Below are 115,031 nucleotides of genomic sequence, written 5' to 3' on the forward strand. Positions count from 1 at the left end.
GCCCGCCCGGCACCGGCAAGACGACCCTCGCGTACGTGGTCTCCAAGGCCACCGACAAGCGGTTCGTGGAGCTGTCCGCGATCACCGCCGGCGTCAAGGAGGTCCGCGCGGTCATCGACGGCGCCCGCCGGGCCACCGGAGGCTTCGGCAAGGAGACCGTCCTCTTCCTGGACGAGATCCACCGCTTCAGCAAGGCCCAGCAGGACTCCCTGCTCCCGGCGGTGGAGAACCGCTGGGTGACGCTGATCGCCGCGACCACCGAGAACCCGTACTTCTCGGTGATCTCCCCGCTGCTCTCCCGCTCCCTGCTGCTCACCCTGGAACCCCTCACGGACGACGACGTCCGCGGACTCCTGCGGCGCGCCCTCGGCGACGAACGCGGCCTGAAGGGCGCCGTCTCCCTCCCCGAGGACACCGAGGCCCACCTGCTGCGCATCGCCGGCGGCGACGCCCGGCGCGCCCTGACCGCCCTGGAGGCCGCCGCGGGAGCCGCCCTGGACCAGGGCGAGTCCGAGATCACCCTGCAAACCCTGGAGCAGACCGTCGACCGGGCCGCGGTGAAGTACGACCGCGACGGCGACCAGCACTACGACGTCGCCAGCGCCCTGATCAAGTCCATCCGCGGCTCCGACGTGGACGCCGCGCTGCACTACCTGGCCCGCATGATCGAGGCGGGCGAGGACCCCCGGTTCATCGCCCGCCGGCTGATGATCTCCGCCAGCGAGGACATCGGCCTCGCCGACCCGAACGCCCTGCCCATCGCGGTCGCCGCCGCCCAGGCCGTCGCGATGATCGGCTTCCCGGAGGCCGCGCTCACCCTCAGCCACGCCACCATCGCCCTGGCCCTCGCCCCCAAGTCGAACTCCGCCACCACCGCGATCGGCGCCGCCCTGGAGGACGTACGCAAGGGCCTGGCCGGCCCGGTCCCGCCGCACTTGCGCGACGGCCACTACCAGGGTGCCGCCAAACTCGGCCACGCCCAGGGCTATGTGTACCCGCACGACCTGCCCGAGGGCATCGCCCAGCAGCAGTACGCCCCGGACGCCCTGAAGGACCGCGCCTACTACACCCCGACCCGGCACGGCGCCGAGGCGCGGTACGCGGACGCGGTGGAGTGGACCCGCAAGCACCTCGGTCGCAGCCGGTCCTGAGCGCCCTGTAGACTTCGCCGGAGTGCTGAGTCCCGCGCTGTCAGAACGGGGCAACCAGCCGGAGTCCGGCCCCCGGGGCCAGTCCCTGGGAAAACGGACTCCAGGAGCGTCGCGCACCGTCGATCGGTGTCGCGGGCAGCCCACCACCACCCGGAGTCCCGGGACGGTCGGTGGGCCACTCGCGTGCTGCACGTATGTGCCCAGACCAGGGGAGCGGCTGCCCGACAGGTCCCGAGCGGACCCGGAGGGTTTCCCCGGCTGCGGATGCGACCTCCCGCGAGCCCTGACAAGCCGAACACTACGAAAGAGATTGAGACAGTGGCGAACCAGTCCCGTCCCAAGGTCAAGAAGTCGCGTGCCCTCGGCATCGCGCTGACCCCGAAGGCCGTCAAGTACTTCGAGGCCCGCCCCTACCCGCCGGGCGAGCACGGCCGCGGCCGCAAGCAGAACTCGGACTACAAGGTCCGTCTGCTCGAGAAGCAGCGCCTGCGCGCTCAGTACGACATCTCCGAGCGCCAGCTGGTCCGCGCCTACGAGCGTGCGTCCAAGGTCCAGGGCAAGACCGGTGAGGCCCTGATCGTCGAGCTGGAGCGCCGCCTCGACGCGCTGGTCCTGCGTTCGGGTATCGCCCGCACGATCTACCAGGCCCGCCAGATGGTCGTCCACGGCCACATCCAGGTCAACGGCCAGAAGGTCGACAAGCCGTCCTTCCGTGTCCGCCCGGACGACGTCGTGCAGGTCCGCGAGCGCTCCAAGGAGAAGACGCTCTTCACGATCGCCCGTGAGGGTGGCTTCGCCCCCGAGGGTGAGACCCCGCGCTACCTCCAGGTGAACCTCAAGGCCCTGGCGTTCCGCCTGGACCGCGAGCCGAACCGCAAGGAGATCCCGGTGATCTGCGACGAGCAGCTCGTCGTCGAGTACTACGCCCGCTGATCCCAGCCCCGGCGCAGCACCACTCAGCCCGCCGTCTCCCCGTCCCGGTCCTGCCGGGCGGGGAGGCGGCGGGTTCGTGTTTCCCGGCCCCCGCGGGCGGCGGCGCTCAGGTGGCGGGCAGGTCCGGCCGATGGGCCGGCCGGCGCGGGCCCCGCACCCGGTTCCCCGCGCCCCGCGGTGGCCCTTCGGCCCCCGGGGCACCCGGCGGCGGCACCCGGTCGTGCCGCAGCGCACGGGCCACCGCCGCCGCGCGGTCCAGCCGGGCCCCCTCCCGTACGCACTCCTCGTACCGCGCGTCGCCGAGCGCCTCCCGGGCGATCTCCTCGCACCGCTCGTGCGGGGCGTTGTAGTACGCCGAGCCGAACAGCGGCAGCCCCACCGACGGCCACATCCGGCCCGCCGCCCCCTGGAGCACCGCGGCCTCGGCCGGATCGCCCTGGACCGCGGTCACCAGGGCCAGCAGCTCCAGTGAGAGCACCGAGCCGAGCAGATCGTGGAAGGCGTGCGCATGGTCCAGGCAGTCGCCGAGCAGCCGCCGCGCGCCGCCCGGGTCGCCGCCCTGCCAGGCCGCGTACGCCAGCACATACAGCGCGTACGACCGGGCCCAGCGCTCCCCGTGGTCCTCGCACACCCGCCGTACGTCCTCGCACAGCCGCACCGCGCCCGGCAGGTCCCCCTGGAACGCCCGGGTCATCGCCAGCTCCACCTGGCCCATCAGCACATTGCTGTTCAGCTCGCCGATCTCCTGGTAGCGGTCCAGCGCCGACCGCAGCAGCGTTTCTGCACGGGCCATGTCATCGGTGACCAGGGCCAGACACCCGGTGCGGTGCTCCGCGTACGCCATCGCCGTGGCATCGGCCGCCCGCTCCGCCTCCTGACGGCACTCGTGCAGCGTGGCCAGCGCGGACACGGTGTCGCCCTGGAGGATCGCCACATAGCCGAGCACCCACAGCGCCTTCAGCCGGGACTGCTCGTACCCCGACTCCAGCTGCACGCTGCGCTCCAGCCAGTGCCGCCCCTCCGCCAGTCGCCCGCATCCCACCCAGCAGAACCACAGCGATCCCGCGAGGTACTGGCCGAGATGCGCCTCGTCCGGCTCGGCCAGACAGAACTCCAGCGCGGCCCGCAGATTCGGCAGCTCCGCCTCGACCCGGGCGGCCACCTCCCGCTGCCGGGGCGAGAACCAGTCCAGCTCGCACCAGGTCGCCAGCCCCAGGTACCAGTCCCGGTGCAGCCGGCGCAGCCGGGCCGCGTCCCCGGTCGCCTCCAGCCAGTCCCGGCCGTAGGCCCGTACGGTGTCGAGCATCCGGTAGCGCGGACCCGCAGCCGTCTCCTCTCGGGCGATGACCGACTGCGCGACCAGCTCCGCCACCACGTCCAGGACGTCCTCGGCGGGCAGCCCGTCCCCGCTGCACACGTACTCGGCGGCCTCCAGGTCGAAGGTCTGCGCGAACACCGACAGACGTGCCCACAGCAGCCGCTCGGCGGGCGTGCACAGCTCATGGCTCCAGCCGATCGCCGTGCGCAGCGTCTGGTGCCGGGCGAGTCCGTCCCGGCTGCCGCCGGTCAGCAGCCGGAACCGGTCGTCCAGCCGCTGGAGCACCTGGGCCGGGGAGAGCGCCCGCAGCCGGCCCGCCGCCAGCTCCAGCGCCAGCGGGATCCCCTCCAGACGGCGGCACAGCTCCCGGACCTCGGGTCCGTCGGACACCGACAGCCCCTGCTCCCGGGCCCGCTCCGCGAACAGCTCCACCGCCTCTTGCGTACCGAGCGGCGCCAGCGCGAACAGCCGCTCGCCCGCGAGGCCCAGCGGGCGCCGGCCGGTGGCCAGCACCCGCAGCTCGGGCAGCCTGCGCAGCAGCTCCGCGACCAGATCCGCGCAGGCCTCCACCAGATGCTCGACCCCGTCCAGCAGCAACAGGGCGGGCCGGCCGGCCAATTGCTCCAGCAGCGTCTCGCGAGGGGTGCGGGCGGTGTGGTCGGTCAGCCCCAGCGCCTCGGCGACCGCGTACTCCACGAACTCCGGGTCGCACACCGGAGCCAGTTCCACCCGCCCGTGCCCGGTGCCCCAGGCCGCCGCGACCCGGCCGGCCAGCCGGGACTTGCCCACGCCGGCGACCCCGGTCACCGTCACCAGCCGGGCCTGCCGCACCGCCGCGGCCAGCTCGGTCAGTTCGGCCGAGCGCCCGACGAAACCGGTCAGCTCAAGGGGCGGAACACCGCCGGGAAAGGGATCTGGGCGCTGATGACCTCGCATGGGACACGGAGCGTACTGAACCGTGTGCAATGCGTACAATCGCTTCCCGTAACCCGCCCGATTCCACCGGTCACCACCGTCAATCCGGTACGGAGCCTCCGCCCCGGCGCGATAGGCTCGGGACACGACTTTTTCGATGCTCAGGCACGTTTCAGGGAGCGGGTGCGCACAGTGTCCGGTGGAGAGGTGGCCGGGATCCTGGTGGCCGTCTTCTGGGCGATCCTGGTCTCCTTCCTCGCCGTGGCGCTGGCGAGGCTGGCCCAGACGCTCAAGGCGACCACCAAGCTCGTGGCGGACGTGACCGACCAGGCCGTCCCGCTGCTGGCCGACGCCTCCCAGGCGGTGCGGTCCGCGCAGACCCAGATCGACCGGGTCGACGCCATCGCCTCCGACGTGCAGGAGGTCACCTCGAACGCCTCCGCGCTGTCGAGCACGGTCGCGTCCACCTTCGGCGGCCCCCTGGTGAAGGTCGCCGCCTTCGGCTACGGCGTCCGCCGGGCGCTCGGCGGCCGCAAGGAGGACGTGCCCGCCAAGTCGCCCCGGCGTACCGTGATCGTGGGCCGCACGGTCCCCGCCGCACGACGCAAGCGGAAGTAAGGACTGAGACCGAGCGATGTTCCGCCGTACGTTCTGGTTCACCACCGGCGTCGCCGCCGGAGTGTGGGCCACCACCAAGGTCAACCGCAAGCTGAAGCAGCTGACCCCGGAGAGCCTCGCCGCGACCGCGGCGAACAAGGCCCTGGAGACCGGTCAGCGGCTGAAGGAGCGCGCGGTCGGCTTCGCGCTCGACGTCCGCGACAACATGGCCCAGCGGGAGGCCGAGCTGGAAGAGGCTCTGGGCATCCACGAGAGCCCCGAGCTTCCGGCACCCACGCGGTACGCCGCCATCGAGAACCACCGCGGCGACCACCGCGGCGACAACAGCACACCGAAGTACATCGAAGCCCCGATGTACTCGTACAACCGGAATGAGGACCACTGATGGAGTCGGCCGAGATTCGCCGCCGCTGGCTGAGCTTCTTCGAGGAGCGCGGGCACACCGTCGTCCCTTCGGCGTCGCTCATCGCGGACGACCCGACTCTGCTCCTCGTCCCCGCCGGCATGGTGCCCTTCAAGCCCTACTTCCTGGGTGAGGTCAAGCCTCCGTTCCCGCGCGCCACCAGCGTGCAGAAGTGCGTGCGCACGCCCGACATCGAAGAGGTCGGCAAGACCACGCGCCACGGCACGTTCTTCCAGATGTGCGGCAACTTCTCCTTCGGCGACTACTTCAAGGAAGGCGCCATCACCTACGCCTGGGAGCTGCTCACCACGCCCCAGGACAAGGGCGGTTACGGCCTCGACCCCGAGCGTCTGTGGATCACCGTCTACCAGGACGACGACGAGGCCGAGCGCATCTGGCACGAGGTCGTCGGCGTGCCGAAGGAGCGCATCCAGCGCCTCGGCATGAAGGACAACTACTGGTCCATGGGCGTCCCCGGCCCGTGCGGCCCCTGCTCCGAGATCAACTACGACCGCGGCCCCGAGTTCGGCGTCGAGGGCGGCCCCGCCGTCAACGACGAGCGGTACGTGGAGATCTGGAACCTCGTCTTCATGCAGTTCGAGCGGGGCGAGGGCATCGGCAAGGACAACTTCGAGATCCTCGGGGACCTGCCGAGCAAGAACATCGACACGGGCCTCGGCCTGGAGCGGCTCGCCATGATTCTGCAGGGCGTGCAGAACATGTACGAGATCGACACCTCCATGGCCGTCATCGACAAGGCCACCGAGCTGACCGGCGTCCGCTACGGCGACGCGCACGACTCGGACGTCTCCCTGCGCGTGGTGACCGACCACATGCGTACGTCCGTGATGCTCATCGGCGACGGTGTCACCCCGGGCAACGAGGGCCGCGGCTATGTGCTGCGCCGCATCATGCGCCGCGCCATCCGCAACATGCGCCTGCTCGGCGCCACCGGTCCGGTCGTCAAGGACCTGATCGACACCGTGATCGCCATGATGGGCCAGCAGTACCCCGAGCTGATCACCGACCGCGAGCGCATCGAGAAGGTCGCCCTCGCCGAGGAGAACGCCTTCCTGAAGACGCTGAAGGCCGGCACCAACATCCTCGACACCGCCGTCACCGAGACCAAGCAGGCCGGTGGCACCGTCCTCTCCGGCGACAAGGCGTTCCTGCTCCACGACACCTGGGGCTTCCCGATCGACCTCACCCTGGAGATGGCCGCCGAGCAGGGCCTCGCCGTGGACGAGGAGGGCTTCCGCCGCCTGATGAAGGAGCAGCGGGAGCGCGCCAAGGCCGACGCCCAGGCCAAGAAGACCGGTCACGCCGACATGGGCGCCTACCGGGAGATCGCCGACTCCGCCGGTGCCACCGACTTCATCGGCTACACCGACACCGAGGGCGAGACCACGATCGTCGGCATCCTGGTCGACGGCGTCTCCTCGCCGGCCGCCACCGAGGGCGACGAGGTCGAGATCGTCCTGGACCGCACCCCGTTCTACGCCGAGGGCGGCGGCCAGATCGGCGACACCGGCCGGATCAAGGCCGACACCGGTGCCGTCATCGAGATCCGCGACTGCCAGAAGCCGGTGCCGGGCGTGTACGTCCACAAGGGCGTCGTCCAGGTCGGCGAGGTCACCGTCGGCGCCAAGGCCCACGCCTCGATCGACTCCCGCCGCCGCAAGGCCATCGCCCGCGCCCACTCGGCCACCCACCTGACCCACCAGGCCCTGCGCGACGCGCTCGGCCCGACGGCCGCCCAGGCCGGTTCGGAGAACCAGCCCGGCCGCTTCCGCTTCGACTTCGGCTCGCCGTCCGCCGTGCCGACGGCCGTGATGACCGACGTCGAGCAGAAGATCAACGAGGTGCTCGCCCGCGACCTCGACGTGCACGCCGAGGTCATGGGCATCGACGAGGCCAAGAAGCAGGGCGCCATCGCCGAGTTCGGCGAGAAGTACGGCGAGCGCGTCCGCGTGGTCACCATCGGCGACTTCTCCAAGGAGCTGTGCGGCGGTACGCATGTGCACAACACCGCCCAGCTGGGTCTGGTGAAGCTGCTCGGCGAGTCCTCCATCGGTTCGGGTGTCCGCCGTATCGAGGCCCTGGTCGGTGTGGACGCCTACCACTTCCTCGCCCGTGAGCACACGGTGGTCAACCAGCTGACCGAGCTGCTCAAGGGCCGCCCGGAGGAGCTGCCGGAGAAGGTCTCCTCGATGCTCGGCAAGCTGAAGGACGCCGAGAAGGAGATCGAGAAGTTCCGCGCCGAGAAGGTGCTCCAGGCCGCCGCCGGCCTCGCCGAGTCCGCCCGGGACGTGCGCGGTGTGGCCGTGGTGACCGGCCAGGTCCCGGACGGTACGACCCCCGACGACCTGCGCAAGCTGGTCCTCGACGTGCGCGGCCGCATCCAGGGCGGACGGGCCGCGGTCGTGGCCCTGTTCACCGTCACGGGCGGCAAGCCGCTCACGGTCATCGCCACCAACGAGGCCGCCCGCGAGCGGGGTCTCAAGGCCGGTGACCTGGTCCGTACGGCCGCCAAGACGCTCGGTGGCGGCGGTGGCGGCAAGCCGGACGTCGCCCAGGGCGGCGGCCAGAACCCGGCTGCCGTCGGCGAGGCCGTCGAGGCCGTCGAGCGTCTCGTAGCCGAAACCGCCAAGTAAGGAAACGGTCGGAATATGCGCAGAGGACGTCGACTCTCGATCGACGTCGGGGATGCCCGGATCGGGGTCGCCTCGTGCGACCCCGATGGGATCCTCGCCACACCGGTGGAGACGGTCCCGGGCCGGGACATCCCCGCCGCCCACCGCCGGTTGCGTCAACTGGTGGAGGAGTACGAGCCGATCGAGGTCGTCGTCGGCCTTCCTCGCTCCCTCAAGGGGGGCGAGGGTCCGGCCGCGGTCAAGGTCCGCGCCTTCGCCCAGGAACTGGCCAAGGGCATCAAGCCGGTGCCGGTCCGCCTGGTGGACGAGCGGATGACGACCGTGACCGCCTCCCAGGGGCTGCGCGCCTCGGGGGTGAAGGCCAAGAAGGGCCGCTCCGTCATCGACCAGGCGGCGGCCGTCATCATCCTCCAGCAGGCCCTGGAATCCGAACGGGTGTCAGGCAGAGCACCCGGCGAGGGCGTCGAAGTGGTCATCTGATCGCGATACGGTAACGTTCCGCGCGATGCGCCGGTGTTCGAACAGCCGGGGCAAGCAAGAGGCGGAACGGCAACCGGCCCACCGGCCGCGTGACCGCTCGGCCTCGCGGCTCTAGGGGATCGATGACTGAGTATGGCCGGGGCGCAGGCTCCGAACCGTGGCATCCGCAGGACCCGTTGTACGGGGACGGCGGATGGGAAGGGCAGCAGGCGCACGTCGGCCCGCAGTCTGCCTACGGCGGCCAGCCGCAGCATTACCCGCAGCAGCCGCAGTACGGAGACTGGAGCCACGAGCAGCAGCCCGGATACGACGGACAGCAGCACCAGTACTACGACGACCAGGGCCATCTTCCGTACGACCAGGGGTACGCCGGCCAGACCCAGCAGCAGTACCACCAGGGCGGCTGGGACGCGACCGGCACGCATGGCCAGGTGCCGTACGCGGCCGATCCCGGCGACCCGTACGGCCAGCAGCCCGTGGCCTACGGCGGGGAGCAGCCCGACTTCTACGGCACCGAGGACGCCTACCCGCCACCGGAGCCGCCCGGCCGCAGGCGTTCCGAGCCGGTCGCCGAACCGGAGCCGGAGACCGCGCCCGACGAGGAGGAGCACGCCTTCTTCGCGGGCGGCGGGGATGACGACGACGAGGAACACGAGCTCCAGAGCCGCCGTGAGCGGCGCGGCAAAGGGAAGAAACCCGCCAAGAAGGGCCAGAAGCGGCGCACCGGCTGCGCCTGCATGGTGGTCGTCCTGGTCTTCGGCGGCGGCCTCGCCGGGGTCGGCTACTACGGCTACACGTTCTACCAAAATCGTTTCGCCCCGGCCCCGGACTACACGGGCAACGGCACCGGCCAGGCCGTCACCGTGGAGATCCCCAAGGGTGTGGGCGGCTGGGAGATCGGCCGCCGTCTGAAGGAGGCCGGTGTCGTCAAGAGCGCCGAGGCGTTCGTGCATGCCCAGGGCCAGGTCTCGGGCGGCGACTCCATCCAGGCCGGCGCCTATCTCCTGAAGAAGGAGATGTCCGCCGTCAGTGCCGTGAAAATGATGCTGGACCCGAAGAGCCAGAACAATGTCGTGGTGACTCCGGGCGAGCGGAACGCGCGCGTCTACGAGGCGATCGACGCGAAACTCGAACTCTCCGCGGGCACCACCAGGAAGGCCGCCGAGAAGGAGTACAAGAGTCTCGGTGTGCCGGTCTGGGCGCAGAACACGCCGTACAGCAGCGAGATCAAGGACCCGCTGGAGGGCTTCCTGTTCCCAGGTACCTATCCGGCTGCCAAGGGCATGAAGCCGGACGGCATCCTCAAGCAGATGGTGTCCCAGGCGAAGTCCAAGTACGACGCCTATGGCCTCACCGCGAAGGCCCGGGCGCTGGGGCTGCAGAACGCGTTCGAGCTGGTCACGGTCGCGAGCCTGGTCCAGGCCGAGGGCAAGACGCACGAGGACTTCCGCAAGATGGCGGAGGTGGTCTACAACCGTCTCAAGCCCACCAACACCGAGACCAACCAGCTGTTGCAGTTCGACTCGACCTACAACTACCTCAAGGGCACGAGCAACATCCATATCTCCGAGAAGGAGATCAACAGCAACCAGAACCCGTACAACACGTACACCCACAAGGGACTTCCGCCCGGCCCCATCGGCAACCCCGGTGAGGAAGCGATCATGGCGGCGCTGAATCCGACGCACGACGGCTGGATCTATTTCGTGGCGACCGACGGCCAAAGCAATACCGAATTCGCCAAGACCTACGAAGAATTCAAGCAGCTCAAGGACAAGTTCAATGCCACCTCGGGCAACTGACGCCCGCCGGGCCGCCGTGCTCGGTTGGCCCATCGCCCACTCGCTCTCCCCGGTGCTGCACCGGGCCGCGTACGACGAACTCGGGCTCACCGACTGGTCGTACGACCGCTTCGAGGTCGACGAGGCCCAACTGCCCGGCTTCCTGGACGGGCTCGGGCCGGAGTGGGCGGGGCTGTCGCTGACCATGCCGCTGAAGCGGGCGGTCATCCCGCTGGTCGACGAGATCAGCGAGACGGCCGCCTCGGTGGACGCGGTCAACACGGTCGTCTTCACCGAGGACGGCCGGCGCCTGGGTGACAACACGGATATCCCGGGCATGGTGGCGGCCCTGCGCGAGCACGGCATCGAACAGGTCGACTCGGCCGCGATCCTCGGCGCCGGCGCCACCGCCTCCTCCGCCCTCGCCGCCCTCGCCCGGATCTGCACCGGCGAGGTCGTCGCCTATGTGCGCAGCGAGGGCCGGGCCGCCGAGATGCGGCAGTGGGGCGAGCGGCTCGACGTCGAGGTCCGTACGGCCGACTGGGCGGACGCGGCCGAGGCCCTGCGCGCCCCCCTGGTGATCGCCACCACGCCCGCCGGGACCACCGACGCCCTCGCCGCCGCGGTACCCGAGCGCCCCGCCACCCTCTTCGACGTCCTCTACGAACCGTGGCCCACCGAGCTGGCGGCCCGCTGGTCCATGTTCGGCGGGGCCGTGGTCGGCGGGCTGGACCTGCTCGTCCACCAGGCCGTCCTCCAGGTCGAACAGATGACCGGCCGCGCCCCGGCCCCTCTGGAGGCCATGCGCCACGCCGGAGAGAAGGCGCTCGCCGCCCGCTGAGGCTCCGCTGGCGCGTCCGACTGCTGGACCGGCGGCCGGGAAACCGCCGGGGACGTGGGAGGATCGGAGGTGGCGGGCCGGGGTCGCGCACCCGGTCACGCCGTCGCCGTGCAGGCTTACGCGGGTACGGCGGGCAGTGCCGGGCGCGAACACTGAGGAGCACCGTTGAGCAGGCTGCGTTGGCTGACCGCGGGGGAGTCCCACGGTCCCGCACTTGTCGCGACGCTGGAGGGCCTTCCCGCCGGCGTGCCGATCACCACCGACATGGTGGCGGACCACCTCGCGCGGCGGCGGCTCGGCTATGGCCGCGGTGCGCGGATGAAGTTCGAGCGGGACGAGGTCACCTTCCTGGGCGGCGTCCGGCACGGACTCACCCTCGGCTCGCCGGTCGCGGTCATGGTCGGCAACACCGAGTGGCCGAAGTGGGAGCAGGTCATGGCGGCCGACCCGATCGACCCCGAGGTGCTGGCCGGGCTCGCCCGGAACGCCCCGCTGACCCGCCCCCGCCCCGGCCACGCGGACCTCGCCGGCATGCAGAAGTACGGCTTCGACGAGGCCCGGCCCATCCTGGAGCGCGCCTCCGCCCGGGAGACCGCGGCCCGCGTCGCGCTCGGCGCCGTCGCCCGCTCCTACCTGAAGGAGACGGCCGGCATCGAGATCGTCTCCCACGTGGTCGAGCTGGCCTCCGCGAAGGCCCCCTACGGCGTCTACCCGACCCCGGCCGACGTCGAGAAGCTGGACGCCGACCCGGTGCGCTGCCTGGACGCGGACGCCTCGAAGGCGATGGTCGCGGAGATCGACCAGGCCCACAAGGACGGCGACACCCTCGGCGGTGTGGTCGAGGTGCTGGCCTACGGCGTACCCGTGGGCCTCGGCTCGCACGTCCACTGGGACCGGCGCCTGGACGCCCGGCTGGCCGGGGCCCTGATGGGCATCCAGGCGATCAAGGGCGTCGAGGTCGGCGACGGCTTCGAGCTGGCCCGGGTGCCCGGCTCCAAGGCGCACGACGAGATCCTCACCACCGCCGAGGGCATCAAGCGCTCCTCCGGCCGCTCCGGCGGCACCGAGGGCGGTCTCACCACCGGTGAGCTGCTGCGCGTCCGCGCCGCGATGAAGCCCATCGCGACCGTCCCGCGTGCCCTCCAGACCGTGGACGTCGTCACCGGCGAGCCCGCCCAGGCCCACCACCAGCGCTCCGACGTCTGCGCGGTGCCGGCCGCCGGCATCGTCGCGGAGGCCATGGTCGCGCTGGTCCTCGCGGACGCGGTCGCCGAGAAGTTCGGCGGCGACAGCGTGGCGGAGACCCGCCGCAACGTGCAGTCCTACCTCGACAACCTGCGGATCCGGTGAGCGCCGTGCCTGCGGTCGTGCTGATCGGGCCGATGGGCGTGGGCAAGTCCACCGTCGGGCAACTGCTGGCCGAGCGCCTCGGCGTCGGCTACCGGGACACCGACGACGACATCGTCGCCGCCGAGGGCCGCACCATCGCCGACATCTTCGTGGAGGACGGCGAGCCCGCCTTCCGCGCGATGGAGAAGCGGGCCGTGCACACGGCCCTCGCCGAGCACGAGGGCGTCCTCGCGCTCGGCGGCGGCGCCATCCTCGACCCGGACACCCGCGCGCTGCTCACCGCGCACCGGGTGGTCTACCTCTCCATGGACGTCGAGGAGGCCGTCCGGCGCACCGGCCTGAACGTGGCCCGCCCGCTGCTCGCGGTCAACCCGCGCAAGCAGTGGCGCGAGCTGATGGAGGCCCGGCGGCACCTGTACGAGGAGGTCGCCACCGCCGTCGTACCGACCGACGGCCGCACCCCCGAAGAGGTCACCCGAGCAGCGCTGGACGCACTGGAGTTGAAGGAAGCATGAGCGAGGCAGTCACCCGGATCCAGGTCGCCGGCACCGCGGGCACCGACCCCTACGAGGTGCTGGTCGGCCGGCAACTCCTGGGCGAGCTGGCCGGCTTGGTCGGGCCGAAGGCCAAGCGGGTCGCGGTGATCCACCCGGAGGCGCTCGCCGAGACCGGGGACGCGCTCCGCGCCGACCTGGCCGGGCAGGGCTACGAGGCGATCGCCATCCAGGTGCCCAACGCGGAGGAGGCCAAGACCGCCGAGGTCGCCGCCTACTGCTGGAAGGCCCTGGGCCAGTCCCACTTCACCCGCTCCGACGTCGTCGTCGGCGTGGGCGGCGGCGCCACCACGGACCTCGCGGGCTTCGTGGCCGCCACCTGGCTGCGAGGGGTCCGCTGGATCGCCGTCCCGACCACCGTTCTCGCGATGGTGGACGCGGCGGTCGGCGGCAAGACCGGCATCAACACCGCCGAGGGCAAGAACCTGGTGGGTGCCTTCCACCCGCCGGCCGGCGTCCTGTGCGACCTCGCCGCGCTGGACTCCCTCCCGGTGAACGACTACGTCTCCGGACTCGCGGAGATCATCAAGGCGGGATTCATCGCCGACCCGGCGATCCTCGACCTCATCGAGTCCGACCCCGAGGCCGCGCGCTCCCCGGCGGGTCCGCACACCGCCGAGCTGATCGAGCGTTCGATCCGGGTGAAGGCGGAGGTCGTCTCCGCGGACCTGAAGGAGTCGGGTCTGCGGGAGATCCTCAACTACGGTCACACGCTCGGCCACGCCATCGAGAAGAACGAGCGCTACAAGTGGCGGCACGGCGCCGCGGTGGCGGTCGGCATGCACTTCGCCGCCGAACTGGGCCGCCTGGCGGGCCGCTTGGACGACGCGACGGCGGACCGGCACCGGACGATTCTCGAATCCGTCGGTCTCCCGCTGCACTACCGCTACGACCAGTGGCCCAAGCTGGTGGAGACGATGAAGGTCGACAAGAAGTCCCGCGGCGACCTGCTGCGCTTCATCGTCCTGGACGGACTGGCCAAGCCCACCGTGCTGGAGGGCCCGGACCCGGCGGTGCTGCTCGCCGCGTACGGCGAGGTCGGGCAGTAGGTCCGCAGCCTGCTCTATTCCCTTTCGACACCGGGCACTTACGGTCGCCCCCGGCCGTTTCACCGATGAACGGCCGGGGAGGGTACCGTTCGGTAGGCGGCGGGTGTTCACGCCCGCCACCAGCACCAATTGCCTTGTACGAGACGGAGTGGCAACGGATGCAGCACGCGATGGGGTCGCCGCTGCCGCAGCCCCACCAGCCGGGGCAGCCGCCGCACGCCGGCTGGGCGGCGGCCGCACACCACCCGGGCGCGCACCCGCACCCGGGCGCCTCCCACGGACCCGCCCCCGTGCCCCCGGTGCCGGGCTTCCCGGCCCCGGCCGGCGGGCCCGTCCCTCCGGCACCCGGGCAGCCCCCGGCGCCCCAGCCCCCCGTCACGCAGCCGCCGGTCGCACCGCCCTCGGTCACGCCACCCCCGGTGGCACCGCCCCCGGCGGTGCAGCACGCGCCCGCCGCGGCGCCGCCGGACGCCACCGGTCATGTGCCGCTGCCGCCCGGCGGCCCGGTCGGCGTGCCCATGGCGCCCCCGGCCCAGGCCGCGCTGCCCGACGCGACGGCCACCACGCTGGCCGTGCTGCTGATCGGCCCGGCGGGCGCCGGCAAGACCAGCGTCGCCAAGTACTGGGCGGACCACCGGCGCGTCCCCACGGCCCACATCAGCCTGGACGACGTCCGCGAATGGGTCCGCTCGGGCTTCGCCGACCCCCAGTCCGGGTGGAACGACAACTCCGAGGCCCAGTACCGCCTGGCCCGCCGCACCTGCGGCTTCGCCGCGCGGAACTTCCTGGCCAACGGCATCTCCTGCATCCTGGACGACGCGGTCTTCCCGGACCGCCCGGTGGTCGGCCTCGGCGGCTGGAAGCGGCACGTGGGCCCCGGCCTGCTGCCGGTCGTCCTGCTGCCGGGCCTGGACATCGTCCTGGAGCGCAACGCCGAGCGCACCGGCAACCGCCGCCTCACCGACGAGGAGGTGGCCCGCATCCACGGCCGTATGGCGGGCTGGTACGGCTCGGGCCTGCCGATCATCGACAACTCCCAGCTCGATGTCCCCGGCACGGCGAAGGTCCTGGACGACGTCCTGGCCAGAGCCATAGCAAGCCCTCCGAACTGGTGACTTCCGCCCCAAACCCCACTCGGACCCACCCAACCGGCAGAAGTCGGTCAAAACTCCTACGCTCATCTCATGTCAGAGGTGTACGCGAACCGCCGATCCCGGCTGAGGGACCACGTCACCGCGGCCGGCACCGCGGCGGCGCTCATCACCCGCCCCGCCAATGTGCGCTACCTCGCGGCCGCGGCTCCGCGGGGCGCCGCCCTGCTCCTCGGCAGACATGAGGATCTCCTCGTGTGCGCGGGTCCGCCCGAGGACCGTCCCTACGAGGGCAGGCCGGACGAACACCTGCGGCTGCACACCGTGCCCACGGGCGGCGACGCCGCCGTCGCGGCGGCCGGCCTGGCCGCGGGGCAGGGCGGCGACTCGCTGGCGGTGGAGGAGCACCACCTCACCGTGGCGCGGCACCGAGCCCTCTCCTCGGTGGCCCCGAGGGTCCGCCTGACCGACCTCGGCGCCGCCGTGGAACAGCTCCGGGTCGTCAAGGACGAGGAGGAGATCTCCTGCCTCCGCATCGGCGCCGAGATCGCCGACCAGGCCCTCGGCGAGCTGCTGGAGTCCATCCTGGTGGGCCGCACCGAACGGCATCTCGCGCTGGAGCTGGAGCGCCGGCTGGTCGACCACGGCGCCGACGGCCCGGCCTTCCCCACCTCCGTGGCCGCCGGCCCGCACTCCGGCCGCCGTGGTCACCGGCCCACCGACCGGCGGGTGGAGGAGGGCGACTTCCTCTCGGTCTGCCTCGGCGCCACCTACCGCGGCTACCGCTGCGAGATCGGCCGCACCTTCGTGATCGGCACCTCGCCCGCCGACTGGCAGATCCAGCTCTACGACCTCGTCTTCGCCGCTCAGCGGGCCGGACGCGAGGCGCTGGCCCCCGGCGCCGCCTACCGTGACGTGGACCGTGCGGCACGCCAGGTACTGGACTCCGCGGGCTATGCGGAAGCACTGCCACCGCTGACCGGACACGGGGTCGGACTCGAAATCGACGAGGACCCGCAGTTGGCGCCCTCCGCAATGGGTAAACTGGACGCTTGCGTGCCGGTCACCGTCGAACCGGGGGTCCACCTCCCGGGCCGGGGCGGTGTCCGGATCGATGACACGCTCGTCGTACGCCCCGAGGCGGACGGCGGACCCGAGCTACTCACCATCACGACCAAGGAGCTGCTCGCGCTGTAGGAGTGCGTGCGCCGGGGTCGTCCACGTCAGTCCAGGAGATTCCGCAACCGTGGCTTCCACGAACGACCTCAAGAACGGCATGGTGCTCAAGCTCGAAGGCGGCCAGCTCTGGTCCGTCGTCGAGTTCCAGCACGTCAAGCCCGGCAAGGGCCCGGCCTTCGTGCGCACCAAGCTCAAGAACGTGCTGTCCGGCAAGGTCGTCGACAAGACCTTCAACGCTGGCGTCAAGGTCGAGACGGCCACCGTCGACAAGCGGACCATGCAGTTCTCGTACATGGACGGCGACTACTTCGTCTTCATGGACATGGACACCTACGACCAGCTGATGGTCGACCGCAAGTCTGTCGGCGACGCCGCCAACTTCCTGATCGAGGGCTTCGAGGCCACCGTCGCCCAGCACGAGGGCGAGGTGCTCTTCGTCGAGCTGCCGGCCGCCGTCGAGCTGACGGTCGCCGAGACCGAGCCCGGCCTCCAGGGCGACCGGTCCACCGGTGGCACCAAGCCCGCCACGCTGGAGACCGGCCACCAGATCCAGGTCCCGCTCTTCATCACCACCGGTGAGAAGATCAAGGTCGACACCCGCACGAGCGACTACCTCGGCCGGGTGAACAGCTAACCGTGGCTGCCCGCAACACGGCCCGCAAGCGTGCCTTCCAGATCCTCTTCGAGGGCGACCAGCGCGGCGCCGACGTCCTGACGGTCCTCGCCGACTGGGTCCGGCTGTCCCGGACCGACACCCGGCAGCCGCCGGTCAGCGAGTACACGATGCAGCTGGTCGAGGGCTACGCCGGGCGCGCCAAGCGGATCGACGAGCTGATCGCCCAGTACGCGGTCGGCTGGACGCTCGACCGGATGCCCGTCGTGGACCGCAACATTCTGCGGCTGGGCGCGTACGAGCTGATCTGGGTCGACGAGACCCCGGACGCCGTCGTGCTGGACGAGATGGTGCAGCTGGCGAAGGAGTTCTCGACCGACGAGTCGCCCGCGTTCGTCAACGGCCTGCTGGGCCGGCTGAAGGAGCTCAAGCCGTCCCTGCGCCGCGACCAGGCCTGAACAGCCGTTACGGCGGCGCCGGAGGGCCCGCAGCACGCCTGTGCTGCGGGCCCTCCGGCGCATCCCTGCGACGACCGTGAAAACGCCGCCGGGGTGGCCGGAACCATAAGGTTCCGGCCACCCCGGCGGCACGTTTCTGCTGGCCCCGCTGGAGCGGTTACGCCTCTTCGTGGGTGGCCACGGCGCGGCGCGCGTCCGCGTCCAGGACGCCCCAGCTGATCAGCTGCTCGGTGAGGACCGAGGGCGACTGGTCGTAGATGACGGCGAGTGTGCGCAGGTCGTCCTGGCGGATCGACAGCACCTTGCCGTTGTAGTCACCGCGCTGGGACTGGATCGTGGCCGCGTACCGCTGCAAGGGGCCCGCCTTCTCGGCCGGCACGGTGGCCAGCCGCTCCAGGTCCAGGACCAGCTTCGGCGGCGGCTCGGCGGCGCCGCCCGGCGTGGTGCCCGGCAGGAGCTCCTGCACCGGAACGCCATAGAAATCGGCCAGCTCGGCAAGGCGCTGCACGGTCACGGCGCGGTCGCCGCGCTCGTACGAACCGACCACGACGGCCTTCCAGCGACCCTGGGACTTCTCCTCGACACCGTGGAGGGAAAGGCCCTGCTGGGTGCGGATGGCACGGAGCTTGGCCCCGAGCTGTTTGGCGTATTCGCTGGACATATAGCTCCCCGGACACTGTGTCGACGCGGCCGGCTGTTTTCCCGCCGCGCGGCTGGTAACTCACTGTGAGGTTACGCAGCGTGACTCTTCTGCGTCAAGCCGAATGGTCCACACCGACTCTTCCGTGGTAGTGACCACCGATTAGGCCAAGGGGGTGATCGGAGGCCTCCCGGGGACCTGATACGGTGGATGGCGCAATTCCGACGTCCTTTAAGGTCCGTCCCGTGAGGCGGAGAAGGAGGTCCGTTTCGTATGGACAAGCACGACCCGTATGCGCATCCGCAGGCGTCCGATGCCCGGCCCGTTCTCGAAGGCCCCGACATCGCACGTGTGCTGACCCGTATCGCCCACGAGATCGTCGAACGCGCCAAGGGCGCCGACGACGTGGTGCTCCTCGGCATCCCGACGCGCGGCGTCTTCCTCGCCCAGCGGCTCGCCGCCAAGCTGGAGCAGATCACCGACCGCAAGGTCCCCGTCGGCTCGCTCGACATCACGATGTACCGCGACGACCTGCGCATGCACCCGCCGCGCGCGCTCGCCCGCACCGAGATCCCCGGTGACGGCCTCGACGGCCGCCTGGTCGTCCTCGTCGACGACGTGCTCTTCTCCGGCCGCACCATCCGCGCCGCCCTGGACGCCCTGAACGACATCGGGCGCCCGCGCGCGGTGCAGCTCGCGGTCCTGGTCGACCGCGGCCACCGGGAACTGCCGATCCGCGCCGACTACGTCGGCAAGAACCTCCCCACGTCGCTGCGGGAGACGGTCAAGGTCCAGCTCGCCGAGGAGGACGGTCGCGACACCGTGCTGCTCGGTGTCAAGCCGGCCGACCAGTAGCAACTCAGGCGCACGGCTCGCTCCGGCCTGCCGACACGCGCCCGGGTTTGCCCGAATCCTCCCGTTTGAATCGCCTTACGGAGCCTGACAGATGCAGCGTCATCTCATCTCGGCCGCCGACCTCACCCGCGACGACGCCGTCCTGATCCTCGACACCGCCGAGGAGATGGCCCGGGTCGCCGACCGGCCGATCAAGAAGCTGCCGACCCTGCGCGGCCGCACCATCGTCAACCTCTTCTTCGAGGACTCCACGCGCACGCGTATCTCCTTCGAAGCCGCCGAGAAGCGCCTCTCCGCGGACGTCATCAACTTCTCCGCCAAGGGCTCCAGCGTGTCCAAGGGCGAGTCCCTGAAGGACACCGCCCAGACGCTGGAGGCCATGGGCGTCGACGCCGTCGTCATCCGGCACGGCGCCTCCGGAGCGCCCTACCGCCTGGCGAACTCCGGCTGGATCGACGCCGCCGTCATCAACGCCGGCGACGGCACCCACCAGCACCCCACCCAGGCCCTGCTGGACGCGTTCACCATGCGCCGCCGGCTGATCGGCCGGGACGCCGGGCTCGGCCAGGACCTCGCCGGCAAGCGGATCACCATCGTCGGCGACGTCCTGCACAGCCGGGTCGCCCGCTCCAACGTGGACCTGCTGCACACCCTCGGCGCCGAGGTCACCCTGGTCGCACCGCCCACCCTGGTGCCGGTCGGCGTCGAGACCTGGCCGTGCGAGGTGTCGTACGACCTCGACAGCGCGCTGCCGAAGTCGGACGCGGTGATGATGCTCCGGGTCCAGCGCGAGCGCATGAACGCCGCCTTCTTCCCGACCGAGCGCGAGTACTCGCGGCGCTACGGCCTCGACGGCGACCGCATGGCGAAGATGCCCGAGCACGCCATCGTGATGCACCCCGGCCCGATGGTGCGCGGCATGGAGATCACCGCCGAGGTCGCCGACTCCGAGCGCTGCACCGTCGTCGAGCAGGTCGCCAACGGTGTCTCCATCCGGATGGCCGTGCTGTACCTGCTGCTCGGCGGAAACGAGCCCGCCCAGACCCGCACTGAGGAGAAGTAAGACCCATGAGCAAGATCCTGATCCGTGGTGCGAAGGTGCTCGGCGGCGAGCCGCAGGACGTGCTGATCGACGGCGAGGTCATCGAGGCGGTCGGCACGGGCCTGTCCGCCGACGGCGCCGAGGTGGTCGAGGCCGGCGGCAAGGTGCTGCTGCCGGGCCTGGTCGACCTGCACACCCATCTGCGCGAGCCGGGCCGCGAGGACTCCGAGACGGTCCTCACCGGCACCCGCGCGGCCGCCGGTGGCGGCTACACCGCCGTGTTCGCCATGGCCAACACCTTCCCCGTCGCCGACACCGCCGGTGTCGTGGAGCAGGTCTGGCGGCTCGGCAGGGAGCACGGCTACTGCGACGTCCAGCCCATCGGTGCCGTCACCGTCGGCCTGGAGGGCCGGAAGCTCGCCGAGCTGGGTGCCATGCACGAGTCGGCCGCGGGCGTGACCGTCTTCTCCGACGACGGCAAGTGCGTCGACGACGCCGTGATCATGCGCCGTGCGCTGGAGTACGTGAAGGCCTTCGGCGGTGTCGTCGCCCAGCACGCGCAGGAGCCGCGGCTGACCGAGGGCGCCCAGATGAACGAGGGCATCGTCTCCGCCGAGCTGGGCCTGGGCGGCTGGCCGGCCGTCGCCGAGGAGTCGATCATCGCGCGGGACGTGCTGCTCGCCGAGCACGTCGGCTCCCGCGTCCACATCTGCCACCTGTCGACCGCGGGCTCGGTGGAGATCGTCCGCTGGGCCAAGTCCCGCGGCATCCAGGTCACCGCCGAGGTCACCCCGCACCACCTGCTCCTCACCGACGAGCTGGTGCGCACGTACAACCCGGTCTACAAGGTCAACCCGCCGCTGCGCACCGAGCGCGACGTCATGGCCCTGCGCGAGGCGCTCGCGGACGGCACGATCGACATCGTCGCCACCGACCACGCCCCGCACCCGCACGAGGACAAGGACTGCGAGTGGGCCGCCGCCGCCATGGGCATGGTCGGCCTGGAGACCGCGTTGTCAGTGGTCCAGGAGACCATGGTCGACACGGGCCTGCTGGACTGGGCCGGCGTCGCCGACCGGATGTCCGTCAAGCCCGCGCAGATCGGACAGGCCACCGGGCACGGCCGTCCCGTCTCGGCAGGTGAGCCCGCCAACCTCACCCTCGTCGACACGGCATACCGTGGCCAGGTGGACCCCGCGGGCTTCGCCTCGCGCAGCCGCAACACCCCGTACGAGGGCCGCGAGCTGCCGGGCCGTGTGACGCACACGTGGCTGCGGGGCAAGGCCACGCTCGTCGACGGGAAGCTCACGTGACACCAGTAATCCTGCTGGCCGAGGCCAAGCGGTCGGCCGAGGTCACCGACTGGCCGGCCCGCATCGGCTGGCTCGTCGGACTCCTGCTCTTCGTCGCGCTCGTCTACTGGCTGATGCGCGAGGGCTGGAAGTGGCGCGGCACGCTCCAGGGCGACCTGCCGGCGCTGCCCGGCGCGCCGCAGCAGACCGGTCCGGCGAAACTGAAGCTGAGCGGCCGCTACCACGGCTCCACCACCGCAGGACAGTGGCTGGACCGGATCGTGGCCCACGGCCTCGGCACCCGCAGCCGGGTCGAGCTGACCCTGACCGATCAAGGCCTGGAGGTCGAGCGTCCCGGAGCGACCGACTTCTTCGTCCCCACCGCCGCGCTGCGCGGCGCCCGCCTCGACAAGGGCATCGCCGGCAAGGTCCTCACCGAGGGCGGCCTGCTGGTGGTGACCTGGGCCCACGGCGACAAGCTGATCGACTCCGGGTTCCGCTCCGACCACGCGGCCGAGCACACCGAGTGGGCCGACACCCTGAACCACATGATCAACGACACGGAAGGCGCACGATGACGACCTCCACCAGGGGAGCCGCCAGGGTTCCCGCCGTTCTCGTCCTGGAGGACGGCCGCCTCTTCCGCGGCCGCGCCTACGGGGCCGTGGGGGAGACCTTCGGCGAGGCCGTGTTCTCCACCGGCATGACCGGCTACCAGGAGACCCTCACCGACCCGTCGTACGACCGCCAGATCGTCGTCGCGACCGCCCCGCAGATCGGCAACACGGGCTGGAACGACGAGGACGACGAGTCGAGCCGCATCTGGGTCTCCGGCTATGTCGTGCGCGACCCCGCGCGCGTGCCGTCCAACTGGCGCGCCAAGCGCTCCCTCGACGACGAGCTGGAGCGGCAGGGCGTGGTCGGCATCTCCGGCATCGACACCCGCGCCCTCACCCGCCACCTGCGCGAGCGCGGCTCCATGCGCGCCGGCATCTTCTCCGGCGAGGCGATCGCGGCCGAGTCCGAGCTGCTCGCCCGGGTGCAGGCCCAGCCGCACATGAAGGGCGCGAGCCTGTACGAGGAGGTCGCGACCAAGGAGGCGTACGTCGTCCCCGCGATCGGCACCAAGAAGTTCACCGTCGCCGCGATCGACCTCGGCATCAAGGGCATGACCCCGCAGCGCATGGCCGAGCGCGGCATCGAGGTGCACGTGCTGCCCGCGACCGCCACGGCCGACGACATCTACGCCGTCAACCCGGACGGTGTGTTCTTCTCCAACGGCCCCGGCGACCCGGCGACCGCCGACGGCCCGGTGGCCCTCATGACCGCCGTCCTGGAGCGGAAGACGCCGCTGTTCGGCATCTGCTTCGGCAACCAGATCCTCGGCCGCGCGCTCGGCTTCGGCACCTACAAGCTGAAGTACGGCCACCGGGGCATCAACCAGCCGGTCCAGGACCGTACGACCGGCAAGGTCGAGGTCACCGCGCACAACCACGGCTTCGCCGTGGACGCGCCGCTCGACCAGGTCAGCGAGACGAAGTTCGGCCGCGCCGAGGTCTCGCACGTCTGCCTGAACGACAACGTCGTGGAGGGGCTCCAGCTGCTCGACCAGCCCGCCTTCTCCGTCCAGTACCACCCCGAAGCGGCCGCCGGTCCGCACGACGCCGCCTACCTGTTCGACCGCTTCGTCTCCCTGATGGAGGGCCAGCGTGCCTAAGCGCACCGATATCCAGTCCGTCCTGGTCATCGGCTCCGGCCCGATCGTCATCGGCCAGGCCGCCGAGTTCGACTACTCCGGCACCCAGGCGTGCCGCGTGCTCAGGGCCGAAGGCCTGCGCGTCATCCTCGTCAACTCCAACCCGGCGACGATCATGACCGACCCGGAGATCGCCGACGCCACCTACGTCGAGCCGATCACCCCCGAGTTCGTCGAGAAGATCATCGCCAAGGAGCGCCCCGACGCCCTGCTGCCCACCCTGGGCGGTCAGACGGCCCTGAACACCGCGATCTCGCTGCACGAGAACGGCGTCCTGGCCAAGTACGGCGTGGAGCTGATCGGCGCCAAGCCCGAGGCGATCCACAAGGGCGAGGACCGCGACCTGTTCAAGGAGGTCGTGGAGGAGGTCCGCAAGAAGATCGGGCACGGCGAGTCCGCCCGCTCGGTCATCTGCCACACCATGGACGACGTCCTCAAGGGCGTCGAGACCCTCGGCGGCTACCCGGTCGTCGTCCGCCCGTCCTTCACCATGGGCGGCGCCGGCTCCGGCTTCGCGCACGACGAGGAGGAGCTGCGTCGCATCGCCGGCCAGGGCCTCACGCTCTCCCCGACCACCGAGGTGCTCCTGGAGGAGTCCATCCTCGGCTGGAAGGAGTACGAGCTGGAGCTGATGCGCGACAAGCACGACAACGTCGTGGTCGTCTGCTCCATCGAGAACTTCGACCCGATGGGCGTGCACACCGGTGACTCGATCACCGTCGCGCCCGCGATGACGCTGACCGACCGCGAGTACCAGATCCTGCGGGACGTCGGCATCGCCGTGATCCGCGAGGTCGGCGTCGACACCGGCGGCTGCAACATCCAGTTCGCGGTGAATCCCGAGGACGGTCGTGTGATCGTCATCGAGATGAACCCGCGCGTGTCCCGCTCCTCGGCGCTCGCCTCCAAGGCGACCGGCTTCCCGATCGCCAAGATCGCCGCCAAGCTGGCCGTCGGCTACACCCTGGACGAGATCCCCAACGACATCACGCAGGAGACCCCGGCCTCCTTCGAGCCCACGCTCGACTACGTGGTCGTCAAGGCCCCGCGCTTCGCCTTCGAGAAGTTCCCGCAGGCCGACTCCACGCTGACCACCACCATGAAGTCGGTCGGCGAGGCCATGGCCATCGGCCGCAACTTCCCCGAGGCCTTCCAGAAGGCGCTGCGCTCGCTGGAGAAGAAGGGCAGCCAGTTCACCTTCGTCGGCGACCCCGGCGACAAGGACACGCTGCTGCGCGAGGCCGTACGGCCCACCGACGGCCGGATCAACACGGTCATGCAGGCCATCCGGGCGGGCGCCACGCCGGAGGAGATCTTCGACTACACGAAGATCGACCCCTGGTTCGTGGACCAGCTCTTCCTGATCAAGGAGATCGCCGACGAGCTGGCCGAGGCGCCCGAGCTGACGCGCGAACTGCTCGCCGAGGCCAAGCGGCACGGCTTCTCCGACCAGCAGATCGGCGAGATCCGCGGCCTGCGCGAGGACGTCGTCCGCGAGGTCCGGCACGCGCTCGGCATCCGCCCGGTCTACAAGACGGTCGACACCTGCGCCGCCGAGTTCGCCGCGAAGACGCCGTACTTCTACTCGGCCTACGACGAGGAGTCGGAGGTGGCGTCCCGCGAGAAGCCGGCCGTCATCATCCTGGGCTCCGGCCCGAACCGCATCGGCCAGGGCATCGAGTTCGACTACTCCTGCGTCCACGCCTCCTTCGCGCTGTCCGACGCCGGGTACGAGACCGTGATGGTCAACTGCAACCCGGAGACCGTCTCCACGGACTACGACACCTCCGACCGCCTGTACTTCGAGCCGCTGACGCTGGAAGACGTGCTGGAGATCGTCCACGCGGAGCAGCAGGCGGGCCCGGTCGCGGGCGTCGTCGTCCAGCTCGGCGGCCAGACCCCGCTGGGTCTCGCGCAGGCCCTGAAGGACAACGGCGTGCCGATCGTCGGCACCTCCCCGGAGGCCATCCACGCCGCCGAGGACCGCGGTGCCTTCGGCCGGGTCCTCGCCGAGGCCGGTCTGCCCGCCCCGAAGCACGGCACGGCCACCACCTTCGCCGAGGCCAAGGCCATCGCCGACGAGATCGGCTACCCGGTCCTGGTCCGGCCGTCGTACGTCCTCGGCGGGCGCGGTATGGAGATCGTCTACGACGAGACCCGCCTGGCCAGCTACATCGCCGAGTCGACCGAGATCAGCCCGTCCCGGCCGGTCCTCGTCGACCGCTTCCTGGACGACGCGATCGAGATCGACGTCGACGCGCTCTACGACGGCGAGGAGCTGTACCTCGGCGGTGTCATGGAGCACATCGAGGAGGCCGGCATCCACTCCGGCGACTCGGCGTGCGCCCTGCCCCCGATCACCCTCGGCGGCTTCGACGTCAAGCGGCTGCGCGCCTCCACGGAGGCCATCGCCAAGGGCGTCGGCGTGCGCGGCCTGATCAACATCCAGTTCGCGATGGCCGGCGACATCCTCTACGTGCTGGAGGCGAACCCGCGCGCCTCCCGTACGGTCCCCTTCACCTCGAAGGCGACCGCGGTGCCGCTCGCCAAGGCCGCCGCCCGGATCTCGCTGGGCGCGACCATCGCCGAGCTGCGCGCGGAGGGGCTGCTGCCCAAGCACGGCGACGGCGGCGAGCTGCCGCTGGACGCGCCGATCTCCGTCAAGGAGGCCGTCATGCCCTGGTCGCGCTTCCGCGACATCCAGGGCCGCGGCGTGGACACCGTCCTCGGCCCGGAGATGCGCTCCACCGGCGAGGTCATGGGCATCGACTCGGTCTTCGGCACGGCGTACGCCAAGTCGCAGGCGGGTGCCTACGGCCCGCTGCCCACCAAGGGCCGCGCGTTCATCTCGGTCGCCAACCGGGACAAGCGCTCGATGATCTTCCCGGCGCGCGAGCTGGTCGCCCATGGCTTCGAGCTGCTCGCCACCTCCGGCACCGCCGAGGTCCTCAAGCGCAACGGCATCAACGCCTCCGTCGTGCGCAAGCAGTCCGAGGGCACCGGCCCGAACGGCGAGAAGACCATCGTCCAGCTCATCCACGACGGCGAGGTCGACCTCATCGTCAACACCCCGTACGGCACCGGCGGCCGCCTCGACGGCTACGACATCCGTACGGCGGCCGTGGCCCGCTCGGTCCCGTGTCTGACGACCGTCCAGGCCCTCGCCGCGGCCGTCCAGGGCATCGACGCCCTCAACCGTGGCGAGGTGGGCGTCCGCTCGCTCCAGGAACACGCGGAACACCTGACCGCGGCCCGCGACTAGCAGCCCTTGAGGGGGACACCGGAAACGGTGTCCCCCTCTTCATGAGGCTTCATGAGGACACGTACATGTACAAGCTTTTCTTCCGTCTGGTCTTCACCCGGATGGACCCGGAGCAGGCGCATCACCTCGCGTTCCGCTGGATCCGCCTCGCCGCCCGCATCCCCGGCTTGCGCACCTTCGTCGCGGCCGCCCTCGCGCCCCGGTACAAGGAGCTGCGCACCGAGGCCTTCGGGCTGCGCATGCACGGCCCCTTCGGCCTCGCGGCCGGCTTCGACAAGAACGCCGTCGCGATCGACGGGATGTCGATGCTCGGCTTCGACCATGTCGAGATCGGCACGGTCACCGGCGAGCCGCAGCCCGGCAACCCGCCCAAGCGGCTGTTCCGGCTCGTGAAGGACCGCGCGCTCATCAACCGCATGGGCTTCAACAACGACGGCTCGCTCGCCGTGGCGGCCCGCCTGGCGACCCGGCAGCCCGTCTTCCGGACCGTCGTCGGCGTGAACATCGGCAAGACCAAGGTCGTCCCGGAGGCCGAGGCCGTCGCGGACTACGTGAAGTCCGCCGAGCGGCTCGCGCCGTACGCCGACTACCTGGTCGTCAACGTCTCCTCGCCGAACACCCCCGGCCTGCGCAACCTCCAGGCCGTCGACCACCTGCGGCCGCTGCTGACCGCCGTCCGCGAGGCCGCCGACCGCATGGTGGCGGACCGGCACGTCCCGCTCCTGGTGAAGATCGCCCCCGATCTCGCCGACGAGGACGTCGACGCCGTCGCCGACCTGGCCGTGGAGCTGGGCCTGGACGGCATCATCGCCACCAACACCACCATCGCGCGCGAGGGCCTCGGCCTTCAGTCCCCGCCCGCGCTGGTGCAGGAGACCGGCGGGCTGTCCGGCGCCCCGCTCAAGGCGCGCTCCCTGGAGGTGCTGCGCCGCCTGTACGCGCGCGTGGGCGACCGGATCACCCTGGTGGGCGTGGGCGGCATCGAGACCGCCGAGGACGCCTGGCAGCGCATCCTGGCCGGTGCCACGCTGGTCCAGGGCTACAGCGCCTTCATCTACCAGGGGCCGTTCTGGTCCCGGGCGCTCCACAAGGGCCTCGCGGCCCGTCTGCGCACCAGCCCCTACGCCACTCTCGCCGACGCGGTCGGCGCCGATGTGAGGAAGCCCGTATGACTGTTCTCGAGCCCTTCGGCGCCCGGCTGCGCCGTGCCATGGACGAGCGCGGCCCGCTGTGCGTCGGCATCGACCCGCACGCCTCCCTGCTCGCCGAGTGGGGCCTGAACGACGACGTGGCGGGCCTGGAGCGGTTCAGCCGCACGGTCGTGGAGGCCATGGCCGACCGGGTGGCGGTCCTGAAGCCGCAGAGCGCCTTCTTCGAGCGGTTCGGCTCCCGCGGCCTCGCCGTCCTGGAGAAGTCGGTCCAGGAGGCGCGCGCGGCCGGTGCCCTGGTCGTGATGGACGCCAAGCGCGGCGACATCGGCTCCACCATGGCGGCCTACGCCGAGGCGTTCCTGCACAAGGACGCCCCGCTGTTCTCCGACGCGCTGACCGTCTCGCCGTACCTCGGTTACGGCTCGCTCAGCCCGGCCGTCGCACTGGCCCGGGAGAGCGGGGCGGGCCTGTTCGTGCTGGCGCTGACCTCGAACCCGGAGGGCGGCGAGGTGCAGCACGCGGTGCGCGCCGACGGCCGGACGGTCGGGGCGACCATGCTGGCCCACCTGGCGGCCGAGAACGCGGGCGAGAAGCCGCTGGGCTCCTTCGGCGCGGTGGTCGGCGCCACGCTCGGCGACCTCTCCTCGTACGACCTCGCCGTCAACGGCCCGCTCCTCGCGCCCGGCATCGGAGCCCAGGGCGCGACCCCGGCGGATCTTCCGCGGGTCTTCGGGGCGGCCGTGCGCAACGTGGTGCCGAACGTCAGCCGGGGTGTGCTGCGGCACGGTCCCGACGCCGGGGCGCTGCGCGGGGCGGCCGAGCGGTTCGCGCAGGAGATCCAGGCGGCCGTGGCGGGTGCCTGACCCCCCGTGCGGGGTCTCCCGGCGGGCGGCGCGGTGACGAGTTCCGTGTGAATACATCTTCAAAACCGGGGCATTATGTCCCAAATGTCCGGCCTGACGGAGGCTGACCAGGACTTTTCCGCTGTTCTCGCTGACTCTGGCGAACTTGCCCGCTAGTCTCCGAGCAGTGGGGATACCTCCCACGCCCTTCAGGCAGTGGGGGAGAACGGGTGAAGCGTGTTGCTCGTGGCTCCCCAGGTGTGGGGCGACTAGGTTCCTCACCGGTCCGTATCCGACAGTTCGACATCCGAGGTGACGTAGGCGTGGCTCTTCCGCCCCTTACCCCTGAACAGCGCGCAGCCGCGCTCGAAAAGGCCGCCGCGGCTCGCCGGGAGCGGGCCGAGGTCAAGAATCGACTCAAGCACTCCGGCGCCTCCCTGCACGAGGTCATCAAGCAGGGCCAGGAGAACGACGTCATCGGCAAGATGAAGGTCTCCGCCCTGCTGGAGTCCCTGCCGGGCGTGGGCAAGGTCCGCGCCAAGCAGATCATGGAGCGTCTGGGGATCTCCGAGAGCCGCCGTGTGCGCGGTCTCGGTTCCAACCAGATCGCCTCCCTGGAGCGTGAGTTCGGCAGCACCGGCTCCTGAGTCCGGCCGCTGTCGGACCAGGAGTCCCGGGCACCCCGGGATTGCTGGAATAATCGCTGCATGAGTGAACGTCCGCGGCTGACCGTGCTCTCCGGCCCCTCCGGGGTCGGCAAGAGCACGGTCGTCGCCCATATGCGCAAGGAACACCCCGAGGTCTGGCTCTCGGTGTCGGCGACGACCCGCAAGCCGCGCCCTGGTGAGCAGCACGGAGTCCACTACTTCTTCGTGACCGACGACGAGATGGACAAGCTGATCGCCAACGGCGAGCTGCTGGAGTGGGCCGAGTTCGCCGGCAACCGGTACGGCACGCCCCGCGCGGCCGTGCAGGAGCGGCTGGAGAACGGCGAGCCCGTGCTGCTGGAGATCGATCTCCAGGGCGCCCGGCAGGTTCGTGCCTCCATGGCCGACGCCCAGCTGGTGTTCCTCGCTCCGCCCTCCTGGGAGGAGCTGGTGCGCAGGCTGACCGGCCGGGGGACCGAGTCGCCCGAGGTCATCGAGCGCCGCCTGGCGGCGGCCCGGACCGAGCTGGCGGCCGAGCCGGAGTTCGACGAGACCTTGGTGAACACCTCCGTCGAGGACGTGGCCCGCGAGCTGCTAGCCTTGATGGATGTTGTCTGATCACGAGTGTGTGATCAGAAATGATCTTTTCCCACCCATCGGAAGGTAGAGCGTGTCCTCTTCCATCACCGCGCCCGAGGGCATCATCAACCCGCCGATCGACGAGCTTCTCGAGGCCACCGACTCGAAGTACAGCCTCGTGATCTACGCGGCCAAGCGTGCCCGCCAGATCAACGCGTACTACTCGCAGCTCGGCGAGGGCCTCCTCGAGTACGTCGGTCCGCTCGTCGACACCCACGTGCACGAGAAGCCGCTCTCGATCGCCCTGCGTGAGATCAACGCGGGTCTGCTGACGTCCGAGGCCATCGAGGGTCCGGCGCAGTAGTACTTTCAGACTGCGATTGACTTATCCACAGGCCCGGCAGTCACGCTGCCGGGCCTGTGGTGTGTCATTGGTGTTGCAGGGTTCCGAGTCCGGGGAGTGAGCGTGGACAAGCCCAAGGTCGTGCTGGGAGTCAGCGGTGGCATCGCCGCCTACAAGGCGTGCGAGCTGCTGAGAAGGCTGACGGAGTCGGGTCATGACGTCCGCGTGGTGCCCACCGCCTCCGCGCTGCACTTCGTCGGCGCCGCCACCTGGTCCGCCCTGTCCGGCAACCCCGTCTCCACCGAGGTCTGGGACAGCGTCCACGAGGTCCCGCACGTCCGCATCGGCCAGCACGCCGACCTGGTGGTGGTCGCCCCGGCGACGGCCGACATGCTCGCCAAGGCCGCCCACGGCCTCGCCGACGACCTGCTCACCAACACCCTGCTCACCGCCCGCTGCCCGGTCGTCTTCGCCCCGGCGATGCACACCGAGATGTGGGAGCACCCGGCCACCCAGGAGAACGTGGCGACCCTGCGCCGGCGCGGCGCCGTCGTCATCGAGCCCGCCGTCGGCCGCCTCACCGGCGTCGACACCGGCAAGGGCCGGCTGCCCGACCCGGCCGAGATCTTCGAGGTCTGCCGCCGGGTGCTGGCCCGCGGTGTCACCGAGCCCGACCTGAAGGGCCGCCATGTGGTCGTCTCGGCGGGCGGCACCCGTGAGCCCCTGGACCCGGTGCGCTTCCTCGGCAACCGCTCCTCCGGCAAGCAGGGCTACGCCCTCGCCCGCACCGCCGCGGCCCGGGGTGCCCGGGTGACGCTGGTCGCGGCCAACACCGCGCTGCCCGACCCGGCCGGTGTGGACGTGGTCACGGTCGGCACCGCCGTACAGCTGCGCGAGGCGGTCCTGAAGGCCGCGGCGGACGCCGACGCCGTCGTCATGGCCGCCGCCGTGGCCGACTTCCGTCCGGCCGTCTACGCGGCCGGCAAGATCAAGAAGCGGGACGGCCAGGAGCCCGACCCGATCGTCCTGGTGCGAAATCCAGACATTCTCGCGGAGCTGTCCGCCGAGCGGGCCCGCCCCGGACAGGTGATCGTCGGCTTCGCCGCGGAGACCGACGACGTCCTCGCCAACGGCCGCGCCAAGCTCGCCCGCAAGGGTTGCGACCTGCTCGTGGTCAACGAGGTCGGCGAGCGCAAGACCTTTGGTTCCGAGGAGAACGAGGCCGTCGTACTGGGTGCGGACGGCAGCGACACGCCGGTGCCGCACGGGCCCAAGGAGGCCCTGGCCGAGACCGTCTGGGACCTGGTCGCAGCGCGGCTCGGCTGACCCCGCGGCGGCCCCGCCCACCGGACGGAGCAGTGACAAGGCCGCCTGAAATTGATCGTGGCGGCCCTGGCCAAGGCCGCCCGGCGTTGGGCAGAATGCCCCGTGCCGCAGGTCACAGCGCTTCCGAGAGGCGAGACAGTGACCCATCGGCCGAGCGTGACCGATAAACTGTTCACGGTCGGCGCCGGGCGCAGCCCCGCGCACCGACCGTAAATGATCAGCCAGCAGCCGCTGCAACCCCAGGGAGCGTTGTGTCCCGTCGCCTGTTCACCTCGGAGTCCGTGACCGAAGGTCACCCCGACAAGATCGCTGACCAGATCAGCGACACCATTCTCGACGCGCTTCTGCGAGAGGACCCGACCTCCCGGGTCGCCGTGGAGACGCTGATCACCACCGGCCTGGTGCACGTGGCAGGTGAGGTGACGACCAAGGCGTACGCGGACATCGCGAGCCTGGTCCGCAACAAGATCCTGGAGATCGGCTACGACTCCTCCAAGAAGGGCTTCGACGGCGCCTCCTGTGGCGTGTCGGTGTCGATCGGCGCGCAGTCCCCGGACATCGCGCAGGGTGTGGACGCGGCGTACGAGGCCCGGGTCGAGGGCGACGACGACGAGCTGGACCGGCAGGGCGCCGGCGACCAGGGCCTGATGTTCGGCTACGCGTCCGACGAGACGCCCACCCTGATGCCGCTGCCGATCTTCCTGGCGCACCGGCTGTCCAAGCGCCTCTCCGAGGTCCGCAAGAACGGCACGATCCCCTACCTGCGCCCGGACGGCAAGACGCAGGTCACCATCGAGTACGACGGCGACAAGGCCGTCCGCCTCGACACCGTGGTCGTCTCCTCGCAGCACGCCAGCGACATCGACCTCGAGTCGCTGCTGGCGCCCGACATCCGCGAGTTCGTCGTGGAGCCGGAGCTGAAGGCGCTGCTGGAGGACGGCATCAAGCTGGACACCGAGGGCTACCGCCTGCTGGTCAACCCCACCGGCCGGTTCGAGATCGGCGGCCCGATGGGTGACGCGGGCCTGACCGGCCGCAAGATCATCATCGACACCTACGGCGGCATGGCCCGCCACGGTGGCGGCGCCTTCTCCGGCAAGGACCCGTCCAAGGTGGACCGCTCGGCCGCCTACGCCATGCGCTGGGTCGCCAAGAACGTCGTGGCCGCGGGCCTGGCCTCGCGCTGCGAGGTGCAGGTGGCGTACGCGATCGGCAAGGCCGAGCCGGTGGGTCTCTTCGTGGAGACCTTCGGCACCCACAAGATCGAGACCGACAAGATCGAGAAGGCCATCGACGAGGTCTTCGACCTCCGCCCGGCCGCGATCATCCGCGACCTCGACCTGCTCCGCCCGATCTACTCCCAGACGGCGGCCTACGGCCACTTCGGCCGCGAGCTGCCCGAGTTCACCTGGGAGCGCACGGACCGCGTGGACGCGCTGCGCGCCGCGGCCGGCCTGTAGTCCCGCCCGCCTGTCCGCCGAGGCCCGGCTTCCCCTCTCGGGAGCCGGGCCTCGGCGTGTCCGCGGGCGGCCGGTGTTGTCAGTCCCGTTTGGTAAGAATGCAAGCGTGAGCAGCGAGGACGGGGTGCACCCGGGAGACGGGGACGGCGCGGGCGAGGCAGCGCCGGCGGAGCAGCTCGCCCTCATCCGGGAGAGCGTGCGCACGGCGAAGACCCCGCGTGCCAAGCCGCGGACCTGGCGGGGCGCCGCGCTGGCGGAGCGCCTGCCGGTGGCCCGGGTGCTCGTGGACAAGGGCGTGCTGCACCTCGACCGGTACTTCGACTACGCCGTCCCCGCCGAGCTGGACGAGCAGGCGCAGCCCGGTGTGCGGGTGCGGGTGCGCTTCGGGGCCGGGCGGGGCCGGGTGCGCGAGGGCCGCCGGGAGGGCGGGGGGCTCATCGACGGCTTCCTTGTCGAGCGGCTCGCCCACTCCGACTACTCCGGACCACTGGCCGCGCTGGCCCAGGTGGTGTCACCGGAGCCGGTGCTGAGCGAGGAGCTGCTGGGGCTCGCCCGGGCCGTCGCCGACCGGTACGCGGGCAGCCTCGCCGACGTCCTCCAGCTGGCCGTGCCGCCCCGCAGCGCGCGCGCCGAGCAGCGGCCGTCCCCGGAGCCCCTGCCGCCGCCGCCCGCGCCCGACACGGGCTCCTGGGCGCGGTACGAGCGCGGCGGGGCCTTCCTGGAGGCGCTGGCCTCCGGCGGGGCGCCCCGGGCCGTGTGGCATGCGCTGCCCGGGCCGTCCTGGAGCGAGGAGATCGCCCGGGCCGTCGCCGCCACCCTCGCCTCGGGGCGCGGCGCGCTCGTCGTCGTACCGGACGGACGGGCCGCCGGGCGGGTCGACGCGGCCCTCACCGCGCTGCTGGGCCCCGGCCGGCACGCGCTGCTCACCGCCGACGCCGGGCCCGAGAAGCGGTATGCGCAGTGGCTCGCGGTGCGGCGCGGGGCCGTCCGGGCGGTCGTGGGGACCCGGGCGGCGATGTTCGCGCCGGTGCGCGATCTCGGCCTGGTCGCCATCTGGGACGACGGGGACGACAGCCACAGCGAGCCGCACGCCCCGCAGCCGCACGCCCGGGATGTGCTGCTGCTGCGCGCCGCGCTGGACAAGTGCGGTTTCCTGCTGGGCGGTTGGAGCTGCACCGTGGAGGCCGCCCAGCTGGTCGAGACCGGCTGGGCACGGCCGCTGGTGGCCGGGCGGGAACAGGTGCGGCGGACCGCGCCGCTGGTGCGGACCGTGGGCGACGAGGACCTCGCCCGGGACGAGGCGGCCCGTGCCGCCCGGCTGCCCACCCTCGCCTGGCAGGCGGCCCGCGAGGGGCTGCGGCACGGGCCGGTGCTGGTCCAGGTGCCCCGGCGCGGCTACACCCCCCGGATGGCCTGCGACCGGTGCCGGGCGCCCGCGCGCTGCCGGCACTGCTCCGGGCCGCTGGAGGGGCAGGACGCGGGGGTGCTGCGCTGCGGCTGGTGCGGGCAGCCGGAGAGCGCCTGGCACTGCCCGGAGTGCGGAGGCTTCCGGCTGCGCGCCCAGATCGTGGGGGCGCGGCGGACCGCCGAGGAACTGGGGCGCGCCTTCCCCGCCGTACCGGTGCGCACCTCGGGCCGCGAGCATGTGCTGGACACCGTGCCGGGCGCGCCCGCGCTGGTCGTGAGCACCCCGGGCGCCGAGCCGGTGGCCGAGGGCGGCTACGCGGCGGCCCTGCTGCTGGACGGCTGGGCCATGCTCACCCGGCCCGATCTGCGCGCCGGGGAGGACGCGCTGCGCCGGTGGATCGCGGCCGGAGCGCTGGTGCGGCCGCAGAGCGAAGGGGGGACCGTGGTCGTGGTGGCCGAGCCGACGCTGCGGCCGGTGCAGGCGCTCGTGCGGTGGGATCCCGTCGGGCACGCGGTGCGGGAGCTGGCCGAGCGGGCCGAGCTGGGCTTCCCGCCGGTGTCGCGGATGGCGGCCGTGTCCGGGGTGCCCACGGCCGTCGCCGAGTTCCTTGGCGCGGTGCAACTGCCCGCGGACGCGGAGGTGTTGGGACCGGTGCCGGTGCCGCCCACGCTGCCGGGGCGGGCGCGCAGACCCGGCGCGCCGCCGCCCGGCGAACACTGGGAGCGGGCGCTGGTGCGGGTGCCGCCGGGCAGCGGTGCCGCGCTGGCCGCCGCCCTGAAGACCGCGCAGGCCGCCCGCATGGCGCGGGGGAGCGGTGAGGCGGTGCGGGTGCGGATCGATCCGCCGGACATCGGCTGACCTCGGCCGACGGCCGTCCGTGGGCCCTCCCGGGAGGGTTCGGGGGCTCTCGGGAGGGCGGTCGGCGGGGCGTCAGCCGTTGCGCGGGCCGGGGAAGGCCGTCGGCCGGGCGTCGTCGCGCAGCGTCGGGCTGCCCGCCGTTGGCTGGGTCGGCATGGAGCGGGCCGCGGGGACCGTCGGCAGACCGGCGCCCACGTTGAGCGTGCGGGTGCCGGTCGGCTCGGGTGACCGCTCGGCCTCGGCGGCGGCCTGGGCGGCGGCGCGGCGGGCGCCGTACCGGCGGTGCACCGCCTGCTTGGTGACGCCGAGCGCCGAGCCCACCGCGTCCCACGAGAAGCCGAGCGAGCGGTCGAAGTCGACGGCGGCCGTGACCAGGGTCTCGACGCTGTCGCGGAGTTCCTGGGCGAGACGCACCGTCGGGGCGGGGGCGCGTCCGTAGACGACGAAGCCCGTGGACGGGCCGGAGCGGCGCGGGCGGTAGACATTGCCCAACTGGGCGGTGAGCGTGCGCAGTGCGTCCACCTGGCGGCGGACACGCTCGATGTCCCGCACCAGCAAGTGCAGGCTGGCCCGGGCCTGGGCGTCGTGGGTGGCGTGGTCGGCCATGAACAAGCCTCTCGAACCGGCGTTGAAAGGAATTGGGCCGCGCGAGGGCCCGAAGTGGTCAACTCTCTCTTGACCAACGCGTGGGCGCTCCGCTGGTCACGGGCTGGGGGCGTATGGGCATATGCGTACGCCGGTCGTCCGGGCGCGCGCCGTGCGTGCTCGCGGTGTCCGTTCCCTGCGGGGGTCGCCGGCCCTCGGCGGCTGCGCGTCGGTGGCCATAGACTGGTGCGCTGCCCGGTCCAACCCCCGCCCGAGAGGCCCGATCCCGCCCATGAAGCTCGTCTTCGCCGGTACCCCCGAGGTCGCCGTTCCCGCCCTGGACGCCCTGATCGCCTCCGGGCGGCACGAGGTGGCCGCCGTCGTCACCCGGCCCGACGCGCCGGCCGGGCGCGGGCGCAGGCTGGTCGCGTCGCCCGTGGCCGACCGGGCGGAGGAGGCCGGGATCGAGGTGCTGAAGCCGGTCCGGCCGCGGGACCCGGAGTTCCTGGCCCGGCTCACCGAGATCGCCCCCGACTGCTGCCCGGTCGTGGCCTACGGCGCACTGCTGCCCCGCGTCGCCCTGGACATCCCCGCCCACGGCTGGGTCAACCTGCACTTCTCGCTGCTGCCCGCCTGGCGCGGGGCGGCGCCGGTGCAGCACTCCATCATGGCGGGCGACGAGATCACCGGCGCCTCCACCTTCCTCATCGAGGAGGGCCTCGACTCCGGGCCGGTGTACGGCACGGTGACCGAGGCGATCCGGCCCACCGACACCAGCGGCGACCTGCTCACCCGGCTCGCCTTCGCCGGCGCCGGGCTGCTCGCCGCCACCATGGACGGCATCGAGGACGGCAGCCTGAAGGCCGTACCGCAGCCCGCCGAGGGCATCACCATGGCACCGAAGATCACGGTCGAGGACGCCCAGGTGGCCTGGGCGGCGCCCGCGCTGCGCGTCGACCGGGTGGTGCGCGGCTGCACCCCCGCGCCCGGCGCCTGGACCACCTTCCGCGGCGAGCGGCTCAAGCTCATCCAGGTCACCCCGGTGCCCGAGCGGACCGACCTGGCGCCGGGCGCGCTCGCGGTCGGCAAGAACAGCGTGCACGTGGGCACCGGGTCGTACGCCGTCGAGCTGCTGTGGGTGCAGGCCCAGGGCAAGAAGCCGATGCGCGCCGCCGACTGGGCGCGCGGGGTGCGCATCGCCGAGGGTGAGCGGCTCGGCGCCTGAGCACGGCCGCGGCGGCCCCGGGCGGCGGGGGCGGCGGTGTGCCGACGTACGCTGGACACCGCAGCCCCCTCATCACATCCGGAGCACCTTTTTCGTGAGCGAGCAGTCCCGGCGGCCCCGTAAGCCCGCCAAGCCCTACCGCCGTCCCCAGAAGGACCCCGTCCGCATGCTGGCCTTCGAGGCCCTGCGCGCGGTGGACGAGCGGGACGCGTACGCCAACCTCGTGCTGCCGCCGCTGCTGCGCAAGGCGCGGGAGAAGGGCGACTTCGACGCGCGGGACGCGGCCCTCGCCACCGAGCTGGTCTACGGCACGCTGCGCCGCCAGGGCACCTACGACGCCGTGGTCGCCGCCTGCGTCGACCGGCCGCTGCGCGAGGTCGACCCGCCGGTGCTCGACGTTCTCACCCTCGGTGTGCACCAGCTGCTGGGGACCCGGATCCCGACCCACGCCGCCGTGTCCGCCTCGGTGGAGCTGGCCCGGGTGGTGCTCGGCGACGGCCGCGCCAAGTTCGTCAACGCCGTGCTGCGCAAGGTCGCGCAGGACGACCTCGACGGCTGGCTCGCCAAGGTCGCCCCGTCCTACGACGAGGACCCCGAGGACCATCTCGCCGTGGTGCACTCGCACCCGCGCTGGGTCGTCTCCGCACTGTGGGACTCCCTCGGCGGCGGCCGCGCCGGGATCGAGGAGCTGCTCGCGGCCGACAACGAGCGGCCCGAGGTGACGCTCGTCGCCCGGCCGGGCCGCGCCACCACCGAGGAGCTGCTGCGCGAGGACGCCGCCGTGCCGGGGCGCTGGTCGCCGTACGCCGTGCGGCTCGCCGAGGGCGGGGAGCCGGGCGCGGTGGAAGCCGTGCGCGAGGGGCGCGCCGGGGTCCAGGACGAGGGCAGCCAGCTGGTCGCCCTCGCGCTCGCCAACGCGCCGCTGGAGGGCTCCGACACCAAGTGGCTCGACGGGTGCGCCGGGCCGGGCGGCAAGGCCGCGCTGCTGGGCGCGCTCGCCGCCGAGCGCGGGGCCGTGCTGCTCGCCTCCGAGAAGCAGCCGCACCGGGCCGGGCTGGTCGCCAGGGCGCTGCACGGCAACCCGGGCCCGTACCAGGTCATCGCCGCCGACGGGACCCGGCCGCCGTGGCGGCCCGGCACCTTCGACCGGGTGCTGATGGACGTGCCCTGCACCGGGCTCGGCGCGCTGCGCCGGCGGCCCGAGGCGCGCTGGCGGCGGCGCCCGGAGGACCTGGACAACTTCGCCCCGCTCCAGCGGTCCCTGCTGCGCACCGCCCTGGACTCGGTGCGCGTCGGCGGTGTCGTCGGCTACGCCACCTGCTCGCCCCATCTCGCCGAGACCCGCGCGGTCGTCTCCGACATCCTCAAGCAGCACCCGGACACCGAGCTGATCGACGCCCGCCCCCTGCTCCCGGACATGCCCGGCCTGGGCGAGGGCCCCGACATCCAGCTCTGGCCCCACCTGCACGGCACGGACGCGATGTACCTGGCCCTGATTCGGCGTACCGGCTGAAGCGTCGTCGGGATTGCCAACCTGAAGGGGCGCGGGGCTGTATCGATATGCGGCTGCGCCGCGGGGCGCGACCTGCCCCCACCGGGCCGGCAGACAAAACACAACCTGAGACCGCCGTTACAGCCCAGCGCAGCGGCATGGCAGGCTTGGGTCATGGCCGTGCAGATCAACCCCAGCATCCTGTCCGCCGACTTCGCCCGACTCGCGGAGGAGGCCAAGGCGGTCCAGGGCGCCGACTGGCTCCACGTCGACGTCATGGACAACCACTTCGTCCCGAACCTCACCCTCGGCGTACCGGTGGTGGAGTCCCTGGCCCGTGCGACGGACACGCCGCTGGACTGCCACCTCATGATCGAGGACCCCGACCGCTGGGCTCCCCAGTACGTCGAGGCCGGTGCCTCCTCCGTCACCTTCCACGCGGAGGCGGCCGCCGCTCCGGTGCGGCTCGCCCGCGAGATCCGCGCCAAGGGTGCGCGCGCCTCCATGGCGCTCAAGCCCGCCACGCCGATCGAGCCCTTCGAGGACCTGCTGCCGGAACTCGACATGCTGCTGATCATGACGGTCGAGCCGGGCTTCGGCGGCCAGGCCTTCCTCGACATCATGCTGCCCAAGATCCGCCGCACCCGTGAGCTGATCGGCAAGCACGGCCTCCAGCTGTGGCTCCAGGTGGACGGCGGGGTCGCGGCCTCGACGATCGAGCGGTGCGCGGAGGCGGGAGCGGACGTGTTCGTCGCCGGTTCGGCCGTGTACGGCGCCGAGGACCCGGCCGAAGCGGTGCGCGCCCTGCGTGCCCAGGCCCAGGAGGCGACGGCCAGGGCGTCCTGGGCATGCGACCACTGAGCCACAGCTATATGAACGGTTAAGGGAACGGCGCCCATCAGGGCGGATCAGTCGCGCCGAATCTGCAAGGATGAACGGCGAATCCAGAGTGTGAACAGCAGTGAGGAGATCGCCGTGTCGGGTATGTCGGCGGGCCGGTCAGCCATGCGGATGGGACCCGCTGAGCTGGTGCAGGCGGCGGCCATGGCCCGCCGCTTCTACCTCGAGGGCAAGTCCAAGATCCAGATCGCGGAGGAGTTCGGCGTCAGCCGCTTCAAGGTGGCGCGGGTCCTGGAGACGGCCCTCGAACGGGATCTCGTACGGATCGAGATCCGCGTGCCGGCCGAGCTGGACGCCGAGCGCTCCGACGCGCTCCGCGCCCGCTACGGCCTGCGGCACGCCGTCGTGGTCGAGTCCCCGGCCGACGCCGAGGAGAACCCCGACCCGGAGAACCTCGGCGAGGTCGCCGCGGACCTCCTCGGCGAGCTGGTCAACGAGGGGGACGTGCTGGGGCTGGCCTGGGGCCGGTCCACCATCCACATGGCGGCGGCGCTCGACCGGCTGCCGCCGTGCACGGTGGTGCAGCTGACGGGCGTGTACGACGCCGGGACCGCCGAACGCGGCTCGGTGGAGGCGGTGCGCCGGGCCGCGCAGGTGTCGGGCGGCGACGCGCACCCCATCTACGCGCCGATGCTGCTGCCGGACGCGGCCACCGCGGCGGCGCTGCGCAGCCAGACCGGGATCGCCCGGGCGTACGAGTACTTCGACAAGGTCACGGTCGCCTGTGTCTCCATCGGCTCCTGGGAGCCGGGCATCTCGACGGTGCACGACATGCTGAGCGACGAGGAGCGGGCGCACTACGCCTCGCTCGGTGTCGCCGCCGAGATGTCCGCGCACCTCTTCGACGCCGAGGGCCGCCGGATCGGCCGCGACCTGGGGGAGCGGTGCATCACGGTCAAGGCCGACCAGCTGCGCCGTATCCCGGAGGTCGTGGCGATCGCCGGCGGACAGCGCAAGGCGTCCGCGATCGACGCGGTGCTCCGGTCCGGCCTGGTCACCAGTCTGGTGACGGACACCTCCGCCGCGGACTACCTGATGACGGCGGGGCCGACGCCGAAGCCCGCGCTCAGCCGTCAGGACCCGGACGGGGCCTGACGGAGCCCGCAGCGGATCGTGCGTACCGCGGAAAGGCGGGTCGCGGTGCGGCCGTGCGGGGACGGTCGTGGCAGCATCGTCGGCATGTTGCTGCGGTTCGTCCCCCGTGTCGTACGCCGTTCCGTGCCCCGCGCCGTCCTGCGCGTCGTCGCGCGTGCGTGCGCCGGGCTGCTGGTCTGTCTCGCCGTCCTGCTGACGGGCTGCTCCTCCCACCCGGCCGGCCGGGAGGGCACGCGTGCCCCCGCCGGGTCGGCGCCCTCCTGGGCCCACGGCATGGCCACCGTCCGGGCGTCCGAGCTGCCGGCCGAGGCCCGCAGGACCCTCGCGCTCATCGACCGGGGCGGCCCCTACCCCTACGCCCGGGACGGCATCGTCTTCGGGAACTTCGAGGGACGGCTGCCCAGGCACCAGCGCGGCTACTACCACGAGTACACGGTGCCGACACCCGGCTCGCGCGACCGCGGGGCCCGCCGCCTGATCACCGGGCAGGGCGGCGAGCTGTACTACACCGATGATCACTACCAATCGTTCAGGGCGGTACTGAGATGACGGAACTCCTGGTCACGCTGGACCTCGACGGAGTCACGGACAAGGCCGGACTGATGGACCGCGCCGCCCGGGCGCTGGCGCTGCCGGACTGGTTCGGCCGCAACTGGGACGCGCTCGCCGACTCGCTGGGCGACCACACGGTGTGGCCGGAGGACGCGGTCGAGCGAGGGCTGCTGATCGTCGTACGCAACTGGCGGCCGTACGCCGAGGCGCGGCCGGAGGAGTGGCGGATCGCCCAGGAGGTGTTCACCGAGGCCGCGGACCACACCCCCGCGCTCAGTGTCGTGCTGGCCCTTGGAGGAACCTCCTAATCGCCTCTCACCAGCCTGGACGTTCTGTCGGGGCCTGGTGACGGCCCGGCCATGGGAGAATGAAGTACGTGCTCTTTCCCCCTGGCACACCTGTCCGGGGGTCACCTCTGATCGACTGGGATGTGCAGCACGTGCGTTTCCTCAATGACATCCAGCCCGCGTACGACCTGACGTACGACGACGTCTTCATGGTGCCGAGCCGCTCCGCGGTGGGCTCCCGCCAGGGCGTGGACCTCCGCTCGCCGGACGGTACGGGCACCACCATCCCGCTCGTGGTCGCCAACATGACCGCCATCGCCGGGCGCCGCATGGCCGAGACGATGGCCCGCCGGGGCGGCCTGGTGGTCATCCCGCAGGACATCCCGATCGAGGTCGTCACCGACGTCGTCTCCTGGGTGAAGAGCCGCCACCTGGTGCTGGACACCCCGATCGTGCTCACCCCGCACCAGACCGTCGCCGACGCCCTCGCGCTGCTGCCCAAGCGGGCGCACAACGCCGGTGTCGTCGTGGACGAGAACCACCGCCCGGTCGGCGTCGTCACCGACGCGGACCTGAGCGGCGTCGACCGCTTCACCCAGCTCGAAGTGGTCATGTCCAAGGACCTGCTGCTCCTGGATGCGGACATCGACCCGCGCGAGGCCTTCAACACCCTGGACGCCCACAACCGGCGCTACGCCCCGGCCGTCGACAAGGACGGCAGGCTGGCCGGCATCCTCACCCGCAAGGGCGCCCTGCGGGCCACGCTGTACACCCCGGCCGTGGACGCCAAGGGCCGGCTGCGCATCGCCGCGGCCGTCGGCATCAACGGCGACGTGGCGGGCAAGGCCAAGCAGCTGCTCGACGCGGGCGTGGACACGCTCGTCATCGACACCGCGCACGGCCACCAGGAGTCGATGATCAGCGCCATCAAGCTGGTGCGCGCGCTCGACCCGCAGGTGCCGATCGTCGCGGGCAACATCGTCTCCGCCGAGGGCGTCAAGGACCTCATCGACGCCGGCGCGGACATCATCAAGGTCGGTGTCGGCCCCGGCGCCATGTGCACCACCCGCATGATGACCGGTGTGGGCCGGCCGCAGTTCTCCGCGGTGCTGGAGTGCGCCGCCGAGGCGAAGAAGTACGGCAAGCACGTCTGGGCCGACGGCGGTGTCCGGCACCCGCGCGACGTCGCCATGGCCCTCGCGGCCGGCGCCTCCAACGTCATGGTCGGCTCCTGGTTCGCGGGCACCTACGAGTCGCCGGGCGACCTCCAGCAGGACGCGGGCGGCCGCCTGTACAAGGAGTCGTTCGGCATGGCCTCAGCGCGCGCGGTGCTCAACCGCACCTCCGAGGAGTCGGCCTACGACCGCGCCCGCAAGGCGCTGTTCGAGGAGGGCATCTCCACCTCGCGGATGTTCCTGGACCCGGCCCGCCCCGGCGTCGAGGACCTGATCGACTCGATCATCGCGGGTGTCCGCTCCTCCTGCACCTACGCCGGTGCCGGCTCCCTGGAGGAGTTCGCCGAGAAGGCCATCGTCGGCATCCAGAGCGCGGCCGGGTACGCGGAGGGCAAGCCGCTGCACGCCAGCTGGAGCTGACCGCTCCGCCGGGAAGCGCGTGGGAACGGCGCGACCGGCCGCGGATCCGTTCGCGGCCGGTCGCGCCGTTCCCCGCGCCCCCGAGGGGGCGCTCGTCGGGCTCGTGTTCTACTTCGTATACGGCTGTCGCCGTTCCCGTCCCGCGGCCGATGACGCTCCCGCGGCGACGGCAGAGAAGTGACCGAACCGAAGAAGTGAACCACCCCCTGTGCTGAACGATCTCGACGAACGCATCGTGCACGCCCTCGCCGAGGACGCCCGCCGCTCCTACGCGGACATCGGGCAGATGGTCGGCCTGTCCGCGCCCGCCGTGAAGCGGCGTGTGGACCGGCTGCGGGCCACCGGAGCCATCACCGGATTCACCGTCCGGGTGGACCCGGCGGCGCTCGGCTGGGAGACCGAGGGGTACATCGAGATCTACTGCCGGAGCAACACCTCGCCGGAGACCATCCAGCGGGGTTTGGAGCGCTACCAGGAGGTCGTGGCCGCGTCGACCGTCACCGGCGACGCCGACGCGATCGCCCAGGTCTTCGCCTCCGACATGCGCCACTTCGAGCGGGTGCTGGAGCGGATCGCCGGGGAGCCGTTCGTCGAGCGCACGAAGTCCGTGCTGGTGCTGTCCCCGCTGCTGCGCCGCTTCTCCTCCGGGGCTCCCGGATAGGCAGCTATCCCGCCGTCTTGCGGGCCAGCGCGTTGTTGCCTATCGAGTTGTGCACGCTGAAGCTCACCGCGTCCGAGCGGTACCGGTCGTCGGACCACTCCACCGGGCGCCCCTCCCGCGTGGTCGTCACGCGCCGCACCCGCAGCAGCGGGCTGGTGCGGCGCACGCCCAGCAGCTCGGCGTCCTGTGCGCCGCAGGCGACCGCGTCGATGACATGCTCGCCGTACGCGAAGACCAGGCCGGTGTCGTCGTACAGGCGCTGGGTGACGGACGGGCAGTCGGGCTCGATGGCCTCGACCGCCGGGGAGATCCAGTCGGCGTAGACCGTCCGCTCCAGCAGCACCGGCTCGCCGTCCAGTCCGCGCACCCGCAGGACGTGCAACACCGGGGTGCCGACGGCCAGTTGGAGGCGTACGGCGTCCTCGGCGGTGGCCGGCCGGTACTCCTGGGACACCACCCGGCCGGTGGCTTCGCGGCCCATCGCGCGGGCCCACTGGGCGAAGCTGCGCAGCTCCTCGAAGCTCTGGCTGCGGCGGCTGGCCAGGACCACCCGCCGGGCGCCCTGGCGGGAGCCGATGAGTCCCTCGGCGGTGAGGGCCGCGACGGCCTGGCGGACCGTGCCCCGGGAGACGCCGTAGTGCGCGGCCAGCGCCGACTCCGAGGGCAGCCGGCTGCCGACCGTGTACTCCTCGCGGTCGATCGCCCGCCGCAGCTCGTCGGCGATCTCCTCGTGTCGCGCCGTCATGCTTCCCCTCTGCGTAGGCCGCTGTGCACAGCGTGACCAGCCTAATCGACGTTCCTCGCTGATCCGTGTCAACCGGAAGTGTGCAGGGAAACGGGTGCCGGAGTTTCGGCAGTGTTTACGGACCGGACACCGGCGACGGGCGTACTGGGGTCAACTTGTTCAGACAAGTTCGAAGAGTTCTTCCTCGCTCCCCATGCTCCCCCCTGGAGAGACCGTGACCGTGTCCCTGCCGAGAAACGCCGCGCTCGGCGGTTCCCTCGCCGTCGTCGCCGCGCTCGCCCTGAGCGCCTGCGGCGCCGCCCCCGACAACGCGTCGACCACCAAGGACGGCAAGAGCGCCGCCACCGCCACCTCCGCGGCCGGCTTCGGCGGCATGGACGCCCTGGTCCGGGCGGCCAAGAAGGAGGGCACGCTGCACGCCATCGCGCTGCCCCGCGACTGGGCGAACTACGGCGCCCTCATCGACGGCTTCCAGAAGAAGTACGGCATCAAGGTCGAGGTGGAGAACCCCGACGGCACCAGCCAGGACGAGATCAACGCCGTCACCTCCCGCAAGGGCCAGGACCGCGCCCCCGACGTGCTGGACCTGGGCTCCTCCTTCGCGCTCAGCGCCGCCCAGCAGGGCCTGCTCGCGCCCTACAAGGTGGCCTCCTACGGCGACATCCCCGCGGCCCAGAAGGACCCGCAGGCCCGCTGGTACAACGACTACGGCGGCTACATCTCCATCGGCTGCGACGCCAAGCGCGTCAAGACCTGCCCGACCACCTTCAAGGACCTGCTCAAGCCCGAGTACAAGGGCCAGGTCGCCCTCAACGGCAACCCGACCAAGTCCGGGTCCGCCTTCGGCGGTGTCTACGCGGCCGCCCTGGCCAACGGCGGCTCCTTCGACGACATCCAGCCCGGCCTGGACTTCTTCGCCAAGCTGAAGAAGAACGGCAACTACACGCCCGTCGAGTCCACCCCGGCCACCGTCGAGAAGGGCGAGACCCCGATCTCCCTCGACTGGGACTACCTGAACGCCGGCTACGCCCAGGAGTTCAAGTCCAAGGGCCTGGACTGGAAGGTCGCCATCCCGAGCGACGGCCAGTACGCCCAGTACTACTCCCAGGCCATCAACAAGGACGCCCCGCACCCGGCCGCCGCCCGCCTGTGGCAGGAGTACCTCTACAGCGCCGAGGGCCAGAACCTGTGGCTCAAGGGCTACGCCCGCCCGGCCCTGATGCCGGCCATGCAGAAGGCCGGCACGCTGGACAAGGCCGCCGCCGCCAGGCTCCCGCAGGTCACCGGCGTGCCGTCCTTCCCGACCGAGGCCCAGCAGACCAAGGCCAAGACGGTCCTCGGGCAGGGCTGGGGTAAGGCCGTCTCCGGATGACCGCCGTCCTCCCGCGCGCGGACGTGGCGCCCGTCGCTTCCTCGAAGCGGCGGCGCCGCGCCCCCGGCTGGCTCGCCGTGGTGCCGCTGCTGGTGTTCGCCGCCGTCGCCTTCGGGCTGCCCGCGTCCGCCATCCTCGACGGCGCCTTCACCGTCGGGGGCCACTACGGCACGCAGAACCTGACCGCCTCGCTCCAGGGGCCGTACCTCACCGCGCTGGTCGGCAGCGTCAAGCTGTCCGCGGTCTCCGCCGCGCTCGGCGCCCTGTTCGGGCTGCCGCTCGCCCAGGCCGTGGTCGGCTCCCGCTCGCGCCGGCTGCGCGAGGCCGTGCTGACCGCGTCCGGCGTCCTCGCCAACTTCGGCGGCGTGCCGCTGGCCTTCGCCTTCGTCGCCACCCTCGGCAACGCCGGCGTGCTCACCGCGCACCTCGGCCTCAAGGACAGCGGCTTCGACCTGTACAGCTTCTGGGGCCTGGTCCTCGTCTATCTGTACTTCCTGATCCCGCTGATGGTCCTCACCATCACCCCCGCGCTGGACGGCCTGCGCGCCCAGTGGCGGGAGGCCGCGCTGAACAACGGCGCCACCGGGGTGCAGTACTGGCGGCACGTGGCGCTGCCCGTGCTCGCGCCCTCCCTGCTCGGCGGCCTGGTGCTGCTGTTCGGCAGCTCCTTCGCCGCCTACGCCACCGCCGCCGCCATGGTCGGCAGCGCGGTCCCGCTGGTCACCCTCCAGATCGCCGACGCCCTGTCCGGCAACGTGCTGGTCGGCCAGGAGAACGTCGCCCTCGCCCTCAGCCTCGACATGGTCCTGGTGGCCGGCGTGGTGATGGCCGTGTATCTGCCCCTGCAACGCCGGAGCGCCCGATGGCTCGACGCCTGACCCCCTGGCGCTGGGCCGTCCTCGGCCTGGCCGCCCTGTACTTCCTGGTGCCGCTCGCCGCCTCCGTGGTCTTCACGGTGGACGTGCCCGGCCAGGGCGTCACCCTCGACGCCTACACCCACATCCTGTCCGCCGACGGCTTCCTGCCCAGCCTGCTGCTCTCGCTGGAGCTGGCCCTCGCCACCATCGCCGTCGTCCTGCTGCTCCTGGTGCCCGCCGTGGTCGCGCTCCGGCTCGGCTCGTCCCGGCTGCGGCCGGTGGTGGAGGTGGTGTGCTCACTGCCGCTGGTGGTGCCGCCGATCGCCTTCGTCGCCGGGATCGTCACCGTGCTCAAGTGGGGTCCGGAGCATCTCTCCCGCACCCCGCTGTTCCAGACCTTCGTGGTGATCCAGAACCCGGACTTCCCGGTCGTGCTGGTCCTCGCCTACGTCGTCATGGCGCTGCCCTTCGTCTACCGCGCCCTGGACGCCGGTCTGCGCGCCGTCGACGTGCGCACCCTCGTGGAGGCGGCCCGCAGCTGCGGCGCGAGCTGGCCGCAGGCCCTGGTGCGGGCCGTGCTGCCGAATCTGCGCGGGGCGCTGCTCAACGCGTCCTTCCTCACCCTGGCCCTGGTCCTCGGCGAGTTCACGGTCTCCCATCTGCTCGGCTACACCCCGTTCGCCGTGTGGATCTACAACGTCGGCAGCGAACAGGCCCAGATGTCCGTCGCCGTCTCCGTGCTCAGCCTGTTCGTCACCTGGGCCCTGCTCCTCGCGCTCGCCGGTGCCGGCCGCGGACGCGCCCAGACCGCCTCCTCCCGGGGATGACCCACATGACTGCCACCCTGCCCGAGACCCGCACCCAGGCCGCGACCGTCGAGTTCCGCTCGCTGCGTCGGGAGTTCGGGACGACCGTCGCCCTCGACGGACTCGATCTGACCGTCCGTCCGGGGGAGTTCCTGGCCCTGCTGGGCCCCTCCGGCTGCGGCAAGACCACCGCGCTGCGCATGCTCGCCGGCTTCGAACACCCCGACGCCGGGGCCGTGCTGGTGGACGGCGAGGACGTCACCCACGTCCCGGCCCACCGCCGGGACGCCGGGATGGTCTTCCAGTCGTACAGCCTCTTCCCGCATCTGAGCGCCGTCGACAACGTCGCCTTCGGGCTGCGGATGCGGGGTGTCCGTACGGCCGAACGGCGCGCCCGGGCAGCCGAGTTGCTGGAGCTGGTCGGCCTCGGCGACAAGCGGGAGCGGTATCCGCACCAGCTCTCCGGCGGCCAGCAGCAGCGCATCGCGCTGGCCCGGGCCCTCGCCCTGCGCCCCCGGGTGCTGCTGCTGGACGAGCCGCTGTCCGCCCTCGACGCCAAGGTCCGGCTCACCCTGCGCGAGGAGATCCGCCGGCTCCAGCAGGAACTCGGCATCACCACCCTCTTCGTCACCCATGACCAGGAGGAGGCGCTGTCGGTCGCCGACCGGGTCGCCGTGATGCGCGCCGGCCGTCTCGAACAGTGCGCCGAACCGGCCGAGCTGTACGGCCGTCCCGCCACCGCCTTCGTCGCCGAGTTCGTCGGCACCATGAGCCGGATCCCCGGCGAGCTGGCGGACGGCACCGTCCAGGTGCTCGGGCAGCGGCTGCCCGCCGAGGGCGAGGTGCCCGACGGGGAGGTCGACGTGCTGGTGCGGCCCGAGGCCCTCCGGGTGCGGGCGGACGAGCAGGGCACCGCCCGGGTCGTCGCCACCTCCTTCCTCGGCGCGGTCGTCCGGGTCTCCGTACGGCTCGCCGACGGCACCGAGGCCAAGGCCGACCTGCCCGCGCACGAGGCCACCGGGCTCGGCGCCGGAGCCGCCGTCAGCGTGTCGCTGCCCGAGCGGCCGGTGCTGGTGGCCGACCGTACCCACACGTGAGGAACCCCCGGAACATGACCCCCCACACCGCCCTGGAGGCGGTTCTGCTCGACATGGACGGCACGCTCGTGGACACCGAGCGGCTGTGGTGGGAGGCGGTCGAGGAGACCGCCGGACGCCCGCTGACCGAGGACGACCAGCCGGACGTCCTCGGCCGCCCGGTCGAGCACACCGCGGCCTGGCTCGCCGAGTCCACCGGCCGGCCCGCGGCCGTCCTCGCCGCCGAGCTGCACCACGCCTTCGCCGAGCGCGTCCGCACCGGCGTCGTGCCCCGCCCCGGCGCCCTGGAGCTGCTGACCGGGCTGGCCGCCGCCGCGGTCCCCGCCGCCCTGGTCACCGCGTCCCCGCGGGTGGTCGCCGACGTCGTCCTGGACGTCCTGGGCCGCCACCGGTTCGCGGCCTCGGTCACCGCCGACGACACCGACCGCACCAAGCCCGCCCCCGATCCCTACCTCGCCGCCTGCGAGGCCCTCGGGGTCGACCCCGCCGCCTGTGTCGCCGTCGAGGACACCGAGACCGGTGTCGCCTCCGCCGAGGCCGCCGGATGCGCCGTCCTCGCCGTACCGTCCCTCGCGCCGATCGGCGCGGCACCCGGCCGGACCGTGCGGGACAGCCTGGCCGGGGTCTCGGTCGAGGACCTGCGCCGGATGGTCGCGCCCGAGCTGCGCGTCATGAGCTGGAACCTGTGGCTCGGCGGCAGCAAGGTGGACGACCACCGCGCCAAGCAGCTCAAGGCCATCCTGGACAGCGGCGCCGACGTCGTCGGCCTCCAGGAGACCGGCGGCACCGCCGCCCAGGAGCTGGCCGACGCCCTCGGCTGGCACCACCACCGGGCCGGCGAGAACCTCGGCGTGATCAGCCGGTACCCGATCACCGCCCGCTTCGGCGACCCCGACGTCGGCTTCTACGGCGCCGCCGGCGTCCGGATCGGCGTGGCCCCCGGCCGCGAGGTCGACGTATGGACCGCGCATCTGCACTACACGCCGTACGGGCCCTACGAGTACCACTTCGACGGGCTGCCCGCGGCCGAGCTGATCGCCCACGAGGGGGTGCGGCTCGCCCAGCTGCACGACGCGCTGGACCGGATCGCCGACGCCTCGGCCGAGGGCGTCCCGGTGGTCCTGGTCGGCGACTTCAACTGCCCCTCGCACCTGGACCGGCCCGAGGTGGACTGGCCGGTGACCAGGGCGGCCGAGGAGGCGGGCTTCGCCGACTCCTACCGCGAGGCGCACCCGGACCCGGTCGCCGAGCCCGGGCACACCTGGTCGCCGATCCACCCGGTGCACGAGGACGGCAGCGGCCGGCCCGAGCCGCAGGACCGGATCGACTACGTCCTGCACCGGGGACTGGCCGTACGGGAGGCCCGCACCGTCGTCACCGGCACCCCGCGCCCCTGGCCGGACGTCGCGGACAACGAGTGGCCCTCCGACCACGCGGCGGTCCTCACCACCTTCGCGCTGCCCCGGCGGTGAGCAGGGGTTACCGCAGGACACCATTGCGGTCCGGGGTGGCCGTCCCGTAGGTTGTGCCGCACTTTCCACAATCCTACTGACTGGTAACACCGGCAGGTACCCCATGCGCTGGCCCCTCGGCCGACCCACCACCGTGCGCACCCGGATCGTGGCGCTCGCGCTCACCCCGGCCGTGGCACTGATGGCCCTGTGGAGCTTCGCCATGGTGTCCGTCACCGCCGAACTCCGCGCGCTGATCCGCGTGCAGGGGGTGTACGAGGACTTCGGCACCCCCGTGGACACCGCGATCGGGCAGATCCAGATCGAGCGCCGGCTGTCCGCCGCCTACCTGGGCGCCCGCCTCGACACCGCCGCCGCCGGCCGGTTGCTCGGGCAGCAGCGCCGTACCGACCGGGCCGTCGACGCCATGCGCCAGGCCGTCCAGGACGGCGACCGCGACCGGCTCACCCTGCGGCAGCGGCGGGCGCTGGACGCCATGGTCGCCGCGACGGGCCGGCTGGAGGGGCTGCGCGAGCGGGTACTGGCCCGGAAGATCACCTGGGACCGGGCGGTCGAGGAGTACGGCGCGCTGGTGGAGCCCGGCTTCGACGTCGAGTCCACGCTCACCGCGCTCCAGGCCGGACAGCTCGCCCGCGAGGCCCAGACCGTGATCGAGCTGGTCCGGGTGCGCGAGTACGTCTCCCGGGAGGACGCCCTGGTCGCCGGGGCGCGGGCGGCGGGCGCGCTGACCGACCGGCAGTACGACACCCTCACCGCGACCGTCGAGGACCGCCGTGTCTTCGAGCGGACCTATGTTCCCGACCTGCCCGCCGACTCCCGCGCCCTGTTCGAACGGTTCCAGCGGGAGGGTCTGCACCGCTCGCTGGTGCGGAGCGAGGACGCGCTGCTGCGGGCGGGCTCCCGCGGGGCCGGGCGCGCCGTCACGGCGGACACCTGGCGGACGACCACCGACCGGGCCGTCAAGCGGTACATGCAGCTGTGCACCGCGTCCGCCGAGAACTCGGCCGCGCGCGGGCGGGCCTTCGCCTACCGCGAGCTGACCAAGGCGGCCGTCGTCGGCGCGGTCGGGCTGATCGCCGTCGCCCTGTCGCTGTGGTTCGCGGTGCGCGGCGCCCGGCGGATCTCGCGCCGGCTGGAGACCCTGCGGGACGCCGCCGACGTGCTGACGAAGGACCGGCTGCCCGACGTCATGCGGCGGTTGAGCGCCGGTGAGGAGGTCGACGCGGTCGCCGAGGCGCCGCCGCTCGCCGCCGACGAGGTGCGCGACGACGAGATCGGGCAGGTCGGCCGGGCCTTCAACACCGCGCGGCTGGCCGCCGTCGAGGCCGCCGTGCGCCAGGCCGGGCTGCGCCGCGGGCAGTTCGCGGTGCTGCTCACCATCGCCCGGCGCAACCAGGCCCTGGTGCACCGGCAGTTGAAACTCGTGGACACCCTGGAGCGGCGCACCGACGACCCCGATGTACTGCGCGAACTGTTCCGCATCGACCATCTGACCACCCGGATGCGCCGGCACGCCGAGAGCCTGATCATCCTCTCCGGCGCCGCACCCGGCCGCCGTTGGCGCCGGCCCGTGCCGGTCGCGGACGTCGTCGCCTCCGCCGTCGGCGAGATCGAGGACTACGCGCGCGTGGTGGTGCCGCCGATGCCGGAGGTCGGCGTGGCGGCCGACGCGGTCGCCGACGTGGTCCACCTCCTCGCCGAACTCCTGGAGAACGCCACGGTGTTCTCGCCGCCGCACACCGACGTGACCCTGCGCACCGGGCGGGTCGGCACCGGCTTCGTCCTGGAGATCGACGACCGGGGCCTCGGCCTGGACGCCGACGTGCGCGCCGCGGCCCACCGCACCCTCACCGACCCCGACGCCTTCGACCCCACCCGCCACGACCGGCTCGGCCTCTACGTCGTGGGCCGCCTCGCCGCCCGCCACGGCATCGAGGTCAGCCTCGGGGATTCCCCCTACGGCGGTACGACGGCGGTCGTGCGGCTGCCTTCGGGTGTGCTGGCGGAGGTGGGGGCGGCGGTGCCGGGAGGTTCGTCTCGCGGGGCCTCCGCGCGCCTGCCGGTGAGGGACTCCGTGGGTCCGTCCGCCGGTCGGCTCGCCGCCGTACGGGAGCTGCCGGCCAGGACGCGGAGGCCCGTGGAGCGCGGGACCGCCCCGGACCCGGCCCCCGGTTCCGGGGCCGTGCCCGCCCTGCCCACCCGCACCCGGCAGGCCTCGCTCGTCCCGGAGCTGCGGGACGAGCCACCGCCGCCCGGCACCACCCCCGAGCGCGAGGTCGACGCCGAGGAGATGCGGGCGATCTTCGGCGCCTTCCAGCGCGGCCTGGACCGCGGCCGCAGGGGGCTGCCGGCGAGCGGGGGAGCAGGGGGAGTAACGACCGAGGTGATCGACGGCGCTGACAGCAGTGCCGAGACCAGCCGCGTCGAGACCGGTCTCGGCGACACGACCCACGCCGACGAAGGGACCGACGCCGACGATGCACGGTGAGGACCACACCCCCGAGCAGCCCGCCGCGACCACGGACGCGACAGCCACCGGTCCCGGAACCGGTCTCGGCTGGCTGCTGGACGACCTGGTGGCGCGCACCGACCACGTCCGGCAGGCCGTGCTGCTCACCGCGGACGGCCTGCCGCTCAGCAGCTCGGAGGGCATGCTCCGACGCGACATCGAGCACCTGGCCGCCGTCTGCTCCGGCTTCCACGGCCTCGCCCGGTCGGCGGGGGAGCGGTTCGCCGCGGGAGAGGTGCGCCAGACCATGGTGATGCTGGACGACGCCTACCTCTTCATCACCCCCGCCGGACACGGCAGCCGGCTCGCCGTGCTCAGCGAGGCCGGGACGGACGTCGGCCAGCTCGCCCACGAGATGGCCCTGCTCGTCCGTCGCCTCGGCCACCACCTGGACGCCGCCGCCCGTACCACCTCCTGATCCCACGGTGAGCGACGAGCACTGGTACGAGGACGAGACCGGGTCCCTGGTGCGCCCGTACACCGTGACCCGGGGCCGCACCCGGCCCTCGCAGCGGCACGACATCGATCTGATGTCCCGGGTCGGCGCGGTGGACGACGACACGGCGGACCGCCCGGCCGTCGATCACGCGGCTGCCGCCCTGCTCGACCTGGTCCGGCGCGGACCGCGCCCCGTCGTGGAGCTGGCGGCCGACGCCGACCTGCCGCTGACCGTGGTCCGCGTCCTGCTCGGCGACCTGGCCGAGGCCGGGCTGATCCGCGTCGACGCACCCCGCGCGGTGCGGGCGGGGCCGGGCGCCGACCCCGGACTGCTGCGGGAGATCGTGGCGCGGCTGCGCGACCTGTAGGTCTGTGCTCCACACCGCCGAACGGCACCATTCCCGGGCAGCGCCACCCCGCCGCGCAACGAATCGCCGTTCCACCCGCTCCGCACGCAACAAACCGCGCACCGGCGCGCAACGGCTCCTTCTTGTCCGGCCGAGCGCGCCGACCGTACCGTCTTTCTGGCCCCCAAAAATCCCGTATCCGGTGAGGAAGACGCATGCGCACCGCCCTGCTCCAGAGCTCCGGCAACCCCGGCTCCGTCGCCGAGAACCTCAAGGTCCTCGACGCGGCCGCGGAGCGTGCCGCCGCCGCGGGCGCCGCGCTGCTGGCCGCACCGGAGATGTTCCTCACCGGCTACGCGATCGGCGACGACATCGCCCGCCTCGCCGAGCCCGCCGACGGCGAGGCCGCCGACGCGATCGCCGAGATCGCCACCCGGCACGGCCTGGCCGTCGCCTACGGCTACCCGGAGCGCGACGGCGGCACGGTCTACAACTCCGCCCAGCTGATCTCCGCCGACGGCACCCGGCTCGCGAACTACCGCAAGACCCACCTCTTCGGCTGCTTCGAGCGCGACCACTTCACGCCGGGCGACGGCCCGGTGGTGCAGGCCGAGCTGAACGGCCTGACCGTCGGCCTGATGATCTGCTACGACGTCGAGTTCCCGGAGAACGTCCGCGCCCACGCCCTGGCCGGCACCGACCTGCTCGTCGTGCCGACGGCGCAGATGCACCCGTACCAGTTCGTCGCGGAGTCGATGATCCCGGTGCGCGCCTTCGAGAACCAGATGTACGTGGCGTACGTCAACCGGGTCGGCGCGGAGGGCGAGTTCGAGTTCGTCGGACTGTCCACCCTCGCCGGTCCCGACGGAGTCGCCCGCACCCGCGCCGGCCGCGCCGAGCAGCTGGTCCTCGCCGACGCCGACCCCGCCTTCCTGGCCGCCTCCCGCGAGGCCAACCCGTATCTGCGGGACCGCCGCCCCGGCCTGTACGGGTCCCTGGTCTGACCCTCCCCGAGCCTTCCCCCGAGTTCTACCGCTTCGCGCAAGGAGTCCGTACCCCATGACGTCCACGGTGCCCAACGCCGTCGAGCACACCGACGAGCAGCAGCCGCCGATCACCATGTTCGGCCCGGACTTTCCCTACGCCTACGACGACTTCCTCGCCCACCCGGCGGGCCTCGGCCAGATACCGGCGACCGAGCACGGCACCGAGGTCGCGGTCATCGGCGGCGGTCTGTCCGGCATCGTCGCCGCCTACGAGCTGATGAAGATGGGCCTCAAGCCCGTCGTCTACGAGGCCGACCAGATCGGCGGCCGGCTGCGCACCGTCGGCTTCGAGGGCTGTGACGAGTCGCTGACCGCCGAGATGGGCGCGATGCGCTTCCCGCCGTCCTCCACCGCGCTCCAGCACTACATCGACCTGGTCGGCCTGGAGACCAGGCCCTTCCCGAACCCGCTGGCCGAGGCCACCCCCTCGACCGTGGTCGACCTGAAGGGCGAGTCGCACTACGCCGAGACCATCGACGACCTGCCCCAGGTGTACCGGGACGTCGCCGAGGCCTGGAACCGGTGCCTGGAGGAGGGCGCCGACTTCTCCGACATGAACCGCGCCATGCGCGAGCGGGACGTCCAGCGCATCCGCGAGATCTGGGCCCAGCTGGTCGAGAAGCTCGACAACCAGACCTTCTACGGCTTCCTCTGCGACTCCGAGGCCTTCAAGTCCTTCCGGCACCGGGAGATCTTCGGCCAGGTCGGCTTCGGCACCGGCGGCTGGGACACCGACTTCCCGAACTCCATCCTGGAGATCCTCCGGGTCGTCTACACCGAGGCCGACGACCACCACCGCGGCATCGTCGGCGGCTCCCAGCAGCTGCCGCTGCGTCTGTGGGAGCGCGAGCCGGAGAAGATCGTCCACTGGCCGTACGGCACCTCGCTGAAGTCCCTGCACGCCCACGGCGAGCCCCGCCCGGCCGTGACCCGGCTGCACCGCACCGCGGGCAACCAGATCACCGTGACCGACGCGAACGGCGACATCCGCACCTACCAGGCGGCGATCTTCACCGCCCAGTCCTGGATGCTGCTGTCCAAGATCGCCTGCGACGACTCGCTGTTCCCGATCGACCACTGGACGGCGATCGAGCGCACCCACTACATGGAGAGCTCCAAGCTCTTCGTCCCGGTCGACCGGCCGTTCTGGCTGGACAAGGACGAGGAGACCGGCCGGGACGTCATGTCGATGACGCTCACCGACCGCATGACCCGCGGCACCTACCTGCTGGACGACGGCCCGGACAAGCCCGCCGTGATCTGCCTGTCCTACACCTGGTGCGACGACAGCCTGAAGTGGCTGCCGCTGTCCGCGAACGAGCGGATGGAGGTCATGCTGAAGTCGCTCGGCGAGATCTACCCCAAGGTCGACATCCGCAAGCACATCATCGGCAACCCGGTGACGGTCTCCTGGGAGAACGAGCCCTACTTCATGGGCGCGTTCAAGGCCAACCTGCCCGGCCACTACCGCTACCAGCGGCGCCTGTTCACCCACTTCATGCAGGACCGGCTGCCCGAGGACAAGCGGGGCATCTTCCTCGCCGGCGACGACATCTCCTGGACGGCCGGCTGGGCCGAGGGCGCCGTGCAGACCGCGCTGAACGCGGTCTGGGGTGTCATGCACCACTTCGGCGGCACCACGGACCCGACCAACCCGGGCCCGGGCGACGTCTACGACGAGATCGCGCCGGTCGAACTGCCGGAGGACTGACCGGGAGCCCCCGGCGCGGCCGGTGCCGGGGGCGTCAGTCGGTGAGCGGGGTGAGCAGCATGCGCCCCGCGAACCCCACCGCCGCGTCGAGCCGTTCGGCGAACTCCTCGGCGACGTCCTCGCAGTGGCGCAGCGCCCACAGCGCCCGCGCCGCCGCCCACGCCGCGTCCCGGGCCCGCTCCAGACTCCAGGAGCCCAGCAGATGGGTGAGCGGGTCGGCGAGCTGGAGCAGGTCGGGGCCCGGCATCAGATCCTCGCGGATGCGCTCCTCCAGCGCACACAGGAGGTCGCCCACGCGGTCGAACTCGTCCTCCAGCTCGGCCGGTTCGCAGCCGAGGGTACGACTGGCGTCCACCACCGCGAGCGCCAGGTCGTGCCCGATGTGCGCGTTGATGCCCGCGAGCGCGAACTGCAACGGCCGTACACCGGGATGGCGGCGGAGCTGGAACAGCGGCCGCCAGCAGGCGGGCGGCCGGCGGTCCGCCGCGGCGGCGTCGACCGCCGCCAGATAGCGCTCGGCGAACCGCACGTCCAGCGTGCTCGCCGCCCTCGTGTCCGGGAACTCCCGGGCCTCCAGGCGCCGGTGGATCTCCTCGGTGACGGTGAGGTAGACGCGGTTGAACACGGCCACCCCGTCGCGGGCCGGCAGGGCCGTGCCGATGGCGCGCATCCGGGCGATGACCGCGTCGACGGACGGGGGGAGGTGTTCCAGCTGCGTCATGGGGGAAGGGTCCCAGCTCCGCCCCGGCCGACGGGTCCACCGGCCCCCTGCTTCGCCGGATCGGGGGAACGCACCGGCGAAGCGAGGGGGGACGGCTCGGTCCCCGGCAGGCCAGGACACGTGCCCGGCGACCGGCACGTTCGCGCCGCCGGATGTACGCCTACGACGTGGGAGGCTGAGTCTGCTCGTCGTAGCTGGAGGTGCCCTCGTCCAGCAGTGGCTCCTGCTGCTTGAGGTGGGCCGGGGCGAAGGCGCGCAGCGCGTGGTAGCCGGTGATGACGACCAGCGTGCCGAGGGCGATGCCGCTGAGCGAGAAGGTGTCGGTGAACTTCATGCTGACGTTGCCGACGCCGATGATGATGCCCGCGGCCGTCGGGACCAGGTTCAGCGGGTTGCGCAGGTCCACCTTGGCGTTCAGCCAGATCTGCGCGCCGAGCAGGCCGATCATGCCGTACAGGATCACGGTGATGCCGCCGAGCACCCCGCCCGGGATCGCGGCCACGACCGCGCCGAACTTCGGGCACAGGCCGAAGAGCAGCGCGAAGCCGGCGGCGGCCCAGTAGGCGGCGGTGGAGTACACCCGGGTCGCGGCCATGACGCCGATGTTCTCGGAGTACGTGGTGTTCGGCGGGCCGCCCACCGCGGTCGACAGCATCGAGGCGACGCCGTCCGCCGAGATCGCCGTGCCGAGCTGGTCGTCCAGCGGGTCGCCGGTCATCTCGCCGACCGCCTTGACGTGCCCCGCGTTCTCCGCGACCAGCGCGATCACGACCGGCAGCGCGACCAGCACCGCGGACCACTGGAACGACGGTCCGTGGAAGTGGGGCAGACCGATCCAGTCGGCCTTGGCGACGCCGGAGAGGTCCAGCCGCCAGTGGTCGGTGACCCGGCCGCCCGGGCTCATGGAGTGGATCTTGCCGAAGATCCGGTCGAAGGCCCAGGAGATGCCGTACCCGAAGACCAGCCCGAGGAAGATGGCGATACGGGACCAGAAGCCGCGCAGACAGACCACCGCGAGACCGGTGAACAGCATGACCAGCAGGGCCGTCCACTGGTCCTGCGGCCAGTAGGTCGCGGCGGTCACCGGGGCCAGGTTGAAGCCGATCAGCATGACGACCGCGCCGGTGACGACCGGTGGCATGGCCGCGTGGATGATCCGCGCGCCGAAGCGCCGCACCGCCAGGCCCACCAGGAACAGCACCGCGCCGACCACGAGGACGGCGCCGGTCACCGTGGCGCTCGTACCGCCCTGGGCTCGGATGACGGCGGCCACGCCCACGAAGGACAGGGAGCAGCCCAGATAGCTCGGCACCCGGCCGCGGGTGGCGAGCAGGAAGATCACGGTCGCCACGCCCGACATCATGATGGCCAGGTTCGGATCCAGGCCCATGAGCACCGGCGCCACGAAGGACGCGCCGAACATGGCGACCACGTGCTGGGCGCCCAGGCCCACCGTGCGGGGCCAGGAGAGCCGTTCGTCGGGGCGTACCACCGCTCCGGGCGCGGGCGTGCGCCCGTCACCGTGCAGCTTCCAGCGCACGCCGAGGTCCATGTGTATTCGCTTTCTTGCGGACGAGCAGACGGTCCGGACCATTGTCCCGGACGCCAGGCGTGCTGAGCGGTCGCTTAGTATGGAAGCGATTCCCGGCGATGGCTCAGCGAATGCCTCAGCGATGCCCGCAGGGATGCACATGCTCCCAGCAGCGAAGTTCAGGAGTTCCCCCCGTGACCGCCGAAGCCCCGACCGCCCCCGCCGTCGCCTACGGCCGGCTGATCCCCGTCACCGTCCACTTCGACGACCTCGACGCGCTCGGCCTGCTGCACAACGCCCGCTACCCGCTGATGGTCGAGCGTGCCTGGACCGAGCTGTGGAACGGGCACGGCATCCGCTTCGACGGCGACTGGCACGCCGCCGGCGACGCCTGCAACGCCGTCCGCGAACTGCGCATCAGCTACGAGGCACCGGTCACCAGCCCCGGCGGCTACGCCGTCCACCTCTGGCTGGAGCGCCTCGGCACCACCGGCCTCACCTACGGCTTCCGCTTCTGCTCGGCCGACGGCACGCAGACCTACGCCCAGGGCACCCGGGTACTGGTCCGGCTGGACGCGGACACCCTGCGCCCGGCGCCGTGGAGCGACGCCTTCAGGACGGTGGGTCGGACACTGCTGCGGCCTGCGGACTGACCGCGCCGGGACCGCCCCGCTCGGCGCCGCGCAGCACGCCCGCGAGCCCGGCGAGCCCGCAGGCCAGCGCCGTCACCACGCAGAACGAGACCACCAGGCTGGTCGCCTGCGCCACCCCGCCGATCAGGCTCGGCGCGACCAGCCCCGAGGTGTAGGTGATGGTGGCCACGCCGGCGATGGCCTGGCTGGGATTCGGCCCCGCGTGTCCGGCCGCGGCGAAGCACAGCGGTACGACCACCGCGATGCCGAGTCCCATCAGCGCGAACCCGGCCATCGCCCACGCCGGACGGCCGCCGAGGACCACCAGCGCGCCGCCGAGTCCCGCCAGCGCCCCTCCGGCCCGGACCGTCCTGACCGCCCCGAACCGGTTCACCACCGCGTCCCCGGCCAGCCGGGCCACGGCCATGGTCAGCATGAAGCCGGTCGTCGAGGCCGCCGCCACCCCGGCCGAGCTGCCCAGCCGGTCCCGCAGGAACACCGCCGACCAGTCCAGGCTCGCGCCCTCCGCGAACACCGCGCAGAAGCCCACCGCGCCGATCAGCAGCGCGGAACGCGGCGGCAGCGCGAACCGCGGGGGCGGCTCCTCGTCCTTCGCGGGCTGTACGTCCGGTACCCAGGCGCACGCCGACACGCCGAGCGCGGTGAGGACGGCCGAGGCGAGGGCGAAGTGCAGCCGGGCGTCCGCGCCGAGGTGTGCGGCGAGCGTGCCGGCCGCCGAGCCGGTGAGCGCGCCCGCGCTCCACATGCCGTGCAGCCCCGACATGACCGACTTCCCGAGCCGCCGCTCCACCTCCACGCCGAGCGCGTTCATCGCCACGTCGGCCATTCCCGAGCCGGCGCCGTAGACGAACATCGCCAGGCACAGCGTGTACAGGTTCGGCGCCAGCGACGGCAGGACCAGGGAGAGGGTCCACAGCGCGATCAAGCCGCGCAGTGCCGTACGGCTGCCGAAGGTGTGGCTGATCCGCCCGGCCAGCGGCATGGTGCAGGACGCGCCGAACGCGGTGAAGGCCAGGGCGAAGCCGAGCTGCCCCGCGCCGAGCGAGGCGTGGTCCTGTATCCAGGGCACCCGGGTCGCGAAGCAGCCGGTCACCGCACCGTGCACGGCGAACACGGCCGCCACGGCGTACCGGGCGCGCCGGACCTCGCCTCGCGCAGCGCCCACGTCCCCCATGTCCGTCCCCCTCCCGGGAGTTCCCGCACCGGCCCGTCTCCGGCTCGCGCCGTAAAGCTATCTGCCCGCGCGCAGCCGAGAGCGTGGGGGAGGGGGTCTCATCCCTGCCCGAACCGCCGGCCCAGATAATCCTCGAACGTCCCCTTCCCCACCGCCTGCTCCGGCGCCAGATGCCCACCCGCCCGGAACGCCCGGTACGCCGCACCGAAGAGCGGCACGTTCAGCACCGCCCGGCGCCGCCCGGTCGCCCGGAGATAGGCGCGGGCCAGCGAGTCGAGGGAACGCACCTCGGGACCGCCCATGTCCGCCACCCGTCCGGCGGGCTCGCCGAGCGCCAGCTCGACCAGCCGCTCGGCGACTTCCACCACCTCGATCGGCTGGTCCGGGACCCCGGCCGGGAGCAGTGCCACGGGCGGCTTGGTGAGCCCCTGGAAGAGTGTCACCAGCAGATCGTGGAACTGGGTGGTGCGCAGCACGGTCCAGCCGAGCCCCGAGGACTCGATCATCTGCTCCACCGTGTGCTTGGTCCGGTAGTAGCCGAACGGCACCCGGTCCACCCCGACGATGGAGATGTACACCAGGTGCCTCACCCCGGCCCGCCGCGCCGCCGCGATCAGGTGCTCCGCCGCCCGCTCGTCCCCGCCGCGCGGGTTGCTCGCGCAGTGCACCACCGTGTCCACGCCGGCGAGCGCCGCGTCCAGCCCGCTGCCGCCGGCCTGGAGATCGACGGCGTACGGCTCGCTGTGCCGGCTGAGCACCCGCACCTCGCGCCCTTCCGTCCGCAGCCGCTCGGTGACGCACCGGCCGAGGGTGCCGGTCCCGCCGGTCACCAGGATCGTGCTCATGCTGATTCCGTTCCTCTGTTCCCGGGCACCCCGGTCGGGGCGCCTCGACGGATGAGACCGGTCGGGCCCACGGAAATGTGACACGCCCCGGCGGATTCACCGGGGCGCTGTGGCGACCCGGCGGCAGGCAAGGGCCGTCGTCACCGCCGCCGGGCCAGCCCGCACCCTAAAAGGACTAGACCAAAGTGGTCAATGGACCGGACGCCGGTTCCGCCGTGCACCTCCGAAGACACGTACTGTGAGCGAACCCACACTCGACCCCTGTCTGGGTGAGCATCCGGCATGGCACACTGGCCCTGTACCAGAAGCAGCGCACTCCGGGGTCGGTGAAAGTCCGAACCGGCGGTTACAGTCCGCGACCCGGTCGCTTCCAGCGGCCGGTTGACCAGGTGAAATTCCTGGACCGACGGTTAAAGTCCGGATGGGAGGCAGTGCGCGGCGGGCGGGCACATGCACGTGTGCACGTCGCCGTATCTGGGCTTGTCCGTCTCCGGGCGAGTCCTTTTTCGGCGTCGCTGCCGACGTGTCCCGTGTTCACCCGTGCAGTGTGTCGTTCATCGACAGGCCCCGGAGTCCGTGCCCCCATGAGGCAGGAGGACCCGGGAAGTGTTCACCGGAATCGTCGAAGAGCTGGGTGAAGTCACCGCCGTCGAGAACCTCGGCGACTCCTCCCGCTTCCGACTCCGCGGCCCCGTCGTGACCCAGGGCGCACAGCACGGCGACTCCATCGCCGTGAACGGCGTCTGTCTCACCGTGGTCGAGCACGAAGGCGACGAGTTCACCGCCGACGTCATGGCCGAGACGCTGAACCGCTCCAGCCTGGGCGCCCTCACCGTCGGCTCCCGCGTCAACCTGGAGCGCCCCACCGCCGTCGGCGCCCGCCTCGGCGGCCACATCGTGCAGGGTCACGTCGACGGCACCGGCGAGGTGCTGGAGCGCAGGCCCTCCGAGAACTGGGAGATCGTCAAGGTCTCGCTCCCCGCGGACCTCGCCCGGTACGTCGTCGAGAAGGGCTCCATCACCGTCGACGGCATCAGCCTCACCGTCGTCGAGGCCGGCCCGGACTACTTCACCGTCAGCCTCATCCCGACCACCCTCGACCTGACCACGCTCGGCCACAAGCAGCCCGGCGACCCGGTCAACCTCGAGGTGGACGTCGTCGCCAAGTACGTGGAGCGGCTGCTCGCGGCCGGTCAGGGGGCCGGCCGGTGAGCTGGCTCAACTCCGAGGCGTTCACCCTCTTCGGCCAGCACATCATCTGGTCGGACATGGTCGGCAACATCCTCGGTCTGATCACCCTCGCCCTCGGCTGGCGCCGCTCCCTGTGGACCTGGGCCGTGCAGTTCCTGTCCGGACTCGTCCTCTTCGGCGCCTTCTACGGCCACCTCACCGGCAGCGCCGGCAAGCAGGCCGTCGTCATGGCCGTCGCGCTCTACGGCTTCTGGCAGTGGCAGCGCGGCAAGGGCGGCGCCGAGGACGGCCGCATCACCGTCCGCTTCGCCACCTGGCGCGAGCGGATCGCCATGGTCGCCGCGGCCGCCGCCGGCACGGTCGCCGTCGCCCTGCTCTTCGCCGCCTATCCGAAGCTCTCCTGGGACCCCTGGCCGGACGCGTACATCTTCGTCGGCACCATCGTCGCCATGTACGCCCAGGCCAAGGCCATGGTCGAGTTCTGGATCGCCTGGCTGCTCGTCGACCTCGTCGGCGTCCCCCTCAACTTCGCCAACGGCTACGCCTTCTCCGGTTTCGTCTACGTCATCTACGGCGCACTCGTCCTGTGGGGCATGCGCGACTGGTGGCTGCGCTCCCGCCGGGACGCGCAGCCCGTCCTGGAAGGAGCGCCGGCATGACCTCGGCCCCGCTGCTGTACCGCACCGACGACCTCACCGCCCCCCTCGAGGACCTCACGCTCGACCCGGTCGAGCAGGCCATCGCCGACATCGCCGCCGGCCGCCCGGTGGTCGTGGTGGACGACGAGGACCGGGAGAACGAGGGCGACCTCGTCATCGCCGCCGAGAAGGCGACCCCCGAGATCGTCGCGTTCATGATGAGCGAGTGCCGTGGCCTCATCTGCGCGCCCATGGAGCCCGAGGAGCTGGACCGGCTCCGGCTGCCGCAGATGGTCGAGGACAACACCGAGTCCATGAAGACCGCGTTCACCGTCTCCGTGGACGCCTCCGCCGCGCACGGCGTGACCACCGGCATCTCCGCCTCCGACCGTGCGACCACGCTCCAGCTGCTCGCCGGCGGCACGGCCGAGCCGTCCGACTTCGTCCGTCCCGGCCATGTCTTCCCGCTGCGCGCCAGGCCCGGCGGCGTCCTCGTCCGCAACGGCCACACCGAGGCCGCCGTCGACCTCGCCCGGCTCGCCGGACTCCGCCCGGCCGGCGCCATCGTGGAGATCGCCGGCGAGGACGGCACCATGCTGCGCCTGCCCGAGCTGGTGCCGTTCGCCCGCAAGCACGGCCTGACGATCATCTCCATCGAGGACCTGATCGCCTACCGCCGCTCCCTTCAGGACGGCTCCGCCCCGCTCGGCCAGGAGCCGGCCCCGCGGCCCGTCCGGCAGCAGCAGACGGCCCCGGCCGAGCCCGCCGTCCCCGCCGTCCGCCACGAGGCCGAGACCCGCCTGCCCACCGAGCACGGCACCTTCACCGCCCACGGCTACCGCTCCACGCTCGACGGCGTCGAGCACGTCGCCCTCGTCCACGGCGAGATCGGCGACGGCGAAAACGTCCTGGTCCGGGTGCACTCCGAATGCCTCACCGGCGATGTCTTCGGCTCCCTGCGCTGCGACTGCGGCCCCCAGCTCGACACCGCCCTCCAGCGCATCCAGGCCGAGGGCCGGGGCGTCGTCGTCTACCTGCGCGGACACGAGGGACGCGGCATCGGCCTGCTGTCCAAGCTGCGCGCCTACGCCCTCCAGGAACAGGGCCATGACACCCTCGACGCCAACCTGGAGCTGGGCCTGCCCGCCGACGCCCGCGACTACGGCGCCGGCGCGCAGATCCTCGCCGACCTCGGCGTGCGCAGCGTCCGGCTGCTGACCAACAACCCCGACAAGAGCGAGGCGCTGCTCCGCCACGGCCTGCGGGTCACCGGCCGCGAGCAGATGCCGATCCAGGCGGGCGAGCACAACCTGCGCTACCTGCGCACCAAGCGGGACCGGATGGGGCACGACCTGCCCTGGCTGGACACCGCGGCCGCGCTGGCCGGCGCGGCCGGCCGCTGACGGCCACCTGCGACACCGAGTAACGCGAGAAAGCACTGAGGAGAGACGTGAGCGGCAAGGGTGCACCGGAACTGTCCGTACGCAACGCGAGCGACCTGCGGGTCGCCGTCATCGCGGCGCAGTGGCACGAGAAGGTGATGGACGGCCTGGTGAACGGCGCTTTGCGCGCCCTGCACGAGCTGGGGATCGACGAGCCGACCCTGATCCGGGTCCCGGGCAGCTTCGAGCTGCCGGTCGCGGCCAAGGTGCTGGCCGGCCGCGGCTACGACGCGGTGGTCGCCCTCGGCGTCGTCATCCGCGGTGGCACCCCGCACTTCGACTACGTCTGCCAGGGCGTCACCCAGGGCCTCACCCAGGTCTCCATCGAGACCGGCGTCCCCGTCGGCTTCGGCGTGCTCACCTGCGACACCGAGGAGCAGGCCCTGGACCGGGCCGGTCTCGACGGCTCGAACGAGGACAAGGGCCACGAGGCGGTGACCGCGGCGGTCTCCACCGCGGCGACGCTCCGCTCAGTATCCGAACCCTGGCACTGAGGCACCGGCCGGAGCGCGTAGGGTAAGGACCACCATGTCCAAGAAGACGTTCGAGGAGCTCTTCACCGAGCTCCAGCACAAGGCCGCCCACGGTGATCCCGCCACCTCCCGCACCGCCGAGCTGGTCGGCAAGGGAGTCCATGCCATCGGCAAGAAGGTCGTCGAAGAGGCCGCCGAGGTCTGGATGGCCGCCGAGTACGAGGGCAAGGAGGCGGCCGCCGAGGAGATCTCGCAGCTGCTGTACCACGTCCAGGTGATGATGGTCGCCCGCGGGATCTCCCTGGACGACGTCTACGCCCACCTCTGATACGACCCCACCAGCTCACGCACCCAGCTCTGCACTCCCAACGCGAAGGAAGCCGACCTCATGCTGCGCATCGCCGTCCCCAACAAGGGTTCACTGTCCGGCCCTGCGGCGGAGATGCTGCATGAGGCCGGCTACCAGCAGCGCCGCGAGTCCAAGGAGCTGCGGATCGTCGACCCGGAGAACGAGGTCGAGTTCTTCTACCTCCGCCCCCGCGACATCGCGATCTACGTCTCCTCCGGCCGGCTCGACATCGGCATCACCGGCCGCGACCTGCTGATCGACTCCGGCGCCGACGCCGAGGAGATCCTCCCGCTCGGCTTCGCCCGCTCCACCTTCCGCTTCGCCGCCAAGCCGGGCACCGCGAACGGCGTCGAGGACCTCAAGGGCAGGACGGTCGCCACCTCCTACGAGGGCATCGTCGACCGGCACCTGGAGGAGCACGGCATCGACGCCTCCGTCGTCCACCTCGACGGCGCCGTGGAGACCGCGATCGAGCTGGGCGTGGCCGAGGTCATCGCCGACGTCGTCGAGACCGGCACCAGCCTGCGCAACGCCGGGCTGGAGGTCTTCGGCGAGCCGATCATGAAGTCCGAGGCGGTCGTCATCCGCCGCACCGGCGCCGACGGCGACGAGCCCAAGGTCCAGCAGTTCCTCCGCCGCCTCCAGGGCGTCCTGGTGGCGCGGACGTACGTGATGATGGACTACGACTGCCGCGTGGAGCAGCTGGAGAAGGCTGTCGCGCTCACCCCCGGCCTGGAGTCCCCGACCGTCTCCCCGCTGCACAACGAGGGCTGGGTCGCGGTCCGCGCCATGGTCCCCGCCAAGGAGGCGCAGCGGATCATGGACGACCTCTACGCCATCGGCGCCCGCGCCATCCTGACCACGGCCATCCACGCCTGCCGCCTGTAAGGGGTACGCCACCGATGTCCGACCTCCCCGAGCTGCCCGTCACCTTCCGGCCGGGCCACACCCGCGCCATCCTGCTCACCGCCGGCCTGGCGATCTTCCTGACCATCTCCGGGGTCGCCCTGCTGCTGGAGCATCTCGGACCGGGCGAGCGGCTCAGCTTCGTCCTCACCGGGGCGCTCATCTTCTGGGCGCTGGCACGGATCTCCCGGGTGCGGGTGATCGCCGAGGAGTCCGGTGTCACCGTCGTGAACATCGCCGGCGAGCGGCGGCTGGAGTGGGCGGAGATCCTTCAGGTGAACCTCCGTCCGGGCGATCCCTGGGTGTTCCTCGACCTCAGCGACGGCACCAGCCTGCCCGCGCTCGGCATCCAGCCGGGCCTGGCCAAGCAGCGCGCCATCGCCGACGCCGGGACGCTCCGGGCGCTCACCGAGGCACGCTCGACGGCCCGGGTGGGGGAAGATCGGGGCTGACTCCGGGTCGCCCACCCTGCCCCTGGGGCGCCTGTCTTGATTAATCTGTGGGGCGGAGGCGTTTTCGCTGCGCCTCCACCCCTGTGCGCCCTCCGGTGCCCGGGGGTTCCTGCTACCCGAGGAGTGACCCCCTCCGGCGATGGACGGATCGTCCTGTAGTACCTGCGCCGCCCCCACCCGACATGACGGGAAGGCGGCGGCATCGTGACCACCTCTCTGCTGCTCCTCGCAGCCGCCCTGCTGCTGATCCTGGCCAACGGCTTCTTCGTGGCCGCCGAGTTCGGTCTGGTGACCGTCGAGCGCCCGGACGCCGAGCAGGCCGCCGCCGAAGGCGACCGACGCGCCGGCCGGGTCGTCGAGTCGCTCAGGGAGCTGTCCTTCCAGCTCTCCGGCACCCAGCTCGGCATCACCATCACCTCCCTGGTCGTCGGCATGCTCGCCGAGCCGGCCCTGGCCGGTCTGCTGCACGCCCCGTTCGCCGCGCTCGGCCTGCCCGCGGGCGCCGTCTCCGGCATCGCCGTGGTCGTCGGCATGCTGCTGGCCTCCGCCATCCAGATGGTGATCGGCGAACTGGTCCCCAAGAACTGGGCCGTGTCCAAGCCGCTCCAGGTCGCGCGGTTCGTCGCCGGCCCGCAGCACCACTTCTCCCGGCTGTTCCGGCCGGTGATCGCCGCGCTCAACACGGTCGCCAACCGGCTGGTCCGCGCCCTCGGCGTCGAACCCGCCGACGAACTGGCCTCCGCCCGCACCCCGGGCGAACTCGTCTCGCTGGCCCGGCACTCCGCGCAGGCCGGCGCCCTGGAGCAGGACACGGCCGACCTGTTCGTCCGCACCCTGACCCTGGGCGAGCTGACCGCGCAGCACGTGATGACCCCGCGCGTGAAGGTCAGCGCGCTCCAGGACACGGCCACCGCCGAGGACGTCGTCAACCTCACCCGCGCCACCGGCCTGTCCCGCTTCCCCGTCTACCGGGAGAAGATCGACGAGATCGTCGGCATGGCCCACCTCAAGGACGCGCTCGCGGTCCCCGCGGCCGACCGGCTGCGCACCCCGGTGAGCCGGATCGCCCGCAAGGCGCTCCTGGTCCCCGAGACCCTGCCCGTCCAGCCGCTCCTCGCCCGGCTGCGCAGCGAGCAGCCCATCGCCGTCATCGTCGACGAGTACGGCGGCACGGCCGGCGTCGTCACCCTGGAGGACATCGTCGAGGAACTCGTCGGCGAGGTCCGCGACGAGCACGACGGCCAGGACGCCCCCGAGCTGGCCGCCGCCCCGCCCGAGGACGGCAGGCCCGCCTGGGACGTGGACGGCAGCTGCCGGGTCGACATCCTCCAGCGCATAGGACTCGACGTGCCCGAGGGGCCGTACGAGACCGTCGCGGGCCTGGTCGCCGATCTGCTCGGCCGTATCCCGGCCCCCGGCGACAAGGCCGAACTGCCCGGCTGGCGCCTCTCGGTCCGCCGGGTCGGCCACTACCGCGCCGAGCGGGTCCGCCTGGTCAGGACGGCCCCCGTGGCGAACGTCCTGGAGGCGGCCCGATGAGCCTGCTCCAACTGCTCTTCGCCGCGCTGCTCGTGCTCGCCAACGGCTTCTTCGTCGGCGCGGAGTTCGCGCTCGTCTCGGTCCGCCGCAGCCAGATCGAACCGCTCGGCACCGCCCGCGCCCGCCAGGTGCTGTACGGCCTGGAGCGGCTGCCGCAGATGATGGCCGCCGCGCAGTTCGGCATCACCGTCTGCTCCCTGACGCTCGGCGCGGTCGCCGAGCCGACGGTGGCGCGGCTGCTGGAGCCGGTGTTCTCGGCCGTCCACCTCCCGGACGGTGTGATCCACCCGCTGGGCTATGTCATCGCCCTGGCCGCGGTGGTCTTCTTCCACCTGGTCGTCGGCGAGATGGTGCCGAAGAACCTCGCCATGGCGGCGCCCGAGAAGGCGGCGCTCTGGCTCAGCCCGGGGCTGGTCTACTTCGCCCGGCTGTGCCGGCCGATCACGGTGACCCTCGGCGCCTGCGCCCAGGGCATCCTGCGGCTGTTCCGGGTCGAGCCGAAGGACGAGGTCGAGGCCGTCGTCACCAGCGAGCAGCTCAACCGGCTGCTGGAGGACTCCGGCCAGGCCGGTCTGCTCGACCCCGAGGAGCGGGAGCGCCTGGAGGACGCGCTGGAGCTGGGCTCGCGCCCGGTGACGGACGTCCTGCTGCGCCGCGAGTCGCTGGTCACGGTGGGACCGTCGGTCACCCCGGGGCAGATCGTGGAGCTGACCGCACGCACCGGCTACTCCCGGTTCCCGGTCGCCGCGACCGAGACGGGTCCCTTCATGGGGTACGTCCATGTGAAGGACGTCCTCGACCTGGAGGACTCCGAGCGTGCGGTGCCCCAGCACGTCTGGCGCCCGATGACGACCCTGCGGGCCGAGCTGCCGCTCGACGACGCGCTGACCGTGATGCGGCGGGCGGCGACCCATCTGGCCCAGGTGGCGGACGCGACCGGCAAGGTGCTGGGGCTGGTGGCCCTGGAGGACGCCCTGGAGATGCTGGTGGGCGAGGTGACGGACCCGGCCCACCGCGAGCTGCCGGCCCCGGAAGCGGCCACCGGCGAACCGGAGCAGGCGCTCGCCTCCTAGCACGGACGGACGGCGGCGGGGAGCTGTGCCTAGAAGGCCGAGGGATCGTGGGGTCCCCGGCCCGACAGCACCTCCCCGTACGCCTGCATCAGATCGGGCAGCCGCAGGGTCGCCAGATCGTCCCGCGACAGCACCCCCGTATAGGCCGACAACCGCAGATCCCGGTAGGCACAGCTCTTCTCGTAGAGCGTCCGCAGAAACCGCCCGTTGCCCAGCTCGTCGATCCACCCCTGCTCGACCACGTGCCCGGCGATGGAGCGCAGCTCCTCCAGCGCCTCCTCGTCCCACCGGTCCCCGTTCTCCCCGGCCAGCACCTTCCCGATCTCGGTGAGTTCCTGCGGCCGGTAGGAAGGGAAGTCGACCCGGGTCGTGAACCGCGACGACAGCCCGGGGTTCGCGGCGAGCAGCCGGTCCATCCCCTCGGGATAGCCCGCGAGGATCACCACCAGATGGTCGCGGTTGTCCTCGGCCCGCTTCAGCAGCACCTGCAAGGCCTCGTCGCCGTACGCGTCCCCCTTGCCGTACCCGGAGTTGGACAGCGAGTACGCCTCGTCCACGAACAGCACTCCGCCGATCGCCGAGTCGATCAGCTCGTTCGCCTTCACTGCGGTCTGCCCGAGGTACTCGCCGACCAGGTCGGCCCGCTGCGCCTCCACCAGATGGTCGCCGCCGAGCAGCCCGAGCGCGTAGAAGACACGGCCGAGGATGCGGGCCACCGTGGTCTTCCCCGTGCCCGACGGACCCGAGAAGACGAAGTGCCGCTTGGGCGGCTGCACCGGCAGCCCCTGCCCGGCCCGCAGCCGGGCCATGTTCAGCTGCGCGGACAAGGCCTTGACCTGGCGCTTGACGGGTTCGAGCCCGACCATGCGCTCCAGCTCGGCGAGCGCCTCCTCGAGTAAGCCGGGATCGGTCGGACCGGCCGGGATCGGCGACGTGGAGACCCCGGTCTTGGCCCGCACCGCCGGGCCGGTCACCGGGGACAGCGGGCCGGTCGGCGGCTCCGGCTCGGGCAGCCGCAGATCACGCCCCTCGGTGCCGAAGAGCGGATCGAAGCCGCAGTCCGGTCCGTCCACGGTGTCCTGGCCGGCGCCGGTCAGCGTGATGGCGGCGAGGTCGGCCGGATCGTCGTAGCCGTCGCCCTCGGCGATGGCGGCGAGCCGCGCCGAGGTGTCCATGAAGGCGGGGTCCACCCGGTGCACCGCGCGGTAGAGGGGGAGCGCGGCGGCGCTGCGCCCGGTGCCCTCGTGCGCCCGCGCCAGCCAGTAGCGCAGCTCCTTGCGCTGCGGCTGTTCGCTGCGGCACCGCATCAGCGCCGCCGCGAGGAGGGGTTCGGCCTGGCCGTACATCTCCAGCCGGACCCGGGCCATGCCGCCGAACAGCCCGGCCTCGATGCCGAGCATGGCGTCGTCCAGCAAGGGGTCGGTGTGCCGGACCAGCTGTTCCCAGTCCTTGACCAGATAGGCCCGGCAGGAGTGCAGAAACCGGACCTGCGGGTCGGTGTCGACCGGGGGCAGCCCGGCGAGCGCCCGGTCCAGCTCGGGTACGTGCCGGCCGTCCAGCCAGTGCGAGGCGTGGGCCAGCAGCAGATCACGCGGGGTCTCCAGCACCGGCTGCACCCACCAGCCCAGCCAGTACCAGGAGTTGAGCGCCCGGCGGTGCCGGGTGCGCTGCTCGCCGAAGCGGTCGCGGTGCCGGAACATTCTGAGCAGCGCGGTCGTGGTGTCCACCCGCAGCGCGTGCAGCCCGAGCCAGGCGTCCGCCATGCCCGGGTCCATCCGCACCGCGGCGCGGAACTCCTCCTCGGCCTGCGGATAGGCGCCCATCGTGTAGGCGTCCACCCCGCGCAACCAGGCGAGCTCGGCCGGAGCCTCGGGACCCTGCGTGCCGAAGTCCATCACGTCCCCCCACAGACCGTGCCCCGTGGTTCACCACCGGGCAGTCGCCCGACGGCCGCCGCGGTCGAACCGCCCTGCCGCGGACCGGAGTTGCAGTGCGCGAGGCAGCCGCTCGAAGGTCGCACCGAGGGCATCGTACCCGCGCGGCCACCGCGCGCCGAAGTGTGCCGCAGTGGACGATTGACAAGGTGGGAGCAGACGGGGCGCGCAGGCGCCGGTGACCGAGGGTGAACGGTGCGGGGCGCGGGCGGCCGGGAAAAGGCGCCGAGGGCAGAACGAAGCCCCCGATCACGGGGGAACAACCGGGGGCTTCGCGTCCTGGGGCGGCTCCGAATGCCGCACATTGAGAACGTAAGTCCTGTACGGCCCCCCGGTCAAGCCGAGTTGAGGGAGTCGGAGGACTTCCCCCGCGGGGGTCTTCACCACTTCACCACATCCGGGACAGCTCGTCACCCTGGGTCATTTTTTGGCCTGACCCAGGGGTAGCTTGGGCCCCGGCAGCACCTCGTATCCCTCCGGTGTCTGGAGCACCAGAAGATCGGCGTGGGGGCGCGAGGGGTCGGCGGCGAAGTGCGCGCGCTCCGCCGCGACCCAGCCGTCCCAGAACTCCCGCTGCTCCGCCCCGTCCCGCAGCCGGCCGCGCGCCCAGGACCGCTCCGCGGGCAGCTCCATCCACAGCAGCTGCGCCAGGTGCGGCCGCAGTGCGCGGCGGCCGGCGCCGACGCCCTCGATCAGCACCACCGGCGCCGCGGGCAGCGGACACGGCGGGCCGAACGCACGGGTGCACCAGTCGTAGGGGGTGTAGTGGGCGATCTCGCCACGGGCGAGGGGCTCGATCACCTGGGTGCGGAGCCGGTCGGTCCAGGCGAACAGCTGCTCATGGCTGGCGATGTCGTCCAGGTGCAGCACCGGCGCCCCGCCCAGGGCGGCGGCCAGCCGCCCGGCGAAGGTGGACTTTCCGGAGCCGGCGTGCCCGTCGACGCCGATCAGCCGGACCGGGCCCAGGGACGGGGGCAGTCCGCGCAGCCGGGCGGCGAGGTGGTGAATGGTGATTCCCGGGGGGTGATGCGGTGCGGGTCGTGTGAGAGGTTTTCCGGAAACAGTCTAGAGCGCGCGCTGCCGGGCAGTGCGCCGGGTGTGCGACCCGCAAAAGTCGACGTTTGAACCATCGGCTGGCGGCCAGTCAATCATCTGCATAACCATTTCCCCAATCCTCTGACCGATATGTCGAATTCGGCGTTCCGGGTGCGCCCGGCGCTGAGTAGGGTGCCTCGTGCGCAACCGTGATGCGTCGTACGGGGAACAGGCGGGGGGACATGGGCGCGGACTTATTCGAAGGGCACTATGTGTGGCATCCGGCGGCCGACGACCGGGTCCTGGCGAGCGTTTGTGTCGATGTGCGCGCCGGACGTTATCGATACGCGTACGAGGCTCTCGCCGAGACGCGTTCGGACTTCGCGCTGCGGGCCCACCGCTCGCTGGTCCTCGCCTCCGAGGCGGCCGGTACCGACCTGGTGGAGCGGTGGCTCGCCGAGGAACCGAGCCCGGAGGCGGCCCTCATGTGGGCCCGGGTCGCGGTGCAGCGCGCCCTGCGGGCCGCCGACGGCCGTGACGAGCGCGCCGAGGCCCTGGAACGGATCGCGCTGACCGCGTGCGACCGGGCCGCCGAGGCGGCACCCGAGGACCCCACGCCGTGGGTCGCCAAGCTGGCCATGGCGCGGCTGCACCGGCTGCGCGAGCCGGCCCCGCACGGCCTGCTCACCGCGCCACCGGGCCCCTGGCGGCTGTTCGCGCACATCCTGTCCCTGGACCCGTGGCACCGCGAGGCGCACCACCGCTTCCTGTCGTTCTTCTTCACCCGCCACGGCGGCTCGGTCAACGCGGCCTGGGACGTGGCCGCCTTCCTCAGCCAGCGGGCTCCCGGTGACTCCGCGCTGCGGCTGCTGCCGCTGGTGGCCCTGGTGGAGAGCTACAACCCGACCCAGCTGCTCGCCGACCGGGTCTGGGAGCAGCCGCAGTGGCGCTCCACCGCGCTCGCGATCTACCACAACTGGCTGCCCACGGTGGCCGATTACCGCTTCACCCCGGTGCTCGACCTGGCCTATCTCGCGCATGCACTGGTCATGGCCCAGTGCGAGTTCGAGGCGCGGGCGGTCTTCACGGCGATGGGGCCCTACGCCTCGCGCATGCCCTGGAGCGCCTTCGGCGACCCCGCCGAGCAGCTCTCCCGGGCCCGGCGCGGCTGCGGCCTGCCCGTCCCGGGCCCCGGCTGACACCGCTCGCCCCCCTGTCCCGCTCTGCCCCCTCCACAGAAAGGCCGATCTGTGTCGGAACGGACATCGGCGCCCCGCGCGGGCGCGGACCGGGTCGTGCTCGACGATGACGCGACCCTGCACGCGATGGGTTATCCGCGAAAACTCACCCGGCGCTTCCAGGCGTTCGACAACTTCGCGATCTCCTTCACCATCATCAATATTCTCTCGGGTATTTTCTCGTCCTTCGGATTCGGTATGAACGCGGGTGGTCCGCGTATTCTCGTGTTCGGCTGGATCGGTGTTTCGCTCATGGTGCTGCTCATCGGCGCGGCCATGGCGGAAGTCGCCTCCGCCTATCCGACGAGCGGTGCGCTGTATTTCTCCGCCGGTAAACTCGCCAAACGGCACAAGGGTGCCTGGTCCTGGTTCACGGGCTGGCTGAACTTCGTCGGCCAGATCGGCGGCACCGCCGCCACCGGCTATGCGGCCGCCACCTTCATCCAGGCCTTCGTCAGCCTCCAGTGGCCCTCCTACCAGCCGACCGCCCACCAGACGGTGCTGCTCACGGCGGTGATCATCATCGTCCAGGGGCTCGCCAACACCTACACCGTGCAGCTCGTCGCCGTCCTGAACCGTATTTCCGTGTGGTGGCTGCTGATCGGACTCGTCGTGATCGTGGGCGCACTCATAGTGATGCCCGATCGGCATCAGCACGTGTCCTTCGTGACGCATTTCGAGAACAACACCGGCTTCACGAGCGGGCTTTACGGCGGCATGCTCGGTCTGCTGGTCACCAGCTGGACCTTCACCGGCTTCGACGGCAGCTTCCACATGTCCGAGGAAACGGTCCAGGCGACGGTCAACGCACCGAAGGGGATCACCCGGTCCATCGGCTATTCGGCGATCACCGGGCTGATCCTGATGCTGGCACTGGTCTACAGCATTGGCGACTACGCCAAGGAAGCCGGCACGGGCGCACCCCCGGTCCAGATCCTCATCGACGGACTGGGCCTCGGCGCGGCCAAGATCATGCTCCTCATCGTCATCGGCGCCATGCTCTTCTGCGGCCTCGCCAACCTCACCAGCAACACCCGGCAGATCTTCGCCTTCTCCCGGGACGGCGCCATGCCCGGCTCCCGCTGGTGGCACTCGGTCTCGCAGCGCACCCGTACCCCGGTGAAGGCGGTCTGGCTGGCCGTCGCCTGCTCACTCGCGCTCGTCGTCCCCGGCTGGTGGTCCCATACGGCCTTCACCGCGATCGTCAGCGTGAACGTGGTCGGGCTCTTCCTCGCCTACGCGGTGCCGATCTTCCTGCGGCTCCGGCTCGGTGACGCCTTCCAGCCCGGGCCGTGGCACCTGGGGCGCTGGGGGAAGCCGATCGGCTGGCTGGCAGTGGTCTGGATCCTGCTCAGCAGCGTCCTGTTCATGCTGCCCCAGGCCTCGCCGATCACGGCAGACTCCTTCAACTACGCGCCGATCGCGCTCGCCGTCGTCCTGCTCGTGGCCACGGTCTGGTGGTTCGCCACCGCCCGCCGCCGCTTCCAGGGCCCGGTCAGCTACGGCCGCCCCGACGAGGTCGCGGCGATGGATCTCGTCTGACCGGCTTCGCCCGCCGCCGGGCGCATGGGGGGCTGCCTGTCCAGTTCCCCACGCCGGGCGCGTGGGGCTCGGGGGCACGGCTCCCCACGCCCCCGCGCGGCGCTCGCCGGCACCTGCTCCACCGGCCCAGACCAATATTCATTCCGCTGCCCGCGCCGAAGTGCTGGAAGGCACCCCGCGGCTGCTCCATAGTTGGCGCACACACCGCGCACCGCACCAGCCCCGACCCGGACCTGGGGGTAACCGCGCCCATGAGCAGAGCCCAGCAGCCGTCCCGCCGAACCGTCCTCGCCGTCGCCGTCACCGCCGCGATGGCCGGCCTCGCGCCCCCGGCGGCCGCCGCCCAGCGCCCCGGCGCCGTGGACGCCGACGACCCCGGCGTGCCGCAGGCCCGCCCGATCGACTACCACGCCTGGACCACGTATCCCGACTGGCGCTCCGGCACCCACGAGGGCACCGCGGCCGTGCCCGGCTCCCGCCCCGGCATCGCGATCGACACCGCCGCGGGCCGTACCGACTACCACGACCCGCACACCGGCACCACCGCCACCTGGGAGTACGCCGTCTGGACCAGCCCGGTCCACACGCTCACCACACCCGCCACCGAGGCCGTCGCCTCCTGGAACGCCCACACCCCCGACGGCACCTGGCTCCAGGTCGAACTCCAGGGCACCTACTCGGACGGCACCGCGACCCCCTGGTACGTCATGGGCCGCTGGGCGGCCGGCGACCAGGACATCAAGCGGACCTCGGTGGACGGCCAGGGCGACGGCAAGAGCGCCGTCTGGACCGACACCTTCGCGATCGGCGACGCGAGCACCGGGCTGCGGCTGGCCTCGTACCGGCTGCGCCTCACGCTCTACCGCCAGCCCGGCACCCGTCTCACCCCGACCGTCTGGCGCCTCGGCGCCATGGGCTCCGACATCCCCGACCGCTTCACCGTCCCCGCCTCCACCCCCGCCCTCGCCCGGGAACTGGTCGTCCCGCGCTACTCGCAGGAGATCCACAAGGGCCAGTACCCGGAGTACGACAACGGCGGCGAGGCCTGGTGCAGCCCCACCTCCTCGCAGATGATCATCGAGTACTGGGGCGGCCGGCTCACCCCCGCGCAACTGTCCTGGGTCGACCCCTCCTACGCCGACCCGCAGGTCGACCACGCGGCCCGCTTCACCTACGACCACCAGTACCAGGGCTGCGGCAACTGGCCGTTCAACGCCGCCTACGCGGCCACCTTCGAGGGGGTCCAGGGCGTGGTCACCCGGCTCGCCTCGCTCACCGACCTGGAGACGCTGATCGCGGCCGGCATCCCGGCCATAACGTCCCAGTCCTTCCTCAAGACCGAGCTGACCGGCTCCGGCTACGGCACCTCCGGTCACCTCATGACCGTGATCGGCTTCACCGCGGACGGCGACGTCATCGCCAACGACCCCGCCTCACCGAGCGACGACGCGGTGCGCCGGATCTATCTGCGCCGCGAGTTCGAGAACATCTGGCTGCGGACCAAGCGGTACAACGCCTCCGGCAAGGTCGTCTCCGGCAGCGGAGGGGTCTGCTACCTCTACTTCCCGGCCCGGCCCACGCCGCGCCAGCGCACGGCGCTCGCCGCGGTGGGCGTCTGCTGACCCTGTGACCAAGCTCATCACCGCACACGCCGTCGCGGGTGGCAAGGTGGACAAAGGGGTTGGGGGGCCCGTCCTGTACGTCCGTCCCGTCCTACCTCTGCGAGAACCAGCATGACCGCACACCAGGCCACCGCCACCCGCGTCCGTACCGGCGGCCCCCGAACCGACGGCCCGAAGCTGATGGAGCACCTCCTGGGCTGGGTCCTCGTCGCCGTGACCGCGATGCTCGTGACCCAGCTCGGCCTGCTCTGACCCGCCGCTCCGAAAGCGCCCTGTTCCGGCCCCGATCCTGACGGGTTCATGTTCTGACATACTGCGGCTGTCCCGCCGAACTGCCTGGAACAGGGCCGAAATTGAATATGCGTCAACAAGCCGCCGCCGTCCGTCCGCCGGTGCGCGGCACCGCGCGCTCCGCAGCCCGTCGCGCCGAACTCATCGCCATCGGCCGGAAACTGTTCGCCGACACGTCCTACGACGCGCTGTCCATGGACGACATCGCCCGCCAGGCGCATGTCGCCAAGGGGCTGATCTACTACTACTTCCAGTCCAAGCGCGGCTACTACCTGGCGATCATCGAGGACTCCGTCGCCGGACTGGTCACCCTGGCCTCGACCAGCCTGGACATGCGCGCCGTGGACCGGGTCCACCTCACCATCGACAGCTATCTGCGGTACGCCGAACACAACCAGGCCGCCTACCGCGCCATCGTCAGCGGCGGCGTCGGCTTCGACGCCGAGGTGCACGCCATCCGGGACGGCGTGCGTGACGCGATCATCGAGACCATCGCCCGCGGGGCCTACGGCCGCAGCGACATCTCCCCGCTGGCCCGGATGGGCCTGCTCGCCTGGCTGTGCAGCGTGGAGGGCGCCGCCCTCGACTGGATCGACCGGCCCGAGCTGTCCCGCGACACCATGCGCGAGCTGCTGGTGAAGACGCTCGGCGGAGCCCTGCGGGCCATCGAGGAACTGGATCCGACCTGCCCGGCGCCGCAACCGGCCCGCCGGGACGAGGGTGATCGAAAAGTTACCACTGGATTCTTGGAGTAAGCGGTCGTTAACTGGTGACGGGACGTTGCTGATCGGGCATACTCACTGCGCACAGCCGCTGGTCAGCAGCTTCCGCAACCCGGAAGCAGGCGCCTCGGCACACGCGACCGGCGAGGCGGAGCCGCCCCCACCCGACGGGCCATACCGCCAGTGCCCGACACAGGGAGGAGTCCGACGCCATGTCCGACCGCGAACCGCAGCCGGTGGAGCGTCAGCTGCCGACGGAGGAGGCGCGGGATCTGCTCGCGCTCGTCCGCGACATCGCCCAGCGCGAGATAGCGCCGAAGGCCGCAGAGGAGGAGGACGCGGGACGCTTCCCGCGCGAGGTCTTCACCCTGCTCTCCGAGTCCGGCCTGCTCGGCCTGCCGTACGACTCCGAGTACGGCGGCGGCGACCAGCCCTACGAGGTCTACCTCCAGGTCCTGGAGGAGCTGGCCGCGGCCCGCCTCACCGTCGGCCTCGGCGTCAGCGTGCACACCCTCGCCTCGTACGCGCTCGCCGCCTTCGGCACCAAGCAGCAGCAGGTCGAGCACCTGCCCGCGATGCTCGGCGGCGGCCTGCTCGGCGCGTACTGCCTCTCCGAGCCGTCCTCCGGCTCGGACGCGGCCTCCCTGCGCACCAAGGCGGTCCGGGACGGTGACGGCTGGGTGATCGACGGCACCAAGGCCTGGATCACCCACGGCGGAATCGCCGACTTCTACACCGTGATGGCCCGCACCGGGGAAGAGGGCCCGCGCGGGATCACCGCCTTCCTCGTGCCCGGGGACACCCCCGGCCTGAGCGGTGCGGCGCCCGAGAAGAAGATGGGCATGAAGGGCTCGCCCACCGCCCAGGTCCACTTCGACGGCGTCCGGGTCTCCGACGACCGGCGCATCGGCGAGGAGGGTCAGGGCTTCACCATCGCCCTGTCCGCCCTGGACTCCGGCCGGCTCGGCATCGCCGCCTGCGCGATCGGCCTGGCCCAGGCCGCGCTGGACGAGGCGGTCGGGTACGCGGCCCAGCGACGGCAGTTCGGCCGGCCCATCGCCGACTTCCAGGGCCTGCGCTTCATGATCGCCGACATGGCGACCCAGATCGAGGCCGGCCGCGCGCTGTACCTCGCCGCGGCCCGGCTGCGCGACGCGGGCAAGCCCTTCGCCAAGCAGGCCGCCATGGCCAAGCTGCACTGCACCGACACGGCCATGAAGGTCACCACCGACGCCGTGCAGATACTCGGCGGGTACGGCTACACCGCCGACTTCCCGGCCGAGCGCTATATGCGCGAGGCCAAGGTCCTTCAGATCGTGGAGGGCACCAACCAGATCCAGCGCATGGTCATCGCCCGCCATGTGGCGGGGCCAGAGGGTCGCTGAACTGCCCGCTGCGCACCGTGGGGGCCGCCAGCCTGACCCACTCCGGGTCGTGGCGGCCCGGCAGGGTGCGGCCCCGGTCGGCCCAGATGCGCAGCAGATCGCGGTAGATGGGCGGGTCCGGCGGCGGAGGCGGCTGAACCGATTCCGCAGGGCGGGGAACGAAGAGGCGGCGCTGCCGCTCGGCCGCCGGGTACAGGGTGGTCATACCAGGGCAACGCGCCGACGGCCGTACAGGTCACCGCGCCCGGGAATCGAGCGTGAGTCCAGGCGTACCCCGTCCCCGCCCCGGCCGCCCGGGCCTGGCGGACGTACCGTCGGCGCGCACTCCTCCTGCACCACGGCACTCCGCGCGCCGTGGTGCGGGACGGACCAGGGGACCCAGCCGGCTCAGGCGGCCTGGCGGCGCATCGCCGGCACGCGCATCGGGCGCGAGCCCGGGCCGCCGACGTGGGAGAAGGGCTGCGTCCGCCAGTCCAGACCCTGGGGGAGCGTCAGCAGCAGGGCGGTGTCCTGCTCCTGCGGCTCGAAGGACTCGTCCGCGGGACGGGCCTCGGCCGCCGCGCGTCCCGTACCCGCGCACACCGTGAGCCCGAACGGGTTCCACGGCGAGGCGCACAGCGCGTGCTCCGGCAGGACCTCCTCGTCCGCCAGCAGCGCGATCGGCTGGGCGCAGTCCGGGCAGATCACCCGGTACATCTCGAAGGTGTCGTAGGCGTCGAACTCGTCGTCGGGAACGTCGGGTTCGACGCCCTCCGGCTCGGGCTCGAGCACCGGCTGCTGCCGACCGGACGCGGATCGACCAGGGCGGTGGACACTCTGCATGGGATTCTCCCCCTAAGGCTGGGCCGTGAAGGCGCTGCGGCCTCGACCACAGCAAGCAATTCCCGTCCGCCATCGGCGGTAATCACGAGAACATCACGGAGCGCGTTCGAGCCATGTGGCGTTCGTCACATGCTGCACGAAGGTGCCTCGCAGGGGTCGGTGTGGTGCTTTTTGTATCGAACCGGCCCCGGCCTGGGCTCTCGGCTATCCGAGGCGATCACGTGCACGGTAGGTTTTTGCGCCATGGAGGAGTTGGACCGTCAGATCGTGCAGCTGCTCGTCACTGACGGGCGGATGAGCTACACCGACCTGGGCAAGGCCACGGGTCTGTCCACGTCGGCCGTGCACCAGCGGGTGCGCCGGCTCGAACAGCGGGGTGTCATCCGGGGCTATGCCGCGGTGGTCGATCCCGAGGCCGTCGGGCTGCCGCTGACCGCGTTCATCTCGGTGAAGCCGTTCGACCCCAGCGCCCCCGACGACATCGCGGACCGGCTCGCCGGCGTCCCCGAGATCGAGGCCTGCCACAGCGTCGCCGGGGACGAGAACTACATCCTCAAGGTGCGCGTGGCCACCCCGCACGAGCTGGAGGAACTGCTGGCCCGGCTGCGCAGCCTGGCGGGCGTCTCCACCCGCACCACGGTCGTCCTGTCGACGCCGTACGAGGCCCGTCCGCCGCGGATCTGAACGGGGCCGCCGTACGGCGGGCCGCCCCAGGTGCGGCCGAGGCCGCCCGACAGGGGAAACTGTCGGCTATGAGCAACCGCACCGCCGAGCCCCCCGCCACCGTCCTTCTCCGCCGCGGCGAGGTGCACAGTCCCGCCGATCCCTTCGCGACGGCGATGGTGGTCGAGGCGGGGCATGTCGCCTGGGTCGGTTCCGAGGGCGCCGCGGACGCCTTCGCCGACGGTGTGGACGAGGTGATCGACCTCGACGGCGCCCTGGTCACCCCGGCCTTCACCGACGCCCATGTGCACACCACCGCCACGGGCCTCGCCCTGACCGGCCTCGACCTGTCCGCCGCGCCCTCCCTGGAGGCGGCCCTCGACCTGGTCCGCGCGTTCGCCGCGGCCCGCCCCGGCGACCGGGTCCTGCTCGGCCACGGCTGGGACGCCGCCCGCTGGCCCGGTGGTCGTCCGCCGACCCGCGCGGAACTGGACGCGGCCACCGGCGGCAGGCCGCTGTACCTGTCCCGCATCGACGTGCACTCGGCGGTCGTCACCACCGCCCTGCTGGACCTGGTCCCCGGTGCCGTCCCGCGCGAGGACGCCCCGCTCACCGCCGACGCCCACCACACCGTCCGCGAGGCGGCCCTGGCCGCCATCACCCCGGCCCAGCGCGCCGAGGCCCAGCGCGCCGCGCTGACCCACGCGGCCTCGCTCGGCATCGGCTCGGTGCACGAGTGCGCCGGCCCGCAGATCTCCTCCGAGGACGACTTCACCGCCCTGCTGCGGCTCGCCGCCGAGATCCCCGGCCCGCGCGTGGTGGGCTACTGGGCCGAGCAGGACGTCGACAAGGCCCGCGAACTGGGTGCCGTGGGCGCCGCGGGCGACCTCTTCGCCGACGGCGCCCTCGGCTCGCACACCGCCTGTCTGCACGAGCCGTACGCCGACGCCGGCCACACCGGCACCGGCTACCTGGACGCCGACGCGGTCGCCGCCCATGTCGTCGCCTGCACCGAGGCCGGCCTCCAGGCGGGCTTCCACGCCATCGGCGACGCCGCCGTGACCACCGTGGTGGACGGTGTGCGCGCCGCCGCCGAGAAGATCGGCCTCGCCCGGATCCGGGCCGCCCGGCACCGTGTGGAACACGCCGAGATGCTCACCCCCGAGACCATCGCCGGCTTCGCCGAACTGGGCCTGATCGCCTCCGTGCAGCCCGCCTTCGACGCCCTGTGGGGCGGCGAGGACGGCATGTACGCCCGCCGGCTCGGCGCCGAGCGGGCCCGCACCCTCAACCCGTACGCCGCGCTGCTCCGCTCCGGAGTCCCGCTCGCCTTCGGCTCCGACAGCCCCGTCACCCCGCTCGACCCCTGGGGAACGGTCCGCGCCGCCGCCTTCCACCACACGCCCGAGCACCGCGTCTCCGTGCGCGCCGCGTTCACCGCCCACACGCGCGGCGGCTGGCGGGCCGTCGGACGGGACGACGCGGGCGTCCTGGTCCCGGGCGCGCCCGCGGACTACGCGGTCTGGCGCTCCGGCGAACTGGTCGTACAGGCCCCGGACGACCGGGTGGCCCGCTGGTCCACCGATCCGCGCTCCGGCACCCCGGGGCTGCCCGACCTCACTCCGGGCCGGGAGCTTCCGGTCTGCCTGCGCACCGTGGTGGGCGGCCGGACGGTGTTCGTACGGCCGGGCGAGTGATCTGCCGGTGCGGCGGTGCGGCCGGCCGCCGGCCCGGCCCCGCCGCCCACCTGCGCATCCTCCGCCCCTACTGCGGCCATTCCCGCGTTTTCGCAGGTCACAGAGGTGTTGACAGTCGGCGGCCGGCGGCCGGTAGGTTCGTTCGAGTCCACCACCGGACGCCCGACCGGGGAACGTTCGCGCGCCTCGCCGCAGCGCCGCTGGGTCAGGGACGGTGTGCCGCACGGGGCACCGCCACTGGGAGCCAGGCTCAGCGCTCGCGCAGGCGAGGGAACGTTCCGGTGGTCGGCTGGGTGTGACCCGGGTGGGGCCCGGCGCTCAGTAGACAACGGCTCTCGGTCGATCCGCAGCCAGCGGGTCCCAGGTCGGCCCGAAGGGTGCCAGGCCCCCCATCCGCGCGGCGGCCGATGCGGAAAGGTGCATTCTTACCCCACTCTTGTGGAAACGACACCCCCATACGAAGGCGCTGTCACCTCTTCCCAGGCAGCGGCCACTATGGTGGACGCCTGCGTACGACCAGAAGGGGCAGCAGTGAACGACGGCGACGGGACCCTCGCGGCCACAGCCCAGGGGAGGCAGTTCGGACCGCTCGGCACGGCCTTGGTGATCATTCCGACCTACAACGAGGCGGAGAACATCAAGCGCATCGTCGGCCGAGTGCGCAAGGCCGTTCCCGAGGTGCACGTCCTGGTGGCGGACGACAACAGCCCTGACGGCACCGGCAAGCTCGCCGACGAGCTGGCGGCCGAGGACGAGCAGGTCCACGTCATGCACCGCAAGGGCAAGGAGGGCCTCGGCGCCGCCTACCTCGCGGGCTTCCGCTGGGGCCTGGAGCGCGACTACGGCGTGCTGATCGAGATGGACGCCGACGGCTCCCACCAGCCCGAGGAGCTGCCCCGGCTGCTGACCGCCCTCAAGGGCGCCGACCTGGTGCTGGGCTCGCGCTGGGTGCCGGGCGGCCGGACCGTGAACTGGCCCAAGTCGCGCCAGCTCATCTCCCGCGGCGGCAGCCTCTACTCCCGCCTCGCCCTGGACCTGCCGCTGCGCGACATCACCGGCGGCTACCGCGCCTTCCGCCGGGAGACCCTGGAGGGGCTCGGCCTGGACGAGGTGGCCTCGCAGGGGTACTGCTTCCAGGTGGACCTGGCCCGCCGCGCGGTCAAGGCCGGCTTCCATGTGGTCGAGGTCCCGATCACCTTCGTCGAGCGGGAGCTCGGCGACTCCAAGATGAGCAAGGACATCGTGGTCGAGGCGCTGTGGCGGGTGACCGCCTGGGGCGCCGAGGACCGCGTCGCCAAGCTCCGCAACAAGGGCAAGTAGCGCCCGGCTGATCAGCCCTTATCCCGCCCTGAGCCACGGCCGGGCACACTGGGGGCATGACGATTGGCGCACCGACCACCTCTCCGACCACCGCCCGGCCCCGGCGCTCCCGGCTGCGCAGGTATCTGCCGCTGGGTGTCGCCGCATGGCTGGTGCTGGAGATCTGGCTGCTGACCCTGGTCGCGGGCGTGGCGGGCGGCCTCGCCGTGTTCCTCCTGCTCGTCGCCGGGGCCGTGGCCGGCTCGGTGGTGATCAAGCGGGCGGGACGCCGTGCGTTCCAGAGCCTCAGTGAGGCGGTCCAGCGGGGCGGTTCCCCGGAGCGCGGCGGGGGCAACGGGCTGATGATGCTCGGCGGTCTGCTGCTGATGATCCCGGGCCTGGTCTCGGACGCGGCCGGTCTGCTCCTGCTGCTGCCGCCGGTCCAGCGGGCCGTCGGCCGCTACGCGGAGAACACCCTGGAGAAGCGGCTGCGCAACGCCGCCCCGGGCAGCCTGGGCGACGCCTTCCAGCAGGCGCGTATGCACCGCCCCGACGGCAAGGTGGTCCAGGGCGAGGTCATCCGGGAGCAGCGCGCCGAGGAGCCGGGGGAGCGGCGGCCGCCGCTGACCCGCTGAGGGTCGTGCGGTGCGCAGGGGTCTCCCCGGTCTTTCGGACACACGGAAACCGCGGGTGCCGTACGCCATGGCGTACGGCACCCGCGGTCTCTTGTATGCGCTGGGTCTCCCGCCCGGTCCCGGAGGACTAGGCCGACTTGCGGCTGTCGCGGGGGTGAACCGCGATGTTCATCGCCCCCGAGCGCAGAACCGCCAGGCGCTCCTCGAGGACCTCTTCGAGCTCCTCACGGGTGCGCCGCTCCATCAGCATGTCCCAGTGGGTACGCGCGGGCTTGGCCTTCTTCTCTTCCGGGCCGTCGCCGTCAACCAGGAGCGCCGTGGCCCCGCAGACCTTGCACTCCCACTCCGGCGGGATCTCCGCCTCGACCGAGAAGGGCATCTCGAAACGGTGCCCCTTCTCACATGCGTACTCCACGGCCTGGCGCGGGGCCAGGTCGATGCCGCGGTCCGTCTCGTAGCTGGTCACCACGAGGCGCGTACCGCGAAGAGCTCGCTCACTCATGAATCGTGCCTCCCGGGCTTGTCGCCCACAGGACAGGTGTCGCTGTCGTCGTCATCCGGTCAACGTCCGGTCGGCGGTAAAGATTCCCGTCCCGTGTCCCGTTCCGGGTCATGCGTCGCCGTCGTAGCCGCAGCCTTGCTGACAAATGTCGTACCCACCGGCGCCCGGTTTGTCACATCTGCTAGCAGATGTCACCCAGCGTTTCGGCATCTTTGACGCGCAGTAACGGTACGCCTGGCAGGCCAAAGGCGTACACTACCGCCCTTTCGGGTTGAACGCTAAATCGGCGCTAGATCTTTTCCGGAACCGGGTTGCCCGCCTCGGCGATCGCCCGCCGCACCGGCACCCTGGCGAGCAGCACGAAGCCGATGGCGAAGAACGCCACCAGGGAGACGATCGCGGAGCGATAACTTCCGGTCAGCTGGTAGGTCACCCCGAACAGCAGCGGCCCGAGCCAGCTCATCCCGCGGTCGCTCAGCTCGTACGCCGAGAAGTACTCGGCCTCCTTGCCCGGCGGCACCAGATGCGAGAACAGCGAGCGGGACAGCGCCTGGCTGCCGCCGAGGACCAGGCCGATCCCGCCGGCCAGCACGAAGAAGAACACCGGTGCCTTCGCGGGCAGGAAGTAGCCGGCCGCGAGCGTGACCGTCCAGGCCACCAGCGAGCCCAGGATCGTGCGCTGGGCGCCGTACGTCCGGGACAGCCGCCCCATCGCCAGGGCCCCGGCGACGGCCAGCACCTGCACCAGCAGCACCGCCACGATGAGCGTCGACTGCCCGAGCCTCAGCTCCTGCGAGCCGTAGATCGAGGCCTGGGAGATCACGGTCTGGATGCCGTCGTTGTAGACGAGGTACGCCAGCAGGAAGGCCAGGGTCAGCGGATGCCGGCGCATGTCCCGGGCCGTGGCCGCCAGCTGGCGCAGCCCCGGCGCCGTCGCCGAGCGCTCCACGCGCGCGTGCCGGTCGCGCAGCCTGCGCAGCGGGATGACCGTGAAGGCGCCCCACCACAGACCGGCCGAGGCCAGGCAGATACGGACCGCGGCCGTCTCGCCGAGGCCGAAGGAGTCGTGCGCCGAGTAGAGCACCAGGTTGGCGACGAGCACCGAGGACCCCGCCGCGTAGCCGAAGGCCCAGCCCCGGGAGGAGACCGCGTCGCGCTCCTCGGGCGGGGCGATCTGCGGGAGGTAGGAGTTGTAGAGCATCATCCCGACGGACTGCGCCGCGTTGGCCACGACGAGCAGCACACCGCCGAGCAGATAGCGGTGGCCGTCGAGGAAGAACATTCCGGTGGTGGTGGCGGCCCCGGTGTACGCGGCGGCCGCGAGCAGCGGCTTCTTACGGCCCGTCCGGTCGGCAGCGCTGCCCACGAGCGGCATCACCACCACGGCGAGGATCACCGAGAGGGAGACCGAGTAGGCGAAGAACGAGCCCGCGCGGACGGGGACGCCCAGCGGATGCACATAGCCGTCCGCGTCCGCCGCGTGCTCGGCGACCGAGGTCAGATAGGGGCCGAGGAACACGGTCAGGACGCTGGTCGAGTAGACCGAGCAGGCCCAGTCGTAGAAGTACCAGCCGCGCTGCTCGCGTCTGAGGCCCGCGGTGTCGTCCGCCGCCGGCCGCACGGTGTCGGTGTTCACCCGAGCCCTCGCTCTCCCCTTGGACTGCGAAGGCTCGGCCGGTGGCGGCCGGGGCTCAGACCCAGGCGCCGCGGTCCTCCATGACCTTGCGCAACGTGTCGATGTGATCGGTCATGATGCCATCCACCCCGAGATCCAGGAGCCGGTGCATCCGCTCCGGTTCGTTGACCGTCCACACATGCACCTGGAGCCCGCGCGCGTGGGCGGCGCGGACGAAGCGGTGGTCGACCACGGGGACGCCCGACTGGGCCTCGGGAACCTGCGCGGCGACGGCCGACCGGCGTACCGCGGCCGGCAGCCCCCAGGACCGCAGCCGCAGGTTCAGCACCCCGCGGGTGCCGAACGACGTGGCCAGCCGGGGCCCGGCCAGCCGCTGGGCGCGCAGCACGCGCGCCTCGGAGAAGGAGCCCACACAGACCCGGTCCCACGCGTCCGTGCGCTCGATCAGCTCCAGCAGCGGCCGCAGCGCGGGCTCCGCCTTGACGTCGACGTTCCAGCGGACCTCGGGGAAGGTCTCCAGAAGCTCCTCGAACAGCGGAATGGGTTCCCGGCCGCCCACGCGCGCGCGGCGCACGTCCTCCCACGGCAGCTCGGCGATCCGGCCGGCCCCGTCGGTGACCCGGTCCAGGGTCGTGTCGTGGAAGGCGACGAGCCGGCCGTCCGCCGTGGCGTGCACGTCCGTCTCGATGTACCGGTAGCCCAGCTCCACCGCGCGCCGGAACTGCGCCACGGTGTTCTCGATCCCGTCGGCGGCCCCGCCCCGGTGGGCGAAGGCGATCGGGCCGGGATGGTCCAGGTACGGGTGGCGCAGGGGCGGTGTCGTGAGGGTCACGGCCGCAGTATGGCCCCTTCCGGTGTCCCGGCGGCAACCACCGTGCTGCCGCCCGGTGCCGTCGGGACGGCGAAGACCCGCAGGAACAGCTGGGCCAGCGGGCCGATCGACACGGCGTACAGCACGGTGCCCACACCGACGGTGCCGCCCAGCGTGAAGCCGGTGACCACCACCGCCACCTCGATCGCCGTCCGGATCAGCCGGAGCGAGCGCCCGGTGCGCCGGTGCAGGCCCGTCATCAGCCCGTCCCGCGGGCCCGGCCCGAAGCGCGCCGCGATGTAGAGGCCGGTGGCCGCGCCGTTCAGCACGATCCCCGCGAGCAGCAGCAGAAAGCGTACGGCGAGGGAGCGGACGTCCGGGACGAGCGCGAGCGTGCCGTCCATGGCGAGCCCGATGACGAAGACGTTGGAGACCGTGCCCAGACCGGGCCGCTGGCGCAGCGGGATCCACAGCAGCAGCACCGCGGCCCCGACGACGATCGACACCACACCGATGGTGAGGCCGGTCAGCTCGGCGAGTCCCTGGTGCAGCACGTTCCACGGCTCCATGCCGAGGTCCGCCCGCACCAGCAGGGCGGAACTCGCGCCGTAGAGGACGAGCCCGGCGTACAGCTGGCTCAACCGCCGCCCGAGACGGCGGCTAGGAATGGACACGACGTACCCCCCTGGGTGGTGGCGGTGGACTGACGCATGTCACTCTGTGGCTTGGGAAGAACCTTGATCCATGGCCAATCCGGGGAAGGTGGACTGATCTCATGGCGCAGTGGACCTCAGCAGTGGGGGCCGCGCAGCTGGCCCGGCTCCTCACCTCCCAGCAGGAGCGCCCGGCCGGCCCCGGCACCCGCCGCCCGCCCGCCTACCGCGCCCTCGCCGACGGCATCCGGCTGCTGGTCCTGGAGGGGCGTGTCCCGGTCGCCGCCCGGCTGCCCGCGGAACGTGAACTCGCCCTCGGCCTCTCCGTCAGCCGCACCACGGTCGCCGCCGCCTACGAGGCCCTGCGCAGCGAGGGCTTCCTCGAGTCACGGCGCGGCGCGGGCAGCTGGACCGCCGTACCGGCCGGCAACCCGCTGCCGGCGCGCGGCCTGGAACCCCTGCCTCCGGAGGCGCTGGGTTCGATGATCGACCTGGGCTGCGCCTCGCTCCCGGCCCCCGAACCCTGGCTCACCCGCGCCGTCCAGGGCGCCCTGGAGGAGCTGCCGCCCTACGCCCACACCCACGGCGACTATCCGGCCGGGCTGCCCGCCCTCCGTGAGATGATCGCCGAGCGCTACACCGCGCGCGGGATCCCCACCATGCCCGAGCAGATCATGGTGACCACCGGCGCGATGGGGGCCATCGACGCGATCTGCCACCTCTTCGGCGGCCGCGGCGAGCGGATCGCCGTGGAGTCCCCGTCGTACGCCAACATCCTCCAGCTGATGCGCGAGGCCGGGGCCCGGCTGGTCCCGGTCGCGATGGCGGAGGGCCTGTCGGGCTGGGACGTGGACCGCTGGCGCCAGGTGCTGCGCGAGGCCGCGCCGCGCATCGCCTATGTGGTCGCCGACTTCCACAACCCCACCGGGGCCCTCGCCGACGAGGACCAGCGGCGCCGGCTGGTGGACGCGGCCCGCTCGGCGGGGACGGTGCTGGTCGCCGACGAGACGATGACCGAGCTGTGGCTGGACGAGGAGCTGGGAGAGGCCGGCATGCCCCGCCCGGTCTGCGCCTTCGACCCGGCCGGCTCGACGGTCGTCACGGTGGGCTCGGCCAGCAAGGCGTTCTGGGCGGGCATGCGGATCGGCTGGGTGCGGGCGGCGCCCGACGTCATCCGCAGCCTGGTCGCCGCACGTGCGTACGCCGACCTGGGCACCCCGGTCCTGGAGCAGCTCGCCGTCAACTGGCTGTTCTCCACCGGGGGCTGGGCACAGGCCGTCGAGCTGCGCCGCGCCCAGGCCCGGGAGAACCGGGACGCCCTGGTGGCGGCGGTCCGCCGGGAGCTGCCCGACTGGGAGTTCGAGGTCCCGCAGGGCGGCCTGACCCTGTGGGTCCGCGCGGGCGGCCTGTCCGGTTCCCGGCTGGCCGAGGCGGGGGAGCGGGTCGGTGTCCGGGTGCCCTCCGGCCCCCGCTTCGGCGTGGACGGCGCCTTCGAGGGGTATGTGCGTCTTCCGTTCACGGTGGGGGGAGCCGTGGCGCAGGAGGCGGCGGTACGACTCGCCGCCGCGGCCCATCTGGTCAGGACGGGCGCGACGGGGGTGACGGAGGCGCCGCGGACGTTCGTGGCGTGAGCGGTGCGGGGCGCCGGGCGCCCTACGCCGTCTCGGCCCCCACCGCCTCCGCCGCCACCGCGGGCTTCACCAGCGACACCCCCTCGGCCGCCTCGACGGGCTCCGCCGGCTCCGCGTCCGCGGGCATCGTCCGCCCCGGCAGCAAGTCCAGCACCGCCTGCCGGTCGGCATCGCTCGTGGCGTCGTCGTACGGATCGGGGGTGCGCGGCACCTGCAACCGGTGCACGGGGCCGGTGCCCAGCCGGGCGTAGCCGCGCCCCGGCGGGACGTGCACCACCGGTGTCGTGTGCGGCGGCATGCCCAGCACCGCTTCCACCTGCTGCGGCGTCGCCGGCCCGAGCACGACACGCGCGCGCGTGTGCTGCCGTACCGCGTCGCTCAGGGCCTCCGCGCTGTCGAACTGCTCGGCGACGACCACGGTCACGTTCGCCGCGCGGCCGTGCCGCAGCGGCACCTGGAGCAGCGCCTGCGGGTCCTTGCGGCCGTCCGCCGCCGCGAGATGCGCGAAGACGCTCGGGCGGTCCAGCAGGATCCACAGCGGGCGTCGGGTGTCCGCCGGGGGCGGGTCGCCCACCTGCCGGGCCAGATTGATCGCGATGAGCCGCCGTTCCGTCTCCTGCGCGGCCCATTCCAGGCTGGCCAGCGCGCCGGGCAGGGCGCACTCGACGCCCAGCACGCCGTCCCGGCCGGTCAGGCACGCGTACTCGCCGGTGCCGCCGCCGTCGACGATCAGGATGTCGCCGTACTGAAGCGCCTGGAGCGCCACCGAGCGCAGCAGTGTCGAGGTGCCGCTGCCCGGGTGGCCCATGGCCAGCAGGTGCGGCTCGGTGGAGCGGATGCCGGTGCGCCACACCACCGGCGGGACGTCGACCTGCTCCTCTCCGTAGGCGAGGGGGAGCGTGCGCTGGACCTCGCTGTGGTCGGTGAAGCCGAGCACGGTCTCGCCCGGCGCGGTTACGAAGCGCTGGGCGACGATGTCGGTGGGCAGCGGGGCGAGCGCGGTGACCGTGAGCTGGTTGCCCGCCTCGTCCCACGCGAAGTGGTACTCGCGGCCCCGCCCGGCCTTGGCGGTGAGCAGCTGCTCGATCCGCGCGCGGGCCGGGGGTTCGCCGTCCGGGAAGTAGGCGGGGTAGCGGATCACGAGGTGGCCGACGCGCCCGGCGTCGTCGAACTCGTGCGCGGTGAAGGCCTTCTCCCATTCCCCGCCGTGCGCGTACAGCGGCGCCGGGTCCTCGGGGCTGGAGAAGTACGGCACCAGGGCCTCGTAGAGCGCCTGGAGCCGCTCGGTCTGGGAGTCGTCGGGGCCCTCGGGCGCCGGTGGGGTGCGGTCGCGCCCCTGCCAGGCCGCTGCCGCCATCACGGTGATGACGGCGAGCAGCGGCCCGTACGGCACCAGCGCCACGACCAGGATCACGGCGGCCACCAGGAACAGCAGCGGTCCGCGCTTGTCCTTGGGGGTTTCCGCCCACTTGCGCCGCCCGGCCGAGGCCAGCCGGCGCAACCCGCGCGTGACGGTGATCAGCGGGTGGAGGACGTCGGTGGCACTGTCGGCCGCCGTCCGGGCCAGCTCCCGGCTCCGGGCGAGCTGCGTCCGGGCGATCTGGGCGCTGTCTTTGCTCAGGATGCGGGGGAGAGGGCGCCGGGCCACTGCTGTCTCCTGACGGTGTGTGCGGGCGGGACGGGCTGGGTCAGAACTTGATGCCGCCGAGCAGGCTCGCCAGGCTCTCGCCGCCTGCCTTGATGCTCGGGGCGATGGCCGTGCTGGAGAGATAGAAGCCGAACAGGGCCGAGACCGCGGCGTGCGAGCCCTTGAGCCCGTCCTTGCGGAAGAACAGGAAGACGATGATGCCGAGCAGGACCACGCCGGACATGGAGAGGATCATTTGGGGCCTCCTGGTGTCGAGGGGGGACAGTCACCATGAGTTCTTCCAGGATCACAGGATGTATCCATACGATAAAAGGTGCAAATGAGTGAAATCCGGCAGATTTCCCTCACTTGGTCGAGCTGTTCCTGCCCGTTTGACCAGGACTGTTGACTCCGGCGGGGGTGTTGCTGATCTTTACCTCGGGCACAACGGGTCATGTGCCGCGACAGCCAGTACGCTGACGATTCACTCGTACGGCCGCGTTCAACTCGCTGCCGTACGCTCCAGAGGTTCCCCAAGTACCGACGTGCGCAGGAGAGGCGGTCCAGCCGATGAGTGAAGCCCCCGACCCCGAGGTCGTGGAGCTGGCGACCAAGATCTTCGATCTGGCCCGGCAGGGGCAGACCGAGCCGCTCGTGGCGTACGTCGACGCGGGCGTTCCGGCCAACCTCACCAACGACCGCGGCGACTCCCTGGTGATGCTCGCCGCCTACCACGGACACGCGGACACCGTGCGCGCCCTGCTCGCCCGGGGCGGCGCGGCGGACCACGTCAACGACCGGGGCCAGACTCCCCTCGCGGGAGCGGTCTTCAAGGGCGAGGCGGAGGTCATCAAGGCCCTCCTTGAGGGCGGAGCCGATCCTTCCGCGGGCACGCCGTCAGCCGTCGACACGGCCCGGATGTTCGGCAAGAAGGAGCTTCTGGAGTTGTTCGGCGTCCACTGACAAGAACGTCCTGACCAGGTACGACACTGAAAACGGGGGAGGCGGTAAAGGGCCGCCGGAAATACGGTCGCGGCAGCACACACCGCGGGTCATCATGACGTCGTGATTCACGGACGCGATGGCTGGGCAGGTGTTGCCGCACCGCGCGGGCCGTGATGCGGTCCGCATGGGCCACCGACGAGAGGCAGAGAGAGATGGTCTACAGCAAGCAAGAGACGGCGGGCGCTCCGACGTTGTGTCACGCGGCCAGGTAGTGCGTGTTCCCCGGTTGCGTCGACGCTTGATGTGAGGCTGTTTCCCATGTTCGATCCGGTCATAGCGCCCAGCGGTACGCTGCTCGGCCTGCTCCAGCGGGGCCGCGGCGACGGCACACTGCACGCGCTCACCGCCCCCCGCGCGGAAGCGCTTGCCGCCCTGAACCACTGCGTGAAGCGCGATCCCCGCCACGACTGGCAGGTGGAGAACCGCTCCCTGTACTACGCCCGGCTCTACCTCGACCTGAACGGCGAGCTGGACGAGATCGAGGCGCACCTCTTCGGTCCCGAGGACATCCTCGACACCGACGAGTCCCGCACCGGCCTCGCCCTGGCCGTGCTCGGGCACCTCGCCTCCTACGGCCGGCGGGACGCGCTCGCACTGCTGCGGCGCTACGCCGCCACGGGCGCCAACTGGGCCTGGGCCCTGGACGAGCTGGCCCTGCGCGACGACGACGCAGGCCTGCGCGCCCTCGCCGCCCCGGTCCTGGCCCGCTTCACCACCGACCCCGAGGGCGAGGCCGAGCTGGCCGCCGCCGTCCGGGACGCCTTCGAGCCGCGGCCCTGGCGGCTGTGGGCCGAGGATCCGCGCGAAGCGATCGCCACGCGTGTGCGTGCCGCCCAGGAGACCGGCTGCTTCGACCGCTGGCAACGGCAGATGCGGCCCACCGGACCGCGCCCGGGATGGAGTGTGCGCGCCGTCTTCGAGTGGGCCCAGCAGGGCATCGACCGCGGCGCCGCGCTCCATGTCCCCGCCGCCCGCTGCCTGGCCGCCGTCGCCGGCCCGGAGGACCGGACCGAGATCCTCCAGGCCGCCCGGGACGGCGGCGACGGAGCCCGCTGCACCGCACTGCGCTACCTCGCCGACGGCAACGACCCCGCCGCCCTCGATCTGATCGAGGCCGCGGTGACCGACGGCTCGTCGTTCGTCGTGGAGGCCGCCGTCGACGCCTTCGAACGGATGCGCAGTGTCGCCGCCGTCGACCGCGCGCGCGGCTGGGCCCAGCGCCCCGACGCGCTCGGCGCCGCCGCCGGACGCGTGCTCGCCTGCCGCGGCGGCACCCGGGACAGCGACCTCGTCCTCGGTGCCCTCCGCGAGGCCGTGCGCGGCGAGGGCCCCGACGCCCCCACCCTGTGGACCCTCGTCGACGGCACCGGCCGTCTCGGCATCGCCTGCGCGGCCCCCGTGCTGCGCCACATCTACCGCGAGACGGCCTCCTCGCACCTCCGCGGCCGTGCCGCCCGCGCCCTGGCCGCGACCGACCCCTCCTTCGCCGCGGGCTTCGCCGTCGAATGCCTGTGGGACTGCGAGGAGACCACCCGCGAACTCGCCGCCCGGCACGCCGAGACCGGTGACACCCGTGTCGTGGAACGGCTCCGCCGGCTGGCCGCCGACCCGGCCGAGGAGGACGAGGTACAGACGGCGGTGCGCAGCCGCATCGGCCCCGACACCGCTGCCGGCTGACCTCTGCGCACAGCCGGCCGGGCCGACGACCGCCCGTCAGGTGAACACGGGATGACCCGCGGGTCAGCCGGTCATGACGGCCGTCTGACCCGCTCGGGTGGCAGCCCAACGCTCATGGGACGTTCCCCGGGCGGAAAGATCGAAGTCGGCGCGGCAACGTCCGGCACGGCGACAACACCCCTATGCGTGTCGTCATCGTGACCGAATCCTTTCCCCCCGATGTGAACGGCGTGGCCCACTGCGCGCTCCAGACCGCCCGGCACCTCGTAGATCGCGGTCACTCCCCGCTCGTCGTCGCACCCGCCCCCGCGCCCGGCAGCCCGCCGGACACCGACGCCCCCTGCCCGGTCGTCCGCGTGCCCTCCCTCCCCCTCCCCGGCTACCCCCAGGTGCGCGTCGCCCTCCCCAGCCGACGTCTCGCCGCGGCCCTGCTCGACCACCGGCCCGACGTCGTCCACCTGGCCAGTCCCTTCGTCCTCGGCGTCCGCGGCATGGCCGCCGCCGCCCGGCTCGGCGTCCCCGCCGTCGCCGTCTACCAGACCGATCTCGCCGGATACGCCCGCACCTACATGGGCGCCGGAGAGGCGGCCGCCTGGCGGCGGATCCGTTCCGTGCACTCCGCGGCCGACCGCACCCTGGCCCCCTCCAGCGCCGCCCGGCACGATCTGGAGACGCACGGGGTGCCACGGGTACGGCTGTGGCCGCGCGGGGTCGACACCATACGTTTCCGGCCAGACCTCCGTGACGGGGCGCTGCGCCGCGAACTCGCCCCGGACGGCGAACTGATCGTGGGCTACGTCGGCCGGCTCGCCCCCGAGAAGCACGTCGAACTGCTCGCCGGCGTGTGCGCACTGGACGGCGTCCGCGTCGTGGTCGTCGGCGACGGACCCAGCCACCCCCAGCTGACCGAGGCGCTGCCGGGCGCCGTCTTCCTCGGCCGCCGCACCGGCGCCGACCTCGCCCGGATCTTCGCCTCGCTGGACCTGTTCGTGCACACCGGCCCCTTCGAGACCTTCTGCCAGACCGTGCAGGAGGCCATGGCCAGCGGCGTCCCGGTCGTCGCGCCCGCCGCCGGCGGCCCGCTCGACCTGGTCGCCCACGGCCGCACCGGCCTGCTCGTCCCGCCGCGGGACGCCGACGCGGTCCGGGAGGCCGTACGGGAACTGGCCGCGGCCCCGGCCCGCCGGGCGGAGTACGGCGCCGCCGCGCGGGCCATGGTCGAAGGGCGCACCTGGGCTGCGGTCGGCGACCAGCTGATCGCCCACTACGACGAGGTCCTCGCGGCCCGGAAGACGGTGGTGGCGGCATGACCGGCCAGTCCCTGCGCATCGTCCGGCTCGCCAACTTCGTCGCCCCCGCCTCGGGCGGCCTGCGCACCGCCCTGCGCGAACTGGGCCGGGGATTCCGGGCCGCCGGCCACGAACCGGTGCTGATCGTGCCCGGCGAACGGCACACCGACCGCGACACCGAGCAGGGCCGGGTCATCACCCTGCCCGGCCCGCTGCTCCCCGGCACCGGCGGCTACCGCGTGCTGACCGACCGGCGGCGGGTGGCCGCGCTCCTGGAGGAGCTGGCCCCGGACCGGCTGGAGGTCTCCGACCGGACCACCCTGCGCTGGACCGGCCGCTGGGCCCGCCGCGCGCGCGTGCCCGCCGTGATGGTCTCGCACGAGACCGCCGACGGCGTGCTGCGCACCTGGGGGCTGCCCGAGAACCTCTCCCGACGGGCCGCCGACGCCCTCAACACCCGCACCGCGCACGTCTACTCCCGGGTGGTGTGCACCACGGAGTTCGCCGAGCGCGAGTTCGTCCGCATCGGCGCGCGCAACGTCGTACGCGCTCCCCTGGGCGTCGATCTGATGGAACGCCACCCCGGGCTGCGCGACCCCGGCGTGCGCGCCCGGCACGCGCGCCCGGAGCAGGCACTGCTCGTGCTGTGCTCCCGGCTGTCCGTGGAGAAGCGGCCCGGCACGGCCCTCGACGCCCTGGAGGCGCTGCTGCGGCGCGGACGGCAGGCGGTGCTCGTGGTGGCCGGGGACGGGCCGCTGCGCGCCCGGCTGGAACACCGCGCGCGGGAGCGCGGGCTGCCGGTGGCGTTCCTCGGCCATGTCTCGGACCGGAACGCCCTGGGCGCGCTCCAGGCGTCCGCCGACGTCTGCCTCGCGCCCGGGCCCGCCGAGACCTTCGGGCTCGCCGCCCTGGAGGCCATGGCCTGCGGCACCCCCGTGGTCGCAAGCGCTTCCTCCGCACTGCCCGAAGTCATCGGCTCCGCCGGCGCGACCGCGGCCGACCACGGCGAGGCCTTCGCGGACGCCGTGCAACTCCTGCTGGAGCGCCGCGAGCCGGAGCGACGGGACGCGGCACGCGCGCGTGCCGAGTGCTTCGGCTGGGGTACGGCGGTGGAGGCGTTCCTCGCCGCACACGACGCCCCGGTGACCGACCGCCGGCCCGGTGCCGTCCCGGAGGGCGTGGCATGAGCCCCGTCCGGTTCGTCGCCCTCGGAGACTCGCTGACCGAGGGCGTGGGCGACCCGGCCGGGGGCGGCCTGCGGGGCTGGGCCACGCTGCTGGCGGCCTCCCTGGGTGAGGGGGCGGAGTTCACCAACCTCGCGGTCAGCGGTGCCCGGACCCACGACGTGCGCGAACGGCAGACCCCGGCCGCCCTGGAGCTGCGCCCCGACCTGGTATCCGTGATCATCGGCGTCAACGACACGCTGCGCAGCACCTTCGACATCCGCGCGGTGGCCGCCCACCTCGACCACGTCTACGCGTCCTGCACCCGGCACGGCGCGACCCTGCTCACCGCCTGCCTCCCCGACCCCGGCGCGATGCTGGGCCTGCCGAGCGCCCTGGCCCGCCCGCTGGCCCGTCGGCAACGCGCCGTCAACTCGGTCGTGCACGCACTGTCCGACCGGTACGGCGCCGTCCACCTGCACGCGGCCGAGGGCGACTGGATCACCGACCGGTCCCTGTGGAGCGCGGACCGGCTCCACCCGGGCGAACGCGGGCACCGGCGGCTCGCCGTCCGCTGCCACGCGCTGCTCGTGGAGGCGGGCCTGGCCTGTGGCGCCCCTCCGTCGCCCGCACCCGACTCACCGGCGCCGACCCGAGCGGCGAACCTGTGGTGGCTGGCCACCGCCGGCACCGGCTGGGTGGCCCGGCGCTGCACCGACCTGCTGCCGCAACTGCTGCGCCTCGCCGCCGACGAACTCCACCACCGGGCCCGGGGCACCGACGCCCGCCTCGACCTCGGCGCCGCAGCGGAGGTCTCGGCCGCGTTGGCGGCCCTCGGGCACGGCGCGGGTGCCGGTGTGGGGGTTCAGCGGCGCGGTGAGGGCGGGAGCCGCTCCGCCGGTTCCCCGGAGGGCGCGGCTGAGGGACGGGGGCTCAGTGGCGCGGTACCGGTGACGGAGCAGGCGTTCAGTGGCGCGGTTCCGGTGACGGAGCAGGCGTTCAGTGGCGCGGTACCGGTGACGGACCAGGCGTTCAGCGGCGCCGTACCGGGATGAACCGCACCACGGTTCCCGGCGCCGCCTGCGCGGCCGCCGGGAGGTCCGCGGCGCGGACCACCGCGATCACCGGGTAGCCCCCGGTGGTCGGGTGGTCGGCGAGAAAGACCACCGGCCGGCCGTCCGGCGGTACCTGGACCGCGCCCAGGACCATGCCCTCGCTGGCGAGTTCCCCGGGCCGGGCGCGCTCCAGCGCCGGGCCCTCGGTGCGCAGCCCGATCCGGTTGCTCGCCGAGGAGACCCGGTACGCGCGCGTGGTGAGATCCCGCAGCGCCCGGGGCGTGAACCAGTCCGCCCGGGGACCCGGTGTCACCCGGAGCACCAGCTCGGCCGGCGGACCCGGCTGCGGGGCGCCGTCCACCCGCCCCGGCGGACCGGCCGGGGCACCGAGCGGCAGCACCGCGCCGTCCGTGAGCGGGGCCGGGCCGAGGCCGGACAGCAGGTCCGTGGCACGGCTGCCCAGCACCGGCTCCACCGCGACACCGCCGGCGACACCCACATAGGCGCGGACGCCGGCCACGGCCGGGCCCACCTCCACCAGCGCGCCGGCCGGCACCACGACCGGGGCGCCCCACGCGGCCGGACGGCCGTCCACCGTCACCGGGCATGGCGCGCCGCCCACCGCCACGGTCACCGTCGAACGCGGCCGCAGCGCACAGCCGTTGACCGTCGTCTCCAGCACGGCGGCGTCCGGGCCGTTGCCCACCAGCCGGTTGACGAGCGCCGCCGCGGGCGGATCGAGCGCCCCCGAGCGCGCCACGCCGAGATGCGCGTACCCCGGCCGCCCCCGGTCCTGCACGGTGGTCAGCGCCCCGGCACGGACCACGACGAGCGCACGGTCGCTCATGCGCCCACCCCCGCCGCGCGGCGCCGGCCGGCGGGACCCGGCGTCCCTGCCCCACTCACGCGTCCTCCACCGGTACGAAGCGCACGCGCACCCCCGGAGCCAGCAGCGCGGCCGGCACGCGCGCGTGGTCCCACAGCACCGCGTCCGTGCTGCCGATCAGCTGCCAGCCGCCCGGCGAGGAGCGCGGGTACACGCCCGTGTACGGCCCCGCCAGGGCGACCGCCCCGGCGGGGACGGCCGTACGCGGGGTGGCCCGGCGCGGGACGTCGTAGCGGGCCGGAAGGCCGGTGAGATAGCCGAACCCGGGCGCGAAGCCGCAGAAGGCCACCGTGAACTCGGTGCCCGCGTGGATCCGGGCGACCTCCCGCTCGGGGACGTCCCAGTGCGCGGCGACCTCCGCGAGGTCCGGGCCGTCGTAGCGCACCGGCAGTTCGATCAGCTCGCGCGCGGGCGGGGGAGCGGGCGGTACGGCCGACGAGGTCAGCTCGGACGCCCAGCGGTCCGTGTCGGCCAGGCCGTCGAGCAGGACCGTCCGTGCCGCGGGGACGATCTCCCGCACCACCAGCGAGCCCTCCGCGCGGCGCCGCAGCAGCTCCGCGTGCAGCGCCTGCGCCTCCGTGCCGGAGGCCACCTCGACGAGCAGCGCGTCATCGCCCACGGGAAGCGCTTTCATGCGAAGGCCTCCACCCGTACGCCCGCCGCCGTCAGCTGTTCGCGTACCCGGCGTGCGAGGTCCACCGCCCCGGGAGTGTCGCCGTGCAGGCACAGCGAGCGGGCGCGCACCCGGATCCGCGCGCCGGAGTGCGCGGTGACCGTGCCGGAGCGCGCGAGATCCACCGAGCGCTCCACCACCGCCGCCGGGTCGGTCACCACGGCGCCGTCCCGGCCGCGCGGCACCAGAGCGCCCTCGTCGGTGTACGCGCGGTCGGCGAACGCCTCCGTGACGACCGGCAGCCCCGCCGCGCCGGCCAGCTCCAGCAGGCGCGAGCCGGGCAGGCCCAGCACCGGCAGCGACGGGTCCGCGAGCAGCACGCCGTCGACCACCGCGCGGGCCTGCTCCGGGTCGTGCACGACCCGGTTGTAGAGCGCGCCGTGCGGCTTGACGTACGCCACGCGCGCGCCGGCCGCGCGCGCGAACACCTCCAGCGCCCCGATCTGGTAGGCCACCTCCGCCGCCAGCTCGGCGGGCGGCACGTCCATCGCGCGCCGCCCGAACCCGGCGAGGTCCCGGTAGGAGACCTGGGCGCCGATCGCGACCCCGCGCGCGGCGGCCAGCTCGCACACCCGGCGCATGGTGGCCGCGTCCCCGGCATGGAACCCGCAGGCCACATTGGCGCTGGTGACGACGGTCAGCAGCTGTTCGTCGTCGGTCAGGCGCCAGCGGCCGAAGCCCTCGCCGAGGTCGGCGTTCAGATCGATCGCGGTCATGGTGTCGTCGTCTCTCCGGTATCTCGTGGGTCTGCCGCGGGCCGGTCAGTCGAGGCCGACCAGCCGGTACTGCTCGTCGCGGGCGTCGGTGAGGAACATCTGGCCCGGGGCGTGGGTGATGGCGAAGGGCGGCCGCGAGGCCATCACCGCCGCCTGCGGGGTCACCCCGCAGGCCCAGAAGACCGGGATGTCGCCCTCGTCGGCGGTCACCGGATCGCCGAAGTCGGGCCGGCCGAGGTCGGCTATGCCGAGCGCCGCCGGGTCCCCGCAGTGCACCGGGCCGCCGTGCACGGCCGGCAGCAGGCTGCTCTCCCGGATCGCGGCCCGCAGATGCTCCGGCGGCACCGGCCGCATGGACACCACCATCGGCCCGCGCAGCCGGCCCGCCGCCCGGCACTCCCGGCCGGTCACGTACATCGGCACGTTGCGGCCCTGCTCGACATGGCGGATCGGCACCCCGGCCCGGCTCAGTGCCCACTCGAAGGTGAAACTGCACCCGATCAGGAAGGACACCAGGTCGTCCCGCCAGTGGGCCCGCACGTCCGTGGGCTCCTCGGCCAGCTCGCCGTCCTGCCACACCCGGTAGCGGGGCAGATCGGTGCGCAGATCGGCGCCCTCGGCGAGAACGGTCGCGGGGGAGCCGGCGTCCGTGACGTCGAGCACCGGGCAGGGCTTGGGATTGCGCTGGCAGAACAGCAGCATGTCGTAGGCCCAGTCGGCCGGTACGGCGATCAGGTTGGCCTGCGTGTGGCCCGCCGCCACCCCGGCCGTCGGGCCCGTGAGCCCGTCGCGGAACCGGGCCCGCGCCGTTTTCGGGCTCCACGCGTGCGCGTGCGCGTCGACGGCGCAGACGGGCCGGTCCTCGGTACCCTGCGGCCGGGTCATGCCAGCTCCTTCCCGCGCGTCTCCGGCAGCCCGAGCAGGGCCAGCGCCGCGAGGCCGTAGCCGAGCGCACCGAACACCAGCGCGCCGCCCACGCCCCAGCTGTCGGCCAGGAAGCCCACCAGCGTCGGGAACACGGCGCCCACCGCGCGGCCCGTGTTGTACGTGAAGCCCTGACCGGTGCCGCGCACCGCCGTCGGGTACAGCTCGCTCAGATAGGAGCCGAAGCCGCTGAAGATGGCCGACATGCAGAAGCCGAGCGGGAAGCCCAGCACCAGCAGCAGGGTGTCGGCGCCGTGCGGGATGTTCGCGTAGGCCAGGACACACACGGCCGACAGCAGGGCGAAGAGCCAGATGTTGTTCCGCCGGCCGAGCCGGTCGGTGAGGTGGCCGCCGGTCAGGTAGCCCAGGAACGCGCCGGAGATCAGGAAGGTCAGATAGCCGCCGGTGCCGACGACCGACAGGCCGCGCTCGGACTTCAGATAGGTCGGCACCCAGGTGGCCAGCGTGTAGTAGCCGCCCTGCACACCGGTGGACAGCAGACTCGCGCAGACCGTGGTGCGCAGCAGGCCCGGGGCGCCCGCCCGGTCCGGCCGGAAGAGCGCCGCGAAGGAGCCCCGCGCCGGGTCCTGTTCGCGTGCCGCCACCGCGGTGGGGGCGTCATGCACCCGGCGGCGCAGCCAGACCAGGAGCAGCGCGGGCAGTGCGCCCGTCCAGAACATCACCCGCCAGGCCAGGTCCTGGCCGACGAAGGAGAAGACCAGCGTGTAGACGACCGCCGCCAGCGCCCAGCCGACCGCCCAGGAGCTCTGCACCGCGCCGAGCGTGCGGCCCCGGTGGCGCGCGGACGCGTACTCGGCGACCAGGATCGCCCCGACCGCCCACTCGCCGCCGAACCCGAGTCCTTGCAGGGCGCGGAAGACCAGCAGCGTCTCGTAGGTGGGCGCGAAGCCGCAGGCCACGGTGAAGACGGCGTAGGTGGCCACGGTGATCATCAGGGCCCGGACCCGGCCCACCCGGTCCGCGACGACACCGGCCAGGGCGCCGCCGACCGCCGAGACCACCAGCGTGACGGTGGTGAACAGCCCGGTCTGGGCGCTGTCCAGGCGGAAGGAGGCCGCGAGCGCCACCATGCTGAGCGGCAGCGTGAAGTAGTCGTAGGAATCCAGGGCATATCCGCCGAAAGCTCCGGCGAACGCGCGTCGTCCGCGCGGACCGAGGGCGCGCAGCCAGCCGAACGCGCCGTCTTCCGCGGCGCGTTCGCCCTTGCCCGGGAGCGGGTCGGAGTTGAGGGCCGGTGGGGGAGGGGTCGTGCTCATGGGCACCTCGCAGAAGGGGGACGGAGGGTGCGGGGGGTGAGCAGTTGCCGTACGGAACCAGGACCGTGCCGAGCACCGTAGAGGATCGTTCAACGATCCTTCAATACCCGCGTTGTTTCGTTCCGGGGTCTGCGATTGAATTCCGGGCATGGCAGAGCAGCTGACGGGACTGGCCGACGACCGCGCTCTCCTGGGGCGTACCAGCACGGCGGAGCGGGTTGCGGACATCCTCAGGAGCCGCATCGCCGACGGATACTTCCCGCCCGGCACCCGGCTGTCGGAGGACGGCATCGGCGGGGCGCTCGGCGTCTCCCGCAACACCCTGCGCGAGGCCTTCCGGCTGCTCACCCACGAACGCCTGCTCGTCCACGAGCTCAACCGGGGCGTGTTCGTGCGGGTGCTGACCGTCGAGGACGTCGAGGACATCTACCGCACCCGCGCCCTGGTCGAGTGCGCCGTGGTCCGGGGGCTGGGGGAGCCGCCGTACCCGCTCCAGGGGCTCGCCGCGGCGGTGGCCGAAGGGGAGCAGGCGGCCGTCGAACACGACTGGAAAGCGATGGGCACGGCCAACATCCACTTCCATCAGGAGCTGGTCGCCCTCGCCGGCAGCGAACGCACCGACGAGCTGATGCGCAGCGTCTTCGCCGAGCTGCGGCTGGCCTTCCACGTGGTGGACGACCCCCGCCGGCTGCACGAGCCCTACCTCGCCCGCAACCGCCGGATCCTCCAGGTGCTCGAGACCGGGGACCGCGCCGAGGCGGAGCGGCTGCTCGCGACCTATCTCACGGACTCGCTGGAGCGGATCGTGGAGGTGTACCGCAGGCGGGTCGGCGAAGAGGGCATGCCGTAGGCGCTTCCCGCGTCCCGCCGTAGGCGCCTCATGCGGCGCCGCCCCGCCGCGGGCGGTCCGTACCCGCAGAACCGCCGCGCTCCCCGGCCTCCCGGCCGAGCCGTCCTGCGTCGTTTGGGTGGATGTCAGACCCAGGACCTAGGCTGTGCACCGTGACTTCGCCTGCATCGACGGACAGCGCTCCGCCCCAGCTCAGCGCGGCGCCGCGCCCTGCTTTGGGCCCCGCGGCCGACGAGGGGCTGGCGCGCCGGCTGCGCGCGCTCGCCTGCACCGCGCCGCTGCACGACCTGGACGCGCGCAAGGCCAACCTGGCCGGCGAGTACTCGGTGTACGGCATGGCCGAAGTGGCGCTGGCCGCCATCGACCTCGTCACCCTCAACATGGACTTCGACACCGGCGCCGACCACGAGCAGATCGTCGCCCGCCTCGTCCCGCGCATCGCCGCCCAGGCCCCGCACCGCCCCGCCGCCGAGCACGAGCGGGTGGCCCGCTGGGTCCTGGAGAACCTGATCAACGTCGGCAGCGTCGACCGGGGCTTCCGCGCGGTGTACGGCACCTTCGCGCCCGACGGCACCTATGTCCGCCGGGACTACGACTTCAAGCTGATCGAGGAGGTCCCGGGCCCCGGCGGCACGGTCTATCTGCGCACCACGGACGAGGCGGTCAACGTCCTCGTCGGCGCCCTCGACACCGACGTCACCAGCGCCCAGATCGCCGCCGAGGTCAAGCTGGAGGTGCTGATCAGCCGAGGCCGGCTCGCCGACGCCCAGCTCGCCGCGGAACAGGCCCGCTACCGCACCGTCCAGTACTCCGAGACCCTGCGCCGGGCCCTGGAGGCCACCCGGCGCAACGTCCGCGCCGTGGACTGGCTCAACACCGTGCCCGACATGATCGCCGAGGCCCTGGACCACGTCGCCGAGCGCTACCGCCACGAGAACGCGATCCTCACCAACATCCGCAAGGCCCGCGACGAGACCGAGGAGCCCGAGCACAAGCGCCGCGCCGCCGAACTGGTCGACATCGTCAAGGACTGCATCCGGCGGCACACCCAGCTCCAGTCGCGCCTGCTGGAGGCGGGCCCGCTGTTCCGCGCGGAACAGGACCGGCAGGCCTTCGCCACACCGACCACGACCTCCGGCACCGACCTCTACGGCCATCTGCTCGCGCCGGTGCTGCCCCTGCCCGTGGAGCAGGCGATCCGGGTCACGGACGCCTTCTTCGCACACGGCACCGGGCTGCGGACGCCGGTGTCCGTGCGGGTGGCGGACCTCGTCGGCATATTGCTCACCCCACCCGTGGAGCGCGAGCACCTGGGCGCCGAGATGCCCGAGCCAGACCTGATCGCGACGCCGGACGACAGCCGCTTCAGCGAGGAGCAGCTTGCCGCGGCGAAGGAACTGCTCGACCTGCCGGCCGACGCGCCGCGCAGACTGTCCGGCCTGCTGGCCGAGGCGCGCGCGTCCGGCGGCTTCGACCTCGCCTACCTGGTCGCCCTGCTGGCGATCCACGCGGCCAGCCCCGCCGTGGGCACTGCCTACCGGCAGGGCGAGGAGAAGCTGCTGTTCGCCGTGGACGACGGCACCGAGCTGGACGACCCCGACTTCGGCGGCGCCGATCTGATCGTGGGCACGGCCCTGCTGGACGCGGCGGGCATGGCGGCCGACCGGACGGAAGCAGCATGAGCACCCGAGAACGCGACAAGGAGTCCCAACCGTGAGCGAGCACGTCGAGTGGAGTGACACGGAGCCCCCGGCCCCGTCGGCATCCGCCGCCGTCACCCCCGCCGACGCCGCCGACGCGGCGCGGCTCGTCGCCTTCGGGCTGCAACCCAAGTTGCAGCCCGCGCGCGACCAGGAGTACACCGAGCTGCTGCGCCGCTACCGCGACGACCCGGCGTTCGCGCGCCTCGCCGACGCCGTCGCCGCCGGGCTGGGACTCGTCGTGCTGGAGGTGTCCCCGCGCGCGGGCATGGCCGTGACGGCCGCCGAGGACTCGGTGTTCGCCGTCCGCATGGGCGACTACGCGCGTCGCACCGCCGCCGACTCCAGCGACCGCTTCCTGCACGGACTCGCCCACCTCGCCGTCGCCGCGCTGGCCTTCCCGCGCCCCGAGGACCTGGCCGACGACACCTACATCGGCCGGGTCACGGTCAACGGCGTCGACGCCTTCGTCCGGCAGGCCTGCCGCCGCCTGGAGGAGCGTGCCGAGGAACAGGGCGAGAACACCGACCCGGCCACCGACGCCCCCGGTCTGGAGGCCGCCTGGCGGATCTGGGCCAGACGGAGTGCCACCGGCGCCACCAAGGACGCCCGCCGGCCGGCCGCCTCCACCACCGGCATCGTGGCCAAGGCCCTCGCCTTCCTCACCGACTCGGGCTTCCTCCAGCGCACCGGCGACGACCACGGCGGCACCTACCGCACCACCGCCCGCTACCAGCTCCAGGTCCGTGACCTGGCCGGCAGCGCCGCGCTGACCGAACTGCTGGACCTGGGCGTGGTCCCGGTGACCGACGGCACGGCCAGCCTGCTGCCCGCCGAGGACACCGAGGACCTGGAACTGGTGGCCGACGCCGGGCTGCCGTTCCACTCCTGAGCGCCGGCTCAGCAGATCCCCGAACCACCGCACCTTTCACCAGACTTACGAGAGTCCGCCATGTACGAGCTGTCCCGGGTCCGCCTCTACTCCATCGGGCCCGCCGGTGCGCGCTACGCCGACACCGTGCTTGACCTGCGGGGCGTGGGCGCACCCGTGCCCGACCCGGCGCCCACGCAGGCGGAGTTCTTCGAGGAGGAGCCGTCGGGGCCGCCGCGCCGGCCCGCGCCCGCCGGCGTGCTCTTCCTGGAGAACGGCGGCGGCAAGTCCGTCCTGCTCAAGCTGATCTTCTCGGTGATGCTGCCCGGCCACCGCAACACCCTCGGCGGCGCCAGCTCCGGCGTGCTGCGCAAGTTCCTGCTCGCCGACGACTGCGGCCATGTGGCGCTGGAATGGCAGCACGTGCAGACCGGCGAGTGCGTGGTCGTCGGCAAGGTCAGCGAGTGGCGCGGCCGGCAGGTCTCCAACGACCCGCGCAAGTTCGCCGAGGCCTGGTACTCCTTCCGGCCCGGCCCCGGGCTCAGCCTGGACAACCTGCCCGTCGCCGAGTCCACCGCCGTACGGCCGCCCGTCGAGGGCACCTCGGGCGCGCAGGGCCGCCGCCGCACCATGAAGGGCTTCCGCGACGCCCTCATGGAGGCCGGCAAGGCCTACCCGCACCTGGAGGTGCACTGGGAGGAGATCCACGAGCGCTGGACCGAACACCTCGGCGAGCTCGGCCTCGACCCCGAACTCTTCCGCTACCAGCGGGAGATGAACGCCGACGAGGGCGAGGCGGCCGGTCTCTTCGCGGTCAAGAAGGACTCCGACTTCACCGACCTGCTGCTGCGCGCGGTGACCGACACCCGCGACACCGACGGCCTCGCTGACCTCGTCAGCGGCTTCGGCAACAAGCTCGGCCGACGCGCCGAACTGATCGCCGAACGGGACTTCACCGCCGGGTCGGCCGATCTGCTCGGGCGGATCGTGGAGGCCGCGGAAGCCCGCTCACGCGCGCGTGACGTGCACGGCGCCGCCGAGCGCCGTACCCGCACCCTGGCCCGGCGGCTGTCCGCCCGGGCCGTGCAGGAGCGGGTCCGGGCCGCCGACCTCGCCCAGCGGGTCACCGCCGCCGCGTACACCGTCACGCACTCCGAGGGCGCCCGTGAGCGCAGCGCCCTGATCGCCGCCGAACTCGCCTTCCGGCACGCCTCGCTGGCGCTCGCCGCCGCGGAGAAGGCCGCCGCCGCGCAGAAGCGCGAGCTGGCCGACGCCCGCACCCTGCACTCCGCCTGGCAGGCCGCCGAGGCCGTGCTGCGCCACCGCGCCGCCGCCGACCGGGTCGCGCGCGTGTCCGCCGCCATCCAGGAGGCCGAACGGGACGCGGCCCCCGCGCTCGCCGCCCGCGCCAAGGCCGCCGTGGACCTCGTACGGGCCCTGCACGCCGCCGCCGGGAGCGCCGAGAACCTCGCCAACGAGGAGGAAGAGCGGTCCGCCGCCCTCCAGGAGGTCAGCGACTCCGCCTACCGGGACTCCACCACCGCCGCCACCGAGGCACAGCGCGCCCGCAGCGAGGTTGGGCACCTGCGCCAGCGCCTCGCCGAGGTCGAGCAGGAGACCGCCGAGGCGGTCCGCGCGGGCTGGCTCGACGACAGCGCCCCGGACGCCGACCCGGCCCGGGCCGCGCTCGCCGCCAGCGACGCCGAGAAGACCGCCGTGGCCGCCTGGGACCTCGCCCGCGAGGCCGCCCGCAAGGCCACCGAGCACGCGCGCGAAGCGGCCGCCGCGGAGTCCCGCGCCGAGCTGACCGCGGCCCGCGCGGCCGACGCGGCGACCGCCGCCGCACGCGCCTACGACGCCGAGCGCCGCCTGGCCGAGGCACTGGCCGCCGAGGAGCGCCTCGCCGAGCTGCTGAGCCTGCCGGGCGCACCCGCGCGCGTGGCCGTGCCCGCGCCCAGGACGGAGGACGCCGGCGGTACCGCGCCGGCCACCGCCACCACCGAGGGCTCCCTCACCCCCGAAGAGCTCGACCGGTTCGCCGACGAGTTGCGCGAACTGCTCGACGACGCCGTCACGACCGCCGAACGGCACCTCTTCGAACTGCGTACGGCCGCCGCCGACGACGCCCGGATCCTCGGCGCCCTCGGCGACGGCGGGCTGCTGCCGCCCGGCCCGGACGTGCTGGCCACCGTCGAGTTCCTCGGCGAGCACGGCATCCCGGCGCTGCCCGGCTGGCGCTACCTCGCCCAGGCCGTCGACCCCGCCGACCACGCACGGGTGCTCGCCGCCCGGCCCGAACTGGTCGACGGCGTGATCATCACCGACCCGGACACCCACGCGCGGGCCCGCGAGGCGCTCGGCGACGCCGCCCTGCTGCCCCGCTCCGCCGTCGCGGTCGGCACGGCCGCCGCCCTGCTCGCCCCCGCCCCGGCCGCGGACGCGGCCTCGGGCGACGTCTTCCTGGTGCCGCCGAACCCGGCCATGCACGACGAGCACGCCGCCGACGAGGAGCGGCAGGCCCTGCGCGTGCGGGCCACCGAGCGCGACGAGGAGATCCGCGCCCTGGCCGCCCGCCTCGGCAAGGACCGCGAACTGGCCGCCCGGCTCACCTCCTGGCGCACCGGCTGCCCCGCCGGACGCCTCACCGAACTGGCCGCAACCGCCCAGGAGGCACGCGCGTTCGCCGAGGAGGCCGAGGCCGAGCTGGCCGAGGCACGCACCCTGCGCGCCGAGGCCGACGAAGCCGCCGCCGAGGCCGCACAGATCCGGGACGAACGGCAGGAGACCGCACAGAAGGCCCGGCGCGCCGCCGACGCCCTCGCCGGCCTCGCCTTCCGGCTCCGCGAGCGCGCGGGCTGGCAGGCCCGGCTGCGCGAACTCGCCGACGAGGCCACCGAGTCCGAGGCCCGCGCCCAGTCCTGCCTGGAGCGAGCCCGGGCCGCCGACGAGGACCGCCGCGCCGCCCAGCGCGCCGCCGACGACGCCCGCCGTACCGCGCGCGCCCTGCGCGCCGAGCGCGCCGAGATCGCCGGCGCCCCCGACGACCTGCCCGAGCCCGAGGGCGACGCCCCCAAGGCCTCCCTGCCCGCCCTCCGCGAGGCCTACCGGGCCGCCTCCCAGGTGTACGAGAAGGTCGGCGTCGGCGCCGACCTGCGTGCCGAACAGGCCCGCGCGGAGAGCGACGAGAGCGCCGCCCGCGCCGAACTGGACCGGCTCAGCAACAAGGTCCGCACCCGCGCCGAGCAGCTGCTCGAATCGCCCGACGGCTCCGACGGGCCGTCCCGGCAGGCCGCCGCCGCGCGCGCGGAGGAGCTGGTGCAGCTCCTGGAGACCCGTGTGTCGACCGCCAGCGAGCAGCTCGGCCGGCTGCGCGGCGAGGCCGAGCGGCTCGCGCCCGAGGACGGCGAGGCGCACACCGAGCTGCCCGAGGAACTGCTCCCGCGCGACGCCGAACACGCCCAGGCCCTGTTGCGCACCGCCACCGCCGAACTCGCCACCCGCACCGAGGCGGTGGCCGAGGCCCGCGAGGCGCACACGGAGCTGCTGGACGCCCACCGGGCCGCCGAGGACGCGGCCGGCGGCTTCGACGAGATCGCCGCCATGCTCCGCGACCTGCTGCGCGAGCACACCCCGGAGGAGGAGCAGGAGGAGCCGGAGCCCTACCCCGGCACCCTGGAGGAGGCCCGGCACTCCGCCGCCGAGGCCCGCCGCTCGCTGCGCGGCTGCGCCGCCGACCTGTCCGCCGCCGAGGCGGCCGTACGCGAGGCGAGCGACGTCCTCGTCCGGCACGCCAATTCCACGCGGTACGAGCAGGTCCGCACCCCCGCCCGGCAGCAGATCCGTGAACTGCCCGCCTCCGCGCTGCCCGAGCACGCCCAGAAGTGGGCGGACGCCTTCGCGCCGCGCCTGCGTGTCCTCACCGACGAGCTGGCCCAGCTGGAGCGCAACCGCGACTCGATCGTGGACCGGCTGCGCGGACTCGTGGAGACCTCACTGGCGACGCTGCGCTCCGCCCAGCGCCTCTCCCGGCTGCCCGAGGGCCTCGGCGAGTGGTCCGGGCAGGAGTTCCTGCGCATCCGCTTCGAGGAACCCGACCAGGCCACGCTCACCGAGCGGCTCGGCGAGGTCATCGACGACGCCACCCGCGCGGCCGTGAAGAAGAACTCCGACCTGCGCCGGGACGGCATGTCCCTGCTGCTGCGCGGAGTCGCCGCGGCCCTCGAACCCAAGGGCGTGGCCGTGGAGATCCTCAAGCCGGACGCCGTACTGCGCGCCGAGCGGGTCCCCGTCGGACAGATGGGTGATGTTTTCTCGGGCGGCCAGCTGCTCACCGCGGCCATCGCCCTGTACTGCACGATGGCCGCCCTGCGCTCGAATGACCGGGGCCGCGACAAGCACCGCCACGCGGGCACCCTGTTCCTGGACAACCCGATCGGCCGCGCCAACGCGACCTACCTGCTGGAACTCCAGCGGGCCGTGTCCGACGCACTGGGCGTGCAGCTCCTGTACACCACCGGCCTGTTCGACACGACCGCGCTCGCCGAGTTCCCGCTGGTCATCCGGCTGCGCAACGACGCCGACCTCAGGGCGGGCCTGAAGTACATCAGCGTGGAGGAACACCTCCGGCCCGGTCTGCCGCAGCAACCCCAGGCCGGAGAAGCGGTGCACAGCGAGATCACGGCCACCCGGATGTTCAAGAGGCCGGCACCCACCGCGTCCTGAGGTATGTCGGACGCACCGCGCCCTTCTCGGGTCCCGCCGGCCCTCACCGGCGGGAGCCGAGCCCCTGGGGGCGGCCTCAGGAGTGCGACAGCTGCCCCGCACCGCCCCGTCGGCGTATCCGCTCCTGCTCCCGCAGGGCCGCCTGCTCCTGGCGCCGGCGGGCCCGCCGCTCGCGCCGCAGCGCCCGGGCCGTGCTGCTCGGCTCGGAGACCACGCCGTACCGCTGGTTCCAGACCTGGCGGGTCACCCATACGTCGACCACCGACCACGTGGCCACCACGGTGCTCGCCACACTGCTGACCACCATGGGGAACGCCAGCCAGGAGTCGGCCATCGTGCACAGGAACGCGACCATCGCCTGGATCAGCGTCACCGAGATGACCAGGACCGCGCGCACCGCCGCCGTACGCACCGGGTCCGGCAGCGGGTGCCGTTTCGCGGGCTCCTCGATCCACAACGGTCGGTAGCTCTGCCGCTGTTCGGTCCCGGCGGACTCCCTGGCGCGCTGCGGCGCCGGAATGCCGCGGTCCGGCATCTCATGGCCCCCTCGCGCCGAGCGGTCCGCCACGCTCTTCCCGGGCGCCCTGCGCCGCTCCGCCGTGCCCATCACCGTGTCACTCCCCACCGCCGACAGACCGCTTGCCCCGGCGCCCGCAGGCCCCGACTCCCCAGTGGCTGCCCGGCTTGCGCAGTTTTACGCCGCCGGGGTGCGGGATGCGGCTCCTGTGGCCCATTCCGCCCCCATTTCCCGTACAGAACGACGAACGGGATGCCCCGAAGATTCCCGACCGCCGAAAAAAACCAGCCAACCAGCCAAACTGACGGCGGCATCGGCCCGGTGACGGGCAGCCGAATCACGGGGGCAATCTCCCGCAATGCCCGGACAACTCGCCATCTCTCGCCGCCGGTGCGGAAGTTCAGCCTCCGGACATGTCTTCGAGTTATCTGTGAGGCGGTAGTAGGCTCGCGCCGTTTGTTGACGCACATGACACCCCCGGGCCGGCGGGGGGCGAGCTGGGGGAGGCCATGCGGTTTCGCGGGAAGTCGATCCGCCGGAAGATCGTGGCGCTGCTTCTCGTGCCCCTGGTGTGCCTGACCGCGATCTGGGGCTTCGCCACGGTCCTCACGGGCCGCGACGTCGCCCAGCTGTTCCATGTGTCCGACGTCGTCCAGGAGATCGGTTATCCCACCGAGGACACCGTCCGCGTCCTTCAGCAGGAGCGCCGCCAGACCCTGGTCTATCTCGCCGACCCGCGGGCCGCCGACGCCCTCTCCGCGCTGCACCGCACCCGCACCGCCACCGACCGGGCGATCACCACCCTGCGCACGAACATCAAGGACCACGACATCTTCGGCGGCCTCGGCGCCGGCGACACCGAGCGCCTGGCCGCCGTCCTGGACGCCTTCGACGGCCTGGACTCCCTGCGCCGCAACGTCGAGCAGGGCACGGTCACCCGCGCCCAGGCCTTCGACCAGTACAACCACCTCGTCGACCCCTGCTTCGCGGTGCTCGACGACCTCGACAGCCCCGACGACGTCACGATGGACCGCCAGGCCCGCTCCCTGGTCTCCCTGATCCGCGCCCGCGAACTGCTCTCCCGCGAGGACGCCCTGCTCGGCTCCTCCCTCGTCGTCGGCCGGCTCACCCATGACGAGACCCGCGCCATCTCCGGCCTGGTCGCCCAGCGCACGCTGATCTACGACATCAGCCTGCCGCTGCTGCCCGACTCGGAGCGGGAGCGCTACGAACGCTTCTGGGGCAACGCCACCACCGCCCCGCTGCGCGCGGCCGAGCGCAGCATCACCGGCATGGACTCCGGCGCGCCCCGCGAACTGACCGCCCGGCGCTGGGACTCCGCCGCGGCGGGCACGCTCGCCGGACTCGGCACCCTGGATGATCAGGCCACCGACCGCTTCCAGGACCGTATGCGCTCGGTGGCCATGGGCGTCATCGCACAGGCCGCCGTCGCGGGCCTGCTCGGTCTGGTCGCCGTCCTGCTGTCCATCCTCCTCTCCGTACGGATCGGCCGCGTCCTCATCCGCGATCTGCGGCAGCTGCGCCTGGAGGCGCACGAGGCGTCCGGGGTCCGGCTGCCCAGCGTGATGCGCCGGCTCTCCGCGGGGGAACAGGTCGACGTCGAGACCGAGGTTCCGCGCCTGGAGTACGACAAGAACGAGATCGGCGAGGTCGGCCAGGCGCTCAACACGCTCCAGCGTGCCGCCGTCGAGGCCGCCGTGAAACAGGCCGAGCTGCGGGCCGGGGTCGCCGAGGTCTTCGTCAACCTCGCCCGGCGCAGCCAGGTGCTGCTGCACAAGCAGCTCACACTGCTCGACACCATGGAACGCCGGACCGAGGACACCGACGAACTCGCCGATCTGTTCCGCCTGGACCATCTGACCACCCGTATGCGCCGGCACGCCGAGGGCCTGGTGATCCTTTCCGGCGCCGCACCGTCGAGGCAGTGGCGGCGCCCCGTCCAGCTGATGGACGTGGTCCGGGCCGCCGTCGCCGAGGTAGAGGACTACGAGCGCATCGAGGTCCGCCGGCTCGCCCGGGTCGCCGTCACCGGCCCGGCCGTCGCCGACCTGACCCACCTCGTCGCCGAGCTGCTGGAGAACGCCACCGTCTTCTCGCCCCCGCACACGGCCGTCCAGGTGATCGGTGAACGGGTCGCCAACGGCTTCACCCTGGAGATCCACGACCGGGGTCTCGGGATGACCGCCGAGGCACTGCTGGAGGCCAATCTGCGCCTCGCCGAGACCCCCGAGTTCGAACTCTCCGACACCGACCGCCTCGGGCTGTTCGTCGTCAGCCGGCTCGCCCAGCGGCAGAACGTCCGGGTCTCCCTCCAGCCGTCGCCGTACGGCGGCACCACCGCCGTCGTCTTCATCCCCGACGCGCTGCTCACCGACGACGTCCCGGACACCAACGGGACCGGCTTCCGGCTCGACCGGGACCGCCCGGCGAAGGGCGGCGACCGGACGGCGGACCGGCCTGCCGGCTCCCGCACGCCGCTGCGGCTGCCCGGCCTGCCGACCTCCCTGCTCGACGGCCCGGTCGAGCTGGAGGCGCCCGTCGATCTCGACGCCATCGACGACTTCCCCGGCGCACTGACCGACGAGGACAGCGAGCGCGGCGGGCTGTTCCGCCCGCGCCGTCCCCTCTCCCGCGCCGCCGACCAGGCCACGGACGAGCCCGAGGACGAGACCGGCGATCCTGCGCCGGCCCCGCGGGCGACCGACCGCCCGGCGCGGTACGGAACCGGTGACCGCGGCCCCGTCCCCCTGCCCCGCCGGCAGACGCCCAAGCTGGTCAGCTCGCACGGCAGGCCCGTCACCGACCAGCGCTCCCGCCGGGACGAGACGGAACCGCGGCCCGGCGACGGCCCCCGCGAACCCGAGACCGGCGGACTCGCCCCGCTGCCCGCCCGCCGCCGCGGTACGCCCTCCCGGCGCCCCGCCGGACTCTCCGGCCGGACCGAGGAACACGACGCCTCCTCGGCCGACGGCGCCCACGAGACGCCCGAGGCACCGCCGCTGCCCCGGCGCACCCGCCCCGAGCCCGCCCCGGGCGGCCCCGGCCGGGACGGCACCGGCCCGCAGCACGGCGGCACCGCCCCGCCCGCGGGCGACACGACCTCGCCTGCCGGCGACACCACGCCGCCCACCGGCGCCGGAGCGGACCCGGCCACCGGGCCGCTGCCGCGGCGCGTACGGCAGGCCAGCCTGGCTCCGCAGCTCAAGCAGGACACCGAGCGGCGCGCACAGCGGTCGGCGGAGCCGGCCGCCGACCGCGACGCCGACGAGGTCCGCAGCCGAATGGCCTCGCTCCAGCGCGGCTGGCAGCGCGGCCGGGAGGAGAACGCCGCGGGCGACAGCGCCAGGAACGGCACAGCACAAGGAACGACTAAGGGGGACGGTCGATGACCGAACCGAGGGCCACCGGCCACACGGCGACCGACAAGGGAGAACTGAACTGGCTGCTCGACGAGCTGGTGGACCGGGTCGCCAGCATCCGCAAGGCCGTCGTCCTGTCCGGCGACGGTCTGCCCACGGGGGTGTCCAGGGACCTGAGCCGGGAGGACAGTGAGCATCTGGCCGCCGTCGCCTCCGGCTTCCACAGCCTGGCCAAGGGCGTCGGCCGGCACTTCGACGCGGGGAGCGTGCGGCAGACGGTCGTCGAGCTGGACGACGCCTTCCTGTTCGTCACCGCCGCCGGCGACGGCAGCTGCCTGGCGGTCCTCTCGGACGCCGACTCCGACGTCGGCCAGGTCGCCTACGAGATGACACTGCTGGTCAAGAGGGTCGGCGTGCATCTCGGCACCGCTCCGCGCACCGATCTGCCCGCAGGCGGGTAGTGGGATGGCATGAGCGGAGACGGTCAGGGAAGCAGCCACTGGTTCGACGACGACGCCGGACCGGTCGTCCGCCCCTATGCCATGACGCGCGGCCGCACCACCAGTCCGGCCCAGCACCGCCTCGACGTGATCGCGGTGGTCGTCACGGAACCCGACGCCGACGACCCGGAAAAGGACCCGACGCTGTCCCCCGAGCACGTGGACATCGTCGGGCTGTGCCGGGACGCCCCGCAGTCGGTCGCCGAACTCGCCGCGGAACTCGACCTGCCCATCGGTGTGGTCCGTGTGCTCATCGGCGACCTGGTGCACGCGGAACTCGTCCATGTGACGCGCCCGGTGCCTCCGGCCGAACTGCCGGACGAGAGTATTCTGCGCGACGTGATCAACGGCCTGCGGGCGCTGTGACCGGCGCGGAAGCGGAGTAGTGACGTGACAGGCTGGCAGTTCTGGGTCGACCGCGGCGGCACCTTCACCGATGTCGTCGCGCGTCGCCCGGACGGCCGGCTGCTCACGCACAAACTGCTGTCCGACAACCCGGCACGGTACGCCGACGCGGCCGTCGCCGGGGTACGCGCACTCCTCGACGGCTCCCCGGAGCCCGTCGAGGCCGTCCGCATGGGCACCACGGTCGCCACCAACGCACTGCTGGAACGCACGGGCGCGCGCACCCTGCTGATCGTCACCCGCGGCTTCCGCGACGCGCTGCGCATCGCCTACCAGAACCGCCCGCAGATCTTCGCCCGCCGCATCGAACTGCCCGAGCTGCTGCACGAGCGCGTCATCGAGGTGGACGAACGCGTCGCCGCCGACGGCACCGTCCTGCGCGCACCCGACCTCGACGCCCTCGCGGGCCCGCTGCGGCAGGCGTACGACGACGGGATCCGCGCGGTCGCCGTCGTCTGCCTGCACAGCCATCTGTACCCCGGCCACGAGCGCGCCGTCGGCGAACTCGCCGCCCGCACCGGCTTTCCGCAGATCTCGCTGTCCAGCGAGGTCAGCCCGCTGATGAAGGTGGTGCCGCGCGGGGACACCGCCGTCGTGGACGCCTACCTCTCGCCCGTCCTGCGCCGCTACGTGCGCCAGGTCGCCGACGAACTCCACGGTGTCCGGCTGATGTTCATGCAGTCCAACGGCGGGCTGACCGAGGCCGGGCGGTTCCGCGGCAAGGACGCCATCCTCTCCGGGCCGGCCGGGGGCATCGTCGGGATGGCCCGGATGTCGCAGCGCGCCGGTTTCGACCGCGTCATCGGCTTCGACATGGGCGGCACCTCCACCGACGTCTCGCACTTCGCCGGCGCGTACGAGCGCGTCTTCACCACGCAGATCGCGGGCGTCCGGCTGCGCGCCCCGATGCTCGACATCCACACCGTCGCCGCCGGGGGCGGCTCCGTGCTGCACTTCGACGGCTCCCGCTACCGGGTCGGCCCCGACTCGGCCGGCGCCGACCCGGGCCCCGCCTGCTACCGCGCGGGCGGCCCGCTCACCGTCACCG

General features: G+C 72.6%; 102 protein-coding genes, 2 pseudogenes and 1 riboswitch (2 of these 105 running past the window's edge). Of the genes and pseudogenes, 81 read left to right on the top strand and 23 right to left on the bottom strand.

Features of this window, described 5'->3' with window-relative positions; translation table 11 throughout:
* Both ACWCV9_RS09125 and rpsD read left to right on the top strand, forming a co-directional pair.
* Positions 1-1,151, top strand: the 3' portion of a protein-coding gene (locus tag ACWCV9_RS09125) for a replication-associated recombination protein A (protein WP_450785086.1). It extends 205 nt beyond the left edge of the window; only the last 1,151 of its 1,356 coding nucleotides appear in the window; its start codon lies off the left edge, out of view; it ends in the stop codon at positions 1,149-1,151.
* A 318-nt stretch (positions 1,152-1,469) separates the two neighbouring features.
* On the top strand, positions 1,470-2,084 hold the full coding sequence (gene rpsD, locus ACWCV9_RS09130; RefSeq protein ID WP_385844377.1) for a 30S ribosomal protein S4: 615 nt from the start codon (positions 1,470-1,472) through the stop codon (positions 2,082-2,084).
* A 106-nt stretch (positions 2,085-2,190) separates the two neighbouring features.
* On the opposite strand, the gene ACWCV9_RS09135 is transcribed toward rpsD, so the two are convergent.
* Positions 2,191-4,338 (bottom strand): ATP-binding protein, encoded by a 2,148-nt coding sequence (locus tag ACWCV9_RS09135; RefSeq protein WP_450785088.1) that lies wholly within the window; start codon positions 4,336-4,338, stop codon positions 2,191-2,193.
* Positions 4,339-4,500: 162 nt separating this feature from the next.
* Here ACWCV9_RS09135 and ACWCV9_RS09140 point away from each other — a divergent pair, with 162 nt between their 5' ends.
* The 13 genes from ACWCV9_RS09140 (at position 4,501) to nusB (ending at position 17,388) form a co-directional block, all read left to right on the top strand.
* Positions 4,501-4,935 (top strand): DUF948 domain-containing protein, encoded by a 435-nt coding sequence (locus ACWCV9_RS09140; protein ID WP_189300509.1) that lies wholly within the window; start codon positions 4,501-4,503, stop codon positions 4,933-4,935.
* A gap of 16 nt (positions 4,936-4,951) precedes the next feature.
* A complete protein-coding gene (locus ACWCV9_RS09145; protein WP_450785090.1) occupies positions 4,952-5,320 on the top strand; it encodes a hypothetical protein in 369 nt (122 codons plus the stop codon).
* Entirely contained in the window at positions 5,320-7,992 is a 2,673-nt protein-coding gene (gene alaS, locus ACWCV9_RS09150; RefSeq protein WP_450785092.1) for an alanine--tRNA ligase, read from the top strand. Before ACWCV9_RS09145 ends, alaS begins: the two co-directional genes overlap by 1 nt.
* Positions 7,993-8,007: 15 nt before the next feature.
* Positions 8,008-8,472 (top strand): Holliday junction resolvase RuvX, encoded by a 465-nt coding sequence (gene ruvX / locus ACWCV9_RS09155; protein WP_450785093.1) that lies wholly within the window; start codon positions 8,008-8,010, stop codon positions 8,470-8,472.
* Positions 8,473-8,594: 122 nt separating this feature from the next.
* Entirely contained in the window at positions 8,595-10,274 is a 1,680-nt protein-coding gene (mltG, locus tag ACWCV9_RS09160; protein ID WP_450785095.1) for an endolytic transglycosylase MltG, read from the top strand.
* Positions 10,255-11,094 (top strand): shikimate dehydrogenase, encoded by an 840-nt coding sequence (locus ACWCV9_RS09165; RefSeq protein WP_450785097.1) that lies wholly within the window; start codon positions 10,255-10,257, stop codon positions 11,092-11,094. Before mltG ends, ACWCV9_RS09165 begins: the two co-directional genes overlap by 20 nt.
* A 165-nt stretch (positions 11,095-11,259) precedes the next feature.
* On the top strand, positions 11,260-12,444 hold the full coding sequence (gene aroC, locus ACWCV9_RS09170) for a chorismate synthase (protein ID WP_450785099.1): 1,185 nt from the start codon (positions 11,260-11,262) through the stop codon (positions 12,442-12,444).
* Positions 12,441-12,959, top strand: coding sequence for a shikimate kinase (locus tag ACWCV9_RS09175; RefSeq protein ID WP_450785101.1), 519 nt, complete (start codon positions 12,441-12,443; stop codon positions 12,957-12,959). Before aroC ends, ACWCV9_RS09175 begins: the two co-directional genes overlap by 4 nt.
* On the top strand, positions 12,956-14,047 hold the full coding sequence (gene aroB, locus ACWCV9_RS09180) for a 3-dehydroquinate synthase (RefSeq protein WP_450785102.1): 1,092 nt from the start codon (positions 12,956-12,958) through the stop codon (positions 14,045-14,047). Before ACWCV9_RS09175 ends, aroB begins: the two co-directional genes overlap by 4 nt.
* 158 nt (positions 14,048-14,205) lie before the next feature.
* Positions 14,206-15,162 (top strand): AAA family ATPase, encoded by a 957-nt coding sequence (locus ACWCV9_RS09185; protein WP_450785104.1) that lies wholly within the window; start codon positions 14,206-14,208, stop codon positions 15,160-15,162.
* Between the two features lie 69 nt (positions 15,163-15,231).
* Positions 15,232-16,335 carry a M24 family metallopeptidase gene (locus tag ACWCV9_RS09190; protein ID WP_450785105.1) on the top strand — a complete coding sequence of 368 codons (1,104 nt, stop codon included), beginning with the start codon at positions 15,232-15,234 and terminating at the stop codon, positions 16,333-16,335.
* Positions 16,336-16,384: 49 nt separating this feature from the next.
* A complete protein-coding gene (efp, locus tag ACWCV9_RS09195) occupies positions 16,385-16,951 on the top strand; it encodes an elongation factor P (RefSeq protein WP_450785107.1) in 567 nt (188 codons plus the stop codon).
* A gap of 2 nt (positions 16,952-16,953) precedes the next feature.
* Positions 16,954-17,388 (top strand): transcription antitermination factor NusB, encoded by a 435-nt coding sequence (gene nusB / locus ACWCV9_RS09200; protein WP_385844359.1) that lies wholly within the window; start codon positions 16,954-16,956, stop codon positions 17,386-17,388.
* A 157-nt stretch (positions 17,389-17,545) separates the two neighbouring features.
* On the opposite strand, the gene bldD is transcribed toward nusB, so the two are convergent.
* The gene (gene bldD / locus ACWCV9_RS09205) at positions 17,546-18,049 is read right to left on the bottom strand and encodes a transcriptional regulator BldD (protein WP_014671524.1); all 504 of its coding nucleotides are present in this window, start codon (positions 18,047-18,049) and stop codon (positions 17,546-17,548) included.
* Between the two features lie 252 nt (positions 18,050-18,301).
* Between bldD and pyrR the strand changes: the two genes are divergently transcribed.
* The 14 genes from pyrR to ACWCV9_RS09275 all read left to right on the top strand — a co-directional run bounded on the left by pyrR (position 18,302) and on the right by ACWCV9_RS09275 (position 34,849).
* Positions 18,302-18,883 (top strand): bifunctional pyr operon transcriptional regulator/uracil phosphoribosyltransferase PyrR, encoded by a 582-nt coding sequence (gene pyrR, locus ACWCV9_RS09210; protein ID WP_385846612.1) that lies wholly within the window; start codon positions 18,302-18,304, stop codon positions 18,881-18,883.
* Between the two features lie 91 nt (positions 18,884-18,974).
* Positions 18,975-19,946 (top strand): aspartate carbamoyltransferase catalytic subunit, encoded by a 972-nt coding sequence (locus tag ACWCV9_RS09215; protein ID WP_450785109.1) that lies wholly within the window; start codon positions 18,975-18,977, stop codon positions 19,944-19,946.
* 5 nt (positions 19,947-19,951) lie between these two features.
* Entirely contained in the window at positions 19,952-21,238 is a 1,287-nt protein-coding gene (locus tag ACWCV9_RS09220) for a dihydroorotase (RefSeq protein WP_450785110.1), read from the top strand.
* Complete coding sequence (locus ACWCV9_RS09225) at positions 21,235-21,795, top strand: PH-like domain-containing protein (protein WP_385846615.1); 561 nt, start codon at positions 21,235-21,237, stop codon at positions 21,793-21,795. The genes ACWCV9_RS09220 and ACWCV9_RS09225 overlap by 4 nt, the downstream gene beginning before the upstream one ends.
* Positions 21,792-22,934 carry a glutamine-hydrolyzing carbamoyl-phosphate synthase small subunit gene (carA, locus tag ACWCV9_RS09230; RefSeq protein WP_450785112.1) on the top strand — a complete coding sequence of 381 codons (1,143 nt, stop codon included), beginning with the start codon at positions 21,792-21,794 and terminating at the stop codon, positions 22,932-22,934. Before ACWCV9_RS09225 ends, carA begins: the two co-directional genes overlap by 4 nt.
* On the top strand, positions 22,927-26,235 hold the full coding sequence (gene carB, locus ACWCV9_RS09235; protein ID WP_450785114.1) for a carbamoyl-phosphate synthase large subunit: 3,309 nt from the start codon (positions 22,927-22,929) through the stop codon (positions 26,233-26,235). The genes carA and carB overlap by 8 nt, the downstream gene beginning before the upstream one ends.
* Positions 26,236-26,300: 65 nt before the next feature.
* Positions 26,301-27,407, top strand: a complete 1,107-nt coding sequence (locus ACWCV9_RS09240) for a quinone-dependent dihydroorotate dehydrogenase (protein ID WP_450785116.1) — start codon at positions 26,301-26,303, stop codon at positions 27,405-27,407.
* Positions 27,404-28,249, top strand: coding sequence for an orotidine-5'-phosphate decarboxylase (gene pyrF / locus ACWCV9_RS09245; protein ID WP_450785117.1), 846 nt, complete (start codon positions 27,404-27,406; stop codon positions 28,247-28,249). Before ACWCV9_RS09240 ends, pyrF begins: the two co-directional genes overlap by 4 nt.
* A gap of 302 nt (positions 28,250-28,551) precedes the next feature.
* On the top strand, positions 28,552-28,875 hold the full coding sequence (locus ACWCV9_RS09250; RefSeq protein ID WP_003977346.1) for an integration host factor: 324 nt from the start codon (positions 28,552-28,554) through the stop codon (positions 28,873-28,875).
* Positions 28,876-28,935: 60 nt separating this feature from the next.
* Positions 28,936-29,493 (top strand): guanylate kinase, encoded by a 558-nt coding sequence (gmk, locus tag ACWCV9_RS09255; RefSeq protein ID WP_385846622.1) that lies wholly within the window; start codon positions 28,936-28,938, stop codon positions 29,491-29,493.
* Between the two features lie 52 nt (positions 29,494-29,545).
* Positions 29,546-29,818: a DNA-directed RNA polymerase subunit omega gene (rpoZ, locus tag ACWCV9_RS09260; protein WP_005319902.1), complete on the top strand. Its 273-nt coding sequence runs from the start codon at positions 29,546-29,548 to the stop codon at positions 29,816-29,818.
* Positions 29,819-29,920: 102 nt separating this feature from the next.
* Positions 29,921-31,123 (top strand): bifunctional phosphopantothenoylcysteine decarboxylase/phosphopantothenate--cysteine ligase CoaBC, encoded by a 1,203-nt coding sequence (gene coaBC / locus ACWCV9_RS09265; RefSeq protein WP_450785119.1) that lies wholly within the window; start codon positions 29,921-29,923, stop codon positions 31,121-31,123.
* Between the two features lie 251 nt (positions 31,124-31,374).
* Positions 31,375-32,583 carry a methionine adenosyltransferase gene (gene metK, locus ACWCV9_RS09270; RefSeq protein WP_450785120.1) on the top strand — a complete coding sequence of 403 codons (1,209 nt, stop codon included), beginning with the start codon at positions 31,375-31,377 and terminating at the stop codon, positions 32,581-32,583.
* 106 nt (positions 32,584-32,689) lie between these two features.
* On the top strand, positions 32,690-34,849 hold the full coding sequence (locus tag ACWCV9_RS09275) for a primosomal protein N' (RefSeq protein WP_450785122.1): 2,160 nt from the start codon (positions 32,690-32,692) through the stop codon (positions 34,847-34,849).
* Positions 34,850-34,921: 72 nt separating this feature from the next.
* Here ACWCV9_RS09275 and ACWCV9_RS09280 read toward each other — a convergent pair whose 3' ends face one another.
* A complete protein-coding gene (locus ACWCV9_RS09280; protein WP_385846629.1) occupies positions 34,922-35,455 on the bottom strand; it encodes a hypothetical protein in 534 nt (177 codons plus the stop codon).
* A 271-nt stretch (positions 35,456-35,726) separates the two neighbouring features.
* On the opposite strand from ACWCV9_RS09280, the gene fmt reads away from it, so the two are divergent.
* The 8 genes from fmt to ACWCV9_RS09320 all read left to right on the top strand — a co-directional run bounded on the left by fmt (position 35,727) and on the right by ACWCV9_RS09320 (position 43,241).
* Positions 35,727-36,659, top strand: coding sequence for a methionyl-tRNA formyltransferase (gene fmt, locus ACWCV9_RS09285; protein WP_450785123.1), 933 nt, complete (start codon positions 35,727-35,729; stop codon positions 36,657-36,659).
* Between the two features lie 94 nt (positions 36,660-36,753).
* The gene (locus ACWCV9_RS09290) at positions 36,754-38,172 is read left to right on the top strand and encodes an RsmB/NOP family class I SAM-dependent RNA methyltransferase (RefSeq protein ID WP_450785125.1); all 1,419 of its coding nucleotides are present in this window, start codon (positions 36,754-36,756) and stop codon (positions 38,170-38,172) included.
* A gap of 153 nt (positions 38,173-38,325) precedes the next feature.
* Positions 38,326-39,012 carry a ribulose-phosphate 3-epimerase gene (gene rpe / locus ACWCV9_RS09295; protein WP_450785127.1) on the top strand — a complete coding sequence of 229 codons (687 nt, stop codon included), beginning with the start codon at positions 38,326-38,328 and terminating at the stop codon, positions 39,010-39,012.
* 90 nt (positions 39,013-39,102) lie between these two features.
* Entirely contained in the window at positions 39,103-40,146 is a 1,044-nt protein-coding gene (locus tag ACWCV9_RS09300; protein ID WP_385846635.1) for a sugar-binding transcriptional regulator, read from the top strand.
* Between the two features lie 84 nt (positions 40,147-40,230).
* Positions 40,231-40,695 (top strand): ribonuclease domain-containing protein, encoded by a 465-nt coding sequence (locus ACWCV9_RS09305; protein WP_450785129.1) that lies wholly within the window; start codon positions 40,231-40,233, stop codon positions 40,693-40,695.
* Positions 40,692-41,006, top strand: a complete 315-nt coding sequence (locus ACWCV9_RS09310; RefSeq protein ID WP_450785131.1) for a barstar family protein — start codon at positions 40,692-40,694, stop codon at positions 41,004-41,006. Before ACWCV9_RS09305 ends, ACWCV9_RS09310 begins: the two co-directional genes overlap by 4 nt.
* A gap of 131 nt (positions 41,007-41,137) precedes the next feature.
* Positions 41,138-42,580, top strand: coding sequence for a GuaB1 family IMP dehydrogenase-related protein (locus ACWCV9_RS09315; RefSeq protein WP_450785132.1), 1,443 nt, complete (start codon positions 41,138-41,140; stop codon positions 42,578-42,580).
* A gap of 208 nt (positions 42,581-42,788) precedes the next feature.
* On the top strand, positions 42,789-43,241 hold the full coding sequence (locus ACWCV9_RS09320; protein WP_121789788.1) for an Lrp/AsnC family transcriptional regulator: 453 nt from the start codon (positions 42,789-42,791) through the stop codon (positions 43,239-43,241).
* A 4-nt stretch (positions 43,242-43,245) separates the two neighbouring features.
* On the opposite strand, the gene ACWCV9_RS09325 is transcribed toward ACWCV9_RS09320, so the two are convergent.
* Positions 43,246-43,986, bottom strand: coding sequence for a GntR family transcriptional regulator (locus ACWCV9_RS09325; RefSeq protein WP_450785134.1), 741 nt, complete (start codon positions 43,984-43,986; stop codon positions 43,246-43,248).
* Between the two features lie 214 nt (positions 43,987-44,200).
* Here ACWCV9_RS09325 and ACWCV9_RS09330 point away from each other — a divergent pair, with 214 nt between their 5' ends.
* The 10 genes from ACWCV9_RS09330 to ACWCV9_RS09375 all read left to right on the top strand — a co-directional run bounded on the left by ACWCV9_RS09330 (position 44,201) and on the right by ACWCV9_RS09375 (position 55,641).
* Positions 44,201-45,358, top strand: coding sequence for an ABC transporter substrate-binding protein (locus ACWCV9_RS09330; RefSeq protein WP_450785136.1), 1,158 nt, complete (start codon positions 44,201-44,203; stop codon positions 45,356-45,358).
* Positions 45,355-46,236, top strand: a complete 882-nt coding sequence (locus ACWCV9_RS09335; protein ID WP_450785138.1) for an ABC transporter permease — start codon at positions 45,355-45,357, stop codon at positions 46,234-46,236. Before ACWCV9_RS09330 ends, ACWCV9_RS09335 begins: the two co-directional genes overlap by 4 nt.
* Positions 46,221-47,042: an ABC transporter permease gene (locus ACWCV9_RS09340; protein WP_385846647.1), complete on the top strand. Its 822-nt coding sequence runs from the start codon at positions 46,221-46,223 to the stop codon at positions 47,040-47,042. The genes ACWCV9_RS09335 and ACWCV9_RS09340 overlap by 16 nt, the downstream gene beginning before the upstream one ends.
* Positions 47,043-47,047: 5 nt before the next feature.
* On the top strand, positions 47,048-48,118 hold the full coding sequence (locus tag ACWCV9_RS09345; protein WP_450785140.1) for an ABC transporter ATP-binding protein: 1,071 nt from the start codon (positions 47,048-47,050) through the stop codon (positions 48,116-48,118).
* Positions 48,119-48,132: 14 nt separating this feature from the next.
* Positions 48,133-49,590: an HAD-IA family hydrolase gene (locus tag ACWCV9_RS09350; protein ID WP_450785141.1), complete on the top strand. Its 1,458-nt coding sequence runs from the start codon at positions 48,133-48,135 to the stop codon at positions 49,588-49,590.
* 103 nt (positions 49,591-49,693) lie between these two features.
* On the top strand, positions 49,694-52,078 hold the full coding sequence (locus tag ACWCV9_RS09355) for a nitrate- and nitrite sensing domain-containing protein (RefSeq protein WP_450785143.1): 2,385 nt from the start codon (positions 49,694-49,696) through the stop codon (positions 52,076-52,078).
* Entirely contained in the window at positions 52,068-52,517 is a 450-nt protein-coding gene (locus ACWCV9_RS09360; protein ID WP_450785144.1) for a roadblock/LC7 domain-containing protein, read from the top strand. The genes ACWCV9_RS09355 and ACWCV9_RS09360 overlap by 11 nt, the downstream gene beginning before the upstream one ends.
* Positions 52,518-52,524: 7 nt before the next feature.
* Positions 52,525-52,905, top strand: coding sequence for a DUF742 domain-containing protein (locus ACWCV9_RS09365; protein WP_450785146.1), 381 nt, complete (start codon positions 52,525-52,527; stop codon positions 52,903-52,905).
* 194 nt (positions 52,906-53,099) lie between these two features.
* The gene (locus ACWCV9_RS09370; RefSeq protein WP_450785147.1) at positions 53,100-53,888 is read left to right on the top strand and encodes a carbon-nitrogen hydrolase family protein; all 789 of its coding nucleotides are present in this window, start codon (positions 53,100-53,102) and stop codon (positions 53,886-53,888) included.
* 55 nt (positions 53,889-53,943) lie between these two features.
* Positions 53,944-55,641, top strand: coding sequence for a flavin monoamine oxidase family protein (locus tag ACWCV9_RS09375; RefSeq protein WP_450785149.1), 1,698 nt, complete (start codon positions 53,944-53,946; stop codon positions 55,639-55,641).
* 34 nt (positions 55,642-55,675) lie between these two features.
* Here the strand turns inward: ACWCV9_RS09375 and ACWCV9_RS09380 are convergent, their stop codons facing one another.
* Both ACWCV9_RS09380 and ACWCV9_RS09385 read right to left on the bottom strand, forming a co-directional pair.
* Entirely contained in the window at positions 55,676-56,362 is a 687-nt protein-coding gene (locus tag ACWCV9_RS09380; RefSeq protein ID WP_450785151.1) for a DUF5995 family protein, read from the bottom strand.
* Positions 56,363-56,522: 160 nt separating this feature from the next.
* Entirely contained in the window at positions 56,523-57,914 is a 1,392-nt protein-coding gene (locus tag ACWCV9_RS09385) for a uracil-xanthine permease family protein (RefSeq protein ID WP_450785153.1), read from the bottom strand.
* 173 nt (positions 57,915-58,087) lie between these two features.
* Between ACWCV9_RS09385 and ACWCV9_RS09390 the strand changes: the two genes are divergently transcribed.
* Positions 58,088-58,546: an acyl-CoA thioesterase gene (locus ACWCV9_RS09390; RefSeq protein ID WP_450785154.1), complete on the top strand. Its 459-nt coding sequence runs from the start codon at positions 58,088-58,090 to the stop codon at positions 58,544-58,546.
* On the opposite strand, the gene ACWCV9_RS09395 is transcribed toward ACWCV9_RS09390, so the two are convergent.
* Positions 58,506-59,720, bottom strand: a complete 1,215-nt coding sequence (locus tag ACWCV9_RS09395; RefSeq protein ID WP_450785156.1) for an MFS transporter — start codon at positions 59,718-59,720, stop codon at positions 58,506-58,508. The two genes, ACWCV9_RS09390 and ACWCV9_RS09395, sit on opposite strands and share 41 nt — an antisense overlap.
* Positions 59,721-59,818: 98 nt before the next feature.
* A complete protein-coding gene (locus tag ACWCV9_RS09400) occupies positions 59,819-60,565 on the bottom strand; it encodes an SDR family oxidoreductase (protein WP_450785157.1) in 747 nt (248 codons plus the stop codon).
* Positions 60,566-60,873: 308 nt separating this feature from the next.
* A riboswitch (FMN riboswitch) is annotated at positions 60,874-61,004 on the top strand.
* A gap of 167 nt (positions 61,005-61,171) precedes the next feature.
* Between ACWCV9_RS09400 and ACWCV9_RS09405 the strand changes: the two genes are divergently transcribed.
* The 9 genes from ACWCV9_RS09405 (at position 61,172) to ACWCV9_RS09445 (ending at position 68,628) form a co-directional block, all read left to right on the top strand.
* On the top strand, positions 61,172-61,777 hold the full coding sequence (locus tag ACWCV9_RS09405) for a riboflavin synthase (protein ID WP_450785158.1): 606 nt from the start codon (positions 61,172-61,174) through the stop codon (positions 61,775-61,777).
* Entirely contained in the window at positions 61,774-62,415 is a 642-nt protein-coding gene (locus ACWCV9_RS09410) for a nicotinamide mononucleotide transporter family protein (RefSeq protein WP_450785159.1), read from the top strand. The genes ACWCV9_RS09405 and ACWCV9_RS09410 overlap by 4 nt, the downstream gene beginning before the upstream one ends.
* Positions 62,412-63,797, top strand: coding sequence for a 3,4-dihydroxy-2-butanone-4-phosphate synthase (ribB, locus tag ACWCV9_RS09415; protein ID WP_450785160.1), 1,386 nt, complete (start codon positions 62,412-62,414; stop codon positions 63,795-63,797). Before ACWCV9_RS09410 ends, ribB begins: the two co-directional genes overlap by 4 nt.
* Before the next feature lie 47 nt (positions 63,798-63,844).
* On the top strand, positions 63,845-64,330 hold the full coding sequence (gene ribH / locus ACWCV9_RS09420) for a 6,7-dimethyl-8-ribityllumazine synthase (protein ID WP_450785161.1): 486 nt from the start codon (positions 63,845-63,847) through the stop codon (positions 64,328-64,330).
* Positions 64,331-64,364: 34 nt separating this feature from the next.
* Complete coding sequence (locus ACWCV9_RS09425) at positions 64,365-64,637, top strand: phosphoribosyl-ATP diphosphatase (RefSeq protein WP_007491392.1); 273 nt, start codon at positions 64,365-64,367, stop codon at positions 64,635-64,637.
* 60 nt (positions 64,638-64,697) lie between these two features.
* On the top strand, positions 64,698-65,546 hold the full coding sequence (gene hisG / locus ACWCV9_RS09430; protein WP_450785162.1) for an ATP phosphoribosyltransferase: 849 nt from the start codon (positions 64,698-64,700) through the stop codon (positions 65,544-65,546).
* Positions 65,547-65,560: 14 nt separating this feature from the next.
* Positions 65,561-66,016: a PH domain-containing protein gene (locus ACWCV9_RS09435; protein WP_450785164.1), complete on the top strand. Its 456-nt coding sequence runs from the start codon at positions 65,561-65,563 to the stop codon at positions 66,014-66,016.
* 204 nt (positions 66,017-66,220) lie between these two features.
* On the top strand, positions 66,221-67,555 hold the full coding sequence (locus ACWCV9_RS09440) for a hemolysin family protein (RefSeq protein WP_450785165.1): 1,335 nt from the start codon (positions 66,221-66,223) through the stop codon (positions 67,553-67,555).
* Positions 67,552-68,628 (top strand): hemolysin family protein, encoded by a 1,077-nt coding sequence (locus tag ACWCV9_RS09445; RefSeq protein ID WP_450785166.1) that lies wholly within the window; start codon positions 67,552-67,554, stop codon positions 68,626-68,628. Before ACWCV9_RS09440 ends, ACWCV9_RS09445 begins: the two co-directional genes overlap by 4 nt.
* Before the next feature lie 29 nt (positions 68,629-68,657).
* Here ACWCV9_RS09445 and ACWCV9_RS09450 read toward each other — a convergent pair whose 3' ends face one another.
* Positions 68,658-70,523, bottom strand: a complete 1,866-nt coding sequence (locus ACWCV9_RS09450) for an AAA family ATPase (protein ID WP_450785168.1) — start codon at positions 70,521-70,523, stop codon at positions 68,658-68,660.
* A gap of 427 nt (positions 70,524-70,950) precedes the next feature.
* A pseudogene (locus tag ACWCV9_RS09455) lies at positions 70,951-71,570 on the bottom strand (uridine kinase family protein).
* A gap of 269 nt (positions 71,571-71,839) precedes the next feature.
* Between ACWCV9_RS09455 and ACWCV9_RS09460 the strand changes: the two are divergent.
* The 6 genes from ACWCV9_RS09460 to ACWCV9_RS09485 all read left to right on the top strand — a co-directional run bounded on the left by ACWCV9_RS09460 (position 71,840) and on the right by ACWCV9_RS09485 (position 78,397).
* On the top strand, positions 71,840-72,796 hold the full coding sequence (locus ACWCV9_RS09460; RefSeq protein WP_450785169.1) for a hypothetical protein: 957 nt from the start codon (positions 71,840-71,842) through the stop codon (positions 72,794-72,796).
* Positions 72,797-72,847: 51 nt separating this feature from the next.
* Positions 72,848-74,377 (top strand): amino acid permease, encoded by a 1,530-nt coding sequence (locus ACWCV9_RS09465; RefSeq protein WP_450785171.1) that lies wholly within the window; start codon positions 72,848-72,850, stop codon positions 74,375-74,377.
* Between the two features lie 251 nt (positions 74,378-74,628).
* Positions 74,629-75,999 carry a peptidase C39 family protein gene (locus ACWCV9_RS09470; protein WP_450785172.1) on the top strand — a complete coding sequence of 457 codons (1,371 nt, stop codon included), beginning with the start codon at positions 74,629-74,631 and terminating at the stop codon, positions 75,997-75,999.
* A 111-nt stretch (positions 76,000-76,110) separates the two neighbouring features.
* Entirely contained in the window at positions 76,111-76,251 is a 141-nt protein-coding gene (locus tag ACWCV9_RS09475; RefSeq protein ID WP_385846682.1) for an SCO1431 family membrane protein, read from the top strand.
* 107 nt (positions 76,252-76,358) lie between these two features.
* Positions 76,359-77,045, top strand: a complete 687-nt coding sequence (locus tag ACWCV9_RS09480; RefSeq protein WP_450785174.1) for a TetR/AcrR family transcriptional regulator — start codon at positions 76,359-76,361, stop codon at positions 77,043-77,045.
* A gap of 179 nt (positions 77,046-77,224) precedes the next feature.
* Positions 77,225-78,397 (top strand): acyl-CoA dehydrogenase family protein, encoded by a 1,173-nt coding sequence (locus ACWCV9_RS09485; protein WP_450785176.1) that lies wholly within the window; start codon positions 77,225-77,227, stop codon positions 78,395-78,397.
* A gap of 387 nt (positions 78,398-78,784) precedes the next feature.
* On the opposite strand, the gene ACWCV9_RS09490 is transcribed toward ACWCV9_RS09485, so the two are convergent.
* Complete coding sequence (locus ACWCV9_RS09490) at positions 78,785-79,219, bottom strand: hypothetical protein (RefSeq protein ID WP_450785178.1); 435 nt, start codon at positions 79,217-79,219, stop codon at positions 78,785-78,787.
* 243 nt (positions 79,220-79,462) lie between these two features.
* On the opposite strand from ACWCV9_RS09490, the gene ACWCV9_RS09495 reads away from it, so the two are divergent.
* From ACWCV9_RS09495 to fxsA, 4 genes are all read left to right on the top strand, one after another.
* Positions 79,463-79,903 (top strand): Lrp/AsnC family transcriptional regulator, encoded by a 441-nt coding sequence (locus ACWCV9_RS09495; protein WP_385846688.1) that lies wholly within the window; start codon positions 79,463-79,465, stop codon positions 79,901-79,903.
* Between the two features lie 68 nt (positions 79,904-79,971).
* Positions 79,972-81,579: an amidohydrolase gene (locus ACWCV9_RS09500; protein WP_450785179.1), complete on the top strand. Its 1,608-nt coding sequence runs from the start codon at positions 79,972-79,974 to the stop codon at positions 81,577-81,579.
* Positions 81,580-82,110: 531 nt separating this feature from the next.
* Positions 82,111-82,899, top strand: coding sequence for a polyprenol monophosphomannose synthase (locus ACWCV9_RS09505; RefSeq protein ID WP_385846691.1), 789 nt, complete (start codon positions 82,111-82,113; stop codon positions 82,897-82,899).
* 56 nt (positions 82,900-82,955) lie between these two features.
* Positions 82,956-83,513 carry an FxsA family membrane protein gene (fxsA, locus tag ACWCV9_RS09510; RefSeq protein ID WP_450785181.1) on the top strand — a complete coding sequence of 186 codons (558 nt, stop codon included), beginning with the start codon at positions 82,956-82,958 and terminating at the stop codon, positions 83,511-83,513.
* A 127-nt stretch (positions 83,514-83,640) separates the two neighbouring features.
* Here the strand turns inward: fxsA and ACWCV9_RS09515 are convergent, their stop codons facing one another.
* The 4 genes from ACWCV9_RS09515 to yczE form a co-directional block, all read right to left on the bottom strand.
* Complete coding sequence (locus ACWCV9_RS09515) at positions 83,641-84,015, bottom strand: RNA polymerase-binding protein RbpA (RefSeq protein WP_150943815.1); 375 nt, start codon at positions 84,013-84,015, stop codon at positions 83,641-83,643.
* A gap of 289 nt (positions 84,016-84,304) precedes the next feature.
* Positions 84,305-85,651 carry an MFS transporter gene (locus tag ACWCV9_RS09520; RefSeq protein WP_450785184.1) on the bottom strand — a complete coding sequence of 449 codons (1,347 nt, stop codon included), beginning with the start codon at positions 85,649-85,651 and terminating at the stop codon, positions 84,305-84,307.
* 55 nt (positions 85,652-85,706) lie between these two features.
* Positions 85,707-86,483, bottom strand: a complete 777-nt coding sequence (locus ACWCV9_RS09525; RefSeq protein WP_450785186.1) for a glycerophosphodiester phosphodiesterase — start codon at positions 86,481-86,483, stop codon at positions 85,707-85,709.
* Positions 86,480-87,136 (bottom strand): membrane protein YczE, encoded by a 657-nt coding sequence (gene yczE, locus ACWCV9_RS09530; protein ID WP_450785187.1) that lies wholly within the window; start codon positions 87,134-87,136, stop codon positions 86,480-86,482. Before yczE ends, ACWCV9_RS09525 begins: the two co-directional genes overlap by 4 nt.
* A 101-nt stretch (positions 87,137-87,237) precedes the next feature.
* Between yczE and ACWCV9_RS09535 the strand changes: the two genes are divergently transcribed.
* Positions 87,238-88,746: an SCO1417 family MocR-like transcription factor gene (locus ACWCV9_RS09535; RefSeq protein WP_450785188.1), complete on the top strand. Its 1,509-nt coding sequence runs from the start codon at positions 87,238-87,240 to the stop codon at positions 88,744-88,746.
* Between the two features lie 22 nt (positions 88,747-88,768).
* Here the strand turns inward: ACWCV9_RS09535 and ACWCV9_RS09540 are convergent, their stop codons facing one another.
* Both ACWCV9_RS09540 and ACWCV9_RS09545 read right to left on the bottom strand, forming a co-directional pair.
* Complete coding sequence (locus tag ACWCV9_RS09540; protein WP_450785190.1) at positions 88,769-90,394, bottom strand: hypothetical protein; 1,626 nt, start codon at positions 90,392-90,394, stop codon at positions 88,769-88,771.
* 40 nt (positions 90,395-90,434) lie between these two features.
* Positions 90,435-90,629: a hypothetical protein gene (locus ACWCV9_RS09545; protein WP_385846703.1), complete on the bottom strand. Its 195-nt coding sequence runs from the start codon at positions 90,627-90,629 to the stop codon at positions 90,435-90,437.
* Positions 90,630-90,943: 314 nt separating this feature from the next.
* Here ACWCV9_RS09545 and ACWCV9_RS09550 point away from each other — a divergent pair, with 314 nt between their 5' ends.
* The 5 genes and pseudogenes from ACWCV9_RS09550 to ACWCV9_RS09570 all read left to right on the top strand — a co-directional run.
* On the top strand, positions 90,944-91,336 hold the full coding sequence (locus ACWCV9_RS09550; RefSeq protein ID WP_450785192.1) for an ankyrin repeat domain-containing protein: 393 nt from the start codon (positions 90,944-90,946) through the stop codon (positions 91,334-91,336).
* Between the two features lie 300 nt (positions 91,337-91,636).
* Positions 91,637-93,055, top strand: coding sequence for a HEAT repeat domain-containing protein (locus ACWCV9_RS09555; protein ID WP_450785193.1), 1,419 nt, complete (start codon positions 91,637-91,639; stop codon positions 93,053-93,055).
* Between the two features lie 182 nt (positions 93,056-93,237).
* A complete protein-coding gene (locus ACWCV9_RS09560; RefSeq protein WP_450785195.1) occupies positions 93,238-94,365 on the top strand; it encodes a glycosyltransferase family 4 protein in 1,128 nt (375 codons plus the stop codon).
* Complete coding sequence (locus ACWCV9_RS09565) at positions 94,362-95,531, top strand: glycosyltransferase (RefSeq protein ID WP_450785196.1); 1,170 nt, start codon at positions 94,362-94,364, stop codon at positions 95,529-95,531. Before ACWCV9_RS09560 ends, ACWCV9_RS09565 begins: the two co-directional genes overlap by 4 nt.
* Positions 95,528-96,343 (top strand): annotated as a pseudogene (locus ACWCV9_RS09570) (SGNH/GDSL hydrolase family protein); the annotation flags it as partial. The gene ACWCV9_RS09565 and the pseudogene ACWCV9_RS09570, both read left to right, overlap by 4 nt.
* A gap of 196 nt (positions 96,344-96,539) precedes the next feature.
* Here the strand turns inward: ACWCV9_RS09570 and ACWCV9_RS09575 are convergent.
* Genes ACWCV9_RS09575 through ACWCV9_RS09595 form a run of 5 tightly spaced genes read right to left on the bottom strand, consistent with a single transcriptional unit; the run spans position 96,540 to position 101,038 of the window.
* Positions 96,540-97,409 carry a 5-oxoprolinase subunit C family protein gene (locus ACWCV9_RS09575; RefSeq protein ID WP_450785198.1) on the bottom strand — a complete coding sequence of 290 codons (870 nt, stop codon included), beginning with the start codon at positions 97,407-97,409 and terminating at the stop codon, positions 96,540-96,542.
* A gap of 55 nt (positions 97,410-97,464) precedes the next feature.
* Positions 97,465-98,082 (bottom strand): 5-oxoprolinase subunit B family protein, encoded by a 618-nt coding sequence (locus ACWCV9_RS09580; RefSeq protein WP_450785200.1) that lies wholly within the window; start codon positions 98,080-98,082, stop codon positions 97,465-97,467.
* On the bottom strand, positions 98,079-98,837 hold the full coding sequence (locus tag ACWCV9_RS09585; RefSeq protein ID WP_450785202.1) for a LamB/YcsF family protein: 759 nt from the start codon (positions 98,835-98,837) through the stop codon (positions 98,079-98,081). The genes ACWCV9_RS09580 and ACWCV9_RS09585 overlap by 4 nt, the downstream gene beginning before the upstream one ends.
* 45 nt (positions 98,838-98,882) lie before the next feature.
* On the bottom strand, positions 98,883-99,722 hold the full coding sequence (locus tag ACWCV9_RS09590; protein ID WP_450785204.1) for a putative hydro-lyase: 840 nt from the start codon (positions 99,720-99,722) through the stop codon (positions 98,883-98,885).
* A complete protein-coding gene (locus ACWCV9_RS09595; protein ID WP_450785206.1) occupies positions 99,719-101,038 on the bottom strand; it encodes an MFS transporter in 1,320 nt (439 codons plus the stop codon). The genes ACWCV9_RS09590 and ACWCV9_RS09595 overlap by 4 nt, the downstream gene beginning before the upstream one ends.
* Positions 101,039-101,186: 148 nt before the next feature.
* On the opposite strand from ACWCV9_RS09595, the gene ACWCV9_RS09600 reads away from it, so the two are divergent.
* The 4 genes from ACWCV9_RS09600 (at position 101,187) to ACWCV9_RS09615 (ending at position 109,181) form a co-directional block, all read left to right on the top strand.
* Positions 101,187-101,888, top strand: coding sequence for a GntR family transcriptional regulator (locus ACWCV9_RS09600; protein WP_450785207.1), 702 nt, complete (start codon positions 101,187-101,189; stop codon positions 101,886-101,888).
* A gap of 152 nt (positions 101,889-102,040) precedes the next feature.
* Positions 102,041-103,570: a hypothetical protein gene (locus ACWCV9_RS09605; protein WP_450785208.1), complete on the top strand. Its 1,530-nt coding sequence runs from the start codon at positions 102,041-102,043 to the stop codon at positions 103,568-103,570.
* 31 nt (positions 103,571-103,601) lie between these two features.
* Positions 103,602-104,480 (top strand): hypothetical protein, encoded by an 879-nt coding sequence (locus ACWCV9_RS09610; RefSeq protein ID WP_450785209.1) that lies wholly within the window; start codon positions 103,602-103,604, stop codon positions 104,478-104,480.
* 60 nt (positions 104,481-104,540) lie between these two features.
* Positions 104,541-109,181 (top strand): hypothetical protein, encoded by a 4,641-nt coding sequence (locus tag ACWCV9_RS09615; RefSeq protein WP_450785210.1) that lies wholly within the window; start codon positions 104,541-104,543, stop codon positions 109,179-109,181.
* Between the two features lie 76 nt (positions 109,182-109,257).
* On the opposite strand, the gene ACWCV9_RS09620 is transcribed toward ACWCV9_RS09615, so the two are convergent.
* Positions 109,258-109,788: a hypothetical protein gene (locus ACWCV9_RS09620; RefSeq protein ID WP_450785212.1), complete on the bottom strand. Its 531-nt coding sequence runs from the start codon at positions 109,786-109,788 to the stop codon at positions 109,258-109,260.
* A gap of 419 nt (positions 109,789-110,207) precedes the next feature.
* On the opposite strand from ACWCV9_RS09620, the gene ACWCV9_RS09625 reads away from it, so the two are divergent.
* The 4 genes in view from ACWCV9_RS09625 to ACWCV9_RS09640 are tightly spaced (at most 24 nt apart) and all read left to right on the top strand, a layout consistent with a single transcriptional unit that may run on beyond the window.
* Positions 110,208-113,108 (top strand): nitrate- and nitrite sensing domain-containing protein, encoded by a 2,901-nt coding sequence (locus ACWCV9_RS09625; protein ID WP_450785214.1) that lies wholly within the window; start codon positions 110,208-110,210, stop codon positions 113,106-113,108.
* On the top strand, positions 113,105-113,539 hold the full coding sequence (locus ACWCV9_RS09630; protein ID WP_385846724.1) for a roadblock/LC7 domain-containing protein: 435 nt from the start codon (positions 113,105-113,107) through the stop codon (positions 113,537-113,539). Before ACWCV9_RS09625 ends, ACWCV9_RS09630 begins: the two co-directional genes overlap by 4 nt.
* A gap of 9 nt (positions 113,540-113,548) precedes the next feature.
* Positions 113,549-113,944, top strand: coding sequence for a DUF742 domain-containing protein (locus tag ACWCV9_RS09635; protein WP_450785215.1), 396 nt, complete (start codon positions 113,549-113,551; stop codon positions 113,942-113,944).
* Positions 113,945-113,968: 24 nt separating this feature from the next.
* Positions 113,969-115,031, top strand: the 5' end (the start) of a protein-coding gene (locus ACWCV9_RS09640) for a hydantoinase B/oxoprolinase family protein (RefSeq protein ID WP_450785217.1). Its footprint extends 2,576 nt past the window's final position; only the first 1,063 of its 3,639 coding nucleotides appear in the window; the start codon lies at positions 113,969-113,971; its stop codon lies beyond the right edge, outside the window.

It is taken from the genome of Streptomyces sp. NPDC001606, from assembly GCF_053596835.1.

Coding starts and splice junctions, on each gene's coding strand:
- ACWCV9_RS09165 (WP_450785097.1), top strand. CDS start 10,255: ATGCCACCTCGGGCAACTGACGCCCGCCGGGCCGCCGTGCTCGGTTGG.
- ACWCV9_RS09485 (WP_450785176.1), top strand. CDS start 77,225: ATGTCCGACCGCGAACCGCAGCCGGTGGAGCGTCAGCTGCCGACGGAG.
- pyrR (WP_385846612.1), top strand. CDS start 18,302: ATGGACAAGCACGACCCGTATGCGCATCCGCAGGCGTCCGATGCCCGG.
- ACWCV9_RS09550 (WP_450785192.1), top strand. CDS start 90,944: ATGAGTGAAGCCCCCGACCCCGAGGTCGTGGAGCTGGCGACCAAGATC.
- ACWCV9_RS09305 (WP_450785129.1), top strand. CDS start 40,231: ATGTTGCTGCGGTTCGTCCCCCGTGTCGTACGCCGTTCCGTGCCCCGC.
- ACWCV9_RS09425 (WP_007491392.1), top strand. CDS start 64,365: ATGTCCAAGAAGACGTTCGAGGAGCTCTTCACCGAGCTCCAGCACAAG.
- ACWCV9_RS09625 (WP_450785214.1), top strand. CDS start 110,208: ATGCGGTTTCGCGGGAAGTCGATCCGCCGGAAGATCGTGGCGCTGCTT.
- ACWCV9_RS09135 (WP_450785088.1), bottom strand. CDS start 4,338: ATGCGAGGTCATCAGCGCCCAGATCCCTTTCCCGGCGGTGTTCCGCCC.
- alaS (WP_450785092.1), top strand. CDS start 5,320: ATGGAGTCGGCCGAGATTCGCCGCCGCTGGCTGAGCTTCTTCGAGGAG.
- ACWCV9_RS09380 (WP_450785151.1), bottom strand. CDS start 56,362: ATGACGCAGCTGGAACACCTCCCCCCGTCCGTCGACGCGGTCATCGCC.
- ACWCV9_RS09220 (WP_450785110.1), top strand. CDS start 19,952: ATGAGCAAGATCCTGATCCGTGGTGCGAAGGTGCTCGGCGGCGAGCCG.
- ACWCV9_RS09620 (WP_450785212.1), bottom strand. CDS start 109,788: ATGGGCACGGCGGAGCGGCGCAGGGCGCCCGGGAAGAGCGTGGCGGAC.
- ACWCV9_RS09335 (WP_450785138.1), top strand. CDS start 45,355: ATGACCGCCGTCCTCCCGCGCGCGGACGTGGCGCCCGTCGCTTCCTCG.
- rpe (WP_450785127.1), top strand. CDS start 38,326: ATGGCCGTGCAGATCAACCCCAGCATCCTGTCCGCCGACTTCGCCCGA.
- ACWCV9_RS09350 (WP_450785141.1), top strand. CDS start 48,133: ATGACCCCCCACACCGCCCTGGAGGCGGTTCTGCTCGACATGGACGGC.
- hisG (WP_450785162.1), top strand. CDS start 64,698: ATGCTGCGCATCGCCGTCCCCAACAAGGGTTCACTGTCCGGCCCTGCG.
- ACWCV9_RS09215 (WP_450785109.1), top strand. CDS start 18,975: ATGCAGCGTCATCTCATCTCGGCCGCCGACCTCACCCGCGACGACGCC.
- ACWCV9_RS09190 (WP_450785105.1), top strand. CDS start 15,232: ATGTCAGAGGTGTACGCGAACCGCCGATCCCGGCTGAGGGACCACGTC.
- ACWCV9_RS09375 (WP_450785149.1), top strand. CDS start 53,944: ATGACGTCCACGGTGCCCAACGCCGTCGAGCACACCGACGAGCAGCAG.
- ACWCV9_RS09555 (WP_450785193.1), top strand. CDS start 91,637: ATGTTCGATCCGGTCATAGCGCCCAGCGGTACGCTGCTCGGCCTGCTC.
- ACWCV9_RS09615 (WP_450785210.1), top strand. CDS start 104,541: ATGTACGAGCTGTCCCGGGTCCGCCTCTACTCCATCGGGCCCGCCGGT.
- mltG (WP_450785095.1), top strand. CDS start 8,595: ATGACTGAGTATGGCCGGGGCGCAGGCTCCGAACCGTGGCATCCGCAG.
- gmk (WP_385846622.1), top strand. CDS start 28,936: ATGAGTGAACGTCCGCGGCTGACCGTGCTCTCCGGCCCCTCCGGGGTC.
- ACWCV9_RS09325 (WP_450785134.1), bottom strand. CDS start 43,986: ATGACGGCGCGACACGAGGAGATCGCCGACGAGCTGCGGCGGGCGATC.
- ACWCV9_RS09355 (WP_450785143.1), top strand. CDS start 49,694: ATGCGCTGGCCCCTCGGCCGACCCACCACCGTGCGCACCCGGATCGTG.
- ACWCV9_RS09495 (WP_385846688.1), top strand. CDS start 79,463: ATGGAGGAGTTGGACCGTCAGATCGTGCAGCTGCTCGTCACTGACGGG.
- ACWCV9_RS09595 (WP_450785206.1), bottom strand. CDS start 101,038: ATGAGCACGACCCCTCCCCCACCGGCCCTCAACTCCGACCCGCTCCCG.
- pyrF (WP_450785117.1), top strand. CDS start 27,404: ATGACTGTTCTCGAGCCCTTCGGCGCCCGGCTGCGCCGTGCCATGGAC.
- ACWCV9_RS09630 (WP_385846724.1), top strand. CDS start 113,105: ATGACCGAACCGAGGGCCACCGGCCACACGGCGACCGACAAGGGAGAA.
- ACWCV9_RS09185 (WP_450785104.1), top strand. CDS start 14,206: ATGCAGCACGCGATGGGGTCGCCGCTGCCGCAGCCCCACCAGCCGGGG.
- ribB (WP_450785160.1), top strand. CDS start 62,412: ATGACCTCGGCCCCGCTGCTGTACCGCACCGACGACCTCACCGCCCCC.
- aroB (WP_450785102.1), top strand. CDS start 12,956: ATGAGCGAGGCAGTCACCCGGATCCAGGTCGCCGGCACCGCGGGCACC.
- ACWCV9_RS09435 (WP_450785164.1), top strand. CDS start 65,561: ATGTCCGACCTCCCCGAGCTGCCCGTCACCTTCCGGCCGGGCCACACC.
- ACWCV9_RS09395 (WP_450785156.1), bottom strand. CDS start 59,720: ATGGGGGACGTGGGCGCTGCGCGAGGCGAGGTCCGGCGCGCCCGGTAC.
- ACWCV9_RS09310 (WP_450785131.1), top strand. CDS start 40,692: ATGACGGAACTCCTGGTCACGCTGGACCTCGACGGAGTCACGGACAAG.
- bldD (WP_014671524.1), bottom strand. CDS start 18,049: ATGTCCAGCGAATACGCCAAACAGCTCGGGGCCAAGCTCCGTGCCATC.
- ACWCV9_RS09480 (WP_450785174.1), top strand. CDS start 76,359: ATGCGTCAACAAGCCGCCGCCGTCCGTCCGCCGGTGCGCGGCACCGCG.
- ACWCV9_RS09145 (WP_450785090.1), top strand. CDS start 4,952: ATGTTCCGCCGTACGTTCTGGTTCACCACCGGCGTCGCCGCCGGAGTG.
- ACWCV9_RS09240 (WP_450785116.1), top strand. CDS start 26,301: ATGTACAAGCTTTTCTTCCGTCTGGTCTTCACCCGGATGGACCCGGAG.
- ACWCV9_RS09500 (WP_450785179.1), top strand. CDS start 79,972: ATGAGCAACCGCACCGCCGAGCCCCCCGCCACCGTCCTTCTCCGCCGC.
- ACWCV9_RS09515 (WP_150943815.1), bottom strand. CDS start 84,015: ATGAGTGAGCGAGCTCTTCGCGGTACGCGCCTCGTGGTGACCAGCTAC.
- fxsA (WP_450785181.1), top strand. CDS start 82,956: ATGACGATTGGCGCACCGACCACCTCTCCGACCACCGCCCGGCCCCGG.
- ACWCV9_RS09490 (WP_450785178.1), bottom strand. CDS start 79,219: ATGCAGAGTGTCCACCGCCCTGGTCGATCCGCGTCCGGTCGGCAGCAG.
- ACWCV9_RS09400 (WP_450785157.1), bottom strand. CDS start 60,565: ATGAGCACGATCCTGGTGACCGGCGGGACCGGCACCCTCGGCCGGTGC.
- ACWCV9_RS09360 (WP_450785144.1), top strand. CDS start 52,068: ATGCACGGTGAGGACCACACCCCCGAGCAGCCCGCCGCGACCACGGAC.
- ACWCV9_RS09345 (WP_450785140.1), top strand. CDS start 47,048: ATGACTGCCACCCTGCCCGAGACCCGCACCCAGGCCGCGACCGTCGAG.
- ruvX (WP_450785093.1), top strand. CDS start 8,008: ATGCGCAGAGGACGTCGACTCTCGATCGACGTCGGGGATGCCCGGATC.
- ACWCV9_RS09370 (WP_450785147.1), top strand. CDS start 53,100: ATGCGCACCGCCCTGCTCCAGAGCTCCGGCAACCCCGGCTCCGTCGCC.
- ACWCV9_RS09445 (WP_450785166.1), top strand. CDS start 67,552: ATGAGCCTGCTCCAACTGCTCTTCGCCGCGCTGCTCGTGCTCGCCAAC.
- ACWCV9_RS09560 (WP_450785195.1), top strand. CDS start 93,238: ATGCGTGTCGTCATCGTGACCGAATCCTTTCCCCCCGATGTGAACGGC.
- ACWCV9_RS09580 (WP_450785200.1), bottom strand. CDS start 98,082: ATGAAAGCGCTTCCCGTGGGCGATGACGCGCTGCTCGTCGAGGTGGCC.
- ACWCV9_RS09340 (WP_385846647.1), top strand. CDS start 46,221: ATGGCTCGACGCCTGACCCCCTGGCGCTGGGCCGTCCTCGGCCTGGCC.
- ACWCV9_RS09460 (WP_450785169.1), top strand. CDS start 71,840: ATGGGCGCGGACTTATTCGAAGGGCACTATGTGTGGCATCCGGCGGCC.
- ACWCV9_RS09385 (WP_450785153.1), bottom strand. CDS start 57,914: ATGGACCTCGGCGTGCGCTGGAAGCTGCACGGTGACGGGCGCACGCCC.
- ACWCV9_RS09545 (WP_385846703.1), bottom strand. CDS start 90,629: ATGATCCTCTCCATGTCCGGCGTGGTCCTGCTCGGCATCATCGTCTTC.
- carA (WP_450785112.1), top strand. CDS start 21,792: ATGACGACCTCCACCAGGGGAGCCGCCAGGGTTCCCGCCGTTCTCGTC.
- ACWCV9_RS09470 (WP_450785172.1), top strand. CDS start 74,629: ATGAGCAGAGCCCAGCAGCCGTCCCGCCGAACCGTCCTCGCCGTCGCC.
- ACWCV9_RS09600 (WP_450785207.1), top strand. CDS start 101,187: ATGGCAGAGCAGCTGACGGGACTGGCCGACGACCGCGCTCTCCTGGGG.
- ACWCV9_RS09635 (WP_450785215.1), top strand. CDS start 113,549: ATGAGCGGAGACGGTCAGGGAAGCAGCCACTGGTTCGACGACGACGCC.
- ACWCV9_RS09280 (WP_385846629.1), bottom strand. CDS start 35,455: ATGGCCGACCACGCCACCCACGACGCCCAGGCCCGGGCCAGCCTGCAC.
- ACWCV9_RS09585 (WP_450785202.1), bottom strand. CDS start 98,837: ATGACCGCGATCGATCTGAACGCCGACCTCGGCGAGGGCTTCGGCCGC.
- ACWCV9_RS09565 (WP_450785196.1), top strand. CDS start 94,362: ATGACCGGCCAGTCCCTGCGCATCGTCCGGCTCGCCAACTTCGTCGCC.
- ACWCV9_RS09575 (WP_450785198.1), bottom strand. CDS start 97,409: ATGAGCGACCGTGCGCTCGTCGTGGTCCGTGCCGGGGCGCTGACCACC.
- ACWCV9_RS09475 (WP_385846682.1), top strand. CDS start 76,111: ATGACCGCACACCAGGCCACCGCCACCCGCGTCCGTACCGGCGGCCCC.
- ACWCV9_RS09590 (WP_450785204.1), bottom strand. CDS start 99,722: ATGACCCGGCCGCAGGGTACCGAGGACCGGCCCGTCTGCGCCGTCGAC.
- ACWCV9_RS09450 (WP_450785168.1), bottom strand. CDS start 70,523: ATGGACTTCGGCACGCAGGGTCCCGAGGCTCCGGCCGAGCTCGCCTGG.
- ACWCV9_RS09535 (WP_450785188.1), top strand. CDS start 87,238: ATGGCGCAGTGGACCTCAGCAGTGGGGGCCGCGCAGCTGGCCCGGCTC.
- fmt (WP_450785123.1), top strand. CDS start 35,727: ATGAAGCTCGTCTTCGCCGGTACCCCCGAGGTCGCCGTTCCCGCCCTG.